We start from the raw sequence: 111,985 nt of genomic DNA on the forward strand, positions 1-111,985 counted from the left end.
GATCGCGGCGGCAAAGAAGATCCCGCGGCTGACCTCATGGCTCGCGCCGAGCACCGCCGAGAAGCGGCTCGCCATCGTGTAATGCCCCCCGGTTCCAGCCAATCGCCCGTTTTCGACATGCGCCGAGCGCTCGACCATGTGGCGGAAAACGTTCTCGACCATGATGACGCTCGCATCGACCACCAGCCCGAAATCGAGCGCGCCGACCGACAGCAGGTTCGCGCTCTCGCCCTGCAGCACGAGGATCAGGATCGCGAAGGCGAGCGCGAACGGGATCGTCGCGGCGACGATGATCGCGCTGCGCAGATTGCCGAGGAAGGCCCATTGCAGGAAGAAGATCAGCGCGATCCCGGCGACGAGATTCTCGAGCACGGTGTGGATCGTCAGCTTGATCAGATCCGAGCGGTCATAGACGCGGTCGAGATGGACGCCCGGCGGCAACAGCCCCGAGGCGTTGATGTCGGACACTTCCTTCTGCACCGCCTGGATCGTCGGCATCGACTGCGCGCCGCGCTGCATCAGCACGATGCCCTGCACGATATCGTCTTCATTGTTGTAGCCGGCGATGCCGAGTCGCGGTTCGTTGCCGATCTGGACGCGCGCGACGTCCTTCAACAGGATCGGCTGTCCGTTCGCGCTGCCGACGAGCACGTTATCGATGCCGCCGACCGACTGGATCAAGCCGACGCCGCGGACGATCGCCGCCTGCGACCCGAAATTGATCGTCTGCCCGCCGACATTGCCGTCGCTCTTCGACAGCGCGGCGAGCACCTGCGACACCGTGACGCCGTGTGCCGCGAGCCGATCATTGTCGATCACCACGTCATAGGCGCGCAGCTTGCCGCCCCAGCCGGTGACGTCGATCACGCCCGGAATGCGCTTGAAGCGGCGTTGCAGCACCCAGTCCTGCAGCGTCTTCAGATCCATCACCGAATAGCCCGGCGGCGCAGTGATCTTGTAGCGATAGATCTCGCCCACGGGGCTCGTCGGCGACAGCGTCGGCTGCGCGCCCCCCGACAGCGGCGGCAGCTGCGACAGGCGGTTGATCACCTGCTGCTTGGCGGCTTCGTTGCTCAGGTCATAACTGAACTGAATCTTGATGTCGGACAGACCGAACAGCGAGATCGCGCGGATCGCGGTGAGGTGCGGGATGCCCGCCATGCCGACCTCGATCGGGATGGTGACGTTGCGCTCCATCTCCTCGGCCGACAGGCCTTGCGTCTGCGTGATGACCTCGACCATCGGCGGGACGGGATCGGGATAGGCCTCGATATTGAGGTTCCAGAAGCCGACCGCCCCCGCCACCAGCATCGCGACGAAAACGCCGACGATCAGCAGCCGCTGGCGCAGCGCGAATTCGACGATGCGGTTCATTCGCCGAGACCTGCCTCGTTGACGAACAACGCACCCGCAGTAACGATGCGCTCGCCCGGCGTAAGGCCGCTGACGATCACGACCTGCCCGTCCTGCTCTTCGCCGGCGGTGACGGTACGGCCTTGCAACAGCCCGTCGGGTCGCACCACCCAGACGCGCGCGGCATCGCCCTCATGGATCACCGCGGCGGCCGGCACGCGCAGCGCCGCGCTCTGCTGCGGCCGCTGAATCGAGAAGCTCGCGAACATCTGCGGCTTCAACGCGTCGTCGGGATTGGCGATCGTCGCGCGCACCGGCAAGCGGTGCGTCTGCGGGTCGAGCGCCGCGCCGACAAGGTCGATCCGCGCGTGGAAACTGCGCCCCGGCAGCGCGGGGGTGGTGACCGTCACGGCATCACCGACATGCACCGAACTCGCGTCGCCCTCGGCGAGCTGCGCGATCAGCCAGACGTGCGCGGGGTCGGTGATCGTCATCACCGGCTTGTCGCCGCCCTGCGCGACATATTGCCCCGCCGCCACATCGCGCGAGGCGATCAGCCCGCCGACCGGGGCGTGCAGCGTTGTGCGGTCGTGGATCCCGGCGACTTCGCCGACGCGTTCGAGCGCGCTGATCTCGCCCGCCGACTTGCCGAGGATCGCGAGCTTGTCGCGCGCCGCGCCGAGTGCGACTGCGGCGGTGCGCGCGGTGGCTTGCGCGGCGATCAGGTCGGTCTGTGCCTGCTGGTAATCCTTTTGCGCGCCGCCTGCGGTCTCGAAGATCTGGCGCTGGCGCTCGGCATTGCGCGTCGCGGTGGAGAGCTGCGCCTGCGCGTTCTGCAAAGCCGCGCGCGCGCTGAACAGCCCGCTGCGCGCATCGACGAAATCGCTCGTCTGGATCAGCAGAAGCGGCTGCCCCTGCTTCACATATTGCCCGGCATCGGCGAGCACCTTCACCACCTGCCCCGCATACGGGAGCAGCACCGGCGTGCTGCGATCGCCATCGACGGTGATCGCGCCGCTCGCGAGCGTACGATGATCCGATTCGCCAACGCCGATGCGGAGCGTCTTGAGCCCGGCCATTTGCTCGGACGTCAGGCGAAGCGTGCCGGGCGGCGGCGTCTGCGGGGGCGCGGCGTCGTGGTGGAACAGCGCGGCGATCGCGCTCCACAGCAGCACAAGCGCGATCGCCACCCCTGCGACGATGGCGAGCCAGCGCATTTGCTTCCCCCGCGACAGGCTACGGGTGTGGGGCAGCGTCTGGGGGGGAACGGTCGTGTGCATCGAAGGACCTGCTGTGATTTGGCTGTCAGCCCTAGGCGCGCTCGCTTACAGTCGGCTTACAGATGCCGCAGTGCACAAAGAAAAGGTCCGATGCGCGTACTATTGGTCGATGATGAGCTTGCGGTCGCGACGGCGCTCGCCGATGCGCTGGTCCGGCGTGGCGTCGCGATCGACCATGCGCAGACGATCGAAGCGGCCGAAGCCTATCTCGAAGCGAGCGACTATGCCGCGGTGCTGCTCGATCTCAGCCTGCCCGATGGCGACGGTATGGGCCTGCTGACTCGGATGCGCGCGCGCGGCGATACGCGCCCCGTCCTCGTCCTCACCGCGCGCGGCGCGATCGACGCGCGGATCCGCGGGCTCAACGCGGGCGCCGACGAATATATGGTCAAGCCGTTCGACCTGGACGAACTCCACGCCCGCCTGCTCGCGATCCTGCGGCGGCGCGACGGGCATGTCGGACGCGCGCTGCAGTGCGGCGCGCTCAGCTTCGCGGTCGAGACGCGCGTCGCCTCGGTCGGCGAGCGTGTGCTCGGCCTGTCGGCACGCGAGACCGAATTGCTCGAACTGCTGCTGCGCCGCGTCGGCAAGGTCGTCCCCAAGCGGATCGCCGAGGATCATCTGTTCGGGCTCGACGGCGATCTCGGGTCGAACGCGATCGAGGTCTATGTCCACCGCCTGCGCAAGCGGCTCGACGAGGCGGCGACCGGCGCGCGGATCGAGACGGTGCGCGGCGTCGGCTACATGCTCCTCGCCACGTCGGCATGATGCGCGCGCCGCGCTCCTTGCTCGGGCAATTCGTTGTGCTGCACATCGCGGTCGCACTGATCGCGACCCTGACCTTGCTGTGGAGCGCGACGACATTGCTCCACCAGACCGCCGATCGCTTCCAGCGGACTCTCCTCGTGCGCCAGGCGCAGGTCGTCGCCGAGGCCCATGCGCGCGGCGCGCGCACAATCGCGGCGATCCCGCTGATCAACGGCATGGCGGTCGCCACCTTCGGCAGCGATCGACGGATCGACCACAGCAGCGGCCCCGCGCGGCGCGCGATCCTTGCCGCCGCGCCGCTCGACAGCCGCGCGCATTTCTTCCGCCGGGGTGCGGTCGAGGGGTATAGCCTGCCGACGCGCGACGGCTGGATCGTCGTGTCGCAGGACGACACCGATCCCGAGGTCGTCACCGACGATATCGTGCGGACCTTTCTCAAGCGCTTCTTCCTGCTCACGCTGCCGATTGCCGCGCTCGTCCCGTTGATCGGCGTGCTGCTCGCGCGACGGCTGACGCTGCGGATGCGCGCTGTCTCGGCGATCGCGGCGACGATCGGCCCGCAATCGTTCGACACGCGGCTGCCGCGCGGCGTCCTCCCGACCGAGGCCGAACCGCTCGCCGAGGCGACCAATGCCGCGCTCGATCGGCTGGTCGCCGCGCTGCACATCCAGAGCGCGTTCGCGGCCGACGTATCGCACGAACTGCGCACCCCGCTCGCCGCGATCCGGCTGCGCGCCGACGCGATTGGCGACGCTGGCGTGCGCGCCGACCTGATGGCATCGGTCGATCGCGCTGCGCGCGTCATCGGGCAGCTGCTCGCGCTCGCCGAGCTCGAGCAACCGCATGTCGTCGAGGCTGGACCGATCGATCTCGCGGCGCTCGCCGAGAGTGTCGTCGCCGACCGCGCGCCGGGCATCGTCGCCGGCGGGCGGACGATCGCACTTGAGACCGCCTACGATCCCGCGCCGGCGCACGGCTATCCCGATGCGATGATCCTCGCGCTCGAAAACCTGGTCGACAATGCGGCCAAATACACGCCCGCAGGCGCGACAATCCTCGTTCGGGTCGGTCCGGGCGCGCGGCTGAGCGTGATCGACGATGGCGTCGGCGTTCCCGAGGCGAAGCTGGCGCGGCTCAAGGAGCGCTTCTGGCGCGGTGCCGATCGCGGCGTCGAGGGATCGGGCATCGGCCTGTCGCTGGTCGATCGCATCGCGTGCGCGCATGGCGGCGCGCTCAGCATCGCACACGGACCGAACGGCCGGGGCCTGATGTTCGCGATCCTGCTCCCCGACACCTGCGATCCCCCTGCGCCCTGATCGTACCCGCCCGATGCGACCTTCTGCACCCTGTCGGCGTTGTGCGCGGAGCCGCGACGAAAGGGAGCCGATGCCAGCCAGCAAGACCGTTACGTCGGACCAGCCCGACCGCGAACAGCTCCACCGTATCGTCGCGGGGCTGAGCGACGGCGTCGTGCTGATCGAACCCGACGGGCGGATCGTCTGGGCGAACGCGGCGGCGCTGGCGATGCACGGTTGCACCGAACGCGCCGAGCTCGGCGCGACCGTCAGAGCCTATCAGCAGCGCTTCGAATTGCGGCTGCGCGACGGCCAGCCGATGCCCGCCACCGCCTATCCGATGGCGCGGCTGTGTCGCGGCGAGGCGTTCGAGGATGTCGTGATCGACGTCCGCAAGACGCATCAGGCCGAGCCCGACTGGGTCCACCGCGCGCGCGGCTTCGTGCTCGATCGGGATGGCAAGCCCGATTGCCTCGTGCTCATCCTGTGCGACGCGACCGAAGCGTTCGAAGCCGAGGAACGCTTCGAGAGCATGTTCAACGCCAATCCCGCCCCGGCGCTGATCGTGCGGCTGTCGGACCTGCGCTATGTGCGCGTCAATTGGGGGTTCCTCGATCTGTCGGGGTGGGAGCGCGACCAGATCATCGGCCGCTCGCTCTACGATCTCGATATCCTCGATCAGGCGGCGGAGAAGGACAAGGCCAAGGCGCGGCTCGCCAAGGGCGACGCGATCCCGCAGATGGAGGCCGATCTGCCGCTGCCGAACGGCGACACCAAGCTCGTCCTGCTCGCCGGGCATCCCGCCGAGATGCCCAATAACGAGCAGTGCATGATCTTCACCTTCGCCGATCTCGACCCGCGTCGCCGCGCCGAGACGGCATTGCGGCAGAGCGAGGAGCGCTTCGCGACGGTGTTCCGCTTCGCGCCGGTGCCGATGCTGCTGACCAGCCTCGACGGGCACCGCATCCTCAACGTCAACCACGCCTTTCTCGCGCTCACCGATTGGGGGCATGACAGCGTGGTGGGCCGCAAGCCCGCCGAGATCGAGCTGTTCGAAAGCGGCGCGACGCGGCGCGAGATCGAGAAGAAGGTGTCGGAAAGCGGGTCGTTCCGCGGCCATGAAGTCCAGGTCAAGACGCGCACCGGCGTGCTCGTCACCTGCCTCGCCGCTGCCGAGACGGTGACGATCAACGGCCAATATTGCATCCTCGCCGCGTTCCAGGACATTAGCGAGCGCAAGCGCACCGAACTCGACCTGATCGCCGCGATCGAAGGGGCGATGCAGGATTCGAGCTGGCTCAGCCAGAAGATCATGGACCGGATGGCGGCGTTGCGCGGGCCGGCCGCGCAGGCGGGGACGACCGGCCCAAGCGTCGAGCTTACCCCGCGCGAGCGCGAGGTGCTCGCGCTGATCACCCAGGGCAAGACCGACGATGCGATCGCTACGGCGCTCTCGCTCAAGCGCAATACCGTGCGCAACCATGTCGCGCGGCTCTACGCCAAGATCGGGGCGCACAGCCGCGCCGAGGCGATCATTTGGGCGCGCGACCGCGGGCATCAATTGGGCTTTGACGCCGCGGCCTGACGCCGCAGGGTAGCGTTTTATTCGTATATTAGGTGCCGACGCACCTATCGAACAGGTGCCTGCGCATCTTTGGCGGCCACCCCCGCCCCCCTAATTTCTCTCTCATCCGGGCCATCGCCCGGCCTGAGAGGAGAACATCAATGTCCATTCTTGCCTGGATCATCCTTGGCCTTGTCGCCGGCTTCATCGGCAGCAAGATCGTCAACCGCAGCGGCGAGGGCGTCATTCTCGACATCGTGCTCGGCGTCGTCGGCGCTGTCGTTGGCGGGTTCCTGTTCAACCAGTTCGGCGCGGCCGGCGTCACCGGGCTCAACATCTACAGCCTCGTCGTCGCGGTGATCGGCGCGATCGTCGTGCTCGTCCTCTACCATCTCGTGGTGCGCGGCACCGCCCGCTGAACCTCCGACTTTCCACCCCATCGACCCCCGGCCACCCCCCGGCCGGAACCAGGAGCATATCATGACCCAGACCATCACAGGCTTGTTCGACCGCTACGACAACGCGCGCCGCGCAGTGCAGGATCTCGAAGCGGCCGGCGTGGCGCATCGCGACATCAGCATCGTCGGCCGTGACAAGAGCCATCCCGAAGACGGCGCGCGCGACGCCGCGGCCGAAGATGCCGGCGCAGGTGCCGGGATTGGTGCCGCGGTCGGCGGCGTCGGTGGCTTGCTCGCCGGAATCGGTCTGCTCGCGATTCCCGGCATCGGTCCGGTGGTTGCGGCGGGCTGGCTCGCGGCGACCGCAGCGGGCGCTGCTGGCGGCGCGTTGGTCGGCGCGGCAGCCGGCGGGATCGTCGGTGCGCTGACGCAGGCGGGCGTTCCCGAGGCCGACGCGCATGTCTATGCCGAGGGTGTCCGCCGCGGCGGGACGCTCGTCACCGCCAAGGTTGACAAACCGCTCGTACCGACCGCGCGGCAGATCCTCGGCGACGATCGCACCGTCGACGTCGCGGGCCGACGCCAGGCGTATGAGTCGCAGGGCTGGAACCGCTTCGACGACTCCGCGCCGGCCTATTCGGAAAGCGACATCGCCGCCGAACGCGCCCGCTACGATCGCGTCTGACCCCTGAGCTTGAAGGAGAACACCATGCGTATCGCAACAACCCTGCTACTCGGCACCGCCCTGCTTGCCGTCCCTGCGCTTGCGCAGACCGGCCCAGCCAAGAGCAATGCCGCGATCAAGACCGCACATACCGTCGATGACGGTGCCTCGCGCGGTGGCGCCAATTCGTTCACGCAGGCCCAGGCGCGCGAGTATATCGCCAAATCGGGCTTCACCAACGTCTCGGCGCTGACCAAGGACGATCATGGCGTCTGGCGCGGCACCGCCAAGAAGGGCGGCCGCTCGATCCATGTCGGGCTCGACTTCAAGGGCAATGTCGCAACCGGCAAGTAACCGGGGACGGGCGCGCGCTGCTATCCGCGGTGCGCGCCCGCTACCGATCCGTCCGGATTGCTCAGCGCGTCCAGCGCGCGAAGATCGCGGTCGGCAGCAGGAGCCCGCGCGCTTCCTCGCGCACTGCCATCTCACCGACTTCGACCGTTCCGCCGAGATCGGACAGCGCCTGGCGCACGACCTCGCCGATCGCCAGCGCCGACATGCGTACGGCGTAGACGGTGAGGACGAGGAACTTGCTGTCCTTGTCGAGCAGGCGGCGGCAATCAACGATCAGCCCGGGCAGCCCCTCCTCGAGCTTCCACACTTCGCCGTCGGGCCCACGACCAAATTTGGGCGGATCGAGGAAGATGCCGTCGTACCGCTTCTCGCGTCGCACCTCGCGCGCGGCGAACTTGGCGGCGTCGTCGACCATCCAGCGGATCGGGCGATCCGACATGTCCGACAGGAAGGCGTTGGCCTTGCCGGCGTCGACCGATTTCTTCGAGGCATCGACATGCGTCATCGCGGCCCCCTTCGCCGCGAGCGCGAGCGTGCCGACGCCGGTATAGCCGAACAGATTGAGCACCTGATCGCCCTCGGCAACCTTGCCGCGCATCCACTCCCATTGCGGCGCCATGTCAGGGAAGAAAGCGAGATGGCGGAACGGCGTATTCTGCGCGGTGAAAAGCACCTCTTCCCACCGCACGTGCCAGCCGCCGCGCGGTACGTCGCGCGACAGATGCCAGCGACCGCCGCCATCCTCGTCCGATGCGCCGATGAAATCGCCATCGGCTTCCCAGCTGTCCGACGCAGGCGCCCACATCGCCTGTGGCTCGGGGCGGATGAAGCGGAAGCGGCCATAGCGCTCGAGCTTTCGGCCATGCCCTGAGTCGATGAGGCCGTAATCCTGCCAGGGTTCGGCGATGAGGGTGATGAGGTCGTTCATATCGTACGCCCCTCCCTGGAAGGGAGGGGTTGGGGGTGGGTCGGCTGATGGAGCGAGGTCAGGCCAGACAACGGGCCAACCCACCCCCGGCCCCTCCCTTCCAGGGAGGGGAGGAAGACGTGCATGCCCGCGCCCATCACCGCGCACTCGCCCGCTCGGCGATATACGCCGTCACCGCCTCGAACGTCCCCGGCAGCGTGGCATAGCGCTCCTCGCGCTCGAACAGGTCGCCCATCCGCGCCGGCAGCGACGGCCGCTGCCCGGTCGCGCGCTCGACCGCGTCGCGGAACTTGGCGGGATGCGCGGTCGCCAGCGTGACGACCGGCACATCCGCCGGCAGGTCGGCACGGCGCGCGGCGGCAAGGCCGATCGCGGTGTGCGGGTCGATGATCTGACCGCTCGCCTCGCACGCCCAGCGCATCGCCAGCGCCATGTCGTCCAAGTCGATCCGGTCGCTCGTGAACAGCGCGCTCGCACCCTCGCGCTGCGCATTGGTAAGGCGCATCGCCTTCGACGTCTCGAACCCGCGCATCTGATCGGCGAGCGCATGCCCGTCACGACCGCCCAGATCGAACAGCAGCCGCTCGAAATTGCTCGACACCTGGATGTCCATCGACGGGCTCGGCGTCGGCACGACGGTGCCTTGCGAATAGTCGCCCGCGCTCAATGCGCGGTGGAGGATGTCGTTGACGTTGGTCGCGACGATCAGCTTGGCGACCGGCAGACCCATCTTGGCCGCGACATAGCCTGCGAACACATCACCGAAATTGCCCGTCGGCACCGAGAAGGCGACCGCGCGCTCGGGTGCGCCCAAACGGACCGCGGCGTAGAAATAATAGACGATCTGCGCCATCAGCCGCGCCCAGTTGATCGAATTGACCGCCGACAGCGCGAACTTGCCCGAGAAAGCGGGGTCGTTGAACATCGCCTTCACCAGCGCCTGCGCATCGTCGAAGCTCGCATCCTCGAGCGCGATGTTGTGGATGTTGGGCGCGATCACCGTCGTCATCTGCCGCCGCTGGACATCCGACACCCGGCCCTTGGGGTGGAGCATGAAGACATCGACCCCGGCGCGCCCCGCGAGCGCGTTGATCGCCGCCGAGCCAGTATCGCCCGAGGTCGCGCCGACCACGGTCACCTGCTGCGTCGATCCGGTGAGGAAGCGTTCGAACAGCAGCCCCAACAGCTGCAGCGCGACATCCTTGAAGGCAAGCGTCGGTCCGTGGAACAGTTCGAGCAGCCATTGCCGCTCGTCGAGCTGCGCGAGCGGGACGACCGCGGCGTGCGCGAAGCGGCCATAGGCCTGCGTGCAGAGCGCGCGAAGATCGTCCTCGCTCAGCGTGCCCTCGACAAAGGGCAGCATCACGGCGACCGCGGTGTCGACATAGGACAGGCCACGGAGCGCCGTTATCTGCGCAGTCGAGAAGCTCGGCCAGCTTTCGGGCAGATAGAGTCCGCCATCCTTGGCAAGGCCCGCGAGCGTTACGTCGCGAAAGTCGAGGGTCGGCGCGGAGCCGCGCGTGCTGATATAGCGCATGGCGCCTTCGGTTAGCGAGGTGAAGCCGACTCGGCAACCGTTCGCCGCCGAAGCGCGAGCGCATAGATAATTGCGGCAAGGGCTGCGAACACGAACCATTGTACCGCATAAGCCAGATGATTGTTGGGCACCGCCGAAAGATCGGGGCCCGGATTAGGGTCGAGCCCGGCCGCCGGTGGATCGGCGACAAGCATCAGCGTCTTGGGCGTACCCTCGCCGACCATGCCCGCGATCAGCGCCGCATGATCGGGCGCGTAGGTCAGATATCCGGTTACGGGCCCGCCTTTCCAGTCGGGCTTGGCGTGCGGATCGTTGCCGAATCCGAGCTGTACCGTAAAGCCTGGACCTTCTGCGCCGGTGCGGCACCGCGCGATCTGGCGCCAGCCGGTGCCGCCGCGGGCATTGCGGCCGCCTTCGATCGCGAAGCTGATCGGCTGCAGGCATAAGGCGCTGGCCCGGCGGAACAGCAAGGTCGCGTCGGTCGCGTCGCGCGGGAAGGCCATCGGCGGCAACGTCACGTTGCGCGCATAGCGCGCCAGCAACGCCGCCTTCTGGCTGCGGCGCTCGAGCTGCCAGATGCCAAGTCCGATCATAGCGACGATCGCGAGGCTGACGATGAGCGTCGCGACAACCGGGACTCGCTTCACGGCAGCGTCTCGGGCGGGGTGATGCGGCCTTCATGCGCGGCGGTGCGATATTCCGAGCCGAGCAAGGCCGCCTTGGCGATGCGCAGCGATCCGACCACGCCGACGACCGTAACCGGCAGCCAGATCAGCATCTGCAGCCAGATCGGCGGGCCATAGGCAAGCTGGATCGTGATCGCGAGCCCGACGACGACCGCGCCGAGCACCAGGGTCAGGATCGCTGCGGGCCCGTCGCCGACGTTGAAAGTGGTGAAATCGAGCCCGCAGACTTTGCAGCGATCGCTGAAGTCGAGCAGCCCCTTGAACAGCCCGGGCGCCCCGCAGCGCGGGCACAGGCCCTTGAGCGCGGCGGCAACGGGCGTAGGCGCCACGGCCTTGGCCCGTTGCTCGGTCACTGGCTCACCCCGCGTGGACCGGTGCGCCCCAGCCACCCCAGACATAGATCGAGACGAACAGGAACAGCCACACCACGTCGACGAAGTGCCAGTACCAGGCGGCCGCCTCGAAGCCGAAATGCTGCTTGGGGGTGAAATCGCCGCGATAGACGCGGATCTGGCAGACGATCAGGAAGATCGTCCCGATCATCACGTGAAAGCCGTGGAACCCGGTCGCCATGAAGAACGAGGCGCCATAGTTGAGCCCCTTGAACGGGAACGGCGCGTCGGCATATTCGTACGCCTGAATGCAGCTGAAGATCAGCCCGAGCACGATCGTCGCCCACAGCCCCTTCTTGAGCCCGTCACGGTCGCCATGGATCAGCGCATGGTGCGCCCAGGTGATCGTCGTGCCGCTGGTCAGCAGAATCAGCGTATTGAGCAACGGGAAGCGGAAGGCGTTGATGACCTCGAGCCCCTTTGGCGGCCATGTGCCCGCCGTGTCGGTGACGACACTGACGGTTTTCGCAACCGAATCGTAGGCGATATGTGCGGGGAACAGCGAGAAATCGAAGAACGCCCAGAACCAGCCGACGAAGAACATCACTTCGGACGCGATGAACAAAATCATGCCATAGCGCAGGTGAAGCTGGACGACCGGCGTATGGTCGCCGGCATGCGCCTCGACGATGACCTGGCGCCACCAACCGTACATCACCGCGAGCACACCGGCCAATCCGGCGTAGAACACCAGACCGCCGCCGGCGGCAGAATGCATCCACATGATTCCGCCAGCCGCCATCACAAGCGCTGCCATCGATCCGGCGAACGGCCAGATGCTGGGCGGCAGGATATGGTAATCGTGGTTCTTCGCACCGGCCATGGGTTTTCCCTCTGCTCTGGTCTTATCTCGTCCCGTAACCCTGCTCTAGCCTTTGGCCTTCGCGGAATCCACCGGGTAAAACGTGTAGCTCAACGTGATCGTCTGGACGTCGCTTGCATCCGGGTCCTGCAGGATCTTGGGGTCGACGAAGAAGATCACCGGCATGCGCGCGGTCTCGCCGGGCTTCAATGTCTGCTGGGTGAAGCAGAAACACTGGATCTTGGTGAAATATTTGCCGGCCTGCGAGGGCGTCACGTTGAACGTCGCGGTGCCGGTGATCGGCTTGTCCGACGTGTTGGTCGCGGTGAAGAACGCCATGTCGCGCGCGCCGATATCGACCGTCTCGGACGGGTTTTCGGGCGCGAACTTCCACGGCATGTGCGGCGCGACATTGGTGTCGAAATCGATCCGGATCTGCTGGCTGACCGCGCCGGGCGCGCGCAGGGCGCGCTGCGTCGTGCCGTTGAGCCCGGTCGCCTGGCAGAACATGCGGTACAGCGGGATGCTCGCCCAGCCGAGGCCGGTCATGAAGCAGATCCCCAGGACGGCGAAGAGCGCGGTGCGAAGCTTGCCGTCGAGCACCATCAGTGGGGCATCCCCGCCTTGATCTTGGCAATGGTGATCGCGAAGACGAGGACGACGAACGCGCCGAGGATCACGCCGAGAACCGCTGCGCGCGTGCGCTGGCGCTTGCGGACCAGATCGGCGTGCGGGACCGAAAGGTCGGGTCGTGGGTCGGGTGTCATGCGGTCAGCCGATCGATGGCGAGAGTGGCGAAGATCGCGAGAATATAGCCGATCGAATAGACGAACAGGAACCGTTCGGCCTTCATCTCGGCAGGGGTCGCGGCGCGCTGGACGACGACCCAGGCGGTCAGGCCGAGGAAGATCGCCGAGGTGACCACGGCGACAATCCCGTAGGTCGCGCCTGCCAGTCCTAGCGCCCAGGGCGACACCGCCGCGGCGGCCATCAGCACGGCGTAGAACAGCATCTGCCAGCGCGTCGTGCGCGCGCTCGCCACGACGGGGAGCATCGGCACGCCGCCCTTGGCGTAATCGTCGCGGATCAGCAGCGCGAGCGCCCAGCTGTGCGGCGGCGTCCATAGGAAGATGATCGCGAACATCAGCAACGGCAGCGTCGAGATGCTGCCGGTCGCCGCGACCCAGCCGATCAGCGGTGGGAACGCGCCGGCGGCACCGCCGATCACGATATTCTGCGGCGTGCGGCGCTTGAGCCCGACGGTGTAGACCAGCACGTAGAACAGGATCGACGCGGCGAGCAGCGTCGCGGCAAGCAGCCCGATCGCCATCCCCATTAGCAGCACCGAGAACACGCCCAGGCCGACGCCGAACTGCAGCGCGGTTTCACGCTCCATCTTGCCCGCCGGCAGCGGACGGTTGGCGGTGCGCTTCATCAGCGCGTCGATGTCCGATTCATACCATTGGTTGAGCGCCCCCGCCGCGCCGGCCGCCATCGCGATGCACAGGATCGCGGTGAAGCCGAGCACGAAGGGGAGCTGCACCGGTGCTGCGAGCATCCCGCACAGCGCGGTGAAGACCACCGAGCGCATCACGCGCGGCTTGGTCAGCGCGAAGAAATCGCGCCAGTCGGCGGGAAGCGTGGCGGTGGGGGTAAGCGTGGTTACGGTCATTTCACTTCTTCCCCCCTCCCGCGTGCGGGAGGGGTCGGGGGAGGGCTTGTGGAGAAGGCCCCCACTGCCCTCCCCTAGCCCCTCCCGCAAGCGGGAGGGGAATAAGAAGCGCCCCTCTCCGCCCAAGCGGAAGAGGGGCGCGTCATGCTCAGTCGATCCGCGGCAGCGTCTCGAACTGGTGATACGGCGGCGGGCTCGACAGCGTCCATTCGAGCGTCGTCGCGCCGTCACCCCAGGGGCTGTCGCCAGCGGGCTTGCCCTTGGCGAGCGACCAGATGATGTTGACGAAGAACACGATCATCGACGCCGCCATGATCTTGTAGCCGAGCGTCGCCACCCAGTTCCAATGCGCCAGCGCGTCGGTGTAGTCGGGCACGCGGCGCTGCATGTTCTGCAGGCCGAGGAAGTGCATCGGGAAGAACAGCACGTTCACGCCGACGAAGAACACATAATAGTGAATCTGGCCGAGCGTCTCGTTGTACATCTTCCCCGACATTTTCGGGAACCAGTAATAGAAGCCGCAGAACAGCGAGAACACCGCACCCAGCGACAGCACGTAGTGGAAATGCGCCACCACGTAATAGCTGTCCTGCATGTAGTCATCGATGCCGCCATTGGCGAGCACGACGCCGGTCACACCACCGACGGTGAACATGAAGATGAAGCCGATCGCCCACAGCATCGGCGTCTTGAAGGTGAGCGAGCCGCCCCACATCGTCGCGATCCACGAGAAGATCTTGATGCCGGTCGGCACCGCGATCACCATCGTCGCCGCGGTGAAGTACATCTTGGTGTTCACGCTGAGGCCCGTCGTGAACATGTGGTGCGCCCACACGACGAAGCCGACCACGCCGATCGCGACCATCGCGTAGGCCATGCCGAGATAGCCGAAGACGGGCTTCTTCGAGAAGGTCGAGATCACCTGGCTGACGATGCCGAAGCCCGGCAGGATCATGATATAGACCTCGGGGTGGCCGAAGAACCAGAACAGATGCTGGTACAGGATCGGATCGCCGCCGCCGGCCGGATCGAAGAAGGTCGTGCCGAAGTTGCGATCGGTCAGCAGCATGGTGATCGCCGCGGCGAGCACCGGCAGTGCCAGCAGCAGCAGGAAGGCGGTCACGAGCACCGACCACACGAACAGCGGCATCTTGTGCAGCGTCATGCCTGGCGCGCGCATGTTGAAGATGGTGGTGATGAAGTTGATCGCGCCGAGGATCGAAGAGGCGCCCGCGAGATGGAGCGACAGGATCGCCATGTCGGTCGACGGCCCCGGCTCCCCGTACGTCGAGAGCGGTGCGTAGAGCGTCCAGCCGTTACCCGCGCCACCCAAGAAGGGCGATGCCAGCAGCAGCGTGAAGCTTGGGATCAGCAGCCAGAACGAGATGTTGTTCATCCGCGGGAAGGCCATGTCGGGCGCGCCGATCATGATCGGCACGAACCAGTTGCCGAAACCCCCGATCATCGCCGGCATCACCATGAAGAACACCATGATCAGGCCGTGCGCGGTGATCAGCACGTTCCACAGATGGAGCGAATGATCGAGCCCCTGCTCGCCACCGGGCAGGAAGCTCGCCCAATAGCCGAGATACTGGATGCCCGGCTCGGCGAGCTCGGCGCGCATCAGCCCCGAAATCGCGCCGCCGATGATCCCCGCGGTGATCGCGAAGATCAGGTACAGCGTCCCGATGTCCTTGTGGTTGGTCGACATGAACCAGCGCGCGAAGAACGACATCTGGTGGTCGTCATGCGCGTGCGCATCCGAGTGCGGATGCGCGTCGAATGCGTGGCCGGTGAGAGCGGAGTCGGTCATGGCTTATTGTCCAACTGTGCCGGCGCCGGCGGCATTGGCCGTCGCGCTCGTGTTTCTGACAGGTCCGGTGGCTGCGCCGTCGGCGACCGGGCCGGTGACGTTCGCAGTGACGTCGGCCGCAGGCTCGGCGGCGGCGGGCGCTGCTGCCGCACCCGGCATCGTGCCGCCCTTGGCCTTGACCCACTGCGCGTAGACCGCCGGAGTCACCGCCTCGACCGTGATCGGCATATAGCCGTGGCGCGCGCCGCACAGTTCGGAGCAGACGCCGAAATAGACGCCGGGCTTGTCGATCGTGAAGCTCGTCTCGTTCAGACGCCCCGGAACGGCATCGAGCTTGATCCAGAACGCCGGGATCTCCCAGCTGTGGATCACGTCGTTCGACGTGGTGATCAGCCGGATCGGCACGCCGACCGGGAGCACGACGCGATTGTCGGTCGCGAGCAGCCGCGGCCCGTCGATCGCCTGGCGCGCACGCTCGCCCTTGCCGACTTCACCGGCTTCCTTGAGCATGTTCGAGGTGATCTCGAACCCGCCATTGTCGGGATATTGATACGACCAATACCATTGGTTGCCGATCGCCTTGAGCGTCACTGCGGTCTTGGGCGCGGGCTTGTACTGCGCCTGCAGCAGCCCGATCGAGGGGAGCGCGAGGCCAAGCAAGATCAGCACGGGCAGGCCGGTCCACAGCACTTCGAGGATCGTGTTGTGCGAGGTCTTCGACGCGACCGGATTGTTGGCCTTGCGATAGCGGATGACGACCCAGACCAGCAGCAGCAGCACGAAAATGGTAATGATGGTGATCGTCGGCACGAGCAGCCAATTGTGGAACCACAAGGCCTGCTTGCCGTTCGGCGTGACCTGCGGCTGGATCGTGATCAGGCCATCGACCGGCTGCCCGACCTTGGGGTCGATCGCCATCGCCGGCGCACCGTCGACGGCGAGCATCGGGTCGGTCGAGACGGCAGCGGGTGCAGCAACTGCGGCGGGGGCAGCTTGCACCGCGGCGGGCGAGGCGGCGACGGGCGCGCCTTCGACGGGTTTGGCGACAGGCGCGATCGGGGCCGGTTGCGGCGCAGCGTCAGCCGCTCCGATGCTCAGCATCGCGAGGCTTGCCGCCAGCACGATCGATTTGATCCCGATCCTACGCATCGTCTGCTTCTACCCTCTGCAGCGCCGCTTTTACGGCATTATCAAGACGGGGATACGCCTCTATACCTTGGCGTATAGCAGGCTATGCCCCGGCCTCAACCCGCGGCGACGCCTTTTTTGGCGCAATCGTTGCGTCGGCGGGCGGGCAACCCTAATCAGGCCGCTCTTCCCTTCAGGACGGACCTTGCATGACCGACGCCGATGTTCTCGCCGAATTCCGCGCCGCCGAGGCCCTGCTGGAGGGGCACTTCATTCTGTCGTCGGGGCTGCGCAGCGGCCGTTATCTGCAATGCGCCCGCGTCCTGATGGATCCGGCGCGCGGCGCGCGGCTGGCCGAAGCGCTCGTTGCACGCCTTCCCGCCGAGCTGCGCGCGAGCATTGCCGCAGTAATCTCGCCGGCGATGGGCGGCGTGATCGCGGGGCATGAGATGGGCCGCGCACTCGGTGTGCCGGCGATGTTCCTCGAACGCCCCGAGGGCGTGTTCGAGCTGCGCCGCGGTTTTCGCATCGAACCCGGCACCAAGGTGCTGATGATGGAGGACGTCGTCACCACTGGCCTGTCGTCGCGCGAGGCGATCGCCGCGATCGCGCGCGCCGGCGGCGAGACCGTCGCCGCAGCGGCGCTGGTCGACCGCTCGAGCGGGACCGCCGAACTCGGCGTGCCGTTCTTCCCGCTGATCCGGCTCGACGTGCCGACCTATGCCGCCGATGCGCTGCCGCCCGAACTCGCGGCCATCCCCGCCATCAAGCCCGGGAGCCGCGCGGCATGAGCCGCGAGCTGCGCCTCGGCGTCAATATCGACCATGTCGCGACGGTGCGAAACGCGCGCGGCGCGGGCTATCCCGATCCGGTGCGTGCGGCGTTGCTCGCGGCCGAGGCCGGCGCCGACGGCATCACCGCGCATCTGCGCGAAGATCGTCGGCACATCACCGACGACGATATCGCCCGGCTGTCGGAGCAATTGTCGATCCCGCTCAATCTCGAAATGGCAGCGACCGACGAGATGCTCGCGATCGCGCTGCGCCACACGCCGCATGCCGCATGCATCGTCCCCGAAAAGCGCGAGGAAGTGACGACCGAGGGGGGACTCGACGCCGCTGGGCGCTTCGACCGGCTCGCACCGCTGGTCGGCGCCTTGCGCGACGCCGGGATCCGCGTCTCGCTGTTCATCGAACCCGATGCACGCCAGATCGACGCCGCGATCCGGCTCGGCGCGCCAGTGATCGAACTCCATACCGGCCGCTATTGCGACCTGGCGGGCGAAGCGCAGACCGCCGAGCTGCGGCGCCTGGCCGATGCGGCAGCGCTGGCGGCGAAGAACGGCGTCGAAGTGCATGCCGGGCACGGCCTGACCTATGCCAATGTTGCGCCGATCGCGGCGATCCCGCAGGTACGCGAATTGAATATCGGGCATTTCCTGGTGGGCGAGGCGCTGTTCGTCGGGCTCGACGAAGCGGTGCGCCAGATGCGCGCGGCGATGGACGCGGCGCGGTGAGGCTTGCGATACCTGCTCCCCTCCCGCTTGCGGGAGGGGCTGGGGATGGGCCTGTGCCTGCAGACGTCGCGCTGGAGGCACGCCCCTCCCCTAACCTCTCCCGCAAGCGGGAGGGGAATGCGCTATGATCATCGGCATCGGCTCTGACCTGTGCAATATCGAGCGGATCCAGGCCTCGCTCGACCGCTTCGGCGCGCGCTTCGAAAATCGCGTGTTCACCCCGCTCGAACAGGCCAAGGCCGCGCGTCGCCCCTTCACCAAGGCCGGCACGCTCGCCAAGCGCTTTGCCGCCAAGGAAGCTTTTTCGAAAGCCGTCGGTACCGGATTCAAGGCTGGCGTGTTCATGCGGGACATCGGCGTCGTCAACGCGCCCTTGGGTGCGCCGACGCTGGCGCTGAGCGGGGGGGCACAGGCGAGGCTTGACGCAATCACGCCCGACGGCCACGTCGCGATGCTACATTTGACGATGACCGACGATCACCCCTGGGCGCAGGCCTTCGTGATCATCGAGGCGGTCATGAAGGATAGCGTATGAGTGAGGATGTGGCCCTGCGGACGCAAGAGACTACGGAGCCCGTCCCGAACGAGCCCGCGACGCACCCCAAAAAGGCGCGGACCGATTGGGCTGGCGAAGTGCGCGGCATCTTCTGGCTGATCCTCGCCGTGCTCGGCTTCCACACCTTCATCGCCAAGCCTTTCTACATTCCGTCGGAATCGATGCTGCCGGGGCTGCTCGTCGGCGATCAGCTCGTGGTGAGCAAATTCCCGTACGGCTGGTCGTTCGTCTCGCCGACGTTCCATCTGCTGCCGTTCATCCACGGCCGCCTGTTTGGACATCTGCCCGAGCGCGGCGACGTCGTGATCGTCACGCCCCCCGGCACCGAGACCGATTACATCAAGCGGCTGATCGGCCTGCCCGGCGACCGGCTCGAAGTGCGCGACGGCACTGTCATCCTCAACGGCGTGCCGGTGAAGCGCGGCCCGCTGCATTATGTCGACATCCCCAATTACGGCGGCGTCCAGCTCCCCGCACCCGAACGCGCGACCTGCGATCTCGGCGACGACGCGCTGCGCACCGGCCCCGACGGCAAGACCGTCTGCCACGTTCCTGTCATCACCGAGACGCTGCCCAACGGGCGGCATTACGATACGGTCGAGCTCGGGCCGTCGATCGGCGACAACTACAAGGAAGTGACGATCCCGGCGGGCCACGTCTTCCTGATGGGCGACAATCGCGATCGCAGCGCCGACAGCCGCTTCAGTCTCGCCGAACAGGGCCTGGGCGGCCCGGTGCCGTGGGAATATCTTGGCGGTCGAGCTGAATTCATCACCTTCTCGAAGACCGGCTTGGGCAGCTGGAACCCGCTGACATGGGGCCAGTCGTTCCGCGGCGGCCGTGCCGGCACCTCCTTGCATGCGGCGCGGACCCAGTGAGCGACGCCCCCGCCCAACCCGCGATCGTCACCGAGCCCGCGCCCAACGAACTGCGCGATCCTTTCGTGCGGCAGGAATTGAAGCGCGCGACGGTCTGGCTCGGCCTGGCCGGCGCGATCGCGCTTGTCGTTTTGCTTGTGCAGCCGCTGCTGATCATCTTCGGCGGACTGGTCTTCGCCTCGATGCTCGACGGCGGGGTGCGGCTGCTTGGGCGCGTGCTGCCGATCGGGCGGGCATGGCGGCTGGCGATCGTGGTCATCCTGACCGTGCTGTTCATCGCAGTCGTCTGCTACCTGACCGGCGCCGGAATCACGCAACAGTTCGAGCAACTGCGCACCACGCTGATGACGCAGGCGACCAAGCTGATCACCTGGGCGTCGCAAAAGGGGATCATGCCGGGCAAGGCCGATCTCAACGGCATCATGCAGCAGGCGCTCGGCTCGTTCGGCAAGCTCACCTCGTATCTCGGCATCGCGTTCGGCGCGCTTGCGAGCCTCATCATGGTGCTCGTGATCGGCCTGTTCATCGCGATGGAGCCGCGGCTCTACGAAGGCGGGCTGCAGTGGATGGTGCCGAGCGACCAGCGCAAGCGCTTCTCGGGCACGATTGAGCAGATGGCGACGACGATGCGTCGGCTGCTCGCCGGGCGGCTGTTCGGCATGGCGATCGAGGGCGTGATGACGGGCATCGCGCTGGCCATCGCAGGCGTGCCGATGGCGCTAGTACTCGGCATCATCACCGGCATCCTCGCCTTCATCCCCAATATCGGCGCGATCACCAGCGGCATCATCATGATCTCGGTCGGCTTCAGCGCGGGGATGAACACGGGGCTCGCCGCGATCGGCATCTATATCTTCATCCAGGGGCTCGACGGCTATGTCGTCATCCCGATGGTCGCCAAGCGTACCGTCGATCTCCCCCCCGCGCTGACGCTGTCGATGCAGATCCTCGCCGGCACGCTGTTCGGCATTATCGGTCTGACGCTCGCCGACCCGATGACCGCGATGATCAAGGTCGCGCTCGAGCGCAGCTCTGAGGCGGAGGGGGACGCCGAGGCATGATCCTCTACGATTACTGGCGCTCCTCGGCGGCGTATCGCGTGCGGATCGCGCTCAATCTCAAGGGGATCGTCTATGAAAGCGTAGCGATCGATCTGGTGCAGGGCGCGCAGCACGCGCCCGAGTATGTCGCGCGCAACCCGCAAGGGCTGCTGCCCGCGCTCGACCTCGGCGACACGGTATTGACGCAGAGCCTCGCGATCATCGTCTATCTCGACGCGGCGCATCCAGCACCCGCTTTGCTCCCGCACGATCCGGTCGCCCAAGCGCAGGCGATGGCGCAGGCGCTGGTGATCGCCGCCGATATCCACCCGATCGACAATCTGCGCGTGCTCAACCATCTGACCACGCAATTCGGCGCCGACCAGGCTGCGCGCGAAGATTGGTACAGGCATTGGATCGTCGAGGGGCTGACCGCGCTCGAGGCGATGACCGTCGCGCTGCCGGGCCCGTTTCTCGGAGGCAAGGCGCCCAACATCGCCGACATCTGCCTCGTGCCGCAGCTCTACAATGCGCGTCGATTCTCAGTGCCGCTCGACGCCTGGCCGCGTCTGGTCGCCGCGGATACCGCCGCGGCAGCCCTTCCGGCGTTCGCCGCCGCGCATCCCGATCGCGTCAAACCCGGCGCGGCATAGCCCCGCCTCGGCGATCGCGCGTCACGCCACCATCGCGAAACGCCGCTCGAGCACGACCTCGTCGAACAGATCGAGATACGCCGCGGCCGCATCCTCGCCCGGCTGCGGCACGGGCCGCGGGCGCGTGCGGCCGGGGGCAAGCCAATGGTCGAGCGCCGCGACCAATCCGCCCGCATCGCCGGGCGTGACGATCGAACCGAGCGCCGGCCGCGTGATGATCTCGCGCACGGCGACGCTTGAATCGGTGCTGATCACCGGCGTCCCGACCGCGAGCGACTCGCGCAGCACGCCGGGCACGCCTTCGAAATCGGAAACCAACGCCAACGCCGCCGCACGCGCGATCACCGGCGTCGGATCGGCGACATGCCCCGGCAACGACACGCGCCCGCCAAGACCCAAAGCGGCGATCTGCGCCTCGAGCGCCGCACGCTCGGCGCCCTCGCCCAGAATCATCAGCGCGATATCGCGATCGGCGATGCGGTCGAACGCATCGATAAGCCGGTCCCAGCGCTTTTGCGGCGCAAGTCGCCCGACGCCGAGCAGAAACCGCCCGGCCGGCATGTCGGGCAGCGGGGCGTTGCGCATCGCGCGAACCGGCGGATTGGGAATGACGCTCAGCATCGCCCGACTCGCGCCCATTTCGGTGCGGGCTTCGTCGGCCATCGCCGGGCTCATCGCGACGAGCCGATCGACGAATCTCGGATGACAGCGCAGCCAGCGCCGATACGCCATCGCAAAGGCGGGGCCGTGGTCGCGCCGGACCAGCGCGTTCGAGATCTTCGCGACGATCGGCGGGCACGCGCGTCCGAGCCGCAGCTTCGTCCATGCGGCGAGCGCGGAATAATGATTGCCGGGGCAGAACAGGATGTCGGGCGCGATCTCGTGCGTCAGCGTGGCAAGCCCGCCCATGCCGATCATCGAGGTCCGGCCGAGCAGTCGCGTCTCGACTCCATCGGGCAATTCACGCGCGAGCGGCCCGGCGGCATCGCCGATCACCAGCGTCACGCGCCGGCCGAGATCGCTCCAGCCGCGGACGAGGCGGAGCAACGCCTTCTCCACGCCGCCACCCTCAAGCGTCTGAGCGAAGGCGAGAATGTGCGCAGCGGGAGGGCGGGGGCTCAGCATGGAGGCATGCTAACGTGCGTTTGTGGCAAAAGTTTCCCAGACGCGCGGTCGAGCTGCGATGTCGTGCAGGCATTTTGCGGCGACCCGCTCAGCGGCGCCGAAATTGCCGCGCCACACTTCTGCCGTTAAGCCGCGCCAATGGACCGCCTCGACCGGCTTGAACCAGCGGACAAACGCGCCACGTGACACAGATGAAGACCGGCCCCGGGATCGGCGCTGCGACCCCCGGGTCGGGAGCCTACGCCCCTTTGCCCCCCCTGCCGGGATTGACCGGCACTGCTGACCTTGCCGGATTGGAGCCGATGGCGCCGCTCAAGCGCCGCTGGCCGTCCTATCTCGGCGCCGCGGTCACGGTGGTGATGATCGTCTGGCTCGTGCTCAAGCTGCGCGGGCTCGGCGTCGACAATCTGCTGGCGGCGCTGCCGACCAATCCACTTTTCTACGTCTTTTTCGCCTTGCTCTATATCGCCCCCGTCACGGGTGACTTCATCATCTTCCGGCGGCTGTGGGGGATTCCGGCCGCGGGGTTCGTCGCGCTGATCAAGAAGCGAATCGCCAACGACATCCTCAATTATTCGGGCGAGGCGTATTTCTACGCCTGGGCGCGGCAACGCTCGTCGATGGTGGCGGCCCCCTTTGGGGCGGTAAAGGATGTCAGCATCCTCTCGGCGATCGCGGGCAATATGGTCACGCTTGCGATGATCGCGGTCGCCATGCCGCTCGGCATCGGGCTGCTGACGCCGCACGGACTGCACAATGCGATCTGGTCGGTGGTCGCGGTGTTCGCGATGTCGCTGCCGTTCCTGATCTTTTCCAAGCGCGTCTTCTCGCTGCCGCGGGCGACATTGTGGTGGATCTTCGGGATCCATTGCCTGCGGCTGATCGCGGGCTGCGTGCTGATCGCCTTCGCATGGCATTACGGCCTGCCAACGGTCACGCTCGGCATGTGGCTGCTGCTGTCGGCCGCGCGGATGATCGTCGGGCGGCTGCCGCTTGTGCCGAACAAGGACCTTCTTTTCGCCACCTTCGCCACCTTATTGATCGGGCAGGATGCCGAACTGTCGGTGCTGATTGCGGTGACCGCGGCGTTGCCCCTGCTCGTCCATGTCGTGCTGGTCGCGATCTTCGGGCTGGTCGGCCTGGTGAGGAAGAATTGAAGATGCGCAAGATTCTGGCTGCGGTGGCAGCGCTGCTCGCGGCGACAGGGCTTCCTGCGGCGACACAGGCGGCACAGGTCCTTGGCAGCGATGCCTCGGCGTGCAGCACCGGCGGCCCGGCGATCCGCGTCAACGTCGAAGGGTTGAAGGACCGCACGGGCGAACTGAAGCTCGAACTCTATCCCGCGACCGAGGCCGATTTCCTCAAGGACGATCGCGACCTGATCAAAGAAGGCAAGTTCTTCCGCCGCGTCCGCCTGCCCACGCCGCAAACCGGCCAGATCAGCCTGTGCATTCGCGTACCGACCCCCGGGCCCTATGCGCTGCTCTTCACGCACAATCGCGACGGCAAGAACAAGTTCAACTTCTGGGCCGACGGCGCGGGTTTTGCCAGCAACGTCAAGCTCGGGCGTACGCGCCCCAATCTCGACATGGCGCGGATCGAAGTGCCCGAGGGGGTTGTGACGACGACCATTCATGCCCAATATCTACGCGGGCTCGGGGGTTTCGGCCCGATCGGGAGCTGACCCTGCGATGCGTATCGTCGACGTCAACGAATTCTACTCGCCGACGGGTGGCGGGGTGCGCACCTATATCGATCGCAAGATGGGGATCATGTCCGACCTCGGGCATGAACTGATCGTGCTTGCGCCCGGCCGCGAAAATGCGGTCGAGGAACGCCCAGGCGGCGGTAAGGTGATCTGGATCCAGACCGGGCATTTGCCGCTCGACCAGAATTACGGGCTGTTCTGGGACGCCGCGCCGATCCTGCGCTGGCTCGACGAGCTTCAGCCCGACGTCGTCGAGACCTCGTCGCCGTGGCGCCTGCCGTGGGTGATCGGCAAGTGGCAGCCGAAATATCCCGGGGGCGCGGTCAAGGCGTTCTTCATGCACAACGACAATATGGCGGCCTATGCGCTGCGTTGGTTCGAGGGGATGGCGCCGCAGGAGCGGCTCGAACAGGCGTTCGATTGGTACAGCCGCTACATGTCGCGCTTTCTCAAGCATTTCGATGCGGTCGTCACCAACGGGCCGGCGCTCGAGAAGCGGCTCAAGGGTCGCGGGGTGCAGATCGACGCATCGATGCCGCTCGGCATCGAGCGCGGCCATTTCTCGCCCGATCTGCGCGACGACCGGCTGCGCGCGGCGCTGCTCGCGCAGTGCGACCTGCCGCCGAACGGGCATTTGCTGCTCGGGCTCGGGCGACATCATCCCGAGAAGCGCTGGCGCCTCGTGATCGACGCGGTCGAGCGGGCCGGATCGGAGCTGCCGGTCGGGCTGATCCTGCTCGGCAACGGCGTCGAAAGCCGCCAGATCGAGGCGCGGATCGCCGGATCCCCGCACATCCGCATGTTCCGACCGGTCTATGATCGCGAGCGGCTCGCGCGGATCGTCGCAAGCTGCGACGCGCTGATCCATGGGTCTGAGGCCGAGCCGTTCGGACTCGTCGCGTCGGAGGCGATGGCCGGCGGCCTGCCGCTGATCGTGCCCGACACCGGCGGCTGCGCCGAAGTGGCGGATCCCTATGCGTCCGAATTCTACACCGCGCGCGATGCACAGAGCGCGGCGATGGCGATCCACCGGCTGTTCGCGCGCGACCAGCGCGTGCTGCGCCGCGCGGCGCTCGTCGCCGCGACCAAGGTGCGCAGCGACCGCGACCATGCGGTCGATTTGATGGCCTATTATCAGGGGCTGGTCGACGCCAAGCGCGCGCTTCCGCTTCAGCGCAGCGCGTAAACCGCGATCCGGTTGACGCCGAGCGGCAGGTCGGCGCGCTGGCGATAGCGCGCGGCAACGACGTGCTCGAACAGCGCGCGGAGCTCGGCGCGTTCCCCCCGATAGGGCGCGCCGAGCACGACGATCGCCGGCCGCAGCGCGAGGATCCGTTCGAGTTCGCTCTGTTGGTCCGCGCCGATCGCGCCGTGCTCGCGCGCCTGTCCGATATGGCGCGGGAAGCGGTAGCGCGTCAGCACGCAGCGATCCGCCATCGGATAGAGCATCGGCGATCCCGAGAAGACATAGAGACACCCCGGACCGTGTCCGATCGAACGCGTGATCGCAGCGAATTGCGCTGGCGTCCCGCGCTCGTGCCGCTTGACCAGCAGGACGACCTGCGACGCGAGCAGGACGACGATCAGCATTGGCGCACGAACCCGGATCGCGCGGTAATGCTCAGCGAAGAACCCTCCTGCGCAAACGCACAGCGGCACCAGCAGCGGCAAGGTATAATGGTCGAAATAGCCGCGGAACACCAGCACGCCGAGCGCAGCGACGATCGCCCAGCCGAACAGCCAGCGCCGCAGCGGCCGCCGCGTGGCGTCGCTGGCCGGGCAGCGCGCGGCGAGGATCGTTATCGCGATCAGCGGGGAAAGGATCAGCAGCATTAGCGCGAGGTTGCCGAGCTCGTGCGTTATCGGATCGCCGCCGCGCGCGCCGACCGAGGCGAAATTGGCATAGACGAAGGCGTCGCCATGCCCGAGCGCCCAGAACCACGCCAACGCCGCAAGCGTCGGGAGCGCGGCGAGCCCGGCGAGCGGGACCGCCAGCAGCGCTACGCGCCACCAGCGCTGGCCAAGCCGCCGTTCGCGTACCATCCACCACAGGCCGAAGAACAGCCCTTCGAACACCACGGTATATTTGACCTGCAGCGCCAGCCCGACCAGGGTGAGCGCGGCGCCCCCCTGCACGAAGCGGCGCCTCGCATGCGCGGCATCGTCGCCCCGCGGGGCGAGCAGGCTTGCCGCGCCGACCATCAGCAGATTGTAGAAGACCGGGGTCTGCCCGCCCTCTCCCTCGAGCAGGTTGAGCCACAGGAGATAGGCGATCGCAGCGGGCAGCGCGCCCTTGGCCCAGCCAGCGCGATCCGCCAGCCGCGCGATCAGCGTCGCTGTCGCGGTAACGCTCGCCAGCGCCACCGCCTGATACGCCCAGATGCCCAGTGGAAGCCCCAGGGCGGCCGCTGGCACATAGAGCAGGAACAGCCCGACCGGCTTGCGGTCCCACACATCGACATAGGGGATCGCGCCGTGCACGATCGCGTGCGCCGTTGCGAGATAGAATTCTTCGTCGACATGGAGGATCGGGTTGCCGAAGGTCAGCGCCCTGACGAACACGGCGACCGCGAACAGCATGACCCAGCGCGGCATGTGGATGGCGAACCGGAACGTGAAAGCGGCGAGATCCGGCACGCTCTCGGGCTAACGGGGCATTCGGGCGAAACGAGGGCCCGAATGTTGTCAAATGTTATCGAATGTTATTGAACGTAAAGACGAAAGCGCACGCTATCGATCGGCACCGCGCGGTAATGCCGCGCGCGCGCCCACTGCTCGAGCCGCGCATCGAGCGTGGGATCGCCGCTGCTCCATCCCCCTTCGCCGCCGACCAGGACCGCCGCGGGCGGTGATCGGTCGAGCGCGGCGAGGCGATCCGCCGAGACGAGCTTCAGCGCGGCCTCGCGGTCTGCGGGAAGCAGCGCGTGGCTCCGGAAATAGAAGGGACCCGTCGCAAAACGGCAATCGGGCAGCGCGTGCGTCGCGCCGAGGAACTGCGGTGAGAGCGTCGCGACGCCATCGCTCACGCCAGCTCGAGAGAGCGCAACCCCGATCGCGCGCCCCTCGCTGAGCGCCGTCGGCAACGAAGTCGCGCCGCGCGACTGTGTCACCGCAATCAACGTCGGCGCGATCCCGGCCCCGAGCGTCACCGCGAACAGCACCCGCATCCAGCGCGCAGGGCGCGCCCGCTGCCATTCGAGCGCGAGCAGCACGAACAGCGGCGGCAGCGCCGGCAGCAGATATTGCCGCCATGTCGGCAGCGGCAGCAGTGCGGCGACCAGCCCCGCAATCAGCAAGATCTCGAGCACGCCCGGACGCCGCAGCCGCCTGTGGATGACGACCAGCGCCAGCAGGGCCGGCCCCAGCGCGAGGAATTTGAGCGTGTCGATCGCCTTGCCGAGCAGCGAGAGCTTCCACGGCCGATCGGCGTAAAATTCGGCGGGCGCGACCGCCGGAAAGGTGATCGTCCCGAACATGAACGCGTTGGGTGCGAGCGCCCAAATCCACGCCACCAGCCCCGCCACCGGCAAAGCTCCGACCATCACCGATAGCGGTCGATGCCGCCGGTCGCACAGCGCGTAGCCGCCATAGGCAGCGGCCGGGAGTGCGTAGGACAGCTTCGCCGCTGCCGCCGCCGCGAGCAGCACCCCGACCAACATCGCCGACGACCGCGTCGCCTCGCCACGCTGCGCCCGCACGATCGGAATCAAGGCGGCGGCGAGCAAGGCGGCCGGCAACGCATCGTTGCGCGCGGTCGAAATGCTGAACAGCAGGATGTCGCACGCGCCAAGCGACGCTGCCGCCAACAGCGCGGCGCCCGCGCCCGCGCCCGCCCCCGCCCCCGCCTCGCGCGCCGCACGCCAGACGCAACCGAGGATGCATGCACCGAGGACCGCATTGGCCAGCCTCAGGGCGAGCCACGCATGCCACCCCGCCACCCAGGCGATCGGCGCGAAGAGCAGCGGCTGGAGCGGCGTCTGGAGATAAGGATAGTCGCGATACGGCAGTTCGCCATGTGCGCTGAGCAGAGCCGCCGCGACATATTGGCTTTCGTCATGGTCGATCGGGTGGAGCAGGGCGAGCGCCCCGAACACCATTAGTGCGACCGCCAGCCAGCGCCACGGCAGTGCCATCGGTTCTGTCGTGGAACGCCCCATCGGCGCCCCATACGCCGCGGCATTGCCGCTGTCACGAACGCGCCATATCCCGGTGGCAGGGGATCGCAACCATCTGGAGATCCGCGCATGACCATCCGTATCGACCGTCGCTCCTTCCTGCTGACCGGCTCGCTGGGGATCGGCGCCTTTGCCGTCCCGGGCTTCGCACAGACGCCTTCGGTCGCCGCGGCGCGCGGCTTCACCCATGCGGTCGCGAGCGGCGAGCCGGGCGCGGATACGATGCTGCTCTGGACGCGCTACGTGCCCACGAGCGGGGACACCGCCGAACTGCGCGTAGAACTGTCCGAATCCCCCGATTTCGCGCGCGTCGCGGCGGGCGGATCGCAGATCACGGGGGTATGGCGCGATTTCACCGCCAAGATCACGGTCGACGGGCTCAAGCCCGGAACGCGCTATCACTATCGCTTCGTCGCGCCCGACGGCAGCTTCTCGCCGGTCGGCACGACGCGCACGCTCCCGGTCGGCCCGGTCGATCGCTTCCGCACTGCGACCTTCTCCTGCTCGAACATGCCGTATGGCTTCTTCAACGCCTATGCGCACGCCGCCGCGCGCGACTACATAGACCTTGCGATCCATCTCGGCGATTACTTCTACGAATATCGCACGGGCGACTATCCCGCGCACAAGGATCAAGTCGCCGGGCGCGTGCCCCTGCCCGCGACCGAACTGCTCCACCTCGCCGACTATCGCATCCGCTATGCCAGCTATCGCAGCGACCCGGCCTTGCAGGCGCTCCACCAGAAACTGCCGATGATCGTGCAGTGGGACGATCATGAATCGGCCAATGACAGCTGGGAAGGTGGCGCCGAAAACCATCAGGCCGACGAAGGCGACTGGAATGCGCGCCGTGCCGCCTCGATCCAGGCGTATCGCGAATGGATGCCGGTTTCGGACGAGCCGTGGAAGGCATATGAGATCGGCACGCTCGCCACGCTGTTCCGCACCGAAACGCGTCTCCTGGCGCGCACCAAGCAACCCGATGTCGCGGCTTTGTTCAAGGAAACCGATCCGACCGCCGCGCTGACGGCGTTCCGCAACGGCGCCTGGATGGACCCGGCGGTGACGATGATGGGCAGCCAGCAGGAAAGCTGGCTCAGCCATGCGATGGCGCAATCGGTCCGCGCCGGGCAGCGCTGGCAGGTGGTCGGCTTCGGCACGATCATGGGCGAGACGGTGATGCCGCAGGACGCGCTCGCCTGGGTCGCCGCCGATGCGCCGGCGCGGGCGAAGACCTACATCCTCGCCGGCGTCGCCGCGGCAAAGGCAGGCCTGCCGTTCAATTACGACAATTGGGGCGGCTATCCCGCGGCGCGTGCACGCTTTCTCAAGGGTGCCCAGGCGCTCGGCGCGAATTTGATCGTGCTGTCGGGCGACAGCCACAATGCCTGGGCGTACGATCTCGGCCAGGACGGCAAGCCCGCCGGTGTCGAATTTGCCGGCCACGCGGTCAGCTCGCCCGGGTATGAAGCCGCCTCGCGCACCGATCCCAAGGTGATCGCGGCGACGCTGGTCCGCGCCAATCCCGAGCTCAAATGGTGCGATACGTCGCGCCGCGGCTATATGGCGATGACGTTGACGCCGGCCAAGGCGAGCAACGACTGGATCATGGTGGAAACGATCAAGGCTGCGAGCACCACCGCGAGCGTCGGACACACCGCGACGATCGAACGCGGCCGCAACACAATGGCATAACCCGTCGCTCGGGGCGGATGCGTATTGCCGACCCGGCCCTGCTGCGGCACACCCGCAGCAGGGCAAAGGGGAGCCGGCATTTTGCGCGTGACGATCAAGGACGTATCGCGAGTTTCGGGGGTGTCGATCAAGACCGTCTCGCGCGTCCTCAACAAGGAGCGCTATGTCGGGACCGAAACGCGCGCCAAGGTCGAGGCCGCGGTCGCCGAGCTCAACTTCCGACCGAGCACCGCGGCGCGCTCGCTCGCGGGCAAGCGCAGCTTCCAGATCGCGCTGATCTGCGACAATCCCAGCCCCTATTACGTTTATGAGATGCAGTCGGGCATCCGTGACCGCTGTGCGCAGGACGGGGTGCGGATGATCGCGCAACCGTATGACCGCAACGCCGCCACGTTGCTCGACGATATCGAGAATCTGGTCGATGCGACGCATGTCGATGGGCTGATCCTGACCCCACCGGTGTCGGACCATCCGCAGGTGCTCGAATTGCTCGAACGGCGCGGCGTGCGCTTCGTCCGCGTCTCGCCGGGGAGTGCGGTCGATCTGGCGAGCTCGACCTGTATCGACAATGAGCGCGCGGCGCGGGTGATGACGACGCATCTGCTCGAGCTCGGGCATCGCCGGATCGGCTTCATCGCCGGGCATCCGAGCTATGCGACGAGTGGCCAGCGGATGCGCGGCTATGCGCGCGCACTCGGGCAGGAGGGGTTGCCGCTCGATCCGATCCTGGTGCGCGAGGGCAGCTACGACTTCGCCTCGGGCGCGCGGGCGGCGGAGGAGTTGCTGGCGCTCACCGCGCCGCCGACCGCGATCTTCGCGTCGAGCGACGATATGGCGGCAGGCGTGCTGACCGTCGCGCATCGTCGCGGCCTGACGGTACCGGGGCAACTGTCGGTCGCGGGGTTCGACGATACCACGCTCGCGGGCTTCGTCTGGCCGCCGCTCACCACGATCCGGCAGCCGACGCGCGAGATGGCGTATCAGGCGGCCGATCTGCTGCTCAGCCCCGCCGACGCGCCGATCGAGCGGCGCGAGGTGGCGTTCGAGCTGATCGTGCGCGAATCGACTGGCCCCGTCGCCGTCGGTTGAAGAGGCGCCGTCAGCCGATCAGCAGCAGTGCCGCCGCCAGCGCCAGGCCAAACGCCACCAGCGTCGCGATCAGGATCACCAGCAGCGGCTTGGGCCCCGCCTCGAGCAATTGCGCGAGCGGCGAACGGATCGCGGTCGCGGTCACGGCGGTCGCGAGCATCGCTGCGGCGGCCTTCTCGGCTCCGCTCGCGACGATCGGCGGAATAACGCCGAACGAATTGATGCCGGCGAGCACGAAGAAGCCGATCACGAACCACGGCACCCCCGGCCCCTTGGCGGCGCCCTCCCCGCCACCGCCCCAACGCGCAAGCCCCATCGCCACCACCGCGAGCACCGGGGCGAGCAAAGCGACACGCGTCAGCTTGACGATCGCGGCGATCCCGCCCGCGCCGTCCGAATAGGAATAGCCCGCGCCGAGCGCCTGCGCGACGTCGTGGATCGCCGCGCCGAGCAGGAAACCAGCCTTGAGGTCGCTCATGTGGAAGGCGTGCGCGACGAGCGGATACAGCATCATCGCGCTCGCGCTCATCGCTGAGATACCGACCAGCACCAGCGTCAGTTGCGCCTGTGTCGTGCGTTTTTCGCCGAGCGTCGTCGCCAGCGCCATCGCCGCGCTCGCGCCGCAGATCGCGACCGACCCGCCCGCGAGGATGCCGAACGCGGTATCGAAGCCGAAGCGCCGCGCGGCGAGGATCCCCGCCCCCATCGTCAGCGCGACGATCAGCACGACGCACAGCAATGCGACCGGCCCGAGCGCAACGATCTGCCCGAAGGTGATCCGTACACCCACGAGCACGATCCCCCAGCGCAGCAGCGAGCGCGAGGCGAAAGCGAGACCGGGCGTGAGCCGCGAATCCGCGCTGAGAAAATTGAGCGCGAGCCCGATCAGCAACGCCATCAGCGTCAGCGGTACGCCGTAATGATCCGACAGGAAGCCCGCGGCAAGCGTCCCCATCGCCACCACCACGAGCCCCGGGACATAGCCGCGCCAGTCATGCTTGGGCGCAGCTTCGATGTCGCCGTACAGGTCGCTATAAAGATCGGCGGCCATCGGGAGCGGACGTCTCGCTTGCCGGAAGGTCTCCATCGTGCGTCCGCGCCCTCTCCGTCACCCCGGGCTTGTCCCGGGACCCACCGTGCCGCACACAGCACCGTCCCGCCATGCGGACCGGTGGCCCCAGAGACAAGCCCGGGGTGACGGACAAGAACAGCCTAGCCCAGACGTCGGGATTGTGACAACGCTGTCTCAAGAAAAAGATGGGAGTGGATGGCAATGGCGTTCAGGGGGGCAATCAGAGGGACAATCAGGGGCGCGGCGGCGCGCTGGATCATCGTCGCGATGGTATTCGTCGCGGTGATGCTCAATTATGTCGACCGTCAGATCCTCGCGCTGCTGAAACCGACGCTCGAGGCGCAGTTCCAATGGTCCGATCAGGACTATGCCAATATGGGCACCGCCTTCCAGATCGCGACGGCATTCGCCTTTCTGGGCACCGGCTGGTTCCTCGATCGCGTCGGCTTGCGGCTCGGCTTCGCGCTCGGCGTGCTGATCTGGAGCTTGGCGGGCATGGCACATGCCTTCGCCACCTCGGTTCCGGCCTTCTTCGCGGCGCGCATCGTGCTCGGCATCGCCGAATCGGTCGGCACGCCGGCGGCGGTCAAATCGGCGGCGACGTATTTCAACCACAAGGACCGCCAGATCGCGCTCGGCATCGGCAACACCGCGCCCAATATCGGCGCGATCATAACGCCGCTGTTCATCCCTGCCCTTGCGGTCGCGTTCGGCTGGCAGGCGGCATTCCTGCTCGCGGGCGGGCTGGGCGTCGTCTGGGTTGTCGTGTGGTTCGCGATCCGCATCAAGCCGGTCGCGCTCGATGCGGTCGCGCCGGCGCCGGTGCCATGGCTGAGCGTATTGCGCAGCCGCGAGACCGCCGCGATCGCAATCGCCAAGGTGCTGTCGGATCAAGTGTGGTTCTTCATGCTGCTGTGGCTGCCCGACCTGTTCCACCGGCTGTTCGGGCTTCCGCAGGGCACGCTCGGGCTGCCGGTGGCGCTGGTCTATGTGCTCGCGGCGTGCGGCGCGCTGACCGGCGGCTTCCTGCCATCGCGGCTGATGGCGATGGGGTGGAGCGTCAACCGTGCGCGCAAGACCGCGATGCTGGGCTATGCCTTGCTCGTGCTGCCGGTGGTGTTCGTCCAGTCGGTGTCGAGCCCGTGGAGTGCGGCGTTGCTGCTTGGCCTCGTGCTGTTCGCGCATCAGGGCTTTTCGACCAACGTGTTCGGCGTGACGACCGACATCACCCCGGCGCGCTCGGTCGGCTCGCGCATCGGGATCGCGGCGTTCTGCGGCAATCTGTGTTCGATCGGGATGATCCAGTTCCAGGCCTATGCGCTGGCGCACGGCTGGGGCTATGCGCCCGCGCTGACGATCTGCGCAGCGTCGTATCTGGCGGCGCTGCTGGCGATCCACCTGCTGATCCCGGTGATCGTGCCGATCGACGAGAGCGAGCGTGGCGACGGGTTCGTGGCAGCGCACTGATCCTCCCCCGGGAACCGGGGGAGGGGGACCATGAGCATTTAGCGAAGGGTGGAAGGGGACTCGCCGCGAGCGCACCGCTCGTGGGAGAGGCCCCCTCCGTCAGCCTTCGGCTGCCACCTCCCCCGGTGCCGGGGGAGGATTTTAGAGGCTAGAACGTCACGCGACCGGTCACGCCGAAGTACCGATCGGCATCGCGCGGGATCTGATAGCGATAGGCCTGCCCCGGCCCGCCATTGATGATCGACGCGGCGAAGCTCTGGTCGAACAGGTTCCGCACCTGGAAGGTCAGCTTGTAATGCTCATCCTTGCTGACGAGCCCCGCCGACAGATTGACCAGACCATATGCCCCGATCGTCCCGAGCTGCCGCTGCACCGCATCGGCTGAGAACAACCCCAGCTGGCTGCTCTGATACGACCCCTGCGCGCCCAGCAGGATATCCGCGAACCCGCCGGTGCGGACGCGGTAATCGACACCGAGATTGCCCTTCCACTTCGGCGCGAAGCCGAGCGGCGTCCCCGACGGCACGACCGCCGCGCCGAGCGGCGCCTTGAACGCATCGACATGCGCATCGGTGTAGGCGACGCCGCCGGTCAGGCTGAGATCGCGCATCGGCCGGAAGGTCGTGTCGAGCTCGACCCCGCGCGTCGAAACGTCGCCGGCATTGGTGAAGCGCGTGACGACCACGCCCGCCACCAGGTCGGGGTTGTTCGCCTGGAAATTATGATATTTCGCGTAATAGGCCGCCAAATTGAGCGTCAGCTTGCCGCCGAAGAAGGTGTTCTTTAGCCCGACTTCGTACGAATCCGACGTCTCCGGCGCGATCACGTTGGTACCGGTCGCGGTCAGGTTGAAGAAGACGTTGAACGCCGGCCCCTTATAGCCGCGCGCATAGGTCGCATATGCGGTCGATCCGCGCGAAATGTCGAACTGAACGCCGGCCTTGCCCGACAGATTCTCGTTGGTCGCCTTGGCGGTGAAGGGCACGCCGTTCGATACGCCGCCGCCGAGACCGTTATTGTAGACGCCGGCGTCGAAATTGCCGTTGATGCCCGGCCCGGCGAGCGTCGTGCGGCGGATGTGGAACACGTCGAGCTGGTCGACCGTGTAACGCAAGCCGCCAATCACCCGGAAGCGCGCCGCGATATTGATCGTCCCCTGCCCGAACAACGCGAAATTCTTGAACACCGATCCGAAATCGGCGGTCCCGGTTGGGAAGGTCGAGGGCGCCGCGAGCGCGCTCGAGCACGGCGTCAGCGCGGTCGGCGCGGGCGCTGCGGCCGACGTGCAGACCTGATCGTTGCGCGTGAAGATCCGCTCGCTCTCGGCACGCGAATAATAGGCACCGAGCACATAGGTGAGGAATTGGTTGCCCGGCGAGGTCAGCCGCAATTCCTGGCTGAAGGTGTTGCCGGTCTGCGGCCCGAAATCGTGGAGCTGGTTGAAGCCGATATACGCAGCGGGCAGGAAATCGCCGTCGCGAATCTCGGTATTCTTATAGTTGCGATAGGCGGTGATCGAGGTGACGGTCTGCGTCCCCGCCTCGATATCGGCCTGGAGCGAGAAGCCGTAGCCGGTCTCGGTCGTGCGCGTGACGAGGTTCTGCGCAAGCTCGCGCGTATTGGTACCGCGTGGCGTCGGCAGCGCCGCGGTCGAAGCGTTGGTAATGACGGCACCGGTCGCGGTGTTGATCGGCCCGGTGGCGATCACCTCGCCGCAGCAATCGTCATCGTTGTGATGATAATCGGCAATGAAGGCGAGCTTCACGTTCGGGCCGGCATCGGCATCGACCTGCAGGCGGCCGCCATAATGTTCCCAGCCATTGACCAGCTTGCCCGTGGTCGTGTTGCGGATGTTGCCGTCATAATTGGTGTAGAAACCGGTCAGCCGCGAGCGCAGCCCCTCGGCGAGCGGCACGTTGAGCACCGCGCGACCGCGATATTCGCTGTCGGTGAAGAAGCCCGCCTCGACATAGCCGCCAAGCGTGCTCGTCGGCTTCTTCGAGATGATGTTGATCACGCCCGCCGATGCGTTCTTGCCGAACAGCGTACCCTGCGGCCCGCGCAGCACTTCGAGCTGATCGATATCGACGAGATCGCCGAACGCTTCGCCAGCGCGCGCGAACACGACACCATCGACCACGGTCGAGATCGACGGCTCGCCCGCGATCGAGAAGGTCGAGGTGCCGACGCCGCGCAGGAACAGCGACTGGTTGAGCGTCGTGCCCGATTTCAGGAAGTTGAGCGACGGCACGAGATATTGCGCGCCTTCGAGACTGGTCTTGCCCTGCGTCGCGAGCGCGTCGCCCGACACGACCGTCACCGCGACCGGCACGTCCTGCAGCCGCTCGGACCGCTTCTGCGCGGTGACGATGATGTCACCGGGAGCGGCGTCGTCGCGCGCTGCGGGTTCGGCTTGCGCGGGCACGGCTGGTGCGGCCTGGGCGAAGGCGGGCGTCGCGGAAAGCAGCGCCAGCGTGGCCGCCCCCGTCAGATACAGTGCTTTCATCAGTCATCCCCTCAGTTGATATCCCATCGTTGTGATGGGTATTATCGTACTTGCGTTCCTGACAGCGTAATCATGCTTGCCAGCAGTAAAGCTTTGCTTCGCGTCAGACTCCCAACTCGGCCATCTCGACGACGCGATGCTCGCGCGCGCTGATCTCGGCAGCGGTGCCGATCGCGACCGCCATCATCCCATCGCGCGCGGTCACGTCGACCGGCCCCGCCCCACGCACCGCAGCGTTGAAGCGCTGATGCTCATAATAGGTCGATCCGTGATGGCTGCCAGCGTTGAGCGCGGTTTCATCGGTATGGACGATGCGGCGCGTCGCCTGCTTGGGATTGCCGAAGCCGACGCGCGGGCTGTGGATCAGCGCGCCCTCAGGGATCAGCACGTCGAGCCGCGCGGCGCTGCCGACCGCGGTGATCTCTTCCTGATTCTCCGCCCCATCGGCGAACATCGACAGATCGAGCATCGCGCGCACGCCATTGGCGAAATCGACCGTCGTATAGCTGTTGTCGATGATGTCGGGCCGCTCGCCATCGTACGTTTCGTCGAGATGGTTTACGTCCATCGCGCCCGAACAATAGACGCGCACCGCCTCGCTCTGCGTGATCAGCCGCATCAGGTCGAAGAAATGGCAGCATTTCTCGACCATCGTCCCGCCGGTGTTGCGGTTGAAGCGGTTCCAGTCGGCGACCTTGACGAGGAACGGGAAGCGATGCTCGCGGATCGACAGCATCTGCAATTTGCCGATCTTGCCGCCATGGATGTCGGCGATAAATTCGGCCGCGGGCGGCATGTAGCGATATTCCATCGCGGTCCAGAACACGCGATCGGTCTGCGCCGCGCGATCGGTCTGCGCCGCGCGATCGACGATCCAGCGGCAATCGTCGAGCGTCGTCGCGAGCGGCTTTTCGCACAGGATGTGCAGGCCTGCGTCAAACAGCGGCTCGAGCACCGAACGGTGGGTGAAATTGGGGCTGGCGACAATCACCGCGTCGCACAGACCGCTGCTGGCGAGCGCCTCGACCGAATCGAATGCGGTCGCCTGCGCAGCCTTGTCGCCGAGCGCATCCTTCGCCCAGCCGAGCGACCCCGCCGCCGGATCGGCAAGCGCGGTCACCACCGCACCGGGCGTGATGGCGAGGTTGGTGATGTGCTCGACGCCCATCATCCCCGTACCGACCAGGCCATATCGCACTTGCTCTACCACGGGATTCGCCTCATATGACAACGATGTCTGAAATCATACTTACACCCGAAATGCGCCCGCTCGGCAAGAGCGGAATCATGGTCTCGCCGATTGCCTGGGGGATGTGGCGGTTCGCCGGCGTCACTCCGGCCGCGGGCAGCGCGCTGATCGAGGCGGCGTTTGCCGCTGGCGTCACGCTGTTCGACACCGCCGACATCTATGGCTTTAACGGCAGCGGCGGATTCGGCGATGCCGAGTCGCTGCTCGGGCAGATCTTCACCGCGACGCCGGGCATGCGCGACCGGATGGTGCTCGCGACCAAGGGCGGCATCACCCCGCCGGTGCCGTATGATTCGGGCCGCGACTATCTGATGGGCGCGCTCAAATCGTCGCTCAAGCGGCTGCAGGTCGAGCAGGTCGATCTCTATCAGATCCACCGCCCCGACATTCTCGCGCATCCGCAGGAAGTGGCGCGCACGCTGGAGGACATGGTCTCCAGCGGCAAGGTCCGCGCGGTCGGCGTGTCGAACTACACGATCGCACAGACGCAGGCGCTGGCCGCGCTGCTGACGATCCCGCTCGCGACCGTCCAGCCGGAATTCTCGCCGCTCGAGCTCGATCCGATCACCAACGGCCTGCTCGATCTCGCGATGGAGCGCGACGTGGCCGTGCTCGCCTGGTCGCCACTCGGCGGCGGGCGGCTCGGCGCGCCGACGGACGAACGCTCGACCGCAGTCGCTGCAGCGCTCGACGTGGTGGCGAACGCGGCAGGCGTGTCGCGCGCGGCGGCGACCTATGCCTGGATCATGGCGCATCCGGCGCGCGTGATCCCGATCGTCGGCACGCAGAATGTCGCGCGGATCGGCGAGATCGCCGACGTCTACAAGGTCACGTTCACCCGCCAGACGTGGTACGACGTGCTCGTCGCCGCGCGCGGGGAGAAGCTGCCGTGAGCACGCTGCCCCCTTGCGAGATCAGCTGGTTCTCGGCGCTGTGCGACGACGATTACGAGTTCCTCGGCGTCCCCGACGCCAAGCTCAAATCGAGCTGGGAGCATTGCCGCGACATCGTGCTGCAAGCCGAGAGCGGCGGGTTCGACAATATCCTGCTGCCGTCGGGCTATCAGCTCGGGATCGACACCACCGCCTTCGCCGCTGCGATCGCGCCGATGCTCAAGCGCATGGCGCTGCTGATGGCGGTGCGGATCGGCGAGACCTGGCCGCCGCAGCTCGCGCGCCAGATCGCGACGATCGACCGGCTGCTCGGCGGGCGGCTGACCGTCAACATCATCTCGTCGGACATGCCCGGCGAGACGCTCGGCTCGGCCCCACGTTATGCGCGCACCGTCGAGGCGATGCAGATCCTCAAGACCTTGCTCAACAGCGAGCCGCTCGACCATGACGGCGAATTCTGGAAGCTCAAGATCGATCCGCCGCGCGTCGGCACCGTCTCGGGCAAGGCGCCATTGCTGTACTTTGGCGGGCTCTCCCCCGACGCGCGCGAGGCCGCCGCCAAGGGCTGCGACGTATTCCTGATGTGGCCCGACAAGCAGGAGGTCGTCGCCGGCATCATCGCCGACATGACCGCCCGCGCCGCCGCGCACGGCCGCACGCTGAAATTCGGCTATCGCGCGCATGTCATCGTCCGCGACACCGAAGCCGAAGCGCGCACCGCCGCCGACCGCCTGCTGTCGAAGCTCGACGCGGCCGAGGGCGCGGCGATCCGGGCGAAATCGCTCGATTCGACCTCGGTCGGCGTCGCGGCCCAGGCCGCTTTGCGCGAGGGCGCGTCGGACGACGGCTATGCCGAGGCCAACCTGTGGACCGGCGTCGGGCGCGCGCGCTCGGGCTGTGGTGCGGCGATCGTCGGCGATCCCGACCAGGTCCTCGCCAAGCTCAACGCCTATCGCGAGATGGGCATCGAAGCGTTCATCCTCTCGGGCTACCCGCATGCCGCCGAGGCCGATCTGTTCGCGCGCCACGTGCTGCCAAACATCGACCATGGGGCGTTGGCACGCTGAAACGGGCCTGGCGCGTTCGATCTGGTGGATCGGATGCGCGCAGCGGCGCAGAGAACGCAGAGGAATAGCGCGCAAAGCGAAGGGAGCGACCTCTAGCAAGCGCGGGACGGACGGCGGTCCGCGCTGCCGTTAGCAGCCCTCGCGCTCTGCGTCCTCTGCGCCGCTGCGCGAGCCCACTCACCGCCGGCACGCGCGCCGACCGCGCTTACAGAGCGAGCCTCCGCCCAGCCGCCGCACTCTCGCGCGCAAGCGCGATCAAGCGCATCCCGGTCAGCGCGTCCCCCGCCGTCACCGGCGCTGCCGCCCCCGTAGTGATCGCGGCCACGACGCCTTCGTAATACCGCCGCCAGTCGCCGCGTTCGCTCGGGACCGCGCGCGCAACGCCGTCGGCATCGGTCAGCACGCCATAGGCCGCGGGCGCATCCTCGCCGAAACCCGGCGTCGTCGGCGCAAGCCCCGCCCGCAGCACCGCTTCCTGCGGGTCGATGCCGTGCTTGACGAAGCTCCCGCCCGCCCCGTGCAGCGCGAAGCGCGGGCGCGGTGCCGCCAGCAGCGTCGCCGCCGAGACGATCACCCGGCGCGCGCCATAGGCGAGCGTGATCTCGAAATAATCCTCGGTCTCCGCCGCGGGGCGTTGCGTCACGAGGTCCGCGGTCAACGCCTCGGGCATCCCGAACAGCTGCAGCGCCTGGTCCAACAGATGCGGTCCAAGATTGTTGAGCAGCCCCGCCCCCGCAGTCTCGCGCCAGCCGGGGATGATCGCCGGACGGAAGCGATCCCAGCGCAGTTCGGCAAGCGCGATCTCGCCGAGCGTCCCCGCGTCGATCAGCGTGCGCGCGGTAAGGAAATCGCCATCCCAGCGGCGATTGTGGAACGCCGACAGCATCAGACCCCTCGACTCGGCGAGCGTAATCAGCGCTGCGCCATCGGCAGGATCGGTGACGAACGGCTTGTCGATCACGACCGACTTGCCCGCCTCGAGCGCCGCCTTGGCGAGCGGCGCGTGGAGATGGTCGGGCGTGGCGATCACCACGAGGCCGATGTCGGGATCGGCGAACAGCGCCTCGGCATCGGCGACCGCCTTCGCCTGCGGCCAGTCGCGCGCCACCGCGTCGGCGCGCGAGGTGACCACGCTTACAAGCCGCAACCCCGGCACCGCGCCGATCAGCGGCGCATGGAAGGAAGCTCCGGCGAGCCCGTACCCGATCAGTCCGACATCTATCATCGGCGCACCCTAGCCGAGCCCTTGCGTCCGTGCCCAGGCCAGAAACAGCTCGGGCCACGCCTCGGCGGGCTTGCCCATCGCGCGCCGCAGCCCGAAGCCGTGCCCGCCGCTGGTGAAGAGATGCGTTTCGACCGGCACCTTCGCGGCCTTGCACGCGGCGCGGAATTCGATCGTATTCTCGACATCGACCGTCGCGTCGTCCTCGGCATGGACGAGGAAGCAGGGCGGTGTCTTGCCCGTGACGTTCCGCGCCGTGGAATGCGCCGCGGCAAGCGCCGCGCTCGCCCCGCGCCCGATCAGCAAATCGCGCGATCCGGGATGCGCGAGCCTCGGGGCCATCGACTGGACGGCATAGATCAACGCCGCCACGTCGGGCCGGCTGGCGAGCCGATCGGCCGCGTCCACGGGCGTATAAACCGGCACATCAAAGCGCGTGGCGAGATCGCCGCAGACGTGCCCGCCCGCAGAGAAACCCATCGCCGCGATGCGTTCGGGGTAAATGCCGAAATCGCGCGCGCGCGACCGGATCACGCGCATCGCCCGCTGCGCATCGGCGAGCGCGACGTCGGGCCCTGCCGCCCAGCCCTCGCCCGGCAAGCGGTAGAAGAGCACGAACACGGTAAAGCCACGCGCCGCCAACCAGCGGCCGAGTTCATAGCCCTCCTTGTCGATCACCACGCGCGCATAGCCGCCGCCCGGCGCGACCAGCACCGCCGACCCGTTGGCGATGCGCGGCCGGAACACGACGAGCCGCGGTCGGCCGATGCCTGTGACGGCGCGGTCCGTCAGCCCCGCCTCGGCGCTGCGCTCCACGACCGTCTCAACCGGCGGTTTGGCGGGCATACCCGGCGGGGCGTGCGGCCACAGGTCGATCGTCTCGTCGGGCTCGGGCAACCCCGCGACCGGCACCGCTCCGGCGGTGCGCGGTGGTGCGGTCTGCGCGGCGGCGGCCCCGGCGAGGCCGCTCGCGAGACTCCCGAGAATGGCGCTGCGGCGGTCGAACATCCTGCGGCTCCTGAAACAGCAGCGGACGATGCCGGCGTCGGCACCGTCCGCGAGGGGAGGAGAAAGCGTTCGGTATCAGAGCTTCATGCGGGCGCCGACCAGGATGGTGCGGCCGAAATGGTTGTTCTCGTAATTCCGGTTCGCGTCGAGATCGGTGTAGCGATAGCGATAGGTGTCGGTGAGGTTGGTCCCCTCGATCGACATTTCGAGCCATTTGGTGAAGCGATAGCGCACCGACGCATCGAAGTTGGTCGTCGCGGTATAGCCTTCAAAGACGTTCCCGGTGCCGCTGTTCTGGTCGACATATGGCCCGCGATAGCTGATCGAGCCGCGCGCGCTGAACTTGGCATCCTCATAATAGAGCGTGCCGTTGAACGCCTTTTTCGAAAGCCCGAACAGCGTCGAGGTGCGCTGCACCGCCGCCGGCGCGACCAGCCGGCAGGTGAACTGCGTCGCGCACACCAGCGTCGACGGCCCGACCACGCCATAGCTTGCCGTGCTGTCGATGAAGGTCGCGTTGGCGATCCCGCCGAAATTCTTGAGGAAGCCCGGCAGGAACTTGAACGGCGCCTGCACCGACAGCTCGATGCCCTTGAGCGACGCGCCGGTCCCGTTGACCGTGGTGGAGATGCTGTAGAGCTGGTTGGGATCGAAATTGATGAACGCAGGCGAGCTCGGCGGAAGCACGGCCTTGGTCAGCCCGGCGTCGGCGAGCGTTCCCGTAATCGTGCTCGACACCGGGAAGCTGTCGATCGACTTCTTGAACAGTGCGATCGAGGCGATCGACTGCGGCGCGAAATACCATTCGAGCGCGAGATCGTAGGCAGTCGCGCGGAACGGATCGAGGAACGGGTTGCCGTTGGTGATCTTGTAGTTGAACCCGTCGACCGATCCGCCCGGCGTCAGATTGCCGAGCGACGGGCGCGTCATGACCTTGGCGACGGCGCCGCGGACGATGATGTTCTCGGTCGGGTAGAGCGCGACGTTGAGCGACGGCAGCCAATCGTCATAGTCGCGCTTGACGGTCGCCGCGACGCCGCTGACCAGACCGGTCGAGACCTGATCGGTCCGCACATACCGCACGCCCGCATTGAAGGCGTAGCGCAGGCCGAACAGTTCGCCCTTGGTGTCGAATTCGAGATAGGCGCCCTTGACCTCCTCCGACACGCTGCGCGTGTTGCCGGGATCGACCACGAGCGCGCGGCTGTACAGGTTGGTATAGGCAGCCGCGGCGGGAATGTTGGCGATCGCATATTGCGTCGTGGTCCCGGCGGGCTGCCCCGCAGACCCGAGGCTGACGATATCCGCCAGTGCCGATGTCACCGGAAAGCCATAGACCGACCCCGCCGCGATCGCCGAGCTCGGCGAGCAGGTGAGCGTGCCGAGCACGAGATCCTTGCCGCCATTGCCGCACACCACGGTATCGCGCGTGAACCCGACGGTATCGAAGCTGAACTTGCGATAGACGCCGCCCGCCTTGATCTGGAACCCCTCGGCGACGTCCCATTCGCCGCGCAGCTGCGCAGTGCGGAACTTGTTGACCGTGTCGGACGGGCGATCGCGGATTTCGGAGAGCTGATAGCTCGTCGGATCCGCGACATTGCCGCCGAACGTCAGCTTCGGGCTCGCCATGTTGGTGTAATCGTATTGATACCCCTGCGCCGCCTTGTTGTCGAACATGATCGTGGTTTCGACCGGGATGCTCGCATCCGATTTGGAAATGCCGCCGAGCAGCGTGAAGCGGAGTTTGTCGGTGACGTCCTGATCCCAGGTGCCACCGATCTGATAGAATTCGGTGCTCGACTTGCGCAGATAATGTTCGTTGCGGTTGTATGCGTCGTTGAGCGTCGCCGAGATCAGATTGTTGTTCGAATCATAGACCGGGTTGACCAGGTCAATCGACCGCTCGTTGCTGCGCATGAGCACTTCGGCCCATTGCTCCTCGCGGGTTTCCTTGAACTTCGAATAGAGCCCGTCGATCGAGATCTTGGTCTTCTCGGTCGGCGCGAACTGGACGCTGGCGGTGAGGCCGAGCCGCTCGCGGTCATGCTTGATCACGCCATAGCGCGGGATGCGCGGGTGGAAGGCGAGCGACGCCTTGTCGCACGCCGCGCTCGAGCGATAGACGCCGCCGCTGTTCGATGCGCGCGTCGTGAAGACCTGCGCCGCGCCGGTGCCGGTCGTATTGTAATAGCACGGCGTGCCATCGACCGAGTCGAACTGCGCCTGCGCCCAGCGCGTCGTATTGTTGCCGAGCTCGAGCGTGTCGAGCTTCGAATAGGCCCCGGAAACCGATACGCCGAAGGTCCCGGCGTCATTGCGCCACGACAGCAGCCCCGCGACGCGCGGACCGATCGTCTTGGCGAGCGTGTTGTACGAACCCTGCGCCGACAGCGCGCCGGTGAAGCCCGCTTTCTTTCCGCCAAGCGGATTGCCGGTGTTGAGATCGACCACCGCACCGAGCGACCCTTCGTCGAGCGAGGCCTCCGCGGTCTTGTGGACGACGAGCGAGCTGAACAGCTCAGAGGCGAAGACGTTGAAGTCGAACGCACGGTCGCGGTTCGCACTGGCGCCATCGGTCGAGGTTGCGACCGTCTCCATCCCGTTGACGCGGACGCGCGTGAATTGCGCGCCGAGGCCCCGCACGGTGATCGCGCGGCCCTCGCCGGCGTCGCGCTGGATCGAGATGCCGGGGATACGCTGAAGGGATTCGGCGAGGTTCTGGTCGGGGAATTTCGCGATGTCCTCGGCAACGATCGAATCGACCGCGGCGACCGAATTCTTCTTTACGTTGAGCGCCGCCTGGAGCGACTGGCGGAAGCCGGTGACGACGATGTCCTGCCCGGTCGCATCGGCGGCAGAATCGGGGGTCGTGTCGGCGGTCTGGCTGTCGACCGGACCCGCGGTGACCGGCTGCGCGGGCGAGCCCGGCGCGGCCTGTGCCAGCGCGGCGGCAGGCAGCAGCAAGGCGGCGACGATCGCACCCGCCGAGACGCCGTGCTGCAGCTTCAGGCTTTTGGAAAGTGTGCTCATTTCTCATCCCCCCTAACCGCCGCGAAACGTCGCGCAGCGGTGATTGACACCGGTTGCCGATCCGGCCCCCTGGTGGAGCCTCGGAACAGCGAACAACAGAGGGAAATGCGCGCCTGTACGGCGTGTGGCTCCTCTCCTGCCCGACGGTCGCTCTTCGGCGATCTCGTCCTGACGCTTAAATGTCGCCTTTGGTAACCGGTGTCAACGGCGTTTTTGAGTCAGCTGCCCGGCTGGATATAGGGCGCGCGCGCAAACAGTTCGCGCTGCCAGCGACGCGGATCATCCGCGCGTTGCGACACGGCGTCGATCATCATCGTCGCGCGCTGCGGCAGGTCGTAGCGCGGCCAGGCCGGCAGGCCGGGATGGTTGGGATCGCCCGTCTTGGCGAGCGCGACGAAGCTGTCCTGCAGCGCCTGCGACGCGCCGCGCGCATCCGCGCCAATGCCCGTCTGCGACCCCCGTGCACCGAGCGTGCCGAACACCAGCGGGATGTCCATCGTATGAAAGGCTCCGCGCCGCGGATCGGTGCGCGAGCCGAAATTGACCTGATAGACCCAGGCCGGCGCGCCGGCGCGCGCGCGCGCCTCGGCCTCGATCACTTGCCCGCGCCAGCTGCGCCCCGCAGTGGTCGCGCCGTAGAAGACGTCGGTCGGCGACCAATCGGGGAAATGCGCGCGATATTCGGACACGACCCATTCGGGGAGCACGTCGATCCGCAATTCGGGCGCCATCCGTGCGGCGATATTGTCCCAGCCGAGCCCCTTGATCTTGGGTCCGTCGATCGGAATGAAACCGCGCGTCTCGTCGCGGACATTGCCGAGGATCAGCGGAATGCCGAGCCCCTGCGGATTGGCGTCGGGCCAGAATGGGTGGCGCACCAGCCATTTCATGTCGAGCACCGGCCCGAAATAGACCCCGCCGCCCAGGATCGGATCGGTCGCGTCGAGCGCTGCGACGAGCCGCTCGTGCGGCATCGCCAGCAACGGCGCGAGATTGCGCTCGTCGACCCCGAGCTTGGCAAGATAGGCGCGCGTCCGCGCGGTCGCGTTGAGCGGACCCGACGCGGTGACTTGCTGGCCGCTCATCGTCGCCGCGCGCTGGAACAGCCCGCGTGCGGCGGGCATCCCCAGCATCGTCGCGATCTTCGCGCCGCCGCCCGACTGGCCGAATACCAGCACGCGGTTGGGGTCTCCCCCGAACGCCGCGATATTGTCGCGCACCCATTTCAGCGCGAGGATCAGGTCGAGTTGCCCGGCATTGCCACTATCGGCAAAACGCGGATCGAGCCGCGCGAGATAGAGATAGCCGAGTGCGTTGAGCCGGTGGTTGACCGTGACCACCACGACATCGCCGCGCGCCGCGAGCGCCGCGCCGTCGTTGAGCGGATCGGTGACGCTGCCGTTCGAATAGGCGCCGCCATGGATGTAGAGCAGCACCGGCTTCGCGCGCGCCGCGCCCGGCCCGGTCCAGATGTTGAGGAATAGGCAATCCTCGGATTGCGCGCCGTAGCCCGTTCCGGTCTGCGGCGCGACCGGACCGAACTGTTCGGCGCGGTGGACGTCGCTGCCATAGCGGAACGGCGTCGGCGCGCGAAAGCGCTCGGCGCGACCGTAGCGGATGCCGCGGTACGCGACCGTGGTTCCGTCCCGGATGCCCTCGAAGCGGCCGGCCTGACACGCGATGGTGCGCGGCGCGGCTGGCCCCGCCGCGCGCAACCCGCTCGCGCCGAGCGCGATCGTCGCCGCGCCGCTGCCGAGCAGCGCGCGGCGGGTCAGCTCAGCGGCGGACATCGAGCCCGCCCGCCAGATACGCATCGATATCGGACTGGCGGAACAAGGAGGCATCGCCCGGCAGCGAATGCTTCAGCGCGGCGAGCGCAAGGCCGGTCTTCGCCGCTTCGCCAATGTCGCTACCGCGCCGCAAAGCGTGGAGCACGCCCGCGGCAAACGCATCGCCGCCACCGATTCGGTCGACGATCCCGGCAAGCACGACCTCCTCGGTCTGCGCATGGCTGTCACGCGTATCGATCCGCGCCGACAGGCGGTGCAGATCGACATGCTCGACGTGTCGCGCGGTCGAGGCGATCGTCTGGAGCTTGGGAAAGGCCTGGAATGCCGCGTCGACGGCTTCGCGCCGGCGATCCTCGCCAGCGCTGCCGAAATCGCGGTCGAGCAGCAGCGCGATATCGCGGTGGTTGCCGAACATGAGATCGGCATGCGCGACCAATTGCGTCAGGATGCCGCGCGGATCGCTGTCCCAGCGCTCCCACAATTTTCCGCGCCAATTGCCGTCGAACGAGATCGCGACGCCCTTGGCAGCAGCGGCTTCGGCCGCCGCGATCGCGCTGGCGGCGGGAACGGGCCCGAGCGCCGGGGTGATGCCCGACAGATGCAGCCGATCGACGCCGTCGAGCAGCGCATCCCAATCCCACGCTTCGGTCGGCGTTTCGGCGAAGGACGAGTACGCGCGGTCGTAGATCACCTCGGTCGCGCGCAGGCCCGCGCCCGAGGTGACGAAATACAGCCCCATCCGCTCGCCGCGCAGCAGGATGCCCTTGGTATCGACGCCCGACCCGCGCAGGCTGGTCAGCGCCGCACGGCCGAGATCGTTGTCGGGCACCGCACTCGCGACCGCGACGTCATGCCCGAGCCGGGCGAGCGCGCTCGCGACATTGGCTTCGGCGCCGGCGATCCATACGTCGAGCTTGGGCGTCTGCATCAGCAACTCGCGCCCGGGTGGCGACAGGCGCAGCATGAGTTCGCCGAATGCCAGAAACGTCATGTCACCCAATCCCCAACCGTCACCCCGGCCTCGTGCCGGGGTCCACTCCTAAACTCGACCCCACGCGTGCGGCACCGTGGGCCCGGGGACAAGCCCGGGGTGACCGTCGACTCTGTTACCGTGCCAGCCAGCCGCCATCGACCGCAAGGATATGCCCTTGCACATAGGCCGCCGCCGCGCTGCACAGAAACACCGCCGCGCCGCCGAGATCGCTCGCATCGCCCCATTTGCCCGCCGGGATGCGCTCGAGGATCGCGCGGTTGCGATTCTCGTCGGCCTGGAGCGCCGCGGTGTTGTTGGTCGCGATATAGCCGGGCGCGATTGCGTTGACGTTGATCCCCTTGCTCGCCCATTCGTTGGCGAGCAGCTTGGTGAGGCCACCAATCCCGCTCTTCGACGCGGTATAGCTCGGCACGCGGATGCCGCCCTGGAAGGTCAGCATCGAGGCGATGTTGACGATCTTGCCGCCGCCGTTCGCGATCATGTGCCGGCCCGCCGCCTGGCACAGGAAGAACACCGACTTGAGATTGGTGTCGATCACCGCGTCCCAGTCTTCCTCGGTGAAATCGACCGCGTCGGCGCGGCGGATGATGCCGGCATTGTTGACGAGGATGTCGAGCCCGCCGAGCTTCTCCAAGGTTTCGTCCACGACTCTTTGCACAGGTTCGATCGTCGAGAGATCGGCCGAGACGATTTCGGCGCGGCGCCCGAGCGCGCGGATCTGCGCGACCGTCTCCTCGGCGGGGGTGCGGCCAACGCAGGCGACGTCGGCCCCGGCGGCTGCCAGCGCAACGGCGATCGCCTGGCCGATGCCGGTGTTCGCGCCGGTGACGATGGCGACCTTGTTGGTGAGATCGAAGGGATTCATTCGTCGTCTCCTCCCCTCCCGCTGGCGGGAGGGGCTTGGGGTGGGCTCGCGCTCTCGACGCCAGCTGCCGGTGATAGCGCGCGCCCACCCCCGGCCCCTCCCGCAAGCGGGAGGGGAGCAAGGTGCGCTACGCCAGCTGGCAGATATCCAGCACGCTCATGTCGGTATAATCCTGGTTCTCGCCCGCCATCGCCCAGATGAAGGCATAGGCCTTGGTGCCCGACCCCATATGGATCGACCAGGGCGGCGAGATCACCGCTTCCTCGTTCGCCATGACGATGTGGCGCGTCGCTTCACCCTCGCCCATGTAGTGGAACACGCGGTCCTTCTCGAGATCGTCGAGCTCGAAGTAGAAATAGATCTCGCTGCGGCGCTCGTGAATGTGCGGCGGCATCGTGTTCCATACCGAGCCCGGCTTGAGCACGGTCAGGCCCATCACCAGCTGCGCGCTGTCGCAGATGCCGGGGATGACCATCTGATAGATCGTCCGCTCGTTCGATTCGGCGAGCGTCCCGCGCTCGAGCGCGGTCGCGTCGGCGACCGAGATCATGCGAGTGGTGAACGCCTTGTGCGCCGGGCACGACGCCAGATAGAAACGCGCGCCCTCGCCCGAAAATTGCACGTCCTTCGCGCCCATCGTGACGTACAGGCAGTCCTTGTTGCCAAGCTCGAACGTCTCGCCATCGACCGTCACGGTGCCTTGGGCGCTGCCGACATTGACGACCGCGAGCTCGCGCCGTTCGAGGAAGGGATGCCCCGCCGCCGAGGCGGGCTCGGTCTGGTCGGGCAGCTTGACCGCACCGCCCGCAACCGCGACGCCGCCGATCACGAAACGATCGGCATGCGTGTAATTGAGCACGCATTCGCCCGCGCGGAACAGGTCCTGGATCAGATAGCGATCGCGCAATTCGTCATTCGAGACGCATTCCATCATGTCGGGATGCGTGGCGTAATAGGTACGGTCGAACATGGGGCTCTCCGGGGTCAGGCCGCCTTGGCGGCAGCTTCGGGTTGGTCGATACGATAGGCGCGGCGCACGAGCCCGCTGGTGAGCTCGTGCGCGAGCTCGGCGGCTTCCCAATCCTCGAGGCGATGCTCGGCGACGATTTGCGCCAGAAATCCGCAATCGATCCGCCGCGCGACGTCGTGCCGCGCCGGGATCGACAGGAAAGCGCGCGTATCGTCGTTGAAGCCGACGGTGTTATAGAAGCCCGCGGTCTCGGTCGTCATCTCGCGGAAGCGACGCATCCCCTCGGGGCTGTCGTGGAACCACCACGAGGGCCCGAGCTTGAGGCACGGATAATGCCCGGCAAGCGGTGCCAGTTCGCGCGCGTAGACGCTTTCGTCGAGCGTGAAGAGGATGATCGACAGCTCGGTCGAGGTGCCGAAGCGATCGAGCAGCGGCTTGAGCGCATTGACGTAATCGGTGCGCATCGGAATGTCGGCGCCCTTGTCACGGCCATGGCTTGCGAACAGGCCGGCATTGTGGTTGCGGAAACTGCCGGGATGGAGCTGCATCACCATTCCGTCCTCGACCGACATCGCCGCCATCTCGGTCAGCATCTGCGCGCGGAACAGCTCCGCATCGGCCGGCGTCCAGCTGCCGCCGACGATTTTGGCGAACAGCGCCTCGGCCTCGTGCGGCGTGAGGTTAGCGGTGGCGGCGGTCGGGTGGCCGTGATCGGTCGCGGTCGCGCCCGCTGCGCGGAAGTCGGCGCGGCGTTTGCGGTGCGCGGCGAGATAGCCGCTCCAGCTGTACACGTCCTCGCCGGTCAGCTCGGCGAAGCGCGTCATCGCGCGGCCGAACTGCTCATGCTCGACATCGATCACGCCATCGGGCCGATACGTCGTGACGACGCGCCCACCCCAGCCCGAAGCGCGGATGCGGTGATGCGCGCCGAGATCGTCCTGCGGGCCTTCAGTGGTCGCGAGAAAATCGATCTTGAAGCGATCGAACAGCGCCCGCGGCCGGAACGCCGGGCTGGCGAGCTTTTCGGCGATCGTGTCATAATAGAGGTCGGCGGTGGTCGCATCGAGCGCGACCTCGAAGCCGAACACCTCGGCAAAGACATGGTCGAGCCAGAGGCGCGACGGCGTGCCGCGGAAGAGGTGGACGTTCTGCGCGAACAGCCGCCACGCTTCGCGCGGATCGGTCGCAGGGACGCCCGCACGGCTCGGGATCGCGAGCGCGTCGAGGTCGACGCCCTGGCTGTAGAGCATGCGGAAGATGTAATGATCGGGCGCGAGCAGCAGCGCGGTCGCATCGCTCCACGCGGCGTCATCGGCGAACCAGCCGGCATCGGTATGGCCGTGCGGGCTGACGATCGGCAGGTCGGCGATTTCGGCATACAGCGTGCGTGCGATCGCGCGGGTCGCGGGGTCGCTCGGGAAGAGCCGATCGGGATTCAGGTCGAGTGGTCGTGTCATCATCTTCTCCCTCCCCGCATTTTTATGCAGGCTTGGTAACCGGTGTCAGGGTCTGTCGCAAGATCGCGACGCAAATTCGCTAATGGCTCGGCGCCGCCACCGAAGCGCGGCGGATCAGGGTCGACAGGAAGAGGGAAGGCTCCTCGACGATATCCTCGCCGTCGAGCCCCGCGGTCAGTTTCAGTGCGGCGGAGCGCGCCATCGAGGCGATCGGCCAGCGCACCGTCGTCAGCGGCGGCCAGACATGCGCGGCAACGGGCGTATCGTCGAACCCGACGATCGACAGATCCTTCGGGATATCGAGCCCGCGTTGCCGCGCGGCGTGCATCACACCCGCCGCCATCTCGTCATTGCACGCGAAGATCGCGGTCGGGCGCGGCATGAGGTCGAGCAAGCGCTCGGCGGCGGTCAGCCCCGATTCGAAGGTGTACGTGCCATCGGCGATCATGCTGCGCGGCAAGGCGATCCCGGCATCGGCGAGCGCCTGCTCAAAGCCCAATCGCCGCTCGCGCGCCGAGCGGAAGCCGTGCGGCCCGGCGATCAGCCCGATCCGGCGATGCCCCTGCGCGATCAGATATTCGGTCGCGCCGCGCACCGCCTCGCAATCGTTCGACGCGACCATGTGATCGTCATCGTCTAGCCGCGCCGACCCCATCCGGACATAGCGACAGCCGATCTCGGCGCACAGCTTAGCGATCGTGTCATTCTCGCTGATCGGCGGCAGCAGCACGAGCCCGAACAACCGCTGGCGCTCGAGGAAATGCCGCAGATCGACCAGCATCGTCGGCGAGCCGCGATCCACCGGGCGGACGACCAGCTCGAACTCGGTGCCGTGCAGCGCTTCGAGAATCCCCTGCTGGACGTTCATCACCATCTGCGCGTTGGGATTGTCGTGGACGAGCCCGATCAGGAAATTGCGCCGCAGCGCCAGCGCACGTGCCTGCGGGTTGGGAATGTAGGCGAGTTCGGCGATGACGTCCTCGACGCGACGGCGCGTATCGTCGTTGAGCAGCGGCGAGCGGTTGATCACCCGGCTGACGGTCTTCTTCGAAACGCCCGCGATCCGCGCGACATCGTTGATCGTCGGTTGTCCGCTGCTCTTCATCGGCCATGGCATAACCGCGGCGGGGGTGGCTTGGCTAGTGGCCTGACCAAAGCGCCGACAAGCCTTGCCAACCGCTCGACCGCTGGGGCAAAGCGCTGATACCGGTTACCGAAAGACCTTTGCCGTGCCCAAAGCGCTTCTGATCCATCCCGACGATACCGTCGCGACACTCGTCGAGCCGGCGCGCGCCGGCGAAATCCTGACGTTCGGAGCGCAGCAGGTGACGGCACTGGCCGACACGCCGAGCGGCCACAAGGTCGCGATCCTGCCGATCGCCAAGGGTGCGCCAGTGATCAAGTTCGGCTTCCCGATCGGCACCGCCACCGCCGCCATCGCGGTCGGCGCGCATGTCCATTCGCACAATCTTGCGACCGCGCTCGACGGGACGCTCGACTATCGCTTCACGCCCGGCGCGGTAGCCCCGCAACCGGCCGACCCCGACCACGCGACCTTTCAGGGCTATGTCCGCGCCGACGGCCGAGTCGCGACGCGCAACGAGATCTGGGTGCTGCCGACCGTCGGCTGCGTCGCGCGCACCGCAACGCGAATCGCTGCGCCCGCCGATGCGGCACTGGCGCAGGAGACCGACGACGGCGCGATCGATGGCGTCCACGCCTTCACGCATCCGTTCGGCTGTTCGCAGCTTGGCGACGATCTCGACGGGACGCGCAGCATCCTTGCCGCGCTTGCCTGCCATCCCAACGCCGGTGGCGTGCTGATCGTCGGGCTCGGCTGCGAATCGAACCAGATCGCGGCGCTGCTCGAGGAAATCCCGGCGGCGCGACGACCGATGGTCCGCACGCTGGTGACGCAGCTGGCCGGCGACGAGATCGACGAAGGCGTCGCCAAGGTTGCCGAACTGGTCGCGCTCGCGCGCGCCGAGCGCAGCACGGTCGGGCTCGACCGGCTTGTGCTTGGCGTGAAGTGCGGCGGGTCGGACGGGCTGTCGGGGCTGACCGCCAACCCGCTCGTCGGGCGGATCAGCGAGCGCGTCGCTGCGGCGGGCGGCAGCGTCGTGCTGACCGAAATCCCCGAAATGTTCGGCGCCGAACGGCTGCTGATGGACCGCGCGACCGACGAAACCGTGTTCGATGGCATCGTCACGATGGTCAACGGCTTCAAACGCTATTTCCTCGACCATAATGAGCCCGTTTCGGAGAATCCCTCGCCGGGCAATGTCGCCGGCGGAATCACCACGCTCGAGGAAAAATCGCTCGGCGCGGTACAGAAGGCCGGTCGTGCAGCGGTGTCGCAAGTATTGGCCTATGGCGGGCGCGTTACGGGGACCGGGCTGACGGTGCTCGAGGCACCGGGCAACGATGCCGTCTCGTGCACCGCGCTCGCTGCTGCAGGCGCGACTGCGATCCTGTTCACGACCGGCCGCGGCACGCCGCTCGGCTTCCCCGTGCCGACGCTCAAGATTGCGTCGAACAGCGACCTGGCAACGCGCAAGCCCGGCTGGATCGACTTCGACGCCGGCGCGGTGCTCGACCACGGCTTCGCACCGGTTGCCGAAGCGCTCGCCACGACGCTATGCGCGATCGCCTCGGGGGCCGCGACTGCGGCCGAACGCAATGGCGAGCGCGAGATCGCAATCTGGAAACGGGGTGTCACGCTGTGAACCGACTTGAGTATGCCGCGCTCGACGCGCTCCCCGCCGCGATCGCCCGCCCTGCGCGCACGGCACCTCCCGCGACCGGGATCGTCCATTTCGGCCCGGGCGCGTTCCACCGCGCGCACCAGGCGGCCTATGTCGACACGCTGCTCGAGCAGGACCCGAGCTGGGGAATCGCGGCGGTCTCGCTGCGCAGCGCCGGCACGATCGAGGCGCTGGCGGCGCAGCAGGGGCTCTACACGCTCGCGATCCGCGACGCTGCGCCCGGCTTCCGCGTGATCGGCGCGCATAGCCGCTTCCTCGGCCCCGATGACGCCGGTGAGACGCAGGCGTTGCTCGCCGACGCCGGCGTCAAGCTGGTCACGACGACGGTGACCGAAAAGGGCTATTGCCTTGCCGCCGATGGCAGCCTCGACCTCGCGCATCCCGACGTCGTGCATGATCTTGCCGCGCCAGCGGTCCCGCGGAGCGTGATCGGCTGGATCGTCGGCGGGCTCGCCGCGCGGCGGACGGCGGGCATTCCGCCCTTCGTGATGATGCCATGCGACAATCTCGCCAATAACGGCGCCAAGGTGAAGGCCGCGCTGGTGGCGTTCGCGGCCGCGACCGACGCCGCGCTTGCCGCCTGGATCGAGGCGCAGGTGCTCGTCCCCGGGACGATGGTCGATTCGATCACCCCCGCCAGCGACGCCGCTTTGTACGAAACCGTCGCCGCCGCGCTCGGCGTCGAGGACCGCGCCGCGGTCCAGCGCGAGGCGTTCGCGCAATGGGTGATCGAGGATGTCGGCTCCCCGGTCTGCGCCGCGCTCGCACGCGCCGGCGCGACCCTGACCGACAATGTCGCGGGCTATGAACAGGCCAAATTGCGCGTGCTCAACGGGTCGCATTCGACGCTCGCTTATGCCGGGCTGCTGCGCGGTCACGCCAGCGTGTCCGAGGCGATGGGCGATGCCGCGCTTGCCGGCTTCGTCGACGCGATGATCCGCGACGATATCATCCCGACGCTGCAGCCGGTCGCCGGGCTCGACCATGACGCCTATCGCGAAGCCGTGCTCGCGCGCTTTCGCAACCCGGTGATCGTCCACCGGCTCGACCAGATCGCCGGCGATGGCAGCCAGAAGATTCCCTATCGGCTCGGCGATACGCTCGCGGCGCACCGTTCACGCGGCGACATGCCGCAGCACGTCGTCGGCGCGCTTGGCTGTTGGGTCGCCTTCCTGATGCAGCGCGCGCGCGCCGGCGTGCCGATCCTCGACCCGGCGGCTGCCGCGCTCGCCACGGCCGCCGCGGAGGGTGACGCTGCCACCGTGCTCGATCGGCTGATCGCCGCAAAGCTCGGCTTTTCGGGCGCATTGGCCGCCGATCCTGCCGCCGTCGCGGCGATCGCCAGCGCCGCACAGGCTGCGTTCGACGGCGATTGGGCGATGCTTTCGCCCGATTGAGCGACGGGCGAGACGCGATCCGTCGCACCCCCTCTTGTCAATGACACCGGTTTCCCATACCCAGTCGCGACAAGCCGATCGAACGGCACGAGGGGGGATTGCGGCACGTGACGTCCGAAACCGGTCAAACGAATATCACGCGGATCGCCAGCGAATTCGTCACGGCGCGGCGTAACGCCACAGCGCTGGTCGAATATCCCGGCACGATGCCCGCAGCGCTCGCCGAAGCCTATGCGATGCAGGACGCCGCGATCGCGCTGACCGACAAGCCGATCGCCGGCTGGAAGGTCGGGCGGATCAACCCGCCATTCGAAGGCGCCGACCGCCTCGCCGGCCCGATCTTCGCCGACCAGACCTTCGACGAGGGCGACACCCCGCGCGCGATGCCGGTCTTTGCGGGTGGCTTCGCCGCCGCCGAGGCCGAGTTCCTGCTCCGCATCGGCACTGCGCCCGACCCGGCCAAGCGCGACTATACGCTCGCCGAGGCGACAGCGCTGATCGACCGCGTCTGCGTCGGCATCGAGATTGCGAGCTCGCCCTTCGGCGGGATCAACGATCACGGTGCGGGCGTCACCATTTCCGATTTCGGCAACAATAACGGGCTCGTCATCGGCGCCGATGTGTCCGACTGGCGCGACATCGACGTCAACGCCTGGCCGGTCGAACTCAGGATCGACGGCGTCACGACCGGCGTCGCGACCGCCGCGACGATGCTCGACGGCCCGTTCGGCGCGGCGCGTTTCCTGTTCGAGCTGATGGCAACGCGCGGGATCGCCTTGTCCGCAGGACAATGGATCTCGACCGGCGCGGTCAGCGGGGTGCATCCGGTCGCGATCGGTGCGAAGGTCGTCGCGATCTTCGATAACCGCCTGCAGGTGGCGTGCAGCATTTCCGCGCAATAGCGACACCCCGACGATTTTCGGAAAAAGGCCCAGCATAGGGCCGCCGACAGGAGAGCGATGATGGCGACGGCCGAATTTCCGATCGACAGCACGGGCAGCGCCGCAGTGGCGGGCGCCAGCGGGCGGTATCGCTGGCTGATCTGCGGGCTGCTGTTTGCGGCGACCGCGATCAACTATGTCGACCGGCAGATGATCGGGCTGCTCAAGCCCAACATCTCGGCCGAATTCGGCTGGGACGAGAACGCCTATGCCGACATCGTCTTCTGGTTCCAGGCGGCCTATGCGATCGGCTATGTCAGCTTCGGGTCGATCGTCGACCGGCTCGGCGCGCGCGTCGGCTATTCGCTAGCGTTCATCATCTGGACGGCGGGCCACACGCTGTGCGGTTTTGCCGGATCGACCTTGCAGTTCGCCGCTGCGCGCGCGGTGCTGGGGCTCGGCGAATCGGGCAATTTCCCGTCAGGGATCAAGGCCGTGTCCGAATGGTTTCCGGCACGCGAACGTGCCTTTGCCACCGGCCTGTTCAACGCCGGCGCCAATATCGGCGCAGTCATCACCCCGCTGATCGTCCCCGCGATAACGCTCGCCTTCGGCTGGCGGATGGCATTCATCGTCACCGGCGTGGCGAGCCTCGTCTGGCTTGTCGCGTGGATCGCGATCTATCGTCGCCCGCGCGAACAGCCGCGCGTGTCGGCCGCCGAGCTCGCCTATATCGAGAGCGATCCCGCCGACCCCGCGCAGAAGATCGCCTGGACGCGCCTCCTCGGCTATCGCGAGACCTGGGCCTATGCGCTCGGCAAGTTCCTGATCGATCCGATCTGGTGGCTGTTCCTGTTCTGGACGCCCGACTTTCTGTCGAAGGCCTATCACCTCGATCTCAAGAGCTTCGGCCCGCCGCTGGTGGTGATCTATCTCATCTCCGACTTCGGCAGCATCGCGGGCGGCTGGTCGTCGTCCAAGCTGATGAAGCGCGGCTGGAGCGCCAACCGCGCGCGCAAGACGGTGATGCTGGCGTGCGCCTTCCTCGTTATGCCGATCTTCTTTGCGCAATATGTCGCCAATCTGTGGGCGGCAGTGGCGATCGTCGGGCTGGCGACCGCCGCGCACCAGGCCTTCTCGGCCAATCTCTACACGATCCCGTCGGACATGTTTCCGCGCAAAGCGGTCGGCTCGGTGGTCGGCATCGGCGGGATGGTCGGCGCGATCGGCGGAATGGGGATGGCCAAGTTCACCGGCTACATCCTCCAGACGACGGGGAGCTACACGCTGATCTTCGCGGTCGCCGGCAGCGTCTATCTGATCGCGGTCGGCGTGATCCACCTGCTCTCGCCGCGCCTGGCCCGCGTCGATGCGCTGTAAGGTCGGACTGGCGAGCCTGATCGCGATCGCGGTCGCGGCACCTGCTGCGGCGCAGGATGCGCCGAAGGACAATGGGGGCCTGCTCTTCCGCGCCTCGGCCGACACCAGCCTGACCGCCGATGTGGCGGTCGGCGATCCCGTTCCCAACTTCCGCAGCAACGTGACCGTCGTCCCCGACGGCGCGATCGGCGGTGCGGCGCGCTGGGCCGACGACGGCTATGTCGCATGGAAGGCGCCCGGCAATATGCGCGCCGAGCGCGGCACGCTCAGCTTCTTCTGGCGGCCGCGCGAACCGCTCGGCCAAGCGCCGTTCGTCATCTTCCGCACCGGCTTTGCCGATCATAGCAGCTGGGACATGGCGTTCCTGCGGATCGACTGGAACGGCCACGGCTTCGACGCCTTCGTCACCGACGCCAATCTCTCGCGCATCCGCGTCTCGTGGACGATCCCGCGAACGCCCGCGGCCGACGCGTGGAAGCACATCGCCTTCGCGTGGGACGAGACCAAGGGCGTGCAGCTGTTCGTCGACGGCACGCTGGTCGCGCGCAAGGATCAGGTCGCTGATCTCGATTCGGGGCTCGACCAGTTCGGGCTCGCCGGCCGCGTGATGTCGCCGCACCAGGTGCAGAGCCGCTACCATTTCATGCGCGGCAGCGATCTCGACGAGATCCGAGTGTACGACCACATGCTGCGCGCCGCGGATGTCGCAGCGCTCGCCGATAAGCGCGAGCCTGCCGCCGCAGCAGCGCCCGAGGCCGCGCCGCGCCGATCCGCGTGGCTCCACCGTTACGGCTGGGACAAGACGCTGCCGCCGCTGCTCGAGGCACCTGTCACGACGGTGCGAAAGGTCGAGTTCGCCGACGCCAAGGATCTCAAGCAATGGATGTGGAAGGGCGTCGACGGCATCGCCGAGACGACCTGGCCCGGCGTCTACAACCGCTCGAAACTTCCCGGACGCGACGACTATTTCGAGCTGCCCGACTGGAACGTCTATGTCGAAGGCGGCAAGCGCTACGATCTGACCGTGCCGAAAGGCGAGCGCTTCAACCGCGTCGAGATCCGCGGCGCTGCATATGGATCATTGCTGTGGTCCGACGGCGGCGCGTCGACGACGCTTGCGACGCGCGCGAAAGGCGTCGTGCGTAGCGTCACCACCACGCCCGAGCGGCAGGGCGGCACGCTGCGCTTCGTCAACACGATGCAGGAACAGCCGATCCAGGAGCTGTGGGCGTATGACGTCCATGCCGGGGCCGAGCCCGCCGGGCGCTTCAAACTGTCCTATACCGTCGATGCGAATGCCTCGACCCGGATCGCGGCGCTTGCTCCGCTCGAAAGCTTCATCGCCGGGCGATACGCGCCCGAGGAACGCAATACGGTCGTCGCGCTGCCAAGCGCAGGGATCAAGGCCGCGGTCGGTGCCGGCGCGGCGGGTGCCGGGACGACGGCCCAGCTGCGCGCGCCCGGCCTGCCGATCGTCCACATCCTGATCCCGGCGAGCCTCGGCGACGCCTATCCCGACAAGCCGCTCGCGCGCGCGTTCGATTATGGCTGGCAGAACCTCCACGACGGGCTCGACGGCATCGCGCTCGACCTCCCAGCGCTCAAAGGCAGCGGCCCGATCGCGCTCGACATTCGCGTCAAGGATCCGATCTGGCCCGCGCGCGACATGATCGACCTGTCGGTCTCGGTCCGCCCCGGCGAGGCCCGCACGCTGTGGCTCGACCTGCGCGACCGCATCCTGTCGAACGACAGCCTCTACCTCAGCATCGCGTCGAGCGACGCCGGCTTCGACGCGGCATCGCTCAACGGCGCAAGGATCCGCCTGGTCTTCAAGGACCGCGCCGCAGCACTCCCCGAACATATCGCCGACCGGCTCAACCAGGTGAAGGACAATTGGGGCTTCCTCGTCGAGGAGCATACCGCCTCGAAGCGCGAGGCGCTCTACGCGCGCGTGTTCGGCGATATCGGCGATCTGCTGCGCGTCGATCCCGACAATGTGCTTGCGCGGCAATATTGGGCCGACATCGATTATCGGCCAGAAAACATGCCTGCCGTCGAGCAACCCATCGCGCCGGCAGGGGTGCCGCTCTGGGCGTTCCGCCAGCTCGAGGATCTCAAGCTGACGCGGCAGTTCGTCACCTGGTGGATCGACCATCGCCAGGTCCCCTATGGCGATTTCGGCGGCGGCATTTCGGACGATACCGACCTGACGCAGCAATGGCCCGGGCTCGCGCTGATGGGGGTCGAGCCCGACAAGATCAACGCGTCGCTGCGCGCGCTCGCCGATGCGGCGTACAAGAACGGCATGCGGGTGAACGGCCTCGGCTATATCACCACCGACGAACTCCATGCGTACGAAGAAGGCCTCAACGCCGACGCCGAGCGGCTCTATCTCAACTGGGGCGAGCCGATCGCGGTCGAGCGGCTGATGGCGACCGCCAAGGCGCTGCAAGGCGTGATCCTCAGGAACCCCGCCGGCCATCTGCACTTCGCCAGCAACTGGTACGGCGGCCGCACGATGTACCGCGAGGGCGCGTTTGAATGGCAGAAGCCGTATAGCTGGACCGTGATGCACGCGCCGATCCTGCTCGGCCTGTACAACGGCAACGCCGCGGCGCGCGGTCTCGTCACCGGCACGGTCGACGGCTGGATGGCGCATGGCACGCAAGCCCCCGACGGGCTGTGGTCCTATCCGAATGAGATCAACTGGCGGAGCGACGAAACGCGCGCGGGCGATGGCGGCGGGGTGACGACGCCGTTGCAATCGGCCTGGGCGGCGTGGCGCTTCACCGGCGATGCGAAATACCTCCGCCCGATCGAAACCCGCGCGGCCAAAGGCGGCGGCGGCGCCCTCGCCGAATTCAACGAGAACGCCTTCACCGCATTGCCGCAAGGCTCAGGACTGCGCGCGCGCGCGGCGAAGGGGGACGAGGCCTTTGCGCGCTACGCCGCCTGGTCGGCGAGCGGTGACGTCGGCGCGCTTGCTGCGCTCCACGCCGACGCGATCGCCGACAAGGCGCAGCATCAGGCGATGTACACCGAAGGCCATTGGTGGAGCGATCGTGTCGAACAACCCAACGAGATCCTCCAGCGCGAGCGGCTCGGCGGGATCGCGCTCAAGCGCAACCAGACCTGGCCGGGCAACACGGTGAGCTGGCGCTTCGCCGAGGCCGGCGCCGCCGAAAAGGTCGCGATCCTGCTGCCGAACGCGACACCGACGCACTTCCGCGTGCTCGGCTACAACACCAGCGCCACGCCGCAGGCCGCGACGATGACCGCCTGGAGCGTAACCGCCGGCCAATGGTCGATGGCGCGCGGCACGACGAGCGATGACGGCAAGACGGTGACGCCAGCGGGCACCCCGGTGGCAATCACGCTCGAACGCAGCGCGAGCGTGCCGGTGACGTTCGCGCCAGGCGCGATGACGGTCTACGATTTCGCGCTCGTCACCCCCTCGGACCCGGTCGAGACACGCCCCGATCTCGGGATCGGCCGCGACGACGTCACGGTGCAAGGCCGCAGCGTGCGCGTCACGGTCCACAGCCTTGGCGCGGTAGCGACACCCCAAGCGCGCGTCTCGCTCTGGGGGGATACGATGCTCGCCAGCGTCCCCCTCGCCCCGCTCGCGGCGCCGAACGATCTGCTGCCGCGCACCGCGACCGTCATGCTGACGCTTCCCAACGGGCGTGATCCGGACCGCCTCGTGGTGCAGGTCGATCCCGTGGCCGGCTCGGCCGAAGTCACGCGCCAGAACAACCGCGTGGCGCTCGCCGACCGCGCGCGATGACGACGCGGCGCGCAGTGCTTGCAGGCGGCGCGGCGCTCGCGCTGCTGCCCTGGCGGGTCGATGCCACCGATGGCAACCTGCGCGCGGCGCTCGACGCTGCGCGCTTGGAGCGTGATTCCGGTGCAGCGGTGCGCTGGCTCGAGCGCTTCGATCCTGCGCGGCTGCCGCCCGCCGCACGGCTCGATCTCATCACCGCGCGTGCCGGTCTCGTGATTGATGCGGCGCTCGTTGCGCGCGGGATCGATCCGCATACCAAGCCGGGCGCACCGCGCGATCTCGACGTGCTCACGCTGCTGCTGCGCCGGAAGGTCGGCGACGGATACACGCTCGATGCCGTCGCGCACCGGCTCGAGCGCGAGCGCGCGCGCTGCGAAGCGCGCGCCGCGCGGCTGTTCGGCGCGATCGGCATCGCTGGCCCGAACAGCGGCGCGTGCTTCACGCACCTGTGGCGCGACGAGCGCGACCGCTATCCCGATTCGGACGCGGGTCGCGACGCCGCGGTCGCCGATATGAACCGCTGGCTGGGGCGTTTTGCGGCGCAAGTGCCCGCGCTGATCGGCGCGGTGCCCGCCTATTGCCGCCATGTCGCCGCGATCCGACCGAGCCCGGCCGATCTCGCGTCAGGCCGGGTGGGCGTGCGTATGCTCCCGACCGCCGATCATCCAGGCGGCTATGTCGTCGATCTCTCGCACGTCCACGACCGGCCACGGTGGAGCCTGCCGAGTGTCGTCGCGCACGAATTGTTGCCCGGTCACATGATCCAATTGCCGGTCGAGGCGCTCGCCGATCCGCATCCGCTCCGGCTTGAATATGCCCCGTGTTTTCCAGAAGCCTGGAGCATCGCGATCGAACAGGCGGTCGCGGCAGGCGGCAGCTATGCGCACGATCCGCGCGCCGCACTCGGCCAGCTCCACTGGCGCCTGTTTCGGATCGGGCGCGCGCTCGTCGATCTCGCGATCCACGCCCACGGCCAATCGCACGATGCGGCGCGCGCGCAGCTCGTCGACTGGCAGGGCGAGCCGGTCGCTTTCGCGCCGTTCGATAGCGATCTGGCGCGGATCGCGCAGGATCCGATGACGCGCACCGCCGAGATGATGGCCGCGCTCGCGATCGAGGATGGCGCACGCGGACGGCGCGGCGCGGCGCTGCGCCACTATCACCAGGCGATCCTCGCATTCGGGCGGATGCGCAGCGACGAAGTCGCCCGGCGCGCGCGGAGCTGACCGTTTCCCTGGCCGAGATGCACCTGTTGAAGGTGTCAATTCCTCTGGACGGCTTTGTTGCATAATTACGCGAGAGCATGACCGACGTTTTACTTGAAGATGTTATTGGATGCGGACGGTCACCGGCGTTCCTATTTCGGAGAACCGATTGAGAATTGCAGCACGGACTTTGAGCTCGGTAATCTGACGATCGAAGGTGCGGGCGACAACGCGCTGGCCCAGGAGTTTGAAGCAGTGCATTTTGGTCTCGACCAGACTGCGGCGATGATAGCCGCTCCACTTTTTCCAGATTGCGCGACCAAGCCGCTTTGTCGCGCGTAGCGCTCCATTGCGTGCATCGACGCCGGGACCGCCTTCTGCCCATGGTTGCCCGTTGCGGCGGACCGGGATGACCGCATCGGCACCGCGCCCGGCAATAGCGGCATGGCAGTCCCTGGTATCATAAGCGCCATCTCCGCCGACGCTGAGTATCCGCTCGTCTCCGGGAATTTGCGCCAGGAGAACGGGCAGCGTCGGTGCGTCACCAATGGCATTCGTCGTGACCTCAATGGCCCGGATATCCAGCGTCCCAGCATCAATCCCGAGATGCACCTTGCGCCACTGGCGACGGTAGGACGGTCCGTGTTTGCGCGTCTTCCACTCGCCTTCTCCCGTCATTTTGATCCCGGTGCTGTCGACCAGCAGGTGCAGTCCGCCCGAGCTGATCCGCCCGCCGAGGTTGACCTTCAACGTCTTCTGCCGTCGGCACAGCGTCGTATAATCCGGCACCGACCAATCCAGCCCCGCCATTTTGATCAGGCTCGAAACCAACCCCGTCACTTGCCGCAAAGGCAGGTTGAACAGCGTCTTCAGCGTCAGGCACAGCTCTATCGCGCTGTCTGAAAACCGCATCGGGCGACCAGGGCGACCACACGGCTTCGAAAGCCAGTGCATCTCCGGATCAAACCATATTTCCAGCGACCCACGCCGCTTCAGCGCCGCATTATACTCAGGCCAGTTCGTCGTACGATACACAGGTGCGGCAGGTTTGGGCATTACGCCTATCTATACCGCTCGATTCCCTGCGTGAATCCCCGCCATCAGTTTTGCAACAAAGCCCCGAAAAGGGAAAAGCCATGCCCATTGCCGCAGTGTACCACGCGCTTGACACTCGGCAAGTGGACAGTCGCCGAAATCTGATCGAGTTCGGCGCATGAGTCCGCTGATCGTCTCGGGCGGATGCGCCGCCGCGCTGCTCGTGGCCGGTGGCCTCGCGACGCCGATCGGCTCGTGGTACAAGGCGCTGCGCAAGCCGTGGTGGCAACCGCCCGGCTGGGCGTTCGGCCCCGCCTGGACGATCCTGCTCGGCCTCGCCGCCTGGTCGGCGGCGATCGCATGGACCGCCGCGCCCGATGCGGCGGCGCGCCACACCGTGATCATCCTGTTCGCGGTCAATGCGGCCTGCCATTTCGCCTGGAGCCCGCTGTTCTTCGCGATGCGGCGGCCCGATTGGGCGCTGATCGAAGTCGTCTTCCTGTGGGGCTCGCTCGTCGCCCTGCTGGTCGGGTTGTGGCCGATCTCGCATTTCGCAGCGGCCCTGATCGTCCCCTATTTCCTGTGGGTCAGCTTTGCGGCGGCGCTCAACCGCAAGATCGTGCAGCTGAACGGGCCGTTCGGTTGAGGCGTTTCGCCCAACCCCGTTGTCCCTAACATTGTCGGCGCTCGCCAAAAGGCGTACACCAAGACTCCAAGACAAAGGAAAGTACGCCTAGGAAGAGGATCGACCAATGACCGCCACCCTGCACGCAACCGCTACCCCCGCACGCGCCGTCGATCTGCCGGAGATCCGACGAATCGGGACAGCCGACTTGACCTGGGCCCTTGCCGAGGGGTGGAAGGACTTTACGGAAAAGCGTGGCGATCTGATTTTTTTGGGACTGCTCTACCCCGTCATCTGCTTCGTCGCGGTCGCGCTCGCCTTCAATGCGCCGCTGCTGCCGCTGCTCTTCCCGCTCGTCGCGGGGCTGTCGATCGCAGAGCCCGCGGTCGCCTCGGGCTTCTACGAACTCGCCCGGCGCCGCGAGGAAGGCCGCGACTCGAGCTGGTGGCACTTCCTCGATCCGCTCAACGGGCGCAGCCGGTGGCTGCTCGCGCTGCTGACGCTCGGAATCGCGGCGCTGTTCGTCGCCTGGCTGGGCGTCGCCTACGCCATTTATGACGCGACCTTCGGCGCGGCCGCGGCGATGCAGCCGGGCGACGTGCTCGAACGGCTGTTCACCACGCCCGAGGGCTGGCAACTCATCGTGCTCGGCAATCTGGCGGGCGGCGGCTTTGCCATGGTGACGCTGGTGGTGGCGATCGTCGCTTTCCCGATGGTGGTCGACCAGCCGGTCGACGCGGTGACCGCGGTGCGCACCTCGCTGGCGGCGGTGCGGAAAAATCCGCGCGAGGCGCTCGGCTGGGGTGTCCGCGTTGCGGGCCTACTCGCGCTCGGCATGATCCCCGCGGCGATCGGGCTGGCGGTCGTGCTGCCGTGGCTCGGCTACGCGACCTGGCACCTCTATACGCGGCTTGTGGTGCGTTAAGGCGCGCTACCGGCGGCGGCGCGTTGCGCGGCGGCCATGCGGTCGAACTGATCGAGCGCGGCGAGCCGTTGCGCGATGTCGTCGCGATACCGCGCGTCGGCCGGCGTGGCGGCGAGCGCATAGGCCCAGGCGGGCCGTGCCTGCGCGACCTCGCCGGCATCGACATAGGCCATGCCGAGGAAGAACGCCGGGCCCGGGCTGCGCGGCGCCAGCGCGACCGCACGGCGGAACGCGAACTTGGCCGCAGGCGACACCGCGCCATCATGCAGCGCGAGGACATAGCCGAGCCCGGTCCACAGCATCGCATCGTCAGGGCGCAGTGCGATCTCGCGCCGCAATCCCTCGGCGGCGGCGTGCGCGTCGCCCGCCTGCAGCCGCGCATCGGCGCTGGCGAGCGCAAGGCTATCGGCGCGCGACGGGGCGAACACCGCCTCGCGAAACGCCACCATGCCGGGATCGACCGTGATCGGCGTGACATCGGCCGCGATCGGCTTGCCCGGCAGATGCCGCGCGCTCTGCAGCGCGAAGCCCGCCGCGCCGAGCACCAGCGCCGCGCCCGCGATCGTCCAGAGCGAGCGCCCGATCCCCAGCCCCCATAGCAGCCCTGCGGCCGCGACCCCGACCAGCGCGAGCATCAGCAGGTTCACGCGCGCCGCCGCCGCTTGAAACTCGCGCGCGCGAACCACGCTCCGAGCGCGAGCAGCACGAGCGGCGCGATCCACAGCGGCGCGGTGATCGCGCTCAGCGGCGGGTCATAGCTGACATAGTCACCGTAGCGCGCGATCAGCCACGCGCGGATCGCCTCCGGGCTCTGCCCCGCGGCGATTCGGCTGCGCACCAAAGCGCGCATGTCGCCCGCCATCTCGGCATTGCTGTCGGCGATCGACTGGCCCCGGCAGACGACGCAGCGCAGCGTCAGCATCAGCGTCTGCGCCTGCCGCTCCTGCGCCGGGTCCTTGAGCTGGACATTGGCGAGCGGCGCGGGCGGAAGATTGCTGTCGGCCCAAGCCGGCGCCGCGACGAGCAACAGGACGAGGAGCAGCAGCCGCCTCACCGCGCGTTCCGCACCGTTGCGATCAGCCCCGGCACCTCGTCGGCGCGGATGTCACCGACATGCTGGAGCACGATCCGCCCGTCGCCGCCGATCACGAAGGTCTCGGGCACCCCCGACGATCCGAGCGCGAGCTGGACCGAGCTCGTCTTGTCGTCGCCGATCGACGCATAGGGATCGCCGTTGCGCGCGAGGAAGTCGGCGATCGCGGCGGGCGTGTCCCGGATCGCGACCGCGTCGATCTCGACCCCCGCCTGCTTCAGCGCGAGCAGTTGCGGCGCCTCGGCGATGCACGGAATGCACCAGCTGGCAAAGACGTTGAGCAAGCGCGGCTTGCCCGTCGCGAAGGCGGCGGTGGCGAGACCGGGCTTGCCCGGCACGATCGGCGGGAGCGCGAATTTGGGGAGCGGCTGGCCGACCAATGCCGAACGCACCGTGCGGTCGGCTGGCTTGTAGAGCCCCCAGCCGACCAGAGCGAGCAGGCCCAGCGCGACGGCAAACGGCACCCAGATCAGCCACCGCTTCATGCGTACGCCTCGCGCACCCGCACGCGCCGCTCCCGCCGCAAGCGCCCGAGCAGCGACAGCGCCCCGCCGATCGCGACGAGCGCGCCGCCGAACCAGATCAGCGTCACGAACGGCTTCCACCACAACCGCAGCTGCCAGCGCCCGGTGCCGTCAGGCTCGCCGAGCACGGTATAGAGCTGCCCGTCCCAGCGCGTCGCGATCGCCGATTCGCTCGTCACCGTCACCGGATTGGCGAAGAAGCGCGATTGCGGGCGCAGGTAGAACACCGCGCCATCAACGCCACGCCGCGCGCTCAGCCGCGCCTCGAGCGCCGACCAATTGGGGCCGACCACCGGCTTGATCCCGTCGAGCGTTACCGTGAAAGGCCCGGCGCGATACGGCTCGCCAACGCGCACCGCGACGAGCGTTTCCTGGGTGAAGGCGGCGTCGCACGCCATGCCGGCAAGGCTGACCGCGATGCCGAGATGCGCGACGACCATGCCGTAGGTGAACAGCGGCGTGCGGCGCAAATTGCGCCCCCACAGCGGCAGCACGCTCGCCACCGCGAGCCCGATCGCAAGCGCGAGCCCGAACAGCGGCAGCCACGCGATCCCCCCGCCAAGCGCGACCAAGGCAACGAGCGCAAAGCCCGTCACCGCGACGGGCACGGTCATCCGCCCGAGCACGACGCCCGGGTCGTCGCGGCGCCAGCGCACCATCGGACCGATCGCCATCACCACGCCGAGCGCGAGCGCGATCGGGCCGATGAACTTGTCGAAGAACGGCTTGCCGATCGACAATTGCGTCCCGAAGCCCGCCGCGACGATCGGATAGAGCGTGAACAGCAGGACGAGCGCGAGGATCACCGAGAGCAGCAGATTATTGACGATCAACGCGCCCTCGCGGCTGATCGCGTCGAAGGTGTTGCCCTGCTTCACCGTGCCGACGCGGAGCGCGAACAGCAGCAGCGCGCCGCCGATATAGATGGCGAGGAGCGCGAGGATGAACGACCCGCGCGTCGGATCGACCGCGAAAGCGTGAACGCTGGTGAGAATGCCCGAGCGCACCAGGAAGGTGCCGATCATCGACATCGAGAAGGCCACGACCGCGAGCATCAGCGTCCAAGCGCGCAAACCGTCGCGCGTCGCCAGCACGCTGACCGAATGCAGCAGGGCAGTCGCCGCGAGCCACGGCATCAGCGAGGCGTTCTCGACCGGATCCCAGAACCACCAGCCGCCCCAGCCGAGCTCGTAATAGGCCCAATACGATCCCGCGGTGATGCCGAGCGTCAGGAAGATCCACGCGCCGAGCACCCACGGCCGCATCGCGCGTGCAAAGGCCGGGCCGACATCGCGCGTGATCATCGCACCGACCGCGAAGGAAAAGGCGATCGAGATGCCGACATAGCCGATGTAGAGCGTCGGCGGATGGAACGCCAAGCCGGGATCCTGCAGCAGCGGGTTGAGCCCGTTGCCGTCGGCCGGCGCCGGATCGATCCGCGCGAACGGGTTCGAGGAGAAGAGCAGGAAGGCGTAGAAGCCGAGCGCGATCGCCGCCTGCGCGCCGAGCGTGGCGATCAGCGTTGGCTTGGCGAGGCTGCGCTCCAAGATCGCGACCGCCGCGCCGGCAACGCCGAGGATCGTCACCCAGAGCAGCATCGAGCCCTCGTGATTCCCCCATGCGCCCGCGATCTTGTAGAGCATCGGCTTGTCGGAATGGCTGTTCTCGGCGACGAGCAGCACCGACATGTCGCTGCGCACGAACACGGTTATGAGCAGCAGCATCGCCAACAAGGCGAGCACGCCCTGCACCACCGCGACCGGTCGGACCGCGGCGATGATGTCGGCGGTGAGGGTGGTTTCCTCATCGGTTCGGGCTGAACCTGTCGCCTCAGCGCGAACGGGAGTGGAGCGCCAGACCCCCAATCCCGACAGCACGAGCTGCAACAGCGCAAGCGCAGCGGCGAGCCACAGAGCGGCAAGGCCTGCCTCGGCGATCACAGTGCCGCCCCCCGGCCGTCACCCCGGGCTCGTCCCGGGGTCCACCCGGCAACGAGCGCCACGCGTGCGGCACGGTGGACCGCGGGACGAGCCCGGGGTGACGAAGCATGGCGTGACGACCGGTCCGCCCTCATTGCTGCAACGTCTTCGTTTCGTGCATCTTGCCGGCGATTTCGGGGGGCATGTATTTCTCGTCATGCTTGGCGAGCAGGTTGGTCGCGGTGAAGCTGCCGTCGGGGTTGAACGATCCTTCGGCGACGACGCCCGATTTCTCGCGGAACAGGTCGGGCGCGATGCCCTTGAAGGCGACCGGGACCGTGGCGACGCCATCGGTGACGATGAAGCGCATCGACACCCCATCTGCGAGCCGCTGGATCGAATGATCCGCGACCATCCCGCCAAGCCGCACCGCGCGCCCGATCGGCAGACCGTCCTTTTTCACGTCGCCGGGCGCGTAGAAGAACGCCGCCTGGTCCTTCAACGCCGACAGAGCGAGCACGCTCGCCCCGCCGACCGCACCGATCGCGAGCAGGACGAGGGTGAGGCGTTGATGCTTGGCTTTCATTTCTTCTCGCTGCCGCGCATCGCGAGGAAGCTCCACAGCGCCAGCGCCACCGAGACGATCCCCGTCAGCGCATAGGCCGCGGTCACGAAGGGCCAGGGATTCACGCTGTCACCTCGACGACATTGGCCATTCGCCGCAGCCGCGCCTCGGCCTTGGTGCGCGCGAGGATCGTCCGCATCCGCATCAGCACGATGCCCGCGAAGAAGAAAGTGAAACCGCCAAGCGTGAACCAGAGCGGCCAGAGGATCGACGAATCGATCGTCGATTTGGTGAGGCCGATGCTCTGCCCCTGGTGGAGCGTGTTCCACCACACCACCGAATAGCGGATGATCGGCAGCAACACCGATCCGGCGATCCCGTACAGCGCGGGGATTCGCCCGTCTCCGCCGCGATCGTCATCGGCGCGGACCAAAGCCATGAAGCCGAGATAGACGAAGAACAGCAGCAGCATCGAGGTCAGCCGCCCGTCCCATTGCCACCACGTCCCCCAGGTCGGCCGCCCCCAGATCGACCCGGTCGCGAGACACAAGCCGGCGAACACCGCGCCGGGCAAGGCGATCGCGCGCGCCGCGATCATCGCGAGCGGATGCCGCCAGACGAGGAACACCAGCGACGAGATCGCGATTCCGCTCCAGCCGCCCATGCCGAGCCAGGCGGTCGGCACATGGATATAGAGGATGCGGACGGTCTCGCCCTGCAGATAGTCGGGCGGGGTCTGCGTCAGCCCACCCCAGACCCCGACGGCGATCAATCCGATGCCGACCCAGAACAGCAACGGCGTCAGCGGGCGCGCAAGTTTCAGGAAACGCGCCGGATTGGCGAGGGTGTGGAGGCTTGGCACGCGCTGAGTGTTACGCAAGACCGACGGAAGAATCTATACGCACGCCGGTCCGTCCCCTCATCATCGGTCGCACGATCCTATTCTGCGGCGCGCAATCCTGGCTCACCATAATCGACATCCTCGGGCAGTGCCCAGAGCAATTCGTGCTTGGTCAGCACGCGGCCGTCCCAGGCGCGCACGTCGATCGGCGCGATCGGGCGCATGTCGCGCTTGTCGACCAGCACCGGGCTGGCGCGAAAGCCCGTCTCCCACCGCTCGCCCCATTGCCGCAGCGCGAGCATCGTCGGCAGCAGCGCGGCGCCCTTTTCGGTCAGCTCATACTGGATCTTGCGGCGATCGGCGGCGACCGCGGTACGCGTCAGAATGCCATGCTCGACGAGCCGTCCCAGCCGGTTGGCCAGGATATTGCGCGCGATGCCGAGCTCGGACTGGAATTCCTCGAAATGGTGCAGGCCGTTAAAAGCGGCACGCAGAATCATGAAGCTCCACCGTTCGCCCATCGCTTCGAGCGCCGCGGGGAGGCTGCATTTCACCAAATCCCGCAAGGGCTCGCGGAGCTTTGCATCCATAATCGTCAACCCTAACGCATTTATAGTTGAAGGGGGAAGCAAAACTACGTTTTGACTTGCAACTCGCAACCGCAGCATTTAGGTAGCGAATCGAAACTGACAAGGCAAGGAGCCTCCCCATGATCCGTTCGCTTCCGCTTGCCGTCGCCGCTTTCGTGGCGACCCTGCCATTCGTGCCAAGCGTCGCGCGCGCTGCCGACGCCACGCCCTATTACGCCGCGACCCCGGTCGCCGCTCCTGCCAAGACGATGCTGATCACCAACGGCACCGTGTGGAAGTGGAACGACACTGCGTTCACCGCCAATAAGGGCCCGCAGCGCGAGGGCATCGTGTGTGAAATGATCGCGCAGCGTGCCGGCAAGCTTTCGGCCTTCGCGATTGCCGGCCAGCCGCTCGATGCAGACGCGCTCGCCAAGTGCAACGCGCGCGCCAAATAAGCGTCGTGACAGACCGATCCAAGCCCCTTTCGCGGCCGTGCGAGAGGGGCTTTTTTGTGCGACCTGCGCAAAGATGTTGCAAAGCAACAGTCGCCGACGCCATCTTGGCCTGAGATGTTGCGTCAATATGAACTCGTCGATCGTGTCCTCGAATACGATCCCTCCGCCAACGAGGCCCTGCTCAACCGCGCCTACGTCTTTTCGATGCAGGCGCACGGGAGCCAGAAGCGCGCCAATGGCGACCCCTATTTCAGCCATCCGATCGAAGTCGCCGGCATCCTGACCGACCTCCATCTCGACGACGAGACGATTGCGACGGCCATCCTCCACGACACGATCGAGGACACCGTCGCCACCCCCGAGGAGATCACCCGCCTGTTCGGCGCGAGCGTCGCGCGACTGGTCGACGGCGTGACCAAACTGTCGAAGATCGAGGCGCAGACCGAAAACGAGCGCGCCGCGGAGAACCTCCGCAAATTCCTGCTCGCCATGTCTGACGATATCCGCGTGCTGCTGGTCAAGCTCGCCGACCGGCTGCACAATATGCGCACGCTGCATTTCATCAAGAATCCCGACAAGCGCAAACGCATCGCGCGCGAGACGATGGACATCTACGCCCCGCTCGCCGAGCGGATCGGCATGTACGAGTTTATGAAGGAGATGCAGACGCTCGCCTTCGCGCAGCTCGAGCCCGAGGCGTTCGAATCGATCACCAAGCGCCTCGCCCAGCTCAAAGAGGGGGGCGGGGACCGCATCGCCAAGATCGGCTCGGGGCTCAAGCTGCTGCTCAGCCGCCAGGGGATCGAAGGCGACGTCTCGGGACGCGAGAAACACCCCTATTCGATCTGGAAGAAGATGGCCGAACGGCACATCAGCTTCGAGCAGCTCAGCGACATCATGGCGTTCCGCGTGATCGTGCCGAGCGAAGAGGCGTGCTACACCGCGCTCGGCGTGATCCACCGCCGCTGGCCGATGGTGCCGGGGCGCTTCAAGGATTACATCTCGACCCCCAAGCGCAACGGCTATCGCTCGCTTCACACCACAGTGATCCACGCCGACAATACGCGCGTCGAAATCCAGATCCGCACACGCGCCATGCACGAGGAGGCCGAGCTCGGCCTCGCCGCGCATTGGGCGTACAAGCAGGACAAGGTCCGGCCGGATTCGCAGGTCAGCTGGATCCGCGATCTGGTCGAGATCCTCGACAATGCCGAGAGCCCCGAGGAGCTGCTCGAGCACACCAAGATGGCGATGTACCAGGATCGCATCTTCGCCTTCACCCCCAAGGGCGAGCTGCATCAGCTCCCCAAGGGCGCGTCGCCGATCGATTTCGCCTATGCCGTCCATACCGATCTCGGCGATCAGGCGGTCGGCGCGAAGATCAACGGGCGCGTCGTCCCCTTGCGCACCGTGATCGAGAATGGCGACCAGGTGCAGATCCTGCGCTCCAAGGCGCAGGAGCCGCAACCCGGCTGGCTCAATTTCGCGATCACCGGCAAGGCGCGCGCCGCGATCCGGCGGCATCTGCGCCACAAGGAGCGGATCGAGACGCAAGCGCTCGGGCGCAAGATGTACGACGAGCTCGTCTCGCGCCTCCCCGCCCCGCTCGCCGGCAATGCGCAGGCAACGGCGATGCAGCGCCTCAAGGTCTCCGACGAAGCCGCGCTGCTCGAAGCGATCGCGCGGCGCCGCATTCCCGATGCCGCGGTGATGGAGGCGCTGATGCCCGGCTCGGCCGGAGTCGATGCGCTGCGCGAGCTGCCGCCGCAATCGAGCGCGATCTCGATCCGCGGGCTGACCGCGGGCGTCGCGTTCGATCTCGCCGAATGCTGCCATCCCGTCCCGGGCGACCGGATCGTCGGCCTGCGCCGCCCCGATGCCGGGATCGAAGTGCATACGATCGACTGTCCGGTGCTCGCCGCCGCCGACGATACCGATTGGGTGGATCTGTCGTGGGGCGACAAGACCGAGGGCGCGACCGGGCGGATCTCGGTCGAGGTCAAGAACGAGCCCGGCGCGCTTGGCACGATCGCGACGATCATCGGCGCGCAGAAGGCCAATATCGTCAATTTGCGGCTCGATAATCGCGATACCGGATTCCACACCAACACGATCGATGTCGAAGTCCATGACGTCCAGCATCTGATGCACGTCATCGCCGCCCTCCGTGCCGCCGACGCGGTCAATGGGGTCGAGCGCGTTTGAGGCGTCCTCGCCCGGGCACGGATCATCGGCTTGCGAACCCGGGCTGAGCCGTTACGCTGCCCCACACAGGCAAGGGGATGATGATGGACCGGCGTGATTTTCTGTGGTCGACCAGCGCTTTCGCCGCGCTCGCGCTGCTCCCCGCCGCGGCTGCCCGCGCAGCCGCGGCGGCCGGTGCCGGCGACGCTACGCTTGCCGCGCTGTTCGACCGGATCTTTGCCGAAGGCCTGCAGGAAAGCCCGGAAAGCGCGACGCAGCTCGGGCTCGACAAGGGCGCCAACGCTGCGTTGAAGCGTCGGCTCGACGACCCGTCGCTCGGCAATCGGGCGCGTGGCCTGGCGCGGACGCGACGCGCGATCGCTGCGCTCGACGCGATCGATCCCGCGACGCTCTCCCCGACGAGCAAGCTCGACCGCGAAGTGGTGCTCTATTCACTGCGCCAGCGCGAAGTCGGCCCTGCCCGTTTCGGCGTCGGCTCGGCGCAGCGCCCCTATCCGATCACGCAGCAGCAGGGCGCCTATTTCGGCGTTCCCGATTTCCTCAACTCGCGCCACGTCGTCGCGACGGCCGCCGATGCCGAAGCCTATCTCGACCGCCTTGCCGATTTCGCGCGCGTGCTCGATGCCGAGAACGCCGTGCAGGAGGACGCTGCCAAGCGCGGCCTGCTCGCCCCCGCCTTCGCGCTCGATCTCGCGCTCGGCCAGATGGCGGCGCTGCGCAAGCCGGCACCGGCCGAAAGCGGGCTCGTCACCTCGCTCACGCGCCGGACGACGGCGGCCAATCTGCCGGGCGAGTACGCCGGCCGCGCGACCAAAATCGTTGCCGACGCTGTCTATCCCGCCCTCGACCGGCAGATCGCGCTCGTCACGCGGCTGCGCCGCACCGCGCGGACCGATGTCGGATTGTGGTCGGTGCCGAATGGCGACGCGCTCTATGCCGCCGCGCTGGCGAGCGCGACGACGACCGACTTCACGCCCGATCAGGTCCACCGGATGGGGCTCGACCAGGTCGCCGAGATCAGCGCCACGCTCGATTCGCTGCTCAAGGCGCAGGGCCTGGCCTCCGGAAGCGTGAGCGCACGGCTCGACACGCTCAACAAGACCCCGGCGCAGCTTTATCCCGACACGCCCGAAGGCCGCGCCGCCTTGCTCGCGAGCCTCAACGGCCAGGTGCGGACAATGCAGGCGCGTCTGCCGACGCTGTTCATCAACCCGCCCGACGCCCCGCTCGAGATCCGCAGCGTGCCGGTCGAGATCCAGGACGGCGCGTCGAACGGCTATTATTACCGCGCCGCGCTCGATGGCTCGCGTCCGGCGATCTACTGGATCAACCTCAAGCACATCACCGACTGGCCGAAATACGGCCTGCCGACGCTGACGCATCACGAAGGCGTTCCCGGCCACCATCTCCAGATCAGCATCGCGCAGGGCGCCGCGGGTCCGCTGATCCGCAAGACCAGCTTCTTCAACGCCTATACCGAGGGCTGGGCGCTCTATGCCGAGCAGCTCGCCGACGAGAGCGGCGTGTACGACCAGGATCCGCTCGGCCGGATCGGCTATTACCAGTCGCTGCTGTTCCGCGCCTGCCGGCTGGTCGTCGACACCGGCATGCACGCCAAGCGCTGGAGCCGCGAAAAGGCGATCGCCTATATGGTCGAGATAACCGGCTTCCCGCCCCCGCGCGCGACGAGCGAGGTCAACCGCTACTGCACCATGCCGGGACAGGCGTGCAGCTACAAGATCGGCCATGTCAGCTGGCTGCGCGCCCGCGCCAAGGCCAGGACGATCCTCGGCGCGAAGTTCGACGTGCGGCAGTTCCACGAGATCCTGCACAGTGGCGCGGTACCGCTGGTCATTCTCGAACGGCTTGCGGAGGAGCGCGCCCACGCCGCGGCGTGAACCGGACGCGCTGCGGATTGGCGATGACGCGCGGCCAAAGCGGCGCTAAACCGGGGGGATGATCCGCCCCGCGCTCTCCATCGTCATTCCCTGCTATAATGAAGCGGCGTGCCTCGACCTGCTCCACGCGCGCGTCGCGGCGGCCGCGCAGGCGGCGGTCGGCGCGGATTACGAGATCGTGCTGATCAACGATGGGTCGCGCGACGAGAGCTGGCCGGTGATGCAGCGCCTCGCCGCCGCCGACCCGCGGCTCGTGGTGATCAATCTGTCGCGCAACCATGGCCACCAGCTCGCGCTGACCGCCGGGCTCGATCTGTGCGCGGGCGCGCAAATCCTGATCATCGACGCCGATCTGCAGGACCCGCCCGAATTGCTCAGCGACATGCGCGCGGCGATGACCGCGCAGCAGGCCGATGTCGTCTATGCCGTGCGCCGCACGCGCGAGGGCGAGACCGCGTTCAAGAAGCTCACCGCGGCGATCTTCTATCGCCTGCTCGACCGCGTCACCGACACCGCGATCCCGCTCGACACGGGAGATTTCCGCCTGATGAGCCGCCGCGCGCTCGATGCGTTCCTGGCGATGCCCGAGCAGGCGCGCTTCATCCGCGGGATGGTTGCCTGGGTCGGCTTCCGCCAGGTCCCCTTCCCGTATGATCGTGCCGAGCGCCATGCCGGCGAGACGAATTACCCGCTCGCCAAGATGATCCGCCTCGCGCTCGATGCCGTTACCGGTTTCTCGACCGCCCCCTTGCGCTTCGCGAGCCATTTGGGGCTCGCGCTGACCGCGGCGTCGCTGCTGCTGTTCCTCTATATCGCGATCGGCTTCTTCAGCGGCAGCGCGGTTGCCGGCTGGACCTCGACGATGCTGGTCGTCGTATTGCTCGGTGCGTTCCAGATGTTCGTGCTCGGGATGATCGGCGAATATCTCGGCCGGCTCTATGTCGAATCGAAGCGCCGACCGCTCTATCTGGTCGCCGATGTGGTCGGCCCGATCCAGGGGCAGGCGACGCTCGGGTATCGCGCGGAATCCGAGCCACAGCCCGTTCGTGCGGAGCCTGTCGAAGGGCTCGCCACATCACAGGCGACCGCCCATGCCGCGAGCAGCGCCTCGAGCAGCGCAGCCCGGACCGACGGGTAGCGCCGCCCTACTTGGGCGACGCCAACGTCAGAATCGACACCCCCGGCGACAGCGGCACGCGACCAACAAGATGCCGCTCGAGCCGGAAGATCCGCTCGAACAGCGCGTTGAGCGCACGCGGCGGCGGCGAATCGTCGCTATCGTCCTTGCCGCGCAGCCGCCCGGCGATCCGCGACGCGGCGGCGAGCGGGAAGAGCAGCGAGTTGAACCAGTGCAACCCGTTATGCTTGAGTCCCGCCTGGCCGATCGCCGCGGCGAGCGTCGCCTTCGAGTAGCGCCGGTGATGGTGGTTGACCACGTCGTGCGCGCTCCACATCCATTGATGCGCGGGCACCGCGATCAGGATCTTGCCACCGGGCTTGAGGCATTCACCCATCGCCTTCAACGCGGCGACATCGTCCTCGATATGCTCGACCACGTCGAGCACCGCGATCAGATCGTACGCGCCGCGTTCGATCCCCGGCAGCTCGGGAAGCGGCGCCGCGCTCACCGGCGCGCCGAGCCGGGCGCTCGCGATCGCGCGCGCGGCCGGATCGATCTCGATCGCCTCGACGCGCCCGAACTGCGCGAGCATCGGCAGATTGTGCCCGGTGCCGCAGCCGATCTCGAGAATCCGTGCATCCTTGGGCAGGCCACCCGCGCGCGCAAGATAGTCGGCAAGGATGTCGCGCCGCGCGCGATACCACCAATGCGTCGAATCATGCGCCGCCATGCGATCGTAGACGATACGGTCCATCAGAATTTGCCCATCATGCGAACACCAGCCGGCGATTGAGGTAGAAGGTCAGAACGGTCGCGCACGCGACCGCGGGGAGCAGCGGCGCCCAGGGCGGATAGCCGAACTTGGCGGTGCCGATCCACGTGATCAGGCCGTTGAGCGCCATGCCCGACGCCTGCACCGCGACGAACTTGAGCTGGAGCACCCCGGTCGGCGCGCTCGCGCCATGCCCCTTGAAGCTCCACCGGCTGTGGAGGAAGAAGCCCGCGATGACCGCGACGAGAAAGGCGAACGGCACGGCATACACCGCATGACGCCGCTCGAACACGAACAGCGTCAGCGGCAGGTACACCGCGCTGTAGATCAGCGTCGTCACCACCCCGACGATCCCGAAGCGCACGAGCTGCCCGACAAGCGGGTTCTCTCGCAGGCTCTCAATCTGTCGCTGGATCGCTGTCACGTTGGCTTGCCCTTTACGATAGCGCCACTAGAGGGCGGAGACACCCGAGGAAAGCGTTTTACATGGTTGACGGTACAGTGGCGCGGACGCTCGATCGGGATTGGGTCCGCCTCAGCCTGATCGCCTGGGTCGGCATCGCGATCTATTATGTCGCGCAGCGCTGGACCGGAATCCATTACCTCCAGCTCGGCGACACCGACGACAATATGCGGCTGATGCAGGTGCGCGCCTGGCTCGGCGGGCAGGGCTGGTACGATCTGCGCCAGTATCGGCTCAATCCACCGCTCGGCTTCGACATGCATTGGAGCCGGCTGGTCGATCTGCCGCTCGCCGGGCTGATCGTCCTGCTGCGCCCGTTCGTCGGCCCGCGCGAGGCCGAGATGCTGGCGTGCGGGATTGCCCCGCTGCTCCCGTTGAGCATCGTGCTGCTCGGCCTCGGGGCAACGGTGCGCCGGCTCGTCAGCGTCTATGCCTGGCCGCTCGGCATCGTCCTGCTGCTGTGCTGCTCGGCGACGATGCTGATGTATATGCCCGAGCGGATCGACCATCACGGGTGGCAGCTCGCGATGCTGAGCCTCGCCGTCGCCGGCCTGTCCGATCCAAAGGGCGCGCGCGGCGGCGCGATCGTCGGCGTGGCGAGCGCGGTGTCGCTGACGATCGGGCTCGAAATGCTGCCCTACGCCGCGCTGGCGGGCTCGATCCTCACGCTGCGCTGGATCTGGGACCGTAGCGAGGCACCGCGGCTGGCGATCTACGCGCTGTGCCTCGGCGCCGGCAGCGGGCTCGGCTATGCGCTGTTCGCCTCCTATGCCGATGCGGTGCTGCGCTGCGACGCGCTGACGCCGGTCTGGCTGAGCGTGATGGTGATGGCGGGCGCGCTGCTGTTCGCGATGGGCTGGGCGAACCCGGCGAACCGCTGGGTGCGGCTTGGCCTGGCGATCGCGGCGGGGGCGATCATCGTGATCGGTTTCGCACTCGTCTTCCCGCAATGCCTCGGCCGCCCCGAACAGGCCTCGCCCGAGCTGCAGAAGAACTGGCTCAACATGATCCGCGAGGCCAAGCCGATCTACAGCCATCCCTTCCGCGTCGCCTTTCCGATCGCGGTAATGCCGATCGTCGGCGTGATCGGCGCGGCGGTCGCGACGTGGCGCGCGCGCGGCACCGCGCTCGGCGGGGCGTGGGCGACGGTTTTGCTGTTCGTCACCGGTGCGGCGTTGCTGCTGCTGTGGCAGGCGCGCGCAGGGCCGGCGGCGCAGATGCTGTCGGTCCCCGGCGCGGTCGCACTCGGCTGGTTGTTGATTCCGTTGCTGCAGGGCAGCCGCTCGGCGCTGGTGCGCGTGCTCGGCACGGCGGCGGCGATCATCCTGATCGGGTCGGGCCTGTTCGCCGGCCTCGCGATCCGCTTCCTGCCGATCGACCGACCGAGCAAGCGCGTCCAGATCATCGACCGGGCGAGCGGCCAATGCCCGACGATGACCGCGCTGCGCCCGCTCGACCGCTATCCCGCACAGACGATCTTTAGCTTCGTCGATCTTGGGCCGCGGATCATCACGATCACGCATCACGATGCCGTCGCGGGGCCGTATCATCGCAACGGCACCGCGATCCTCGACGTGCAGCACGCCTTCTCGGGCAGTCCCGCGAATTTCCGCGCCATCGCCAAGCGTCACGGCGCGACCATGCTGCTGGTCTGCCCCAACATGGCCGAATCGACGATCTACCGCGTGCGCGCGCCGGGCGGCTTCTACGACCAGCTCGCGCATCGCAAGACGTTCGACTGGCTCGAGGAATTGCCGATGCCGGCCAAGTCGCCGCTGCGGCTGTGGCGGATCAAGGACTGAACATTGAGCCCCTCCCCTTCAGGATTGTCGGGTCGGCCATGCCCCCGGCATGGCCTGAAGGATGCGGGGCATCCTTCACCCGACAATGGGTTGGGGTGGGGACGTCACCGCTGGGGACACTCTCGGTGAGACACAGCCCCACCCCCAACCCCTCCCCTGAAGGGGAGGGGCTTTGCGCCGATCAAGCCAGGCTCGCCTTCACCCCGTCGATCACGAACTGCACCGCGAGCGCGGCGAGCAGCACGCCGAGCAGCCGTGTGATCACCGCCTCGATCTTGGCGCCGAGCACGCGCATGATCGGCCCCGCCGCAAGCAGGGCGGCAAGCGTCAACGCCAGGATCGTGGCGAGCGCGGCGAGCACGATCGCGATCCGGTCGAGCCCGTGGTTGCGGCTCATCAGCAGCATCACCGAAGCGATCGAGCCCGGTCCCGCGATCATCGGCATCGCCATCGGGAAGATCGAGACGTCCTCGGCTTCCGGCGTCGCGGCGACCTTCGCAGCGCGGTCCTCGCGGCGTTCGGTGCGCTTTTCGAACACCATCTCGAGCGCGATCAGGAACAGCATGATGCCGCCGGCGGTGCGAAACGAATCCAGGCTGATGCCGAGCGCCTTGAGCAGCACTTCGCCGAACGCGGCAAAAGCGAACAGGATCGCGGCCGCGACCAGCACCGCGCGGATCGCCATCGCGCGACGGTTGGCGGGCGAGGCACCCGACGACAGCCCGGCATAGATCGGCGCGCAACCAGGCGGGTCGATCACCACGAAGAAGGTGATCAGCGACGAGATATAGAGTTCGATCAAAGCGCGCCCTCACCGACGACGTTTTCGCGCCGCTCGGCGGAAATCAGCGTATTGCGCAGCAGCACCGCGATCGTCATCGGGCCGACCCCGCCGGGCACGGGGGTCACCGCCCCCGCCACGTCGCGCGCGCCCGCGAAATCGACGTCGCCGACGAGCCCCTCGGGCGTGCGATTGATCCCGACGTCGATCACCGTCGCACCCGGCTTGAGCCACGCGGCCTTGACCATCTGCGGCCGGCCGACGGCCGCCACGACGATGTCGGCACGCTTGACCAGGCTCGCCAGATCGCGCGTGCGCGAATGCGCGACGGTGACGGTGCAGCTCTCGGCGATCAGCAATTGCGCCATCGGCTTGCCGACGATGTTCGAGCGGCCGATGACCACCGCGTCGAGCCCCGAAAGGTCGCCGAGCTGGTCCTTGAGCAGCATCAGGCAGCCGAGCGGGGTACACGGCACGAAGCCGGGCAGCCCGACCGCAAGCCGCCCGGCATTGACCGGATGGAAGCCGTCGACATCCTTGTCGGGGTCGATCCGCGTCGTCACCGCCTGCTCGTCGATATGCGACGGCAAGGGCAGCTGGACGAGGATCCCGTCGATCGCGGGATCGGCGTTGAGCGCATCGACCAGATCGAGCAGCGCCTGTTGCGGCACGTCGGCGGGGAGGCGATGCTCGACGCCCGCCATGCCCGCCGCCGTGGTCGCCTTGCCCTTCGAGCGGACATAGACCGCCGAAGCTGGGTCGTCGCCGACCAGCACGACGGCGAGCCCCGGCGCGCGGCCGGCCTGTTCGGCAAAGCGCGCGACGCGCTGCGCGACGCGCGCGCGCAAGCCGGCGGCGAACGCCTTTCCGTCGATGATGGCTGCAGTCATGCTAGCGCCTTTCGCCTCAGAGCGGCGTGCCGCTCAGGATATGGGCGGCAAGGTTGTTGAGGATGATGCTGAGGATGCGCAGCGTCAGCAGCACCGCGAACGGCGCCAGGTCGATCGCCCCGAAATCGGGCAGGATCCGTCGGAACGGGCGGTACAGCGGCTCGGTCCCGCGGTTGAGCCCGGTATAGATCGAGCGAACGACCTCGTTGTACGTATTGATGACGTTGAACGACACGAGCAGCGACAGGATCACCTGAACGATGACGATCAGCGTCACGGCGTCGATCAACACCTGCAGGATCTGGATGATGGTTATCACGCGCGTCTCCGGGTGGGGTTCGTTACGGTTCTAGCGCGCTACCGCAGATGCGAACACCCCTAGCGACCGCCTTAATCAGCGGCGCACCAGCGTGCCGGCACCGCGCCGCGTGAAGATTTCGAGCAGCATCGCGTGCGGCACGCGCCCGTCGAGGATGACCGCGGCGTCGACCCCGCCCTCGACTGCATGGACGCAGGTCTCGAGCTTGGGGATCATCCCGCCGCTGATCGTGCCGTCGGCGCGCAGCGCGGCGACGCCGGCGGGGTCGAGATCTGTGACGAGCTCGCCCTGCTTGTCGAGCACGCCGACCACGTCGGTCAGCATGAAAAGGCGTTCCGCGCCTAAGGCCGCGGCGATCGAGCCCGCCATCGTATCGGCGTTGATGTTATAGGTGTGGCCGTCCGCCCCGATCGCGATCGGCGCGATCACCGGGATGATCCCGGCCTGCGACAGCGTGTCGATGATCCGGCGATCGACCCCGACCGGCTCCCCGACGAAGCCGAGGTCGACGTGGCGCTCGATCCCCTGCAATTTGTCGGGCGTGTCGCGGCCGACCTTGGCCGCGGTGACGAAGCCGGCGTCCTTGCCAGAAATTCCGACCGCGCGGCCGCCGGCCTGGCCGATCCAGCCGACGATTTCCTTGTTGATCGACCCAGCCAGCACCATTTCGGCGATCTGTGCGGTCTCGGCATCGGTGACGCGCAAGCCATCGACGAAGCGCGATTCGACGCCGAGGCGCTTGAGCATCGCGCCGATCTGCGGGCCCCCGCCATGGACGACGACCGGGTTGATCCCGACCGCCTTCATCAGCACGACGTCCTCGGCGAAATCGCGCGCGAGCTCGGGATCGCCCATCGCGTGGCCGCCATATTTCACGACGAAGGTCTTGCCCGCGTAGCGCTGCATGTATGGCAGTGCCTCGACCAGCGTTTCTGCCTTGGCGAGGAGTTCGGGCGCGGGGGAATGATCGGTCATGCCAAACCTTTTTCTCCCCCCCCGCTGGCGGGAGGGGTCGGGGGAGGGCCGTCGCGGGCCAGTCGCCGCGCGCCATGCCCTCCCGGCGGGGTTTCTGCAACAGGTCGAGCTGCGCCCCGCGCAGCTCTCGATCATGCCGGGGGGCATGATTGACCTGTTGCAAAAGCCCCGCTCCCCTCCCGCACGCGGGAGGGGGATTTTAGGCGCGATCGAGCCGCCGCCCGATCGCCACCGCGAGATAGATCGCCGGCGGCACGAGGATCGCCGACAGGATCACCTTGATCAGCATCTGCCCTGCGAGCAGCTGCCCGATCGGGAATTCGCCGTAAAAGGCGATCGTCACGAACAGCAACGTATCGACCACCTGGCTCAACATGCTGGCGATCGCGGCGCGCAGCCACAGCAGGCTGCTCCCCTCGCGCCCTTTCAGCGCGGCGAAGATCGTCACATTGAGCGTCTGCGACACGCCGTACGCGACGATCCCGCCCGCCCAGATCCGCCATGTCGAGCCGAGCACGAGCTGGATCGCATCGCGATTGGCGGGCAGCATCGCCGGCGACGGCGGCAGGATCCAGACGATCCACGACAGCAGTATCGAGACGAGCAGCGGCACGAAACCGATCCGCACCAGCCGGTTGGCGACCGCGCCGCCGTGCAGCTCGGCGACCGCGCTCGACGTCACCACAAGCAGCAGAAAGGCGAAGATCCCCGCCTCGACCGCAAGCGGGCCCAAGCCGAAGACCGGCCCGAGCGCCGAGATCGGCCCGAGCGAGACCTGCTTGTTGCCGAGCACGCCCGCGATGCAGACCATCCCGCCATAGAAGATCGAGAAAGCGAAGAGGGAGCGCGGGATACCGCCGACCGCGGGAGAAGCAGCTGTGTTCATCGCGCCGACGCTAGCCGGTTTCGCCCGCCGGTCAAACCCGCACTAGCCCCCGGCGCGCGGCGCTGTATGGTGGGCCGCTTGCGCGGGGGGCCGCGTGTCGACTTCAACGCGAGTACCGACCCACATGAATCGTCTTCTCATCGGCATCGCCGGCATCGCGGTCATCCTGCTGATCGCGTTTGCTTTGTCGAGCAATCGCCGCGCGATCCGGCTGCGCGTGGTCGGCGCGGCGTTCGCGCTGCAGGTCGCGATCGCGGTGCTCGTGCTGAAAGTTCCCGCCGGCGTCGCGGCGCTGCAATTCCTCTCGGGCGGCGTGTCGAATCTGCTCGGCTACGCGCATAACGGCGTCGATTTTCTGTTCGGCCCGCTCGCGCGCCCCGAAATCGGCGGCAACAGCTTCGCGATCGCGGCGCTGCCAGTGATCATCTTCTTCGCCAGCCTGGTGTCGATCCTCTATTATCTCGGGATCATGCAGTTCATCGTCCGCTGGCTCGGCGGCGCGATCGAGGCGGTGATCGGCGTGTCGAAGGTCGAGGCCTTGTGTGCCGCGGCCAACATCTTTGTCGGCCAGAGCGAATCGCCGCTCGTCATCCGTCCGTATCTCGCCGGGCTGACGCCGGCGCAGCTGTTCACGGTGATGACGAGCGGGATGGCGGGCGTCGCCGGCACGATCCTCGCGGCCTATGCCTCGATGGGGATCCGCATCGAATATCTGCTGGCGGCAAGCTTCATGGCGGCGCCGGCAGGGATCCTGATGGCCAAGATCATGATGCCCGACGAACCCAACCGCCAAGGCGAACTGCCGCTCGGCGACCATCCCGAGGAGAAGATCCAGCTCTCCGAGGCACGGATCAGCGGCCAGGGCCCCGCCGCGCTGCTCCCCGAGGGCGTTCCCGGCGAGCCGATGCCGCATGCCAGCCATGACGAGGAAAAGCCCGCCAACATCATCATGGCCGCGGCACAGGGTGCGCAGACCGGCGTCAAGCTCGCGGTCGCGGTCGGCGCGATGGTGCTCGCCTTCGTCGCGCTCGTCGCGCTCGCCAACGGGATTCTCGGCGGAATCGGCGGGTGGTTCGGCTTCCCTGCGCTGAGCTTCCAGGGGCTGCTCGGCACGGTGTTCGCGCCGATCATGGTGCTGCTCAACGTGCCATGGACCGAGGCGCAGATCGCCGGCGGGCTGTTTGGTCAGAAGATCGTGCTCAACGAGTTTGTCGCCTATATCAGTCTCGGCACGCAAAAGGGCTTGAGCGCACACACCGTCGCGGTGGTGACGTTTGCCCTGTGCGGCTTTGCCAATTTCTCCTCGATCGCGATCCAGATGGCGGTGACCGGCAGCCTCGCCCCCAACCAGCGCCCGATGATCGCGCGGCTCGGATTGAAGGCGCTGGCGGCGGGAAGCCTCGCCAATCTGATGTCGGCGGCGCTGGCCGGACTGCTCGTGCCCGACGTGCCGGCGCAACCCACGGTGCATGCTCCGGCGGCCGTCGTCGCGCCCGCTGCAAAGCCGTAAGCGGCGCTCGACGCAGCGATTTCTTCAGCCGGTTTGATGTCTGCACGTCACCCCGGCCCTGTGCCGGGGTCGACGGCGCGGCGCGTCCCACGCAGGCGGGTTGGGCATCCCGGTGGCCCCTCGGATAAGCCCTCGGGAGACAGGTCGACGGTGCCGAAATACGCGCTAGCGGTAGATCCAGTGCCATATGCCCGCCGCGACACCTGCGATCGGCAGATGCGCCCAGGTGGCAACCAGCCAGATCACGACGCCGCCGGCAATGTCATGCGGCCGAAACCCGCCGAAGCGCGCGCGCCGCTGCGCAATCGCGACGAACGGCCAGTAGCTCGTCTTGCGCTCCCAATCGCGCCACAAGGCAGGCTGGAGCGCCTCCTTCTTGCGATCCTGCAGCGCCGCGCCGACCAGGGCGAGCACGATGATCGCCACCGCGACGACGATGTTCGCGACGATCGGACAGACTGCGATGTGGCACAGCCCCCAAAGCGCAAACGCCCACATCATCGGATGCCGCGTGATGCTGAACACGCCACGTGCGCTGGCGGGCGCGGTCGCGGTCGGTGGTCCGGGAAGTGCGGGATTGCCGAGCAGCGACCCCATCAGCAGAATGCTCGCGACCAGCATGACGAGCGTGACGGGACCCCAGATCCCCTCGCCGACCGCCCATAGCGGCGCGCTGCCGGGCGCCGTCTGATAGGCATGGGCGAGCCAGCCGAGCGTCGCAAAGGCGACCAGCGCATACACGCCCATGAAGCCGTTCGCGCCGATCGCCTTGACGATCGGCGCGCGCAGCGGGTGCGACAGCAGGAAATGCGTTCCGACGAATGCCGCAGCCGCGGCGATCACCATTTCCATGCCGTCCATCGTTTCCCCCTTATTTGACGCCGTGCATCCACTTCTTGAGCGGCCACGACAAGGCCAGCAGCACGATCCCGAGCACGATCGCGACTTCGGCGATCGTCGTGAAGGTGCCGGTATAGGTGTCGAGGCTGACCTTGAGGTTGGTCACCTGCCCGCCGACGGTGTCGACGCTGGCGAACTGCGCGACGATCCCGGCGACATATTGCGCGCACGAGATCGACAGGAACCACACGCCCATCATCAGCCCGACGATCCGTGCGATCGACAGCTTGGTGATCATCGACAGGCCAACCGGCGAGATGCACAGTTCGGCGACCGAGTGGATCAGGTACAGTCCGGCGAGCCACCAGATCCCGACCTGGAAGCCCGGTCCGGCAAAGCCTGCGCCCAGCACGAGGAACAGGAAGCCCGCCCCCACGCCGATCAGCGCGATGCCGAACTTGACCGGGATCGACGGCTCGAGCCCGCGCTTGGCGAGCGCGGTCCAGAGGATGCTCATGATCGGCGCGAGCGTGACGATGAAGAAGGCGTTGAAGAACTGCGTCTGCGGTGCCGAGATCGCGAAATCGCCGAACAGCCGCAGATCGGTGTTGCGATCGGCGAACAGCGTCAGCGACGACCCCGCTTGCTCGAACAGCGTCCAGAACACGACGTTGAAGATGATCAGCACCATCGCCGCGAGCATCATCTGGAACTCGCGGCGGTCGCCGATCACGAACGACCAGATCAGGATGCCGGGGATCCCGATCAAGAAGGTGCCGAACAGCAATTTGCCCATCAGCGACAGCGAGGCGAGATAGCCGACAAAGCCCGACCCCGGCACCGGCGGGACCGCGTTCATCAGATTGACGAACAGGAAATACAGCACCGGCACCGCGATCAGCGCGCCGATGAAGATCGGGATCGTGCGGTCGGGCCCGCTGCGCACGGGCGGCTCGCCATAGCCGTTGAGCTTGCCGCCATCGAACTGGATCAGCGTGAACGAGATCAGCATGCCGACCGCGGCAAGGCCGAAGCCCGCCCACCAGCCAAAGGTCTCGGCAAGGATCGGGCAGAGGATCTGCGAGGCGAGCGAACCGAGGTTGATCCCCATGTAGAAGATCGTGAACCCCGAATCGCGGCGTCGGTCGCCTTGCGCATAGAGCTCGCCGACCATCGTCGAGATGTTGGGCTTGAAGAAGCCGTTGCCGACCGAAACGAGGCTCAGCGCGAGCAGCATGATCGTGACGAACAGCGGGCTGCGCTCGGCATCCGACTTGAAGCCGTCCTTTTCGATCGTGCGCGCGGTACTGCCGTCGGCGGCGAGCAGCGAGACGGTGCCGTCGTCGTTGCCTTTCACCTGGAGCCGCTTGCCCTGATCGGTGATGTAGCGCTGCTCGGTCCCCGCCTTGGATTCGACCGTGACATTGTAGCGCTGGCCGTTGATCGTCGCGAACGGCACCGCGGTCTGGCCACCGAAACAGAGCGTGAAATAGCCCACCGCCATCATGATCGCGCCGAACTTCACCGAGCGCTTCGAGCCGAGATACTGGTCCGCCAGATACCCGCCGACCAGCGGCGTCAGATAGACCAGAGCGGTAAACCCGCCGTACAGACCGGTCGCGGCGCGATCGCCGAACACGAAATGCTTGGTGAGATACAGCGTGAGCAACGCGCGCATGCCGTAATAGCCGAAGCGTTCCCACATTTCGGTGGTGAACATCCGCGCAAGCTGGCGCGGATGCCCGAACCAGGTCTCGCCCGCCGCCGGATTGACGTGGCTAATATCCGGCTCGCGCGGGGTATCCGCGGTCGGGGTGTCCACCATGTACGAAAGCTCCCTGAATGCCCGTGCGCCGCTACATCCGGCGCCGACTTGTTACCGTTGAGACTAGCGGCTTGGACGAAGGTGTAAATATGCGAGCGTAGCGGCTAGACGCTTGGCGATGCTCAACGACTCGTCCAGCCCGCTCTCGCTCCTCGCCACGCGCCGCTCGGGAAAGCCGCGCGATCTCGTCGCGCCGGGCCCCGATGCGGCGCAGCTCGACACGATCCTGCAGATCGCCGCGCGCGTCCCCGATCATGGCAAGCTCGCCCCGTGGCGCTTCGTGATCGTCGCGCCCGAACAGCGCGGCGCACTCGCCACCGTCATCACCGACGCCTATCGCGCCGAGCGCCCGCAAGCCGCGCAACGCGAGCTCGATTCGTTCGAGCAGTTCGCCCATCAGGCACCCGCCCTGGTGGTGGTCCTGTCCTCGCCACGGACCGACAGCGCCATCCCCTTGTGGGAGCAGCAATTATCGGCCGGCGCGGCGGCGATGAACCTGCTTCACGCGACGCATGCGCTCGGTTTCGCCGGCGGCTGGCTGACCGGCTGGGCGAGCGCATCGGATGCAGTGCGCGATGCATTCGGCGCAGCACCGGAACGGATCGTCGGCTTCTTCTTTCTCGGCACGCCTGCTAAGCAATTAGAAGAACGCCCCCGTCCCGATTATAGCAAGATTATTTCGCACTGGCAGGGGTGAGGTCTGGACCTTTTTGGTTGCTGCTGTATTATAGCAGCATGACAGCCCTGAACAGCGAAGACAGCCCGGTCTATATCAAGTTGCGCGGCACCATCTCGGCCGCGATCCTGCGCGGCGACTTTCGCGCCGGCGACCAGCTCCCCTCGGTCCGCGCGCTTGCCGCCGAACATGGCGCCAACCCGCTGACCGTCGCCAAGGCTTATCAGAGCTTCCAGGATGACGGCTATGTCGAGGTCCGCCGCGGTGTCGGCATGTTCGTGCTGCCCGGCGCCGTCGAAAAGCTGCGCGCTGCCGAGCGCGCGCATTTCGTCACGACGAGCTGGCCGCGCATCGCCGCGCATATCGAACTGCTCGGGCTCGACGTGGCGGATCTGCTCGAGAGCGAGAAGGCCTGAGATCCCGGCCCAGCCGGAAGCGCCGCTTCGGACCGGGCCCGTTACACGATCACCGCCTATCCGACGGTGACCCCCGGCACCCGCCAGCCGCTATTCTCGCGCTCGAGCGTGACCGTCTCGACCGCCTCGGCCCGATTGGCGAAACGGGTCCGAAACTTCACCATTTGATAGCCGTGCGGCGGCGTCGGAACCTCCTGCTGGCTGATCAGGCTGCGGGACAGCATCGCACCCAGCGGCACCCGCGCCTGTTCGGATGCCTTCGTCCAGACCTGGAGCGTGTTGAGCTTTTGGAACGACAGCGTCGTCGCACGGTAACTCTCGCCCCACCGCGCGTCGTCGAGCAGGGCGAGCCAGTGCTGCGCGGTATCCACGATCGCCGCATCGGGCGTTTCTGCGGCGACGGATGGCAGCGGTGGGACAGGCGCGTCCTGGGGCAGCGCGATGAGCGCCAGGAGACCGAGGGTGAATGTCATGAGCAAACCTCCGATGAGGATATGGGGATGGCGATATGCCCGCCCCACGCCGATCACCGGCGCGGCTTCCTGTTCCTCCCGAGCAGGGTCCGCGTCTCCCCCGATTGGCGTGTCCCCCACAGAATCGGGGGCCGGCGGCACACCGCCGCCTTCGGCCGCGAGCAGCATCCGCGCCGCCTCGCGGCTGCTCGACACGGCGAGCTTACGGCGCGCATCGCGCAGCCGCTCGTTGATCGTGTGGACCGACAGGCCGAGATCACGCGCACTCGACTTCGCGTCGTGCCCGCGCACGATCAGGCGAAGCGTCTGCTTCTCCTTCTCGGTCAGCGCGCGGACCCCGTCTCTCACCGGCATGTTCATGCCCCGGACGCTAGGTCGGGGGCCGTGTCGCGCCTACCCCGAAAAATTCGGGGTAAGCCCGGCGGTGGCTCGGCTCAGGCCGCGAAGGCTTCGGCCGGCACCGAATAGAGCACGTCCGCCTTTGCCGTCGCCGCTGCCTTGAGGCCCAGCGCCTCGGGGACGATCTGTGCGACGTAGAAGGCGCACGCCGCGCGCTTCATCGCCGAGAAGGCATCGTCGCCCGTCGCGATCCGGCCCGAGCGCTCCATCAGCCAGCCGCAGGTCGCGACCGAGAGCATCGTCAGGAACGGATAGCTCGCCGCGAGCTTGTCGTCGGCATCGAGCCCCGCCATGCCGCGCCCGATCTCGTCGCAGGCGTCGATGAGACCGATCAGGCCGGCATCCTGCGCCTCGGCGCGCATGTCGGCGATCAGCTGCGCGAACACCCCGCCATTGGCCATCGACAGCTTGCGCCCGACCAGATCGGCCGCCTGGATGCCGTTGGTGCCCTCGTAGATCGGGGTGATCCGCGCATCGCGGAAGAACTGCGCCGCGCCGGTCTCCTCGATATAGCCCATCCCGCCATGCACCTGAATACCGAGGCTGGCGACTTCGTTGCCGAGATCGGTGCCGTGCGCCTTGGCGAGCGGCGTCAGAATCTCGAGCCGGTCCTGCGCGCCCGCCTCGCCGAGCGCAGCGCGATCGACCTGCGCCGCGGCATAATAGACGAGCGCGCGCGCCGCCTGCGTTTGCGCCTTCATCCGCAGCAGCATGCGACGGACGTCGGGATGCTCGACGATCTTGACCGATTCCTTGTTCGGCGACCCGGCGCGCGCCGACTGGACGCGCTCGAGCGCATAGCCGACCGCCGCCTGCGTCGCGGCCTCGGCGACCTGCACGCCCTGCAGCCCGACATTGAGGCGGGCGTTGTTCATCATCGTGAACATGGCGCGAATCCCGCCGAACTCGCCGCCGATCAGCTCGCCGATGCAATCGTCATTGTCGCCGAACGAGAGCACGCAGGTGGGAGAGGCGTGGAGGCCCATCTTGTGCTCGATCGAGACGACGCGGACGTCGTTGAAATCGCCCGGCGTGCCGTCGGCGTTGAGGCGGTATTTCGGCACGAGGAACAGCGAGATGCCCTTGGTGCCGGCCGGCGCACCCGGCGTGCGCGCAAGCACGAGGTGGACGATGTTGGGCGCCATGTCGTGATCGCCGAACGAGATGTAGATCTTGGTGCCCTTGATGCTCCACTTGTCGTCACCCAGCGGCGTCGCAGTCGAGCGCAAAGCGCCGACGTCGGAGCCTGCCTGCGGCTCGGTCAGGTTCATCGTGCCGGTCCATTCGCCGGTCGCGAGATGCGGAAGATAGAGCGCCTGCTGCTCGGGGCTGCCATGATGCGCCAGCGCCTCGATCGCGCCGACGGTCAGCGTCGGGGCGAGCGCGAAACCCATGTTGGCCGAACCGAGCGTATCGAGCACCGCGGTCTGGATCGCGAACGGCAGGCCCTGCCCGCCGAATTCTTCGGGAACGCCGATCGTGCCCCAGCCGCCCTCGACATAATCGTGATACGCCTTCACGAACCCGTCGGGCATGACGACGCCTTCGGGGGTCCATTTCGCGCCGACCGTGTCGCCCGCGCGCAGCAGCGGCGCCCATTCGCCCGCGGCCAACTGCCCGACGCCTTCAAGCACCGCGTCGACGACATCGTCGCTGGCGGCGGCGAAGCGTTCGCTCGCGGCGAGATCGGCGATCCCGACGATGTGATCGAGCACGAAACGCTGGTCGACGGTGGCGGGGGTGAACATGGCGGATCCTCTTACTCGGTGCCCCTTATCGGGGATGCTGTGCCGGGCTATAGCCCTCTCCGATGATCCCGCCAAACCCGCCTTTTACGACGCAGACCTTACCCTACGGCGAGGCCGCGATCGCCGCCGCCGCCGCGCTGATCCTCGCGGGCCAGCCGGTCGCGATCCCGACCGAGACGGTCTATGGGCTCGCTGCCGACGCCACCGATTCGGCCGCCGTCGTGCGGATCTACGCGGCCAAGGGGCGGCCGAGCTTCAATCCGCTGATCGTCCATGTCCTCGATCTCGCAGCCGCCGAGGTGATCGCCGAGTTCGACCCAGTCGCACGCGCGCTCGGCGAAGCGTTCTGGCCCGGGCCGCTGACGCTCGTCCTGCCGCTGCGCGCCGATGCCGGGATTGCCGAGGCGGTGACGGCGGGTTTGCCGACGATCGCGCTGCGCGTGCCGGCGCACCGCGCGATGCGGGCGCTGATCGCGGCGTCGGGCAAGCCGCTTGCGGCACCGTCCGCCAATGCGAGCGGGGGGATCAGCCCGACACAGGCGGCGCATGTCGTCGCGAGTCTGGACGGGCGCATTTCGCTGGTGGTCGACGACGGCGCAACCGAAGCGGGTCTTGAATCGACGATCGTATCGACTGCCGACGGGCTACGCATATTGCGGCCGGGGCCTATCACGGCGGAAGCGCTCACCCTCTTTTCGTTCCCCGGCGAACGCCGGGGCACAGGCATGGAACAGCGGGGACCGGGCACGGCGCGCCATAGCCCCCCGCTCGCGTCCGGCCCCCGGCCTTCGCCGGGGAACGCGAACGGGGCGGCTTCGACCATTACCGCGCCCGGCCAGCTCGAAAGCCACTATGCGCCGAGCAAGCCGCTCCGGCTCGACGCCACCGAGGCCGCGCCCGACGAATATCTCATCGGTTTCGGCGCCATCCCCGGCGCCATCACGCTATCGCCAACCGCCGACCTTGCCGAAGCCGCGAGCAACCTCTTCGCCGCGCTCCACACGGCCGACGCATCGCCATCGGCGCGGATTGCGATAGCGCCGATCCCGAGCGACGGAATCGGCGTCGCGATCAACGACCGTCTGAAGCGCGCGGCCCACCGCGAAGGTTGACCCTCCGCGCCCCCGCGCCTCTGCGCGAACCCTAAGGTCCTGTTGTGCGCGAAGCGGCGCAGAGGCCGCAGCGAAGGTCAGGCCCCCACCACCGCCTTCGACCGCGCGGCGAAGCTCTTGCGCAGCTTGGCGAGCTTGGGCGGGATCACCGCGAGGCAATAGGGGTTGCCGCGCCCTTCGGTATCCCAATAGTCCTGATGATAGTCCTCGGCCGGATACCAGGTCGACATCGGCTCGATCGTCGTGACGATCGGCGCGGGCCAATCGCGCGCCGCGCGCGCGATCGCCGCGACGACTTCGTCGCGCTGCGCATGGTCCGCCGGGAACACCGCCGAGCGATATTGCGTGCCGACATCGTTGCCCTGACGGTTGCGCTGCGTCGGATCATGCGTTGCAAAGAACATGTCGAGGATCTCGCCATACGACACCTGATCCTTGTCGAACGTCACGCGGATCGCCTCGGCATGGCCGGTGTCGCCACCGCACACCTGCTTGTAGGTCGGATCGGGCACGGTGCCGCCGATATAGCCGCTCTCGACCTTCTCGACGCCGATCACGTCCTTGAACACCGCCTCGGTGCACCAGAAACATCCGCCCGCCAGCGTTGCGACTTCGCTTGCCATTTTCGAATCCTTTATTGCTGGATCCTTAGATAGGAACGCAGTGGCGCGGCGCAATCTCCGCGGGTAGGCGTGACACGGCAGGGAGACGAAACGATGCGCGACGGTACGGTGATGGTGACGGGCGGGGCCGGCTATATCGGCAGCCATGCGGTGCTGGCCTTGCTCGATGCGGGGCATGAGGTCGTCGTGTTCGACAATCTCTCGACCGGGTTCGACTGGCTGGTCGATTCGCGCGCGACGCTGGTGCGCGGCGAGATCGAGGATGACGATCTGGTCCGCGCGACGCTGCAGAAGCACAATGTCCGCGCGATCCTGCATTTCGCGGGCTCGATCATCGTCCCCGAATCGGTCAGCAACCCGCTCAAATATTATCGCAACAATACGGTCGCGAGCCGTGCCTTGCTCGAAAGCGCAGTGCTCGGCGGCGTCAAGCACTTCATCTTTTCCTCGACCGCGGCGACCTATGGCGCGCCCGAGCGCGTACCTGTCGCCGAAGGCGATCCGACCGTGCCGATCAACCCCTATGGCATGTCGAAGCTGATGACCGAGGCGATGCTGCGCGACGTCGCGGCGGCCTATCCGATGAACTATGCGGTGCTGCGCTATTTCAACGTCGCCGGCGCCGATCCGCAGCAGCGTGCCGGCCAGTCGACGATCGGCGCGACGCACCTCATCAAGATCGCGGTCGAGGCCGCGCTCGGCAAGCGCGCCTCGGTCGGTGTCTACGGCACCGATTATGCCACGCCCGACGGCACCGGCGTGCGCGATTACATCCATGTCAGCGATCTTGCCGCGGCGCATGTCGCAGCGCTCGACCTGCTCGTCGCCGAACCGACGCGGTGCCACACGCTCAATGCCGGCTATGGCAAGGGCTTCTCGGTGCTCGAAGTGCTCGATGCGGTCGACCGGGTGACCAACATGACGCTCAATCGCGTGGTCGAAGGGCGGCGCGCGGGTGATTCGGCCGAACTCGTCGCCGACAACAGCGCGATCCTCAGCACGCTCGACTGGACGCCGCAGCGCGCCGATCTCGACGGCATCGTGCGCGACGCGCTGGCGTGGGAGCGCAAGCTGAGCGAGCGGGAGTAATCTACTCCCCTCCCTGAAAGGGAGGGGTGGGGGTGGGTCGGCCCGTAGTCGGGCGTGACGTTACCACTGAGAGCCACACACCCCCGGCCCAGTGTCGGGTCGGTCATGCCCCAGGCATGACCTGAACAGCGCGGGGCGCTGTTCACCCGACACTCTTTCAGGGAGGGGAGGCAAAGCAGGGTAAGGCAAGGCAATCAGATCGTCTTGCTGATCCCGAACATGAAGCCGCGCCGCGCCCCGAATTGCGGCGCGCCGACGCCGACGCCCGATCCGTCGCGTATCTCGTAGACCCGGTCCGCCGCGTTGAGCACGTCGAAGCGCACCTCGACGCCCGGCCCCTTGAACTCGTGGCTCGCGGTCAGGTTGAACACCGCATAGGGCGTCAGCTTGCCGCCATTGGGCACGTCGCCATCCTTGCGCAGCCCGGAGCCGTAAATCATGCTCCCACCGAGCTTGCTGTCGCGCAGGAAGCCCTGGTCGATCCGATACGACGCCCCCGCCGAGCCGGTATAGGTCTGGTCGTGATCGAGATAGATGTAGTTGCGCGCGATATAGGCGACGTCGCCCGGATCGAAGTTGAACTGCCCCGAGGCTATTCCGAGCCCCTGCGCCTTGGCGTAGGAGAAATTGGCATAGGCCATCCACGGTCCGTGCGCGTACGACACATTGCCCTCGATCCCGTCGATCCGCCCACGCGCGTAGTTGAACGGCGTGAGGATGATCGGCGCGCCGAACTGGCCCTCGTCGACGAGGTTCTTCGAGCGGCGGTGATAGGCGTCGATGCCGAGCGTGAAGCGGCCGAGCTTCTGCTGCGCGCCGACATCGAAATAATCCTGCCGCTCGGCGAAGGGAACGGTGGCGAGCGGCGTGTCGACGCCATTGTCGCCCGGTGCCTGCGCGCTGGTGCCGCGGAACTTGAGCACGCTCGTGGTCGCGACGTTCGAGAAGGGCGCGGGCGAAAAATAGCGCGCATAGCCGGCGTGGAGCGTCAGCCCCTTAGACGGCGTCAACACCGCGTTGATGCGGGGGCTGAACTGCGATTCGGCACGGAAGCCGTTATAATGATCGAAGCGCCCGCCGAAATTGACGATCAGCGGGTCGGCGATCTTCCATTCGTCCTGCAGATAGACGCTGTAGGTCATCTCGGTCGTCGCGCTGTTGTCGACGATCGTGATCGGCTGGCCGAGCTGCGCACCGCCCGCGTCGAGCTGGAACACCTGCGCGCTGGTCTTTGAATTGCTGCGATCGCGCGAGATGATCGCGCCGGCGCGCAGCGTGTGCGCGCTCGACAGGCGATAGGCCGCCTCGACCTGGCCGCCGAAGGTGAAGTCCTGCTTGAACGCCTTTTGCGCGATGCCGTTGAACAGCAGTTCGCCGGTCACGTCGGGGGTGTAGCGCAGCGCCGAATAGCGCGCGAACAGCGAGGCCTGGAGCGTCACCGGCCCGGCATCGTGGAGCAGGCTGGCGAGGCCGAAGGCAGTGCGCTCGCGCTGGCGCTCGTCGAGGTCCTCGCTGCGGAAAGCGGTGACGCCGCCGACATTATAGCCATTGCCCGGCGTCAACCCGCGCGGATTGGGGATCTGGAAGCTCTGGTCGGAATAGCCGCCCATGAACGAGACGCGATTGTTCTCGTCGAGCGTGTGATCGACATAGACGAAGCCCTGATACTGATTGGTCTCGTCGTGGAGCGGCGTACGGCTGGCATCGACCGCCTCGATCCCGATATTGCTGTGCTTGTAGCTGCCGGTGACGAAGTAATTGGTGTTACCGGTCGAGCCGCCATAATCGAAGCTCGGCTGCACCGTGTCGTTGGTGCCGCCATAGAGCGAGACCTGGCCGCCATTCTTGAAGCCGTTCTTGGTGGTGATGTCGATGATCCCGGCGGTGCGCAGGCCGTATTGCGCGGGGAGCGCGCCGGTGCGCAGGTCGAAGCGCTCGACCAGGCGCGGCGAGAGGGTCTGGCCGAACACCGCGACCCCCTCGGGCAGGATCGTGCCGTTGATACGGTATTGCAGATTGTTGTGGTCGTCGCGGACATGGAACTGGCCGCCGCCATCCTGCACTACGCCGGGCAATTGCAGCAGGATCTGGTTGAGCTGCTGATTCTCACCACCGGGGAGCGCTTTGATCGTCTCGCTGGTGATCGTGTAGGTCGTGGCACCAAGGCTCGGCTGGATCGAGGCACGTGCGGCATCGAGCCGGCCGGTAACGACGATGTCGGGGCCGCTTTTGGCGGTCGATGCCGCGGCCTGGTCATCGGTGCTGGCGGCAACCGGGGCCGGCACGGCTTCGGGGGCGGCATAAGCAGCGATCGGCGCGAACGACAGCAATGCAGCGCTGGACAACAGAGTGGCTCGGATCATGCGGGAGGCGGCCTTTCGAACATCGTTGTGCAGTGCAGTAGATGTTATGTGATATTATCACAAGACCGTTTCGTCGACTCCCGGAAACGATTCGGCCGTGCAGGCGCAGCGGTGGCCCGCGCCACCTTGCGGGCAGATGAACGAAGTTCCGATCGGTCGTTAGGCGGCGGTCTGGCCGCGCGCGATGCGCAACCGCAGCGCGGCGCCGAGCGCCCACCATGCGACCGCCCACAGCCCGCCAAAGGTCCAGCCGGCGAGCACGTCGCTCGGCCAATGCACGCCGAGATAGACACGGCTGCAGCCGATCGCCGTCACGAGCAGCACCGCTGCGCCGAGCACATAGCGGCGCACCGCGCGATGCTTGGTGATCTGCAGCAGCAGCAGCGCGAGCGTCAGATAGACGCACGCGCTGTTCGCGGCATGGCCGCTCGGGAAGCTCGCATTATACGCCGCTACGAGATGGTCGGTCACTGTCGGCCGCGTCCGCCCGACCAGCGCCTTGACCAGCGTCACCACGATCGACCCGCTGATCGTTCCGCCCAGCACCAAGGCGAGCGTCAGCCAATGCCGCTGGACGATCAACAGCCCCGCCGCCAGCGCGGCGACGAGCACCAAGACGGTCGGCCCACCGAGCGCGGTCACATCGACGATGCTTTGCGTAAACCAGGTTGGGCCAGGCGGCACGCCGTGCGCAACGCCGCCACGCACCCACAACAGGATCGCGCGATCGAACCCGAACTGGAGCCCACGGTCGATCAGCGCGCCGACCAGCAACAGCGCCCCGCCCGCGCAGGTCAGCGCGGCGACCGCGACGATCGTCCAGGGCGGGTGGCGGATATCGGGTGCGGGGGGCGACATCGGGGCATCCTTGCATGCCGGTGGTGGGCCCAATGGGACTCGAACCCATGACCTACAGATTAAAAGTCCGTTGCTCTACCAACTGAGCTATGGGCCCACACCGGGCTCGCGTTAGGAGCGGTTGCCGGACGGGTCAACCCAGGGGCTTACCCTTGCGCAATCGCGCGAGCAGGTGGCGGGGGGTCAAACCGCTCTGCGGATCCCGCCAATCGGGCGCGATTGCGCGTAACGGCACGAGTACGAAATCGCGATCCTGAAAGGCGGCGTGCGGGACGCACAGCCCCTTCGACCGCCACGCACCCCCCGACCATGCCACGATATCGAGATCGATCACCCGCGCCCCCCAGCGCGCACCCCGGCGCCGCCCGAAAGCGCGCTCGATTCGCTTGAGCCGGGCCAACATCGCCGGCGGCGGCACATCGCTTTCGATCAGCACGACGGCATTGGCGAAGCGCCGGATCGACGGCCCGAGCGGTGCGCTGCCGAGCACCGGCGACTCCGCCACGACGCCGCCCAACGCCGCGATCGCCGCGGCCACTTCGGCCGCGGGACTGCCATGAGCTCCCCGCCGATTGGATCCGATCGCGATCGCGTAGCCGGAGGCTTGGCGCAGGGTACAGGTTGAGTTGCTCACCCAAACCTGCCTATCGCATCACGATGAACTTCGCACCCAGCCCGCTGCCCGAAACCGAACCCGCGCGCGATTGCCCGCTTTGCCCACGCCTCGTCGCCTTGCGCGAGACGCTGCGCGTCGAACATCCCGCCTGGTGGAACGCCCCCGTCCCCGCGTTCGGCGATCCGCAGGCGTGGCTCGGCATCGTCGGCCTCGCCCCCGGCCAGTTCGGCGCGAACCGCACCGGGCGGCCGTTCACCGGCGATCGCTCGGGGCCCTTGTTGTTCGATACGCTCGCCAAGTTCGGGCTCGCCACCGGCGACTATGAGGGCAAGCCCGACGACACGCTCCAGCTCGACGGGGTGATGATCGTCAACGCGGTCAAATGCCTCCCGCCCGAAAACAAGCCGACGCCCGAGGAAATCCGCACCTGCCGCCCGTTCCTCGAAGCGCAGGCCGATGCCGTGCCGAGCGCGCGCGTGTTCATTGCGCTCGGCCAGGTCGCGCATCAGTCGGCGGTCAAGATCCTCGGCGGACGCCTCCCCAAATGCCGCTTCGCGCACGGCGCCGAGCATCGCATGCCCGACGGTCGCGTGCTGATCGATAGCTATCACTGCTCGAGCTACAATCAGAGCACCGGGCGTCTCACCGCCGAGATGTTCGAAGCGATCTTCGCCCGCGCGCTGGAACTGCGCGCGGCGGGCTGACCACCCCGCGTCAGATATCCTGCACCAGCCGCCCGTAGAGATCCGGGCGGCGATCGCGGAAGAAGCCGAACGCGGCGCGGTGGCGCTTGACGCGGTCGAGGTCGAGCGTCGCGGTGATCACGCCGGTCTCCTCGCGCCCGAGCTCGGCGAGGATATCGCCACGTTCGTCGGTGATGAAGCTGGTGCCGTAGAAGGTCTGGTCGTGCTCGACCCCGATACGATTCGCGGCGACCACCGGCACGACGTTCGACACGGCATGCCCCACCATCGCACGCCGCCACAGCCGCGCGGTGTCGAGCGACGTGTCGTGCGGTTCGCTGCCGATCGCGGTGGGGTAAAACAGGATTTCCGCGCCCATCAGCATCAGCGCGCGCGCCGTCTCGGGATACCATTGGTCCCAGCACACGCCGACGCCGAGCGTGGTCGCCTCCGGCCCCGGCCATACCTTGAAGCCGGTATTGCCCGGGCGAAAATAGAATTTCTCCTCATAGCCTGGCCCGTCGGGGATGTGGCTCTTGCGATAGACCCCCATCACCCCGCCATCGGGCCCGATCATCGCGAGCGAATTGTAGTGATGCGGGCCGTCGGCCTCGAAGAAGCTGGTCGGGATATAGACGCCCAATTCCTTGGCGAGATCCTGCATCGCCAGCACCGCCTTGTGCACCCCGACCGGCTTGGCGTTCGCGAACAGCCCTTCATCCTCGACGCGGCAGAAATATTCGCCCTCGAACAGTTCGGGCGGCAGGATCACTTGCGCGCCCCTGCCCGCCGCCTCGCGCACGAGGTCGGCGACATGCGCGATATTCGCGTCCATATCGGCGGAGAAGGCGAGTTGCAGCGCGGCGACGGTGATTTCGGTCATGCGCCGCCATATCGGGCTTCGCCGCCCCGATTCAAAGACGCAAAAGGGGTTGGCCGTGGAAAAGCTGTTCGAAACAATCGCGCAAAAGGCGACCGGCTGGGCCGGCCGCCCGCCTGCCTTCGTCATCGCGCTGTCGATCGTGCTGATCTGGGGCGTGACCGGCCCGCTGTTCCACTATTCGGACACGTGGCAGCTGGTGATCAACACCGGGACCACCGTCGTCACCTTCCTGATGGTGTTCCTCATCCAGAACGCGCAGAATCGCGACGCCTCGGCGATCCAGGCCAAGCTTGACGAGATCATCCGCGCGACCACCGATGCCCGCAACGCGTTCATCGGGATCGAGCATCTGACGCAGGACGAGCTCGAAGGAATCCGCCGAATGATCGAGCGCGATTGCGGCGAGAGCTCGACCGATCACCACGCGATCGAACGCCTGATCGGCCGGCTTTAATCCCAAGTCAGGCTGGCACTTGCTGCGAGATGCAGTGGAAGCTCCCGCCGCCGGTCAGGATCGCATCGGCGCGCAAGCCCACCGCGGTGCGGCCGGGGAACAGCTGCTGCACCGCCGCGACCGCCGATTCGTCATTGGGCGCGCCGTAGAGCGGCACCACCACCGTGGCATTGCCGATATAGAAGTTCATATAGCTCGCCGGCACGATCTCCTCGTCGCGCAGCACGCGGCCGGGCGATGGGATCCGCACCACCGTGATCCCCGCCATCGCCTCGGCGGTGGCCGCTGCAAGCTGATAGACCTGCCAGTTGGGATCGTTCTCGGCGGCCTGCGGGACCGCCAGCACGCCGGGCGCGACGAAGCGTGCGAGATTGTCGACATGCCCGTCGGTATGATCGTTCATCAGGCCCTCGCCGAGCCACAGCACCTGGTCGAGGCCGAGATCATCGTGCAGCCGCCGCTCGATCTCGGCCTTGGTGAGCGAAGGATTGCGGTTGGGGTTGAGCAGGCATTGCTCGGTCGTGACGACGAGCCCGGTGCCGTCGCCATCGATCGCCCCGCCCTCGAGCACCCAGTCGCACGGCGAAACCGGCAACAGCTTGCTCGCCGCGAGGCGCAGCCCGACATCGTCGTCGCCGGGCAGATCATATTTGCCGCCCCAGCCGTTGAACTGGAAATCGCGCGCACTGTGGTCCGACAGCACGATCGGCCCGGTGTCGCGCAGCCAGATATCGCCGAACGGCTCGACCACGATCTCGGCGAAGTCCCCCGCCAGGCTGCGTGCCGCTTCGGCGGCATCCTCGTCGGCGGCGACGAGGATGACGCGCTCGCCACGGCCTTCGGCATGGACCGCGCGGCCGAACGCCGCCACCTCGTCGCGCGCGGCCTCGAGATCGTCCTCCCACAGCTCGGCATGGCTCGGAAACCCGATCCACACCGCGGCATGCGGTGCCCATTCCGCGGGCGGCAGCAGCTTCGACATCGTCTATTTCCCTGCGCGACTCGTGTCGCGAACGGCGCGGAATTCCGCGGATTTATACCAATTGGGCCAGTCGCTGCCGTCGGCGAGCTGACGCCCCAACCCATAATAGAGCTGGAGATCCTCGACCGCGCCCGACCAGTCCCACGCCGCATTATATTTGTCCTGCGGCTTGTGATAGCGGTTTTGGATATAATCGAGCGTCGCGGCATGCCCTGCCCCCTCCCCGCCGACGCGCAGATCCTCGCCCGATTCGCCATAGAACATCGGCACGCCCAGTTTGGCAAAGCTGAAATGGTCCGAGCGGAAATAGCTGCCGCGCTCGGGATTGGACTCGGGCTTGAGCACGCGGCCCTGCGCTTCGACCAGCAGCTTCATGCGATCTTCGAGCTCGGACTTGCCAGCCCCGGTCACGACGAAATCCCTGGTCCGGCCGATCACGTTGAGCCCGTCCATGTTCACCCCGCCGACGGTCTGCGCGATCGGATAGACCGGATGCTCGGCGTAATAGCGCGAGCCGAGCAGCCCACATTCCTCGCACGTCAGCGACATGAAGACGAGCGAGCGCTTGGCCGGCCCGGCCCTGGCACTCGCCTCGGCGAGCGCGACGAGCCCGGCGACGCCGCTCGCATTGTCGAGCGCGCCGTTGCAGATGTCGTCGCCCTTGACCGCATCGCAGTGCCCGAGATGGTCCCAATGCGCGGTGTAGAAGACATAGTCCTTGGGCGCGGTCTTGCCGGGCAGGATGCCGATGACGTTCTTCGACGCCTGCCGCTTGATCGTGTTGGCGAAGCTGACCGAGGCGGTGACACCGAGCGGAACGGCCCTGAAGCCCTTGGTCCTGGCAGCGGCGCTGAGCGTGTCGAAGTCCTGCCCGGCGCTGGCGAACAGCGCCTTTGCCTTGGCGAGCTGCATCCAGCCGATCGCCGCGCTCTGGTCGGCATGATCGCCCTTCTCGTCGAGCTCGAGTTGCGGGCCGGTCCAGCTCGACTGCACGACGCCCCAGCCATACGCCGCCGGTTCGGTGTCGTGGACGATGATCGCCGCGGTCGCGCCGTGGCGCGCGGCTTCCTCGAACTTGTAGGTCCAGCGGCCGTAATAGGTCATCGCCTTGCCCTCGAAGAGCCCGTCGCGTCCCGGCGTCTGCCAGTCGGGATCGTTGACCAGGATCACGACGGTCTTGCCGCGGACATCGACGCCAGCATAATCGTCCCACCCGCGTTCGGGCGCAGTGATGCCATAGCCGACGAACATGACGGGCGAATCCTTGATCGCGATCGTCGGCGTGACGCGATATGTCGCGAGCACCATGTCGCTGCGATAGTGCAGCGCGACCGGCGCCTTGCCGCCGCTGAAGGTCATCGGCGTCACGTCGTGCGCGGTCAGCTCGACCAGCGGCACCGCCTGGAACCAGCTGCCATTGTTGCCGGGCTCGAGCCCCGCCGCCTTGAAGCGCTCGACGATATAGGCGGTCGCCTTGTCCTCGCCCGGCGTGGTCGGCTTGCGGCCCTCGAGCGCGTCCGACGACAAGGTCTTGGTGACCTGCTTGAGCGTCTCGACCGAGATTACGGGCGCACGCGGGGCGGTCTGCGCGATCGCGCTGCTCGTCAGACCGGCAATGCCCAGCATCGCGGTGAAAATCGGCACAACGCGCATCGGCACATATCCCCCGTCAGCTTCAGGACCCTGTTCTGGCAGCCGCATCGCACCGGCGCAACGGGAACCCCACCGGTTGCTTGCACCCCCGAAAAAAGCCGGTAACATCTGTGCCAAGGGGAAATATTCGTGAAAAAGACCAGCTTTGCGGTGGCGTTAGCCACCTGTTTCGCCGCGCCACTGTCGGCTGCCGACCGTCCGGCGTCGGTGCCGAGCGACGCCGCCGCGCGCTTCGGCGCGCGCGAGGACATTCAGCAGGTCAGCCTTTCGCCGAGCGGCACGTCGATTGCTTATGTCGCGGCGATCAACGGGCGTGGCGCGGGGCTGTTCGTGGTGTCGATCGCCGATGGCGTCGCCAAGCCGATCCTCGCCTCGAGCGGTGATCCCGATCGGCTGACCTCGTGCAAATGGTCGACCGATACGCGGCTGGTCTGCGGCATCTACATGATCCTCGAGACGAGCGGCCTCACGCATCGCGGCTATAACGGCTATACCCGCCTGATCGCGCTCGACAGCGACGGCAAGAATCTGAAGGTGCTCAGCGCGCGCACCAACGATCGATCGCTGGGTGCGGCGTTCGGCGGTGGCGAGGTGATCGACTGGAACGGCGGCGCCCCGGGCACCGTCCTGCTGACCCGGCGCTACGTCCCCGAAGCAACCACGGGATCGCTGCTCGCCGAGACGCGCGAGGGGTTCGGGGTCGACCGGATCGACACCAATACGCTGCGGCGCGCGACCGTCGAGGCCCCCAATGACTCTGCGGTCGATTATATCAGCGACGGCTACGGCGCCGTGCGGATCATGGGCAAGCAGATCAAGCTCAACTCGGGCTACAATAGCGATACGATTCTCTATTCGTATCGCAAGGCGGGCGACCGCAACTGGCTGCCGCTCGGCACGCTCAAGACGACGGGCGGGGTGCTCTCGGGCTTCAACCCCTATGCCGTCGATCGCGATCGCAATCTGGTTTACGGCGTCGACAGCAAGGACGAGCGCAAGGCGCTCTTCTCGGTCGCACTCGACGGCAGCCTGACCAAGACGCTGGTGCTCGATCGCCCCGATGTCGATGTCGACGATCTGATCCGCATCGGACGCCAGGGTCGCGTGGTCGGCGCAAGCTTCATCACCGACAAGCGCCAGAGCGCCTTCTTCGATCCAGAGCTCAAGGCACTCGCGGCGTCGCTGTCGCGCGCGTTGCCCGGGCTGCCGCTGGTCACCTTCGTCGACGCCAGCGCCGACGAGAGCAAGGTGCTGTTGTTCGCCGGCAGCGACGTCGATCCGGGGCATTACTACCTCTACGACAAGGCCACGCGCCGGCTCGCCGAGGCGTTCCCCGCGCGCGCCGGCCTCGCCAAGACGACGCTCGCCGCGGTCAAGCCGGTCAGCTTTACCGCCGCCGACGGCACGCAGATCCCCGCCTATCTCACGCTCCCGCCGGGCAGCGACGGCAAGAACCTCCCGACCATCGTGATGCCGCATGGCGGCCCCGAGGCGCGCGACGAATGGGGTTTCGACTGGCTGTCGCAATTCTTCGCCAATCGCGGATATGCCGTGCTGCAGCCCAATTATCGCGGATCGACCGGCTATGGTATCGCCTGGTTCAACGACAATGGCTTCAAGTCGTGGCGGACCGCGATCGGCGACGTCAACGATGGCGGGCGCTGGCTGGTCAAGCAGGGCATCGCCGACCCAGCCAAGCTCGCGATCGTCGGCTGGTCCTATGGCGGTTATGCCGCGCTGCAATCCGCGGTGCTCGATCCCGCGCTGTTCAAGGCAATCGTCGCGGTCGCGCCGGTCACCGACCTTGAGACGCTGCGGCAGGAGCGGCACGACTATACCGACTTTACCGAGCAGGATGCGCGGATCGGCAAGGGGCCGCATGTCCGCGAAGGCTCGCCCGCGCAGAACGCCGCGCGGATCACCGCGCCGGTGCTGCTGTTCCACGGCGACCGCGACCAGAATGTCGGGATCGAAGAGTCGCGGCTGATGGCAGCGCGACTGAAAGCGGCAGGCAAGTCGGTCGAACTGGTCGAGTTCCCGCATCTCGACCACCAGCTCGACGACAGCAGCGCACGCGCCATGCTGCTCGGCAAGGCGGACGGCTTTCTGCGCACGACGCTGAAGCTGCCCGCGCAATAACGAAAAAGGGCGGCCCGTTGCGGGGCCGCCCTTCTTGTTCCGGATCGCGCCGTGGCGAAGCCACGTCGTCGGACGGTGCTGAGGCACCGCCGGCCGAGCCGCTGATGTGCGCTCGGCTCCAGCTGCGCTGGAGCCTTGCCTCAGCGGCTGTAGAACTCGACCACCAGGTTCGGTTCCATCTTCACCGGATAGGGCACTTCGTCGAGTGCCGGCACGCGCGTGAAGGTAACCTTCGCCGCGCCATCGGGCGCGACATAATCGGGGATTTCGCGCTCGGCGAGCTGCTGCGCTTCGAGGACCAGCGCCATTTCCTTGGCCTTCGTGCCCAGCGTAATCTCGTCACCGACGAAGCAGCGACGCGACGCGATGTTGCACTTCACGCCGTTGACGCGAACATGGCCGTGCGAAACGAGCTGACGCGCCGCCCAGACGGTCGGTGCGAACTTGGCGCGATAGACGATCATGTCGAGACGCTGCTCGAGCAGGCCGATCAGGTTCTGGCCGGTGTCGCCCTTCATGCGCGCGGCTTCGGTGTAGCAGGCGCGGAACTGCTTCTCGGTCACGTCGCCATAATAGCCCTTGAGCTTCTGCTTGGCGCGCAGCTGGATGCCGAAGTCCGAGACCTTGCCCTTGCGGCGCTGGCCGTGCTGGCCGGGGCCGTATTCGCGCTTGTTGACGGGCGACTTGGGACGACCCCAGATGTTCTCGCCCATCCGGCGATCGAGCTTGTACTTTGCGCTTGAACGCTTCGACATGTGATATTCCTTGGCAAGTGCTTCGTGACAAGACCGCCTGCCGGGGCAGGAGATCGATACCCGGTATCGCTCTATCCAAATCTTCAGGAGATTGGGGCAGGGCCACCACTTCACCGGGGTGCGGGGCCATTTGCGAAGGTGGGCGCCTAGCCGCGCGGGCGGCCCGAGTCAAGCTGGACAGGCACGATCCGCCCTGCCAAGACCACGGGCATGAGCGAGATCCTTTCCGGCCCCGACTGTACCACCATGATCGAGGTCCGCGCCGGCGTCGATCAGATCGATCGCGATCTGGTCGCGCGGCTGGCGCGCCGCTTCGCCTATATGGACGCCGCCGCGCGGATCAAACCCGCGCGGACGGCGGTGCGCGACGAGCCGCGCAAGACGCAGGTCATCGCCAATGCGGTGGCCGCAGCGCAGGCGGCGGGCGTGCCCGAAGCGATCGTCGCCGATCTTTGGGAGCAACTGGTCGAAGCGTCGATCACTTACGAACTGGCCGCGTTCGACCGACGCTGATCGCCGCCCCGGCCGGCGTCAGCGTGGCAGGTCGACGCCGTTGCCGTTGCGACGACTGTTCATCGATTCGGCCGCCCGCTGTCGCTCAGCGTCCAGCGCCGTCCATTCGGTCTTGGTGTGACAGACCCGCTTGACGAACAGCGACCCTGTCGATTCCTCGCTGCGGCAGACCTTCTTTTCCTTCTCGACCGGGGCGGGCGCAGCCACCGTGTCGGCCGCATAGGCAAGGCTTGGCGCACACAGCAGCACGGCGACGACTACAGTCTTCATAAAATCCCCCGAAATCGCGACTCGGCGCGTAGTAAGTCGTTGCCGCACCGCAATATAATGTCGTCGTGCGCAGATCAAGGACGTCGTGGGGTCTTGCCCGACAGCGCCGAAAGCACCCCGCGCAGCGTCCGCACTTCCTGCGCCGACCAGCCGGGCTTGGTCAGCAAGGTGCGCAGCGTCCGCCGCGTTACCGGGGTTCGGTCGGGGGGATAGAAGAAGTCGGTCGCGACGAGCATCGCATCGAGCTGGCCGATCATCCCGTCGAGCTCGGCCTGGGGGGCTGCCTCGTGCAACTCGACCGCGGGCGGCTGGGCGAGCCCCATCCCCTTCGACCATTCGTACGCAACCAGGATCACCGCCTGCGCCAAGTTGAGCGAGCCGAATTCGGGGTTGATCGGCACGGTGATGATCGTGCGGGCGAGCGCGACGTCGTCGGTTTCGAGCCCCGATCGCTCGGGCCCGAACAGGATCGCCGCCCGCCCCGGCCCGGCGTGGATCGCGGTGGCGGCCTCCTCGGGGGTCACCACCGGCTTGGTCACACCGCGTTTGCGCACCGTGGTGGCATAGACATGGCTGCAATCGGCGACAGCGTCTGCGACGGTCTCGTAGACCTGCGCGCGCTCGAGCACGATATCGGCACCCGAAGCCGCGGGGCCAGCCGACGGATTGGGCCAGCCATCGCGCGGCGAGACAAGCCGCATCTCGATCAGCCCGAAATTGAGCATCGCGCGCGCAGCCTTGCCGATATTTTCGCCGAGTTGCGGACGAACGAGGACGAGGACGGGCGGCGGAACGGGCGGCAAATCGCTCACGCCTTGCCGACCTCGCTCACCGTGCCGGCGAACTCCTCGAAATCGCGCGCCTCGCGAAAGTCCTTATAGACGCTGGCGAAGCGGATATAGGCGACCGAATCGAGGCCCTTAAGCCCCTCCATCACCATCTCGCCGATCCGCCCCGAGCGCACTTCGCTCTCGCCCTGCGTCTCGAGCTGGCGCTGGATGCCCGAGACGAGCTTCTCCAGCCGCACCGCCTCGATCGGGCGTTTGCGCGCTGCGATCGAGACTGAGCGCAGCAGTTTCTCGCGGTCGAACGGCTCGCGCTTGTCCTCGCTCTTGAGCACCGTCAGCTCGCGCAATTGGATCCGCTCGAACGTGGTGAAGCGCGCTGCACACCCTTCGCATTGGCGCCGGCGTCGGATCGCACCGGCATCTTCGGTCGGACGCGAATCCTTGACCTGGCTGTCTTCATGTCCGCAAAAGGGGCAGCGCATCTTCTATTTGTTCAACTTTCGATAAGCGGCATAGCCGACCCCGAGCAGCGCGCCCGTCACCAGCGAAAAGGGCAGCACGATCGCCGCCAGCGCCCCGACGACGGCGCCGCCGACCAGCCGGTTGCCGTCCTCGCCGCCGATCAGCGTGCTCGTCTTGTCGACCGCACTGTCGAGCACCTCGACAACATCGTCACCCACGGCACGGGCCATGTCTTCGAAAGTGGTCTTGGGCTTCTCGTCACCAGCATGGTCGGTCATGTCAGCTCTCCGGATAGATCGGGAACCGGTGACATAGTGCAATAACACGCTCGCGTACAGCGGCTTCTACGGCGGGGTCGCCCGCCTCGCCCTTCTGGCGCAGCCCGTCGAGCACATCGGCGACCATGTTGCCGATCTCGCGGAACTCGGCCGGACCGAAGCCGCGCGTCGTGCCGGCAGGGGTGCCGACGCGGATCCCGCTGGTCTTGGTCGGCGGCAGCGGGTCGTTCGGGATGCCGTTCTTGTTGCAGGTGATGTTCGCCCGCTCGAGTGCCTCGTCGGCGTCCTTGCCGGTGACGCCGAGCGGGGTCAGGTCGATCAGCGCGAGATGCGTGTCGGTGCCGCCCGACACGATCTCCGCGCCGCGCTCCTTGAGCGTTGCCGCGAGCACCTTGGCATTCTCCATCACCGCGGCGATGTAGCTCTTGTAGCCGGGCTCGAGCGCTTCGCCGAACGCGACCGCCTTGGCGGCGATGACATGCATCAGCGGCCCGCCCTGCAACCCCGGGAACACCGCCGAATTGAACTTCTTGCCGAGCGCCTCGTCATTGCTGAGGATCATGCCGCCGCGCGGGCCCCGCAGCGTCTTGTGGGTCGTCGTCGTCACGACATGCGCATGGGGAAGCGGCGAGGGATGGAGCCCTGCCGCGACCAGGCCGGCGAAATGCGCCATGTCGACCATGAAGAACGCGCCGACCTCGTCGGCGATCGCGCGGAACTTGGCGAAATCGATCTGCCGCGGATAGGCCGAGCCGCCCGCGATGATGAGCTTGGGCTTGTGCTCGCGCGCAAGGCTCGCGACCTCGTCGAAGTCGATCAGATGGGTCACCGGATCGACGCCGTACTGCACGGCGTTGAACCATTTGCCCGACATCGCCGCGCGCGCGCCGTGCGTCAGATGGCCGCCAGCGTCGAGGCTCATGCCGAGGATCGTCTCACCCGGCTTGACCAGCGCCAGCATCACCGCGCCGTTCGCCTGCGCGCCCGAATGGGGCTGGACGTTGACATAGGCACAGCCGAACAGCTGCTTTGCGCGGTCGATCGCCAGCGTCTCGACCTCGTCCGACGGGTGGCAACCCTGGTAATAGCGCTTGCCGGGATAGCCTTCGGCATATTTGTTGGTGAAGACCGAACCCTGCGCCTGCAGCACCGCCTTCGACACGATGTTCTCGGAGGCGATCAGTTCGATCTGCGTCTGCTCGCGCGTCAATTCGTGCTGGACGCCGGCGAACACCGCAGGATCGGCCTCGGCCAGGCCGCGCGTGAAGAAGCCGTCGGGCTGGACGTCGTGGAGGATGGTAGGGTTGGTGCTCATGCCGGGTCCTTCGCGAGAGCTGGGGCGCCGAGCTTGTCGACGCGGGTTTGATGGCGGCCACCGGCGAAATCGGTGGTCAGGAAAGCGGTGATGCAGGCCTTGGCCATGTCCTCGCCGAGCAGCCGTGCGCCAAGCGCGACGACGTTTGCGTCGTTATGCTCACGCGCCAAGGCGGCGGACAACGGTTCCGAGACAAGCGCGCAGCGCATCGCCGGATGCCGGTTGACCGCGATCGAAATGCCAATGCCAGAGCCGCACAAGGCGATGCCGCGCTCGGCCGCACCCGTCGCGACCGCATCGGCCAGGCGATAGCCGAAATCGGGATAATCGACGCGGGCGTCGCTGTCGGGGCCGAGATCGACCACGTCGTACCCGTCCGCCGCAAGCCAGGCAGCGAGCAGACCTTTCAGCGCAAAAGCAGCGTGGTCGGAGGCGATGGCGATGCGCAACGGAGGCGCGCTCCCAATGGAGTTGAGCGGATCGCAAGCGCTTTAGCCAAGCATGCGCGAAATTGCCACACTCAAGCGCGCAGAATCGCCGGGTGGCGATTGCGATGCAGCGCGGCCGCGGCTAGGATGTTGATCTGTGATAGATTCAGCGCCCCGCCAACCCGCAAATGCCGTCACCGAGCCGGCTGACGCGGCGCGTATCCGGCTGGTCGAAGCGTTGATCCGCACGGGCGAGGAGGATCGCTCCGCGTTCCGCGATCTCTATTCGCTGACCTCAGCGAAGCTATTCGGGATCTGCTACCGTATCTGCGGCGAAAGGCAGGCTGCGGAAGACGTGTTGCACGACGTATATCTCACCATCTGGAAACGCGCCGGCGCCTACGAACCCGCGCGCGCCAGCCCGATCACCTGGCTCGCGACCATCGCGCGCAACCGGGCGATCGACTGGCAGCGCGCGCAGACCGTGCGCCGCGCGACGCCGATCGAGGATGCGCCACCGATCCTCGACACCGCGCCGCTCGCCAGCGAGACGATGCTCGAGGACGAGGCGTCGCACCAGTTGCACGCATGCCTCGACAGCCTCGAGGAACGGCAGCGCGCCGCGATCCGCACCGCCTTCTTCGACGGCGTGACCTATGCCGAGCTTGCCGAGCGCGAGGCGGTTCCGCTCGGGACGATGAAAAGCTGGGTGCGCCGTGGTCTCGCGCGCCTGAAAGCGTGTCTCGAGGGATGAGCGACCTGCCACCCTCCGATGTCCATGACGACGATCTGCCCGACACGACCGCGGGCGAGTTCGCACTCGGCCTGCTCGATGGCGACGCCCGCGCCGCCGCGACCCGGCGCGTGCTGGCCGAGCCGGCATTCGCGCGCGCGGTCGAGGCCTGGCGCCTGCATTTCGCGCAGCTGTTTGCGCTGTGGCCCGAAATGCCTGCCCCCGATCTGTTCGCCCGGATTGAGCGATCCTTAAACGGCCATGCCGCGGCGACCGTCGCGACGCTGCCGGTGCGCACGCCGAGCAAGCTCTGGCCGGGCATCGCCGCAGTGTCGAGCGTCGCCGCCGCAGCCTTGCTGGTCGTGCTGTTCACGCGTCCGCTACCCGTGCCGCCGCCGCCGCGAGCGCCCGCCGCACCCCGCATCGTCGAGACCGGTCCGACCTTGGTCGCCTCGATCACGCCGACCGCGAAGGGCGCGCCCGTCACGGTCATCTACAACGCACGCGCCGGGTCGCTCCGCCTTACCGAAGCGAGCCTTGCCGACGCCAAGCGGACCGCCGAGCTGTGGGTAATCCCGGCCGGTGGGACGCCGCATTCGCTCGGGCTGCTGGCATCGCGTGGCGGCACGGCGCTGACGCTCACCGCCGACAATCGTGCGCGGATCACTGTCGGCGCGACGCTCGCCGTGTCGCTCGAGCCGATCGGCGGCTCGCCGACGGGGCTGCCGACCGGGCCGGTCGTCGCAACGGGTGCGCTCTCGCGCGTATAAGCGCTGCAGAGATGAAATTAGGTCCGGTTGCATCCGTAACAACTGCTGCCGCGTAGCTCCGCCGCGTCCGGTCTACCGGGCGAACAGCTGGAGAGAATTCTCATGAATCGCACCATCCGCACCTCGATCGTTGCCGCCGCAATCGCCCTCAGCGGCGCGTCGCTCGCTTATGCCCAGACCAACCCGATGGTCGGCGGCGCCGCGATGTATCCGACCAAGAATATCGTCGAGAATGCCGTCAATTCGAAGGACCACACCACGCTCGTCGCCGCGGTCAAGGCCGCCGGCCTCGTCGAGACGCTCAGCGGCCCCGGCCCCTTCACCGTGTTCGCGCCGACCAACGCCGCCTTCGCCAAGCTGCCCAAGGGCACGGTCGATACGCTGCTCAAGCCCGAGAACAAGGCAACGCTCGCGGCGGTGCTGACCTACCACGTCGTCCCGGGCACGATCACCGCGCAGGACATCGCCGCCAAGGCCAAGGCCAATATGGGCAAGGCGACCTACACGACCGTCCAGGGCGGCACGCTGACCTTCATGAAGTCGGGCAATGGCTGGGGCATCATGGACGGCAAGGGCCACAAGGGAAAAGTGACCATTGCCAATGTCATGCAGTCGAACGGCGTGATTCACGTCATCGACACCGTGATGATGCCGTAAAAGTTTGTCGCACGGGCGTGCATCCAGCCATGCCGCTTGTGCGTATCTACCGTGTCGCTGCCCCAAGCAGCGGCGTGTAACACCGTCGTCGGATCCCCTCCTTTGCGACGAATGGTGGCGTAAACGGACCTGTCGGCCCCCCTTTAGCCGGCAGGTCCTTTTCATTTCGACGCGATCCCGTCATGGAAGCGTCACCGGATCGTCGTAGTGCGTGCGCGCTACCGCTCGCCGCAGTCTTGGCGGGAGCGTCCGGCAGGAGAGTTTTTCCATGGCCAATGCCCTCCGATCGCTCAAGGACCGCGTGGTCCACCGTCCCGGCAAACGGCCGGTCAAGAACCGTGCGGTGCGCAACGCCGTCCTGCAGCACAAGCATCTCTCGAAACAGGGACTGCTCGAACGCGCCTTCACCTTCGCGTTTCGCGGCCTCGTCTATGCGCAGATCTGGGAAGATCCCGCAGTCGACATGGAAGCGCTTGCCATCACCCCCGACAGCCATGTCGTCACGATCGCTTCGGGCGGGTGCAACATGATGTCGTACCTTACCGCCGACCCGCGCGCGATCACCGCGGTCGATCTCAACCCGGCGCATATCGCGCTCAACAAGTTGAAGCTCGTCGCCGCGCGGCATCTGCCCGATTACGACGCCTTCCACCGCTTCTTCGCACAAGCCAACAGCCGCCAGAACGTGCTCGCCTATCGCACCTATATCCGGCCCCATCTCGACGCGACCTCGCTCGCCTATTGGGAGGGTCGCGACATGGTCGGCCGCCGCCGGATCGGCGGGTTCGCCAAGAACGTCTACAAGCGCGGGCTGCTCGGGAATTTCATCGGCGTTGCGCATCTGCTGGCTCGGCTCAACGGGGTGAACCCCAAGATCCTGCTCACCGCGCAATCGATCGAGGAACAGCGCGAGATCTTCGACCGCGAGTTCGCGC

General features: G+C 67.1%; 106 protein-coding genes and 1 tRNA gene (2 of these 107 running past the window's edge). 46 read left to right on the forward strand and 61 right to left on the reverse strand.

All coding sequences use genetic code 11. The annotated features are described in order from the left end of the window. Positions 1 to 1,374 carry the beginning of an efflux RND transporter permease subunit gene (locus ACVWYO_RS08620; protein ID WP_457349901.1) on the reverse strand. 1,830 nt of this gene lie to the left of the window's left edge, so the window shows 1,374 of its 3,204 coding nt (coding positions 1-1,374); its start codon is at positions 1,372 to 1,374; its stop codon lies off the left edge, out of view. Further along, complete coding sequence (locus ACVWYO_RS08625) at positions 1,371 to 2,570, reverse strand: efflux RND transporter periplasmic adaptor subunit (RefSeq protein WP_457349903.1); 1,200 nt, start codon at positions 2,568 to 2,570, stop codon at positions 1,371 to 1,373. The genes ACVWYO_RS08620 and ACVWYO_RS08625 overlap by 4 nt, the downstream gene beginning before the upstream one ends. A gap of 153 nt (positions 2,571 to 2,723) precedes the next feature. Here ACVWYO_RS08625 and ACVWYO_RS08630 point away from each other — a divergent pair, with 153 nt between their 5' ends. From ACVWYO_RS08630 to ACVWYO_RS08655, 6 genes are all read left to right on the forward strand, one after another. Next, complete coding sequence (locus tag ACVWYO_RS08630) at positions 2,724 to 3,401, forward strand: response regulator (protein WP_457349905.1); 678 nt, start codon at positions 2,724 to 2,726, stop codon at positions 3,399 to 3,401. Then, a complete protein-coding gene (locus ACVWYO_RS08635; RefSeq protein WP_457349907.1) occupies positions 3,398 to 4,717 on the forward strand; it encodes a sensor histidine kinase in 1,320 nt (439 codons plus the stop codon). Before ACVWYO_RS08630 ends, ACVWYO_RS08635 begins: the two co-directional genes overlap by 4 nt. Before the next feature lie 70 nt (positions 4,718 to 4,787). Further along, a complete protein-coding gene (locus ACVWYO_RS08640) occupies positions 4,788 to 6,281 on the forward strand; it encodes a PAS domain S-box protein (protein WP_457349909.1) in 1,494 nt (497 codons plus the stop codon). Positions 6,282 to 6,421: 140 nt separating this feature from the next. Beyond that, positions 6,422 to 6,679, forward strand: coding sequence for a GlsB/YeaQ/YmgE family stress response membrane protein (locus tag ACVWYO_RS08645; RefSeq protein ID WP_457349911.1), 258 nt, complete (start codon positions 6,422 to 6,424; stop codon positions 6,677 to 6,679). Between the two features lie 61 nt (positions 6,680 to 6,740). Next, positions 6,741 to 7,343, forward strand: a complete 603-nt coding sequence (locus ACVWYO_RS08650; RefSeq protein WP_457349912.1) for a general stress protein — start codon at positions 6,741 to 6,743, stop codon at positions 7,341 to 7,343. A gap of 24 nt (positions 7,344 to 7,367) precedes the next feature. Beyond that, complete coding sequence (locus tag ACVWYO_RS08655) at positions 7,368 to 7,676, forward strand: hypothetical protein (RefSeq protein WP_457349914.1); 309 nt, start codon at positions 7,368 to 7,370, stop codon at positions 7,674 to 7,676. 61 nt (positions 7,677 to 7,737) lie between these two features. On the opposite strand, the gene ACVWYO_RS08660 is transcribed toward ACVWYO_RS08655, so the two are convergent. The 10 genes from ACVWYO_RS08660 to coxB all read right to left on the reverse strand — a co-directional run bounded on the left by ACVWYO_RS08660 (position 7,738) and on the right by coxB (position 16,655). Beyond that, on the reverse strand, positions 7,738 to 8,604 hold the full coding sequence (locus ACVWYO_RS08660; RefSeq protein ID WP_457349916.1) for a class I SAM-dependent methyltransferase: 867 nt from the start codon (positions 8,602 to 8,604) through the stop codon (positions 7,738 to 7,740). A 136-nt stretch (positions 8,605 to 8,740) separates the two neighbouring features. Beyond that, the gene (gene thrC, locus ACVWYO_RS08665; RefSeq protein ID WP_457349918.1) at positions 8,741 to 10,141 is read right to left on the reverse strand and encodes a threonine synthase; all 1,401 of its coding nucleotides are present in this window, start codon (positions 10,139 to 10,141) and stop codon (positions 8,741 to 8,743) included. 11 nt (positions 10,142 to 10,152) lie between these two features. Then, positions 10,153 to 10,788, reverse strand: coding sequence for an SURF1 family protein (locus tag ACVWYO_RS08670; protein ID WP_457349921.1), 636 nt, complete (start codon positions 10,786 to 10,788; stop codon positions 10,153 to 10,155). Continuing rightward, entirely contained in the window at positions 10,785 to 11,180 is a 396-nt protein-coding gene (locus tag ACVWYO_RS08675; protein ID WP_457349923.1) for a DUF983 domain-containing protein, read from the reverse strand. The genes ACVWYO_RS08670 and ACVWYO_RS08675 overlap by 4 nt, the downstream gene beginning before the upstream one ends. 4 nt (positions 11,181 to 11,184) lie before the next feature. Continuing rightward, positions 11,185 to 12,042, reverse strand: coding sequence for a cytochrome c oxidase subunit 3 (locus ACVWYO_RS08680; protein ID WP_457349925.1), 858 nt, complete (start codon positions 12,040 to 12,042; stop codon positions 11,185 to 11,187). A 45-nt stretch (positions 12,043 to 12,087) separates the two neighbouring features. Beyond that, complete coding sequence (locus tag ACVWYO_RS08685) at positions 12,088 to 12,627, reverse strand: cytochrome c oxidase assembly protein (RefSeq protein WP_457349927.1); 540 nt, start codon at positions 12,625 to 12,627, stop codon at positions 12,088 to 12,090. Continuing rightward, complete coding sequence (locus ACVWYO_RS08690; RefSeq protein WP_170208026.1) at positions 12,627 to 12,788, reverse strand: hypothetical protein; 162 nt, start codon at positions 12,786 to 12,788, stop codon at positions 12,627 to 12,629. The genes ACVWYO_RS08685 and ACVWYO_RS08690 overlap by 1 nt, the downstream gene beginning before the upstream one ends. Next, complete coding sequence (locus ACVWYO_RS08695) at positions 12,785 to 13,693, reverse strand: heme o synthase (RefSeq protein ID WP_457349930.1); 909 nt, start codon at positions 13,691 to 13,693, stop codon at positions 12,785 to 12,787. Before ACVWYO_RS08695 ends, ACVWYO_RS08690 begins: the two co-directional genes overlap by 4 nt. Positions 13,694 to 13,841: 148 nt before the next feature. Then, the gene (gene ctaD, locus ACVWYO_RS08700) at positions 13,842 to 15,506 is read right to left on the reverse strand and encodes a cytochrome c oxidase subunit I (protein ID WP_457349931.1); all 1,665 of its coding nucleotides are present in this window, start codon (positions 15,504 to 15,506) and stop codon (positions 13,842 to 13,844) included. Between the two features lie 3 nt (positions 15,507 to 15,509). After that, positions 15,510 to 16,655: a cytochrome c oxidase subunit II gene (gene coxB / locus ACVWYO_RS08705; RefSeq protein ID WP_457349933.1), complete on the reverse strand. Its 1,146-nt coding sequence runs from the start codon at positions 16,653 to 16,655 to the stop codon at positions 15,510 to 15,512. A gap of 188 nt (positions 16,656 to 16,843) precedes the next feature. On the opposite strand from coxB, the gene pyrE reads away from it, so the two are divergent. The 6 genes from pyrE to maiA all read left to right on the forward strand — a co-directional run bounded on the left by pyrE (position 16,844) and on the right by maiA (position 21,277). Next, complete coding sequence (gene pyrE, locus ACVWYO_RS08710; protein ID WP_140850856.1) at positions 16,844 to 17,425, forward strand: orotate phosphoribosyltransferase; 582 nt, start codon at positions 16,844 to 16,846, stop codon at positions 17,423 to 17,425. Beyond that, positions 17,422 to 18,150: a pyridoxine 5'-phosphate synthase gene (locus ACVWYO_RS08715; RefSeq protein ID WP_457349936.1), complete on the forward strand. Its 729-nt coding sequence runs from the start codon at positions 17,422 to 17,424 to the stop codon at positions 18,148 to 18,150. The genes pyrE and ACVWYO_RS08715 overlap by 4 nt, the downstream gene beginning before the upstream one ends. A gap of 124 nt (positions 18,151 to 18,274) precedes the next feature. Continuing rightward, entirely contained in the window at positions 18,275 to 18,685 is a 411-nt protein-coding gene (acpS, locus tag ACVWYO_RS08720) for a holo-ACP synthase (RefSeq protein WP_457349938.1), read from the forward strand. Continuing rightward, on the forward strand, positions 18,682 to 19,584 hold the full coding sequence (lepB, locus tag ACVWYO_RS08725; RefSeq protein ID WP_457349940.1) for a signal peptidase I: 903 nt from the start codon (positions 18,682 to 18,684) through the stop codon (positions 19,582 to 19,584). The genes acpS and lepB overlap by 4 nt, the downstream gene beginning before the upstream one ends. Continuing rightward, a complete protein-coding gene (locus ACVWYO_RS08730; protein ID WP_457349942.1) occupies positions 19,581 to 20,645 on the forward strand; it encodes an AI-2E family transporter in 1,065 nt (354 codons plus the stop codon). The genes lepB and ACVWYO_RS08730 overlap by 4 nt, the downstream gene beginning before the upstream one ends. Next, positions 20,642 to 21,277 (forward strand): maleylacetoacetate isomerase, encoded by a 636-nt coding sequence (maiA, locus tag ACVWYO_RS08735; protein ID WP_457349944.1) that lies wholly within the window; start codon positions 20,642 to 20,644, stop codon positions 21,275 to 21,277. The genes ACVWYO_RS08730 and maiA overlap by 4 nt, the downstream gene beginning before the upstream one ends. A gap of 21 nt (positions 21,278 to 21,298) precedes the next feature. On the opposite strand, the gene ACVWYO_RS08740 is transcribed toward maiA, so the two are convergent. Continuing rightward, positions 21,299 to 22,402: a glycosyltransferase gene (locus tag ACVWYO_RS08740; RefSeq protein WP_457349946.1), complete on the reverse strand. Its 1,104-nt coding sequence runs from the start codon at positions 22,400 to 22,402 to the stop codon at positions 21,299 to 21,301. A gap of 191 nt (positions 22,403 to 22,593) precedes the next feature. Here ACVWYO_RS08740 and ACVWYO_RS08745 point away from each other — a divergent pair, with 191 nt between their 5' ends. The 3 genes from ACVWYO_RS08745 to ACVWYO_RS08755 are packed head-to-tail and all read left to right on the forward strand — an operon-like array spanning position 22,594 to position 25,296. Beyond that, positions 22,594 to 23,559, forward strand: coding sequence for a hypothetical protein (locus ACVWYO_RS08745; protein ID WP_457349948.1), 966 nt, complete (start codon positions 22,594 to 22,596; stop codon positions 23,557 to 23,559). Positions 23,560 to 23,561: 2 nt separating this feature from the next. Next, a complete protein-coding gene (locus ACVWYO_RS08750; RefSeq protein ID WP_457349950.1) occupies positions 23,562 to 24,086 on the forward strand; it encodes a DUF2141 domain-containing protein in 525 nt (174 codons plus the stop codon). A 7-nt stretch (positions 24,087 to 24,093) separates the two neighbouring features. After that, the gene (locus tag ACVWYO_RS08755; protein WP_457349952.1) at positions 24,094 to 25,296 is read left to right on the forward strand and encodes a glycosyltransferase; all 1,203 of its coding nucleotides are present in this window, start codon (positions 24,094 to 24,096) and stop codon (positions 25,294 to 25,296) included. Here the strand turns inward: ACVWYO_RS08755 and ACVWYO_RS08760 are convergent. Beyond that, entirely contained in the window at positions 25,281 to 26,747 is a 1,467-nt protein-coding gene (locus tag ACVWYO_RS08760) for a hypothetical protein (protein WP_457349954.1), read from the reverse strand. The two genes, ACVWYO_RS08755 and ACVWYO_RS08760, sit on opposite strands and share 16 nt — an antisense overlap. A 65-nt stretch (positions 26,748 to 26,812) precedes the next feature. Then, a complete protein-coding gene (locus tag ACVWYO_RS08765) occupies positions 26,813 to 28,243 on the reverse strand; it encodes a DUF2029 domain-containing protein (RefSeq protein ID WP_457349956.1) in 1,431 nt (476 codons plus the stop codon). Between the two features lie 111 nt (positions 28,244 to 28,354). On the opposite strand from ACVWYO_RS08765, the gene ACVWYO_RS08770 reads away from it, so the two are divergent. Continuing rightward, the gene (locus ACVWYO_RS08770) at positions 28,355 to 29,980 is read left to right on the forward strand and encodes an alkaline phosphatase D family protein (protein ID WP_457349958.1); all 1,626 of its coding nucleotides are present in this window, start codon (positions 28,355 to 28,357) and stop codon (positions 29,978 to 29,980) included. An 81-nt stretch (positions 29,981 to 30,061) separates the two neighbouring features. After that, complete coding sequence (locus tag ACVWYO_RS08775; protein ID WP_457349960.1) at positions 30,062 to 31,069, forward strand: LacI family DNA-binding transcriptional regulator; 1,008 nt, start codon at positions 30,062 to 30,064, stop codon at positions 31,067 to 31,069. A gap of 10 nt (positions 31,070 to 31,079) precedes the next feature. Here the strand turns inward: ACVWYO_RS08775 and ACVWYO_RS08780 are convergent, their stop codons facing one another. Further along, entirely contained in the window at positions 31,080 to 32,120 is a 1,041-nt protein-coding gene (locus tag ACVWYO_RS08780; RefSeq protein ID WP_457349963.1) for a YeiH family protein, read from the reverse strand. Between the two features lie 288 nt (positions 32,121 to 32,408). On the opposite strand from ACVWYO_RS08780, the gene ACVWYO_RS08785 reads away from it, so the two are divergent. Continuing rightward, the gene (locus tag ACVWYO_RS08785; protein ID WP_457349965.1) at positions 32,409 to 33,608 is read left to right on the forward strand and encodes an MFS transporter; all 1,200 of its coding nucleotides are present in this window, start codon (positions 32,409 to 32,411) and stop codon (positions 33,606 to 33,608) included. 148 nt (positions 33,609 to 33,756) lie between these two features. On the opposite strand, the gene ACVWYO_RS08790 is transcribed toward ACVWYO_RS08785, so the two are convergent. Both ACVWYO_RS08790 and ACVWYO_RS08795 read right to left on the reverse strand, forming a co-directional pair. Further along, positions 33,757 to 36,114, reverse strand: a complete 2,358-nt coding sequence (locus ACVWYO_RS08790; protein WP_457349967.1) for a TonB-dependent receptor — start codon at positions 36,112 to 36,114, stop codon at positions 33,757 to 33,759. Positions 36,115 to 36,217: 103 nt separating this feature from the next. Next, positions 36,218 to 37,312 (reverse strand): Gfo/Idh/MocA family protein, encoded by a 1,095-nt coding sequence (locus ACVWYO_RS08795; RefSeq protein ID WP_457354920.1) that lies wholly within the window; start codon positions 37,310 to 37,312, stop codon positions 36,218 to 36,220. Between the two features lie 35 nt (positions 37,313 to 37,347). On the opposite strand from ACVWYO_RS08795, the gene ACVWYO_RS08800 reads away from it, so the two are divergent. Both ACVWYO_RS08800 and ACVWYO_RS08805 read left to right on the forward strand, forming a co-directional pair. Next, positions 37,348 to 38,256 (forward strand): aldo/keto reductase, encoded by a 909-nt coding sequence (locus ACVWYO_RS08800; RefSeq protein WP_457349969.1) that lies wholly within the window; start codon positions 37,348 to 37,350, stop codon positions 38,254 to 38,256. Beyond that, a complete protein-coding gene (locus ACVWYO_RS08805; RefSeq protein ID WP_457349971.1) occupies positions 38,253 to 39,323 on the forward strand; it encodes an LLM class flavin-dependent oxidoreductase in 1,071 nt (356 codons plus the stop codon). Before ACVWYO_RS08800 ends, ACVWYO_RS08805 begins: the two co-directional genes overlap by 4 nt. Positions 39,324 to 39,528: 205 nt before the next feature. Here the strand turns inward: ACVWYO_RS08805 and ACVWYO_RS08810 are convergent, their stop codons facing one another. The 9 genes from ACVWYO_RS08810 to ACVWYO_RS08850 form a co-directional block, all read right to left on the reverse strand. Then, entirely contained in the window at positions 39,529 to 40,548 is a 1,020-nt protein-coding gene (locus ACVWYO_RS08810; RefSeq protein ID WP_457349973.1) for an oxidoreductase, read from the reverse strand. Positions 40,549 to 40,557: 9 nt separating this feature from the next. Continuing rightward, positions 40,558 to 41,553, reverse strand: coding sequence for an alpha/beta hydrolase (locus ACVWYO_RS08815; protein WP_457349975.1), 996 nt, complete (start codon positions 41,551 to 41,553; stop codon positions 40,558 to 40,560). Between the two features lie 75 nt (positions 41,554 to 41,628). Beyond that, entirely contained in the window at positions 41,629 to 44,586 is a 2,958-nt protein-coding gene (locus ACVWYO_RS08820) for a TonB-dependent receptor (RefSeq protein WP_457349977.1), read from the reverse strand. A gap of 218 nt (positions 44,587 to 44,804) precedes the next feature. Next, a complete protein-coding gene (locus ACVWYO_RS08825; RefSeq protein ID WP_457349979.1) occupies positions 44,805 to 46,376 on the reverse strand; it encodes a carboxylesterase/lipase family protein in 1,572 nt (523 codons plus the stop codon). Then, positions 46,363 to 47,367: a sugar kinase gene (locus tag ACVWYO_RS08830; protein ID WP_457349981.1), complete on the reverse strand. Its 1,005-nt coding sequence runs from the start codon at positions 47,365 to 47,367 to the stop codon at positions 46,363 to 46,365. Before ACVWYO_RS08830 ends, ACVWYO_RS08825 begins: the two co-directional genes overlap by 14 nt. 115 nt (positions 47,368 to 47,482) lie before the next feature. Then, positions 47,483 to 48,235, reverse strand: coding sequence for a 2-dehydro-3-deoxy-D-gluconate 5-dehydrogenase KduD (gene kduD, locus ACVWYO_RS08835; RefSeq protein WP_457349983.1), 753 nt, complete (start codon positions 48,233 to 48,235; stop codon positions 47,483 to 47,485). Positions 48,236 to 48,362: 127 nt separating this feature from the next. Beyond that, positions 48,363 to 49,205, reverse strand: a complete 843-nt coding sequence (gene kduI / locus ACVWYO_RS08840) for a 5-dehydro-4-deoxy-D-glucuronate isomerase (protein WP_457349985.1) — start codon at positions 49,203 to 49,205, stop codon at positions 48,363 to 48,365. Between the two features lie 14 nt (positions 49,206 to 49,219). After that, positions 49,220 to 50,662, reverse strand: a complete 1,443-nt coding sequence (gene uxaC, locus ACVWYO_RS08845; RefSeq protein ID WP_457354922.1) for a glucuronate isomerase — start codon at positions 50,660 to 50,662, stop codon at positions 49,220 to 49,222. Positions 50,663 to 50,741: 79 nt separating this feature from the next. Further along, positions 50,742 to 51,767 carry a LacI family DNA-binding transcriptional regulator gene (locus tag ACVWYO_RS08850; protein WP_457349987.1) on the reverse strand — a complete coding sequence of 342 codons (1,026 nt, stop codon included), beginning with the start codon at positions 51,765 to 51,767 and terminating at the stop codon, positions 50,742 to 50,744. 124 nt (positions 51,768 to 51,891) lie between these two features. On the opposite strand from ACVWYO_RS08850, the gene ACVWYO_RS08855 reads away from it, so the two are divergent. The 6 genes from ACVWYO_RS08855 (at position 51,892) to ACVWYO_RS08880 (ending at position 62,095) form a co-directional block, all read left to right on the forward strand. After that, on the forward strand, positions 51,892 to 53,388 hold the full coding sequence (locus ACVWYO_RS08855) for a UxaA family hydrolase (RefSeq protein ID WP_457349989.1): 1,497 nt from the start codon (positions 51,892 to 51,894) through the stop codon (positions 53,386 to 53,388). Continuing rightward, positions 53,385 to 54,824: a mannitol dehydrogenase family protein gene (locus ACVWYO_RS08860; protein WP_457349991.1), complete on the forward strand. Its 1,440-nt coding sequence runs from the start codon at positions 53,385 to 53,387 to the stop codon at positions 54,822 to 54,824. The genes ACVWYO_RS08855 and ACVWYO_RS08860 overlap by 4 nt, the downstream gene beginning before the upstream one ends. Positions 54,825 to 54,931: 107 nt before the next feature. Beyond that, positions 54,932 to 55,726 carry a 2-keto-4-pentenoate hydratase gene (locus ACVWYO_RS08865; RefSeq protein ID WP_457349993.1) on the forward strand — a complete coding sequence of 265 codons (795 nt, stop codon included), beginning with the start codon at positions 54,932 to 54,934 and terminating at the stop codon, positions 55,724 to 55,726. A gap of 60 nt (positions 55,727 to 55,786) precedes the next feature. Continuing rightward, positions 55,787 to 57,085 (forward strand): MFS transporter, encoded by a 1,299-nt coding sequence (locus tag ACVWYO_RS08870; protein ID WP_457349995.1) that lies wholly within the window; start codon positions 55,787 to 55,789, stop codon positions 57,083 to 57,085. Further along, the gene (locus ACVWYO_RS08875) at positions 57,075 to 60,872 is read left to right on the forward strand and encodes a LamG-like jellyroll fold domain-containing protein (RefSeq protein WP_457349997.1); all 3,798 of its coding nucleotides are present in this window, start codon (positions 57,075 to 57,077) and stop codon (positions 60,870 to 60,872) included. The genes ACVWYO_RS08870 and ACVWYO_RS08875 overlap by 11 nt, the downstream gene beginning before the upstream one ends. After that, complete coding sequence (locus tag ACVWYO_RS08880) at positions 60,869 to 62,095, forward strand: DUF885 family protein (protein WP_457349999.1); 1,227 nt, start codon at positions 60,869 to 60,871, stop codon at positions 62,093 to 62,095. Before ACVWYO_RS08875 ends, ACVWYO_RS08880 begins: the two co-directional genes overlap by 4 nt. A 102-nt stretch (positions 62,096 to 62,197) precedes the next feature. Here ACVWYO_RS08880 and ACVWYO_RS08885 read toward each other — a convergent pair whose 3' ends face one another. Then, complete coding sequence (locus ACVWYO_RS08885; RefSeq protein WP_457348219.1) at positions 62,198 to 63,130, reverse strand: IS5 family transposase; 933 nt, start codon at positions 63,128 to 63,130, stop codon at positions 62,198 to 62,200. Between the two features lie 157 nt (positions 63,131 to 63,287). Here ACVWYO_RS08885 and ACVWYO_RS08890 point away from each other — a divergent pair, with 157 nt between their 5' ends. After that, entirely contained in the window at positions 63,288 to 63,755 is a 468-nt protein-coding gene (locus ACVWYO_RS08890; RefSeq protein WP_457350001.1) for a TspO/MBR family protein, read from the forward strand. Between the two features lie 106 nt (positions 63,756 to 63,861). Next, complete coding sequence (locus ACVWYO_RS08895) at positions 63,862 to 64,659, forward strand: DUF2189 domain-containing protein (RefSeq protein WP_457350003.1); 798 nt, start codon at positions 63,862 to 63,864, stop codon at positions 64,657 to 64,659. On the opposite strand, the gene ACVWYO_RS08900 is transcribed toward ACVWYO_RS08895, so the two are convergent. The 7 genes from ACVWYO_RS08900 to ACVWYO_RS08930 all read right to left on the reverse strand — a co-directional run bounded on the left by ACVWYO_RS08900 (position 64,656) and on the right by ACVWYO_RS08930 (position 70,191). Beyond that, entirely contained in the window at positions 64,656 to 65,345 is a 690-nt protein-coding gene (locus tag ACVWYO_RS08900) for a tetratricopeptide repeat protein (protein WP_457350005.1), read from the reverse strand. The two genes, ACVWYO_RS08895 and ACVWYO_RS08900, sit on opposite strands and share 4 nt — an antisense overlap. Beyond that, positions 65,303 to 65,713 carry a cytochrome c-type biogenesis protein gene (locus ACVWYO_RS08905; protein WP_457350007.1) on the reverse strand — a complete coding sequence of 137 codons (411 nt, stop codon included), beginning with the start codon at positions 65,711 to 65,713 and terminating at the stop codon, positions 65,303 to 65,305. Before ACVWYO_RS08905 ends, ACVWYO_RS08900 begins: the two co-directional genes overlap by 43 nt. Further along, positions 65,710 to 66,237, reverse strand: a complete 528-nt coding sequence (locus ACVWYO_RS08910; protein WP_457350009.1) for a redoxin family protein — start codon at positions 66,235 to 66,237, stop codon at positions 65,710 to 65,712. The genes ACVWYO_RS08905 and ACVWYO_RS08910 overlap by 4 nt, the downstream gene beginning before the upstream one ends. Beyond that, positions 66,234 to 68,216, reverse strand: coding sequence for a heme lyase CcmF/NrfE family subunit (locus ACVWYO_RS08915; RefSeq protein ID WP_457350011.1), 1,983 nt, complete (start codon positions 68,214 to 68,216; stop codon positions 66,234 to 66,236). Before ACVWYO_RS08915 ends, ACVWYO_RS08910 begins: the two co-directional genes overlap by 4 nt. Positions 68,217 to 68,346: 130 nt before the next feature. Then, positions 68,347 to 68,781, reverse strand: a complete 435-nt coding sequence (ccmE, locus tag ACVWYO_RS08920) for a cytochrome c maturation protein CcmE (protein WP_457350012.1) — start codon at positions 68,779 to 68,781, stop codon at positions 68,347 to 68,349. Between the two features lie 100 nt (positions 68,782 to 68,881). Next, the gene (gene ccmC / locus ACVWYO_RS08925) at positions 68,882 to 69,622 is read right to left on the reverse strand and encodes a heme ABC transporter permease CcmC (protein WP_457350014.1); all 741 of its coding nucleotides are present in this window, start codon (positions 69,620 to 69,622) and stop codon (positions 68,882 to 68,884) included. A gap of 77 nt (positions 69,623 to 69,699) precedes the next feature. After that, on the reverse strand, positions 69,700 to 70,191 hold the full coding sequence (locus ACVWYO_RS08930; protein ID WP_457350016.1) for a winged helix-turn-helix transcriptional regulator: 492 nt from the start codon (positions 70,189 to 70,191) through the stop codon (positions 69,700 to 69,702). A gap of 119 nt (positions 70,192 to 70,310) precedes the next feature. Between ACVWYO_RS08930 and ACVWYO_RS08935 the strand changes: the two genes are divergently transcribed. The 4 genes from ACVWYO_RS08935 (at position 70,311) to ACVWYO_RS08950 (ending at position 75,869) form a co-directional block, all read left to right on the forward strand. Further along, positions 70,311 to 70,628, forward strand: coding sequence for a CC_3452 family protein (locus tag ACVWYO_RS08935; RefSeq protein WP_457350018.1), 318 nt, complete (start codon positions 70,311 to 70,313; stop codon positions 70,626 to 70,628). Between the two features lie 114 nt (positions 70,629 to 70,742). After that, complete coding sequence (locus ACVWYO_RS08940) at positions 70,743 to 72,833, forward strand: RelA/SpoT family protein (RefSeq protein ID WP_457350020.1); 2,091 nt, start codon at positions 70,743 to 70,745, stop codon at positions 72,831 to 72,833. Between the two features lie 83 nt (positions 72,834 to 72,916). Beyond that, positions 72,917 to 74,731 (forward strand): DUF885 domain-containing protein, encoded by a 1,815-nt coding sequence (locus ACVWYO_RS08945; RefSeq protein WP_457350021.1) that lies wholly within the window; start codon positions 72,917 to 72,919, stop codon positions 74,729 to 74,731. Positions 74,732 to 74,789: 58 nt separating this feature from the next. Continuing rightward, complete coding sequence (locus tag ACVWYO_RS08950; protein ID WP_457350023.1) at positions 74,790 to 75,869, forward strand: glycosyltransferase family 2 protein; 1,080 nt, start codon at positions 74,790 to 74,792, stop codon at positions 75,867 to 75,869. Between the two features lie 7 nt (positions 75,870 to 75,876). Here the strand turns inward: ACVWYO_RS08950 and ACVWYO_RS08955 are convergent, their stop codons facing one another. Both ACVWYO_RS08955 and ACVWYO_RS08960 read right to left on the reverse strand, forming a co-directional pair. Continuing rightward, positions 75,877 to 76,605 carry a class I SAM-dependent methyltransferase gene (locus ACVWYO_RS08955; RefSeq protein WP_457350025.1) on the reverse strand — a complete coding sequence of 243 codons (729 nt, stop codon included), beginning with the start codon at positions 76,603 to 76,605 and terminating at the stop codon, positions 75,877 to 75,879. A 13-nt stretch (positions 76,606 to 76,618) separates the two neighbouring features. Further along, positions 76,619 to 77,047 (reverse strand): GtrA family protein, encoded by a 429-nt coding sequence (locus tag ACVWYO_RS08960; protein ID WP_457350027.1) that lies wholly within the window; start codon positions 77,045 to 77,047, stop codon positions 76,619 to 76,621. Positions 77,048 to 77,109: 62 nt separating this feature from the next. Here ACVWYO_RS08960 and ACVWYO_RS08965 point away from each other — a divergent pair, with 62 nt between their 5' ends. Beyond that, entirely contained in the window at positions 77,110 to 78,888 is a 1,779-nt protein-coding gene (locus tag ACVWYO_RS08965) for an AcrB/AcrD/AcrF family protein (protein ID WP_457350029.1), read from the forward strand. Between the two features lie 181 nt (positions 78,889 to 79,069). Here the strand turns inward: ACVWYO_RS08965 and ACVWYO_RS08970 are convergent, their stop codons facing one another. From ACVWYO_RS08970 to ACVWYO_RS08990, 5 genes are all read right to left on the reverse strand, one after another. Further along, positions 79,070 to 79,690 (reverse strand): MarC family protein, encoded by a 621-nt coding sequence (locus ACVWYO_RS08970; RefSeq protein WP_457350030.1) that lies wholly within the window; start codon positions 79,688 to 79,690, stop codon positions 79,070 to 79,072. Next, positions 79,687 to 80,559, reverse strand: a complete 873-nt coding sequence (gene folD / locus ACVWYO_RS08975) for a bifunctional methylenetetrahydrofolate dehydrogenase/methenyltetrahydrofolate cyclohydrolase FolD (RefSeq protein WP_457350032.1) — start codon at positions 80,557 to 80,559, stop codon at positions 79,687 to 79,689. Before folD ends, ACVWYO_RS08970 begins: the two co-directional genes overlap by 4 nt. 16 nt (positions 80,560 to 80,575) lie before the next feature. Then, positions 80,576 to 80,878, reverse strand: coding sequence for a YggT family protein (locus tag ACVWYO_RS08980; RefSeq protein WP_457350034.1), 303 nt, complete (start codon positions 80,876 to 80,878; stop codon positions 80,576 to 80,578). A gap of 75 nt (positions 80,879 to 80,953) precedes the next feature. Next, on the reverse strand, positions 80,954 to 81,853 hold the full coding sequence (gene argB / locus ACVWYO_RS08985) for an acetylglutamate kinase (protein WP_457350035.1): 900 nt from the start codon (positions 81,851 to 81,853) through the stop codon (positions 80,954 to 80,956). Positions 81,854 to 82,052: 199 nt separating this feature from the next. Next, positions 82,053 to 82,739: a queuosine precursor transporter gene (locus tag ACVWYO_RS08990; protein WP_457350037.1), complete on the reverse strand. Its 687-nt coding sequence runs from the start codon at positions 82,737 to 82,739 to the stop codon at positions 82,053 to 82,055. A gap of 124 nt (positions 82,740 to 82,863) precedes the next feature. Between ACVWYO_RS08990 and ACVWYO_RS08995 the strand changes: the two genes are divergently transcribed. Continuing rightward, on the forward strand, positions 82,864 to 84,249 hold the full coding sequence (locus tag ACVWYO_RS08995; RefSeq protein WP_457350038.1) for a NupC/NupG family nucleoside CNT transporter: 1,386 nt from the start codon (positions 82,864 to 82,866) through the stop codon (positions 84,247 to 84,249). Between the two features lie 165 nt (positions 84,250 to 84,414). Here the strand turns inward: ACVWYO_RS08995 and ACVWYO_RS09000 are convergent, their stop codons facing one another. Both ACVWYO_RS09000 and ACVWYO_RS09005 read right to left on the reverse strand, forming a co-directional pair. After that, on the reverse strand, positions 84,415 to 85,110 hold the full coding sequence (locus ACVWYO_RS09000) for an NnrU family protein (protein ID WP_457350040.1): 696 nt from the start codon (positions 85,108 to 85,110) through the stop codon (positions 84,415 to 84,417). Between the two features lie 10 nt (positions 85,111 to 85,120). Beyond that, on the reverse strand, positions 85,121 to 86,914 hold the full coding sequence (locus ACVWYO_RS09005; RefSeq protein ID WP_457350042.1) for a peptide MFS transporter: 1,794 nt from the start codon (positions 86,912 to 86,914) through the stop codon (positions 85,121 to 85,123). A 118-nt stretch (positions 86,915 to 87,032) separates the two neighbouring features. Here ACVWYO_RS09005 and ACVWYO_RS09010 point away from each other — a divergent pair, with 118 nt between their 5' ends. Then, the gene (locus tag ACVWYO_RS09010; protein ID WP_457350043.1) at positions 87,033 to 87,611 is read left to right on the forward strand and encodes a nitroreductase family protein; all 579 of its coding nucleotides are present in this window, start codon (positions 87,033 to 87,035) and stop codon (positions 87,609 to 87,611) included. Positions 87,612 to 87,649: 38 nt separating this feature from the next. Further along, positions 87,650 to 88,006, forward strand: coding sequence for a GntR family transcriptional regulator (locus ACVWYO_RS09015; protein WP_457350045.1), 357 nt, complete (start codon positions 87,650 to 87,652; stop codon positions 88,004 to 88,006). A gap of 56 nt (positions 88,007 to 88,062) precedes the next feature. Here ACVWYO_RS09015 and ACVWYO_RS09020 read toward each other — a convergent pair whose 3' ends face one another. Next, positions 88,063 to 88,839, reverse strand: a complete 777-nt coding sequence (locus ACVWYO_RS09020; RefSeq protein WP_457350047.1) for a DUF4019 domain-containing protein — start codon at positions 88,837 to 88,839, stop codon at positions 88,063 to 88,065. 74 nt (positions 88,840 to 88,913) lie between these two features. Further along, entirely contained in the window at positions 88,914 to 90,626 is a 1,713-nt protein-coding gene (locus tag ACVWYO_RS09025) for an acyl-CoA dehydrogenase (protein WP_457350048.1), read from the reverse strand. Between the two features lie 62 nt (positions 90,627 to 90,688). On the opposite strand from ACVWYO_RS09025, the gene ACVWYO_RS09030 reads away from it, so the two are divergent. Beyond that, positions 90,689 to 91,738, forward strand: coding sequence for an L-threonylcarbamoyladenylate synthase (locus tag ACVWYO_RS09030; protein ID WP_457350049.1), 1,050 nt, complete (start codon positions 90,689 to 90,691; stop codon positions 91,736 to 91,738). A 77-nt stretch (positions 91,739 to 91,815) separates the two neighbouring features. Here the strand turns inward: ACVWYO_RS09030 and msrA are convergent, their stop codons facing one another. After that, positions 91,816 to 92,361, reverse strand: coding sequence for a peptide-methionine (S)-S-oxide reductase MsrA (gene msrA, locus ACVWYO_RS09035; protein WP_457350051.1), 546 nt, complete (start codon positions 92,359 to 92,361; stop codon positions 91,816 to 91,818). Positions 92,362 to 92,454: 93 nt separating this feature from the next. On the opposite strand from msrA, the gene galE reads away from it, so the two are divergent. Next, positions 92,455 to 93,450: a UDP-glucose 4-epimerase GalE gene (gene galE, locus ACVWYO_RS09040; RefSeq protein ID WP_457350053.1), complete on the forward strand. Its 996-nt coding sequence runs from the start codon at positions 92,455 to 92,457 to the stop codon at positions 93,448 to 93,450. Between the two features lie 194 nt (positions 93,451 to 93,644). On the opposite strand, the gene ACVWYO_RS09045 is transcribed toward galE, so the two are convergent. From ACVWYO_RS09045 to folK, 4 genes are all read right to left on the reverse strand, one after another. Continuing rightward, a complete protein-coding gene (locus tag ACVWYO_RS09045; RefSeq protein WP_457350055.1) occupies positions 93,645 to 95,813 on the reverse strand; it encodes a TonB-dependent receptor in 2,169 nt (722 codons plus the stop codon). A 159-nt stretch (positions 95,814 to 95,972) separates the two neighbouring features. Beyond that, the gene (locus ACVWYO_RS09050; protein WP_457350056.1) at positions 95,973 to 96,671 is read right to left on the reverse strand and encodes a phosphatase PAP2 family protein; all 699 of its coding nucleotides are present in this window, start codon (positions 96,669 to 96,671) and stop codon (positions 95,973 to 95,975) included. A gap of 21 nt (positions 96,672 to 96,692) precedes the next feature. Beyond that, a tRNA-Lys gene (locus tag ACVWYO_RS09055) sits at positions 96,693 to 96,768 on the reverse strand. A gap of 36 nt (positions 96,769 to 96,804) precedes the next feature. Next, positions 96,805 to 97,305, reverse strand: a complete 501-nt coding sequence (folK, locus tag ACVWYO_RS09060) for a 2-amino-4-hydroxy-6-hydroxymethyldihydropteridine diphosphokinase (protein ID WP_457350058.1) — start codon at positions 97,303 to 97,305, stop codon at positions 96,805 to 96,807. Positions 97,306 to 97,328: 23 nt separating this feature from the next. On the opposite strand from folK, the gene ACVWYO_RS09065 reads away from it, so the two are divergent. Then, complete coding sequence (locus ACVWYO_RS09065) at positions 97,329 to 97,991, forward strand: uracil-DNA glycosylase (protein WP_457350060.1); 663 nt, start codon at positions 97,329 to 97,331, stop codon at positions 97,989 to 97,991. 10 nt (positions 97,992 to 98,001) lie between these two features. On the opposite strand, the gene aguB is transcribed toward ACVWYO_RS09065, so the two are convergent. Next, complete coding sequence (gene aguB / locus ACVWYO_RS09070; RefSeq protein ID WP_457350062.1) at positions 98,002 to 98,853, reverse strand: N-carbamoylputrescine amidase; 852 nt, start codon at positions 98,851 to 98,853, stop codon at positions 98,002 to 98,004. Between the two features lie 55 nt (positions 98,854 to 98,908). Here aguB and ACVWYO_RS09075 point away from each other — a divergent pair, with 55 nt between their 5' ends. Then, on the forward strand, positions 98,909 to 99,307 hold the full coding sequence (locus tag ACVWYO_RS09075) for a low affinity iron permease family protein (protein WP_457350064.1): 399 nt from the start codon (positions 98,909 to 98,911) through the stop codon (positions 99,305 to 99,307). A 7-nt stretch (positions 99,308 to 99,314) separates the two neighbouring features. Here ACVWYO_RS09075 and ACVWYO_RS09080 read toward each other — a convergent pair whose 3' ends face one another. Both ACVWYO_RS09080 and ACVWYO_RS09085 read right to left on the reverse strand, forming a co-directional pair. Beyond that, the gene (locus ACVWYO_RS09080) at positions 99,315 to 100,289 is read right to left on the reverse strand and encodes an agmatine deiminase family protein (RefSeq protein WP_457350066.1); all 975 of its coding nucleotides are present in this window, start codon (positions 100,287 to 100,289) and stop codon (positions 99,315 to 99,317) included. A 3-nt stretch (positions 100,290 to 100,292) separates the two neighbouring features. Next, on the reverse strand, positions 100,293 to 101,915 hold the full coding sequence (locus tag ACVWYO_RS09085) for a M28 family metallopeptidase (RefSeq protein WP_457354924.1): 1,623 nt from the start codon (positions 101,913 to 101,915) through the stop codon (positions 100,293 to 100,295). Positions 101,916 to 102,071: 156 nt separating this feature from the next. Between ACVWYO_RS09085 and ACVWYO_RS09090 the strand changes: the two genes are divergently transcribed. Next, positions 102,072 to 104,081 carry an alpha/beta hydrolase family protein gene (locus tag ACVWYO_RS09090; RefSeq protein WP_457350068.1) on the forward strand — a complete coding sequence of 670 codons (2,010 nt, stop codon included), beginning with the start codon at positions 102,072 to 102,074 and terminating at the stop codon, positions 104,079 to 104,081. A gap of 140 nt (positions 104,082 to 104,221) precedes the next feature. Here the strand turns inward: ACVWYO_RS09090 and rpsD are convergent, their stop codons facing one another. Then, on the reverse strand, positions 104,222 to 104,836 hold the full coding sequence (gene rpsD, locus ACVWYO_RS09095; protein ID WP_010184468.1) for a 30S ribosomal protein S4: 615 nt from the start codon (positions 104,834 to 104,836) through the stop codon (positions 104,222 to 104,224). A 210-nt stretch (positions 104,837 to 105,046) separates the two neighbouring features. Between rpsD and ACVWYO_RS09100 the strand changes: the two genes are divergently transcribed. Further along, positions 105,047 to 105,349, forward strand: a complete 303-nt coding sequence (locus tag ACVWYO_RS09100) for a chorismate mutase (RefSeq protein ID WP_457350070.1) — start codon at positions 105,047 to 105,049, stop codon at positions 105,347 to 105,349. Positions 105,350 to 105,367: 18 nt separating this feature from the next. Here the strand turns inward: ACVWYO_RS09100 and ACVWYO_RS09105 are convergent, their stop codons facing one another. The 6 genes from ACVWYO_RS09105 to rpiB form a co-directional block, all read right to left on the reverse strand. Continuing rightward, complete coding sequence (locus tag ACVWYO_RS09105) at positions 105,368 to 105,619, reverse strand: hypothetical protein (protein ID WP_457350072.1); 252 nt, start codon at positions 105,617 to 105,619, stop codon at positions 105,368 to 105,370. A gap of 74 nt (positions 105,620 to 105,693) precedes the next feature. Next, positions 105,694 to 106,422 (reverse strand): RNA methyltransferase, encoded by a 729-nt coding sequence (locus tag ACVWYO_RS09110; protein ID WP_457354926.1) that lies wholly within the window; start codon positions 106,420 to 106,422, stop codon positions 105,694 to 105,696. 5 nt (positions 106,423 to 106,427) lie between these two features. After that, entirely contained in the window at positions 106,428 to 106,889 is a 462-nt protein-coding gene (gene nrdR, locus ACVWYO_RS09115) for a transcriptional regulator NrdR (protein WP_133191383.1), read from the reverse strand. Positions 106,890 to 106,892: 3 nt separating this feature from the next. After that, a complete protein-coding gene (locus tag ACVWYO_RS09120) occupies positions 106,893 to 107,147 on the reverse strand; it encodes a hypothetical protein (RefSeq protein ID WP_140850750.1) in 255 nt (84 codons plus the stop codon). A gap of 1 nt (position 107,148) precedes the next feature. Beyond that, complete coding sequence (gene glyA, locus ACVWYO_RS09125; RefSeq protein ID WP_457350075.1) at positions 107,149 to 108,462, reverse strand: serine hydroxymethyltransferase; 1,314 nt, start codon at positions 108,460 to 108,462, stop codon at positions 107,149 to 107,151. Beyond that, a complete protein-coding gene (rpiB, locus tag ACVWYO_RS09130; RefSeq protein ID WP_457350077.1) occupies positions 108,459 to 108,911 on the reverse strand; it encodes a ribose 5-phosphate isomerase B in 453 nt (150 codons plus the stop codon). The genes glyA and rpiB overlap by 4 nt, the downstream gene beginning before the upstream one ends. Positions 108,912 to 109,047: 136 nt before the next feature. Here rpiB and ACVWYO_RS09135 point away from each other — a divergent pair, with 136 nt between their 5' ends. The 4 genes from ACVWYO_RS09135 to ACVWYO_RS09150 all read left to right on the forward strand — a co-directional run. Beyond that, complete coding sequence (locus ACVWYO_RS09135; protein ID WP_457350079.1) at positions 109,048 to 109,644, forward strand: sigma-70 family RNA polymerase sigma factor; 597 nt, start codon at positions 109,048 to 109,050, stop codon at positions 109,642 to 109,644. Next, a complete protein-coding gene (locus tag ACVWYO_RS09140; protein ID WP_457350081.1) occupies positions 109,641 to 110,393 on the forward strand; it encodes an anti-sigma factor in 753 nt (250 codons plus the stop codon). The genes ACVWYO_RS09135 and ACVWYO_RS09140 overlap by 4 nt, the downstream gene beginning before the upstream one ends. A gap of 102 nt (positions 110,394 to 110,495) precedes the next feature. After that, complete coding sequence (locus ACVWYO_RS09145) at positions 110,496 to 111,050, forward strand: fasciclin domain-containing protein (RefSeq protein ID WP_140850746.1); 555 nt, start codon at positions 110,496 to 110,498, stop codon at positions 111,048 to 111,050. A 268-nt stretch (positions 111,051 to 111,318) separates the two neighbouring features. Then, positions 111,319 to 111,985 carry the 5' portion of a DUF3419 family protein gene (locus tag ACVWYO_RS09150; protein ID WP_457350084.1) on the forward strand. The gene runs 599 nt beyond the window's last position, so only the first 667 of its 1,266 coding nucleotides appear in the window; the start codon lies at positions 111,319 to 111,321; the stop codon falls past the right edge of the window.

The sequence above is a fragment of the Sphingomonas sp. UYP23 genome, from assembly GCF_054059235.1.

Bases quoted from the DNA above. Each gene is read 5' to 3' on its own strand.
- ACVWYO_RS08625 (WP_457349903.1), bottom strand. From the start codon at position 2,570: ATGCGCTGGCTCGCCATCGTCGCAGGGGTGGCGATCGCGCTTGTGCTG.
- ACVWYO_RS08630 (WP_457349905.1), top strand. From the start codon at position 2,724: ATGCGCGTACTATTGGTCGATGATGAGCTTGCGGTCGCGACGGCGCTC.
- ACVWYO_RS08635 (WP_457349907.1), top strand. From the start codon at position 3,398: ATGATGCGCGCGCCGCGCTCCTTGCTCGGGCAATTCGTTGTGCTGCAC.
- ACVWYO_RS08640 (WP_457349909.1), top strand. From the start codon at position 4,788: ATGCCAGCCAGCAAGACCGTTACGTCGGACCAGCCCGACCGCGAACAG.
- ACVWYO_RS08645 (WP_457349911.1), top strand. From the start codon at position 6,422: ATGTCCATTCTTGCCTGGATCATCCTTGGCCTTGTCGCCGGCTTCATC.
- ACVWYO_RS08650 (WP_457349912.1), top strand. From the start codon at position 6,741: ATGACCCAGACCATCACAGGCTTGTTCGACCGCTACGACAACGCGCGC.
- ACVWYO_RS08655 (WP_457349914.1), top strand. From the start codon at position 7,368: ATGCGTATCGCAACAACCCTGCTACTCGGCACCGCCCTGCTTGCCGTC.
- ACVWYO_RS08660 (WP_457349916.1), bottom strand. From the start codon at position 8,604: ATGAACGACCTCATCACCCTCATCGCCGAACCCTGGCAGGATTACGGC.
- thrC (WP_457349918.1), bottom strand. From the start codon at position 10,141: ATGCGCTATATCAGCACGCGCGGCTCCGCGCCGACCCTCGACTTTCGC.
- ACVWYO_RS08680 (WP_457349925.1), bottom strand. From the start codon at position 12,042: ATGGCCGGTGCGAAGAACCACGATTACCATATCCTGCCGCCCAGCATC.
- ACVWYO_RS08685 (WP_457349927.1), bottom strand. From the start codon at position 12,627: ATGGTGCTCGACGGCAAGCTTCGCACCGCGCTCTTCGCCGTCCTGGGG.
- ACVWYO_RS08690 (WP_170208026.1), bottom strand. From the start codon at position 12,788: ATGACACCCGACCCACGACCCGACCTTTCGGTCCCGCACGCCGATCTG.
- ACVWYO_RS08695 (WP_457349930.1), bottom strand. From the start codon at position 13,693: ATGACCGTAACCACGCTTACCCCCACCGCCACGCTTCCCGCCGACTGG.
- ctaD (WP_457349931.1), bottom strand. From the start codon at position 15,506: ATGACCGACTCCGCTCTCACCGGCCACGCATTCGACGCGCATCCGCAC.
- coxB (WP_457349933.1), bottom strand. From the start codon at position 16,655: ATGCGTAGGATCGGGATCAAATCGATCGTGCTGGCGGCAAGCCTCGCG.
- pyrE (WP_140850856.1), top strand. From the start codon at position 16,844: ATGACCGACGCCGATGTTCTCGCCGAATTCCGCGCCGCCGAGGCCCTG.
- ACVWYO_RS08715 (WP_457349936.1), top strand. From the start codon at position 17,422: ATGAGCCGCGAGCTGCGCCTCGGCGTCAATATCGACCATGTCGCGACG.
- acpS (WP_457349938.1), top strand. From the start codon at position 18,275: ATGATCATCGGCATCGGCTCTGACCTGTGCAATATCGAGCGGATCCAG.
- lepB (WP_457349940.1), top strand. From the start codon at position 18,682: ATGAGTGAGGATGTGGCCCTGCGGACGCAAGAGACTACGGAGCCCGTC.
- maiA (WP_457349944.1), top strand. From the start codon at position 20,642: ATGATCCTCTACGATTACTGGCGCTCCTCGGCGGCGTATCGCGTGCGG.
- ACVWYO_RS08740 (WP_457349946.1), bottom strand. From the start codon at position 22,402: ATGCTGAGCCCCCGCCCTCCCGCTGCGCACATTCTCGCCTTCGCTCAG.
- ACVWYO_RS08745 (WP_457349948.1), top strand. From the start codon at position 22,594: ATGAAGACCGGCCCCGGGATCGGCGCTGCGACCCCCGGGTCGGGAGCC.
- ACVWYO_RS08750 (WP_457349950.1), top strand. From the start codon at position 23,562: ATGCGCAAGATTCTGGCTGCGGTGGCAGCGCTGCTCGCGGCGACAGGG.
- ACVWYO_RS08755 (WP_457349952.1), top strand. From the start codon at position 24,094: ATGCGTATCGTCGACGTCAACGAATTCTACTCGCCGACGGGTGGCGGG.
- ACVWYO_RS08765 (WP_457349956.1), bottom strand. From the start codon at position 28,243: ATGGCACTGCCGTGGCGCTGGCTGGCGGTCGCACTAATGGTGTTCGGG.
- ACVWYO_RS08770 (WP_457349958.1), top strand. From the start codon at position 28,355: ATGACCATCCGTATCGACCGTCGCTCCTTCCTGCTGACCGGCTCGCTG.
- ACVWYO_RS08780 (WP_457349963.1), bottom strand. From the start codon at position 32,120: ATGGCCGCCGATCTTTATAGCGACCTGTACGGCGACATCGAAGCTGCG.
- ACVWYO_RS08785 (WP_457349965.1), top strand. From the start codon at position 32,409: ATGGTATTCGTCGCGGTGATGCTCAATTATGTCGACCGTCAGATCCTC.
- ACVWYO_RS08790 (WP_457349967.1), bottom strand. From the start codon at position 36,114: ATGAAAGCACTGTATCTGACGGGGGCGGCCACGCTGGCGCTGCTTTCC.
- ACVWYO_RS08800 (WP_457349969.1), top strand. From the start codon at position 37,348: ATGTCTGAAATCATACTTACACCCGAAATGCGCCCGCTCGGCAAGAGC.
- ACVWYO_RS08810 (WP_457349973.1), bottom strand. From the start codon at position 40,548: ATGATAGATGTCGGACTGATCGGGTACGGGCTCGCCGGAGCTTCCTTC.
- ACVWYO_RS08815 (WP_457349975.1), bottom strand. From the start codon at position 41,553: ATGTTCGACCGCCGCAGCGCCATTCTCGGGAGTCTCGCGAGCGGCCTC.
- ACVWYO_RS08820 (WP_457349977.1), bottom strand. From the start codon at position 44,586: ATGAGCACACTTTCCAAAAGCCTGAAGCTGCAGCACGGCGTCTCGGCG.
- ACVWYO_RS08825 (WP_457349979.1), bottom strand. From the start codon at position 46,376: ATGTCCGCCGCTGAGCTGACCCGCCGCGCGCTGCTCGGCAGCGGCGCG.
- ACVWYO_RS08830 (WP_457349981.1), bottom strand. From the start codon at position 47,367: ATGACGTTTCTGGCATTCGGCGAACTCATGCTGCGCCTGTCGCCACCC.
- kduD (WP_457349983.1), bottom strand. From the start codon at position 48,235: ATGAATCCCTTCGATCTCACCAACAAGGTCGCCATCGTCACCGGCGCG.
- kduI (WP_457349985.1), bottom strand. From the start codon at position 49,205: ATGTTCGACCGTACCTATTACGCCACGCATCCCGACATGATGGAATGC.
- uxaC (WP_457354922.1), bottom strand. From the start codon at position 50,662: ATGACACGACCACTCGACCTGAATCCCGATCGGCTCTTCCCGAGCGAC.
- ACVWYO_RS08850 (WP_457349987.1), bottom strand. From the start codon at position 51,767: ATGAAGAGCAGCGGACAACCGACGATCAACGATGTCGCGCGGATCGCG.
- ACVWYO_RS08870 (WP_457349995.1), top strand. From the start codon at position 55,787: ATGGCGACGGCCGAATTTCCGATCGACAGCACGGGCAGCGCCGCAGTG.
- ACVWYO_RS08875 (WP_457349997.1), top strand. From the start codon at position 57,075: ATGCGCTGTAAGGTCGGACTGGCGAGCCTGATCGCGATCGCGGTCGCG.
- ACVWYO_RS08880 (WP_457349999.1), top strand. From the start codon at position 60,869: ATGACGACGCGGCGCGCAGTGCTTGCAGGCGGCGCGGCGCTCGCGCTG.
- ACVWYO_RS08885 (WP_457348219.1), bottom strand. From the start codon at position 63,130: ATGCCCAAACCTGCCGCACCTGTGTATCGTACGACGAACTGGCCTGAG.
- ACVWYO_RS08890 (WP_457350001.1), top strand. From the start codon at position 63,288: ATGAGTCCGCTGATCGTCTCGGGCGGATGCGCCGCCGCGCTGCTCGTG.
- ACVWYO_RS08895 (WP_457350003.1), top strand. From the start codon at position 63,862: ATGACCGCCACCCTGCACGCAACCGCTACCCCCGCACGCGCCGTCGAT.
- ACVWYO_RS08910 (WP_457350009.1), bottom strand. From the start codon at position 66,237: ATGAAGCGGTGGCTGATCTGGGTGCCGTTTGCCGTCGCGCTGGGCCTG.
- ccmE (WP_457350012.1), bottom strand. From the start codon at position 68,781: ATGAAAGCCAAGCATCAACGCCTCACCCTCGTCCTGCTCGCGATCGGT.
- ACVWYO_RS08930 (WP_457350016.1), bottom strand. From the start codon at position 70,191: ATGGATGCAAAGCTCCGCGAGCCCTTGCGGGATTTGGTGAAATGCAGC.
- ACVWYO_RS08935 (WP_457350018.1), top strand. From the start codon at position 70,311: ATGATCCGTTCGCTTCCGCTTGCCGTCGCCGCTTTCGTGGCGACCCTG.
- ACVWYO_RS08940 (WP_457350020.1), top strand. From the start codon at position 70,743: ATGTTGCGTCAATATGAACTCGTCGATCGTGTCCTCGAATACGATCCC.
- ACVWYO_RS08945 (WP_457350021.1), top strand. From the start codon at position 72,917: ATGGACCGGCGTGATTTTCTGTGGTCGACCAGCGCTTTCGCCGCGCTC.
- ACVWYO_RS08950 (WP_457350023.1), top strand. From the start codon at position 74,790: ATGATCCGCCCCGCGCTCTCCATCGTCATTCCCTGCTATAATGAAGCG.
- ACVWYO_RS08955 (WP_457350025.1), bottom strand. From the start codon at position 76,605: ATGGACCGTATCGTCTACGATCGCATGGCGGCGCATGATTCGACGCAT.
- ACVWYO_RS08965 (WP_457350029.1), top strand. From the start codon at position 77,110: ATGGTTGACGGTACAGTGGCGCGGACGCTCGATCGGGATTGGGTCCGC.
- folD (WP_457350032.1), bottom strand. From the start codon at position 80,559: ATGACTGCAGCCATCATCGACGGAAAGGCGTTCGCCGCCGGCTTGCGC.
- argB (WP_457350035.1), bottom strand. From the start codon at position 81,853: ATGACCGATCATTCCCCCGCGCCCGAACTCCTCGCCAAGGCAGAAACG.
- ACVWYO_RS08990 (WP_457350037.1), bottom strand. From the start codon at position 82,739: ATGAACACAGCTGCTTCTCCCGCGGTCGGCGGTATCCCGCGCTCCCTC.
- ACVWYO_RS08995 (WP_457350038.1), top strand. From the start codon at position 82,864: ATGAATCGTCTTCTCATCGGCATCGCCGGCATCGCGGTCATCCTGCTG.
- ACVWYO_RS09000 (WP_457350040.1), bottom strand. From the start codon at position 85,110: ATGGACGGCATGGAAATGGTGATCGCCGCGGCTGCGGCATTCGTCGGA.
- ACVWYO_RS09005 (WP_457350042.1), bottom strand. From the start codon at position 86,914: ATGGTGGACACCCCGACCGCGGATACCCCGCGCGAGCCGGATATTAGC.
- ACVWYO_RS09010 (WP_457350043.1), top strand. From the start codon at position 87,033: ATGCTCAACGACTCGTCCAGCCCGCTCTCGCTCCTCGCCACGCGCCGC.
- ACVWYO_RS09015 (WP_457350045.1), top strand. From the start codon at position 87,650: ATGACAGCCCTGAACAGCGAAGACAGCCCGGTCTATATCAAGTTGCGC.
- ACVWYO_RS09020 (WP_457350047.1), bottom strand. From the start codon at position 88,839: ATGAACATGCCGGTGAGAGACGGGGTCCGCGCGCTGACCGAGAAGGAG.
- ACVWYO_RS09025 (WP_457350048.1), bottom strand. From the start codon at position 90,626: ATGTTCACCCCCGCCACCGTCGACCAGCGTTTCGTGCTCGATCACATC.
- ACVWYO_RS09030 (WP_457350049.1), top strand. From the start codon at position 90,689: ATGATCCCGCCAAACCCGCCTTTTACGACGCAGACCTTACCCTACGGC.
- msrA (WP_457350051.1), bottom strand. From the start codon at position 92,361: ATGGCAAGCGAAGTCGCAACGCTGGCGGGCGGATGTTTCTGGTGCACC.
- galE (WP_457350053.1), top strand. From the start codon at position 92,455: ATGCGCGACGGTACGGTGATGGTGACGGGCGGGGCCGGCTATATCGGC.
- ACVWYO_RS09045 (WP_457350055.1), bottom strand. From the start codon at position 95,813: ATGATCCGAGCCACTCTGTTGTCCAGCGCTGCATTGCTGTCGTTCGCG.
- ACVWYO_RS09050 (WP_457350056.1), bottom strand. From the start codon at position 96,671: ATGTCGCCCCCCGCACCCGATATCCGCCACCCGCCCTGGACGATCGTC.
- ACVWYO_RS09065 (WP_457350060.1), top strand. From the start codon at position 97,329: ATGAACTTCGCACCCAGCCCGCTGCCCGAAACCGAACCCGCGCGCGAT.
- aguB (WP_457350062.1), bottom strand. From the start codon at position 98,853: ATGACCGAAATCACCGTCGCCGCGCTGCAACTCGCCTTCTCCGCCGAT.
- ACVWYO_RS09080 (WP_457350066.1), bottom strand. From the start codon at position 100,289: ATGTCGAAGCTGCTGCCGCCCGCGGAATGGGCACCGCATGCCGCGGTG.
- ACVWYO_RS09085 (WP_457354924.1), bottom strand. From the start codon at position 101,915: ATGCTGGGCATTGCCGGTCTGACGAGCAGCGCGATCGCGCAGACCGCC.
- rpsD (WP_010184468.1), bottom strand. From the start codon at position 104,836: ATGTCGAAGCGTTCAAGCGCAAAGTACAAGCTCGATCGCCGGATGGGC.
- ACVWYO_RS09100 (WP_457350070.1), top strand. From the start codon at position 105,047: ATGAGCGAGATCCTTTCCGGCCCCGACTGTACCACCATGATCGAGGTC.
- ACVWYO_RS09105 (WP_457350072.1), bottom strand. From the start codon at position 105,619: ATGAAGACTGTAGTCGTCGCCGTGCTGCTGTGTGCGCCAAGCCTTGCC.
- nrdR (WP_133191383.1), bottom strand. From the start codon at position 106,889: ATGCGCTGCCCCTTTTGCGGACATGAAGACAGCCAGGTCAAGGATTCG.
- ACVWYO_RS09120 (WP_140850750.1), bottom strand. From the start codon at position 107,147: ATGACCGACCATGCTGGTGACGAGAAGCCCAAGACCACTTTCGAAGAC.
- glyA (WP_457350075.1), bottom strand. From the start codon at position 108,462: ATGAGCACCAACCCTACCATCCTCCACGACGTCCAGCCCGACGGCTTC.
- ACVWYO_RS09140 (WP_457350081.1), top strand. From the start codon at position 109,641: ATGAGCGACCTGCCACCCTCCGATGTCCATGACGACGATCTGCCCGAC.
- ACVWYO_RS09145 (WP_140850746.1), top strand. From the start codon at position 110,496: ATGAATCGCACCATCCGCACCTCGATCGTTGCCGCCGCAATCGCCCTC.